Raw genomic sequence first — 108,088 nt, 5'->3', positions numbered from 1 at the left:
GTCGCGGGAAATCGAGCGCATCGCCCAAAGCGGTGGTACGCCGTTACTGGTGTGCGTCGATGGCAGGCTGTTGGGCGCGATTCATCTCAAGGACGTGGTCAAGCCGGGGATTCGCGAGCGCTTCGCCGAGTTGCGCAAGCTGGGGATTCGTACCGTCATGGTCACCGGCGACAACCCACTGACGGCAGCGGCGATTGCTGCCGAAGCCGGGGTCGATGATGTGTTGGCCGAAGCCACGCCGGAGAAAAAACTCGCACGTATCCGGCACGAGCAGAATGACGGCCGCCTGGTCGCCATGTGCGGCGACGGTGCCAACGATGCGCCGGCCCTGGCCCAGGCGGATGTCGGTATGGCGATGAACGATGGCACCCAGGCGGCGCGGGAGGCGGCGAACATGGTCGACCTCGACAGCGATCCGACCAAGCTGCTGGACGTGGTGCAGGTCGGCAAGGAACTGTTGGTGACCCGCGGGGCGCTGACCACCTTTTCCATCGCCAACGATGTGGCCAAGTACTTTGCGATCCTGCCGGCGCTGTTTGCCTCGATTTATCCACAGCTCGGCGTGCTCAACATCATGCACCTGAGCAGTCCGCAAAGCGCGATTGTCTCGGCCATCGTGTTCAACGCGCTGATCATCGTCGCCCTGATTCCATTGGCCCTGCGTGGTGTGCGCGTGCAAGCCGCGAGTGCGGCCCATCTGCTGCGCCGCAACCTGCTGATCTACGGTGTCGGCGGCATTGTCGTGCCGTTCGCCGGGATCAAATTGATCGACCTGTTGTTGACGGCACTGCACCTAGTGTAACCGCTGCCCGCCGCGCCGGGTGCGCGGCGATCAAACCGATTCGAGGATTCAGACATGTCCACAATGATTCGCCCGGCCTTGAGCCTGTTGCTGCTGATGACCCTGATCACCGGTGTCGCCTATCCGTTGCTGGTGACCGGGATCGCCCAGGTGGCGTTCCCGGATCAGGCCAATGGCAGCCTGGTGCGCGATGCTGACGGCAAGGTGCGCGGCTCGACCCTGATTGCCCAGGATTTCGTCGGTGATGCCTGGTTCCATCCACGGCCGTCAGCGGGGGCGTTTGCTACCGTTTCCAGCAGCGCCAGCAACCTGGCGCCGAGCAACCCGGCGTTGGCCACGCGAGTGATCGAGGCGGCCAATCAACAGCAGGTCGCGGGGCAGGGGCCGGTGCCGCTGGCCTTGCTGACGACTTCCGGCAGCGGCCTGGATCCGCACTTGCCACCTGAGGCGATTGCCTATCAACTGGCCCGGGTTGCAAGCGCTCGCCACCTCTCGCAGGCGACCCTGCAGCAGCTGCTTGAAGCCCATGTCGAGCGGCCCCTGATAGGCCCGCCGGTGGTGAATGTGCTGGAATTGAACAGGGCCCTGGAAAGGCTGTAATCGTTGATGAATCCGTTAACTCGAACGAAGAGAACACCCGATGAGTGATTCCGGCCGCGCCGATGCATTGCTGGCAGATTTACCCCGCGCAGGTCGCGGCCGGCTCAAGGTGTTCCTGGGCGCTGCACCCGGCGTGGGCAAGACCTACGCCATGCTGCAGGCCGCCCACAGCCAGTTGCGCCAAGGGGTGACGGTGCTTGCCGGCGTGGTCGAAAGCCATGGCCGCGCGGAAACCGAGGCGCTGCTCGCAGGCCTGCCGCAACAGCCACTGCTGCGTAGTGAATATCGCGGCGTGATGCTTGAGGAAATGGACCTCGATGGCCTGCTCCTGGCCAAGCCGAAACTGGTGCTGGTCGATGAACTGGCCCACAGCAACGCCCCTGGCAGTCGGCACGCCAAACGCTGGCAGGACATCCAGGAGCTGCTGGCGGCCGGGATCGATGTCTACACCACGGTCAACGTGCAGCACCTGGAGAGCCTCAACGATCAGGTGCGCGGCATCACCGGCGTGCAGGTGCGCGAAACCCTGCCTGACTGGGTGCTGCAGGAAGCCTATGAACTGCTGCTGATCGACTTGCCGCCGCGCGAACTGCTGGAGCGTCTGCGCGATGGCAAGGTGTATGTGCCCGAGCAGGCGCGGGCGGCGATCGATGCGTTTTTCACCCAGACCAATCTGACGGCGCTGCGTGAGCTGGCGATGCAAACCGCGGCGGCACAGGTCGACGACGATCTCAGCCGCGGCTATCGGCAGTTGGGGCAGGCAGCGCCGGCGGTGCGCGGGCGCTTGCTGGTGGGGATCGATGGTGATGCCCAGGCCGAGCGTCTGGTGCGACATGCGAGCCGGGTTGCGCAGCGCCGGCATTTACCCTGGAGCCTGGTGCATGTCGACGACGGCGCGGTGCGTGACGAGCAATCGCGGCTGCGCCTGCAAAGTGCCCAGCAACTGGCCGAACGCCTGGGCGGCGAGGTGGTGTTGCTGCGGGCCGGTGAGGTGGCAAAAACCTTGATCCAGCACGCTGCCGAACGTCGTGCCAGCCTGGTGCTGGTGGGGCAGTCCCGGCAACGTCTGCGGCGTCGGCTGTTTGGTGGGGGACTGGCCGCGCGCCTATTGCGTGACGCTCGCGGTCTGGAAATCAACGTGCTCGACAGTGATGAGCAACCGCATCAGCCGCGCCAGCGTCCGGCGCAGGCGCTGGTGTGGTTCGATTACGCGCTGGCCCCGGTGGCGACAGGGCTGGCCAGCGCCCTGGCCTGGGCTGTGTCGAGTCTATTGCCGCTGCCGAACATTTCGCTGGTGTTCCTTGCCGCCGTGCTGTTGGTGGCGGTGCGCAGCAGTCTCGGACCGGCGCTGCTGTGTGCGGCATTGTCGTTCCTGACCTACGACTTTCTGTTCATCCCGCCGAATTTTTCCTTCGCGATCCAGCGCGAAGAGGATGTGCTGACCCTGCTGTTTTTCCTGCTGATGGCGGCGCTCACCGGCAATCTTGCTGCGCGTCAGCGGCGGCAATTGCAGGCCCTGCGCGATACCCAGGAAGAAACCAGCGAACTGCTGGATCTGTCACGCAAGCTCACCGCCGCCACCGACCGCCAGGCGGTGGTCAGTGCCGCGGCGCAGCACCTGCTGGGTTGGAGCGACCTGCAACTGTGCCTGGTCAACCGTGACGGGCAGGGCGGTTGGAAGGTCGAGACCGGTGGCCCGCTGCAGTTCAATGAAGCCGAGCGCGCCGCGGCCGACTGGGCCTGGCAGCACGACCAGCCCGCAGGCATGGGCACCGGGACCTTGCCGTTCGGCCGTTGGTGGTGGTGGCCGCTGTCGGTGGATGACGGTCCACTGGCGCTGCTCGGTGTCTGCCCCAAGGCGGGCCAGCCGTTCAGCGCACAGCGCCGGCGCCTGCTGACTGCGCTTAGCCAGCCGCTGGCGCAGGCATTGGCTCGGGCGCAACTGGCCGAGGATCTGGAGGCGGCGCGCCTGCATGGCGAGACCGAGCAGTTGCGCAGCGCCTTGCTGGCCTCGGTGTCCCACGACCTGCGCACGCCGCTGACCTCCATGCGCGGCAGCATCGACAGCCTGCTGGCCCTGGGCGAGGCGATCCCGCTGGAAGACCGTCGTGAGTTGCTCGAGGGGACGCGCGATGAAGCCGAGCGACTGGATCGCTACATCCAGAACCTGCTCGACATGACGCGCCTGGGGCACGGTGCGCTGAAGCTCGCGCGCGACTGGGTGGCGCCGGCCGATATTGTCGGCAGCTCGCTCAATCGGCTGCGTGCGGTGCTGGCGCCGTTGCAGGTGATCACCGAGGTGCCGGCCGAGTTGCCGCTGTTGTACGTCCATGCCGCGTTGATCGAGCAGGCCCTGGTCAATGTGCTGGAAAACGCCGCACGCTTTTCCCCCGCCCACGGTCGCTTGCAAGTGAGTGCCGGGGTCAGCGGCAGCGAGGTGTTTTTCTCGGTCAGCGATGAAGGGCCGGGGATTCCCGAAGACGAACGGAACAAGATATTCGACATGTTCTACACTGCGGCTCGAGGCGATCGGGGCGGTCAGGGCACTGGCCTGGGGCTGGCGATCTGCCAAGGCATGGTGGGCGCCCATGGCGGGCGGATCAGCGTGTCCGACGGCATTCAGGCCCGTGGCACCTGCATTACCCTGCACCTGCCGCTGCAGGAGCAGCCTGGGTTTGAGCGTGAAGCCTGATGCCGGCTGCGCTACTCTCTGCCACTTTTTTCAGTGAATGGATTTCATGAGTCAGACCGCGACCATCCTGGTCATCGATGATGAGCCGCAGATCCGCAAGTTCCTGCGCATCAGCCTCGCCTCCCAGGGCTACAAAGTGTTGGAGGCCGGCAACGGCGCCGAGGGCCTGGCTTCGGCGGCGTTGAACAAGCCGGACATACTGGTGCTCGACCTGGGCCTGCCTGACATGGACGGCCAGCAGGTATTGCGCGAGTTTCGCGAGTGGTCGACGGTGCCGGTGCTGGTGCTCTCGGTGCGTGCCAGCGAAGGCCAGAAGGTCGAGGCGCTGGACGCCGGCGCCAATGACTACGTGACCAAACCCTTCGGCATCCAGGAGTTCCTCGCGCGGATTCGTGCGCTGTTGCGCCAGGCACCCACGGGCGAAGCCGCGCAGGCAGCCCTGCAGTTCGGTCCGCTGACGGTCGACCTGGCCTATCGGCGGGTGCAACTGGACGGCGTCGATGTGGCGTTGACCCGCAAGGAGTACGCAGTCCTGGCGCTTTTGGCGCGCCACGCCGGGCGGGTGATCACCCAGCAGCAGTTGCTCAAGGATATCTGGGGACCGACCCACACCGAGGACAGCCACTACCTGCGCATCGTCATCGGGCATTTGCGCCAGAAACTGGCGGATGATCCCACCCGGCCACGGTTCATCCTGACCGAGGCGGGTGTGGGGTATCGGTTGCTCAGCGAGGCATAAGCCACGGCTATCGCGGATCAGTCGCGCTCATTTTCATAACGATCCAGGGTATCGCGGGCGATCTCCCGTCCCAACGCGATCAACTCCGGCGCCTTGTAGAACTCGAAAAACCGGCAGACCCGCTTCGGTACGTTGATCAGGACGTCCGGCGGATAACCGGCAATCTTGTATTGCGCCAGGGACGTCTGCATCACTTCGAAGCTCTGGTTGATCAGGTCCAGCAATGAGGCGGGGCCGACGTTGTCGATGATGAACGAGCCGGTGGCCGACTTCGGTGCACCTTCGTTTTCCGGGCTATTGGCCGGTTGCTGGGCCTCCGGGTCGGCGGGCTCGATCCACGGATTGATCTCTGCCGCTTCGCTGCGCAAGGCTTCCTGTTCGAGCCGAAGCAGTTGTTCGGCCTGTTTGCGACGGAACGGCATGTGCGAGCCGAGGGAATTGAGCAGGCTGTCGAAACGGCTTTTGAAGGCCGCAGGGCGCTGGATCACCGGCAGTTGGTAGTGCTTCTGGTTGGTCGAGTTGAGGTTGACCGCAATGATCAGGTCGCAATGGCTCGACACCACCGGCACGATCGGCAAGGGGTTGAGCAGGCCGCCATCGACCAGCATGCGGTTGCCCTGCATCACCGGAGTGAACAGGCTGGGAATCGCCGCCGAGGCGCGCATGGCCTGGTGCAGGCAACCTTCCTGGAACCAGATTTCCTGCTGGTTGGTCAGGTCGGTGGCTACGGCGGTGTATGGGATGCGCAGCTCTTCAATGTTGATCTCGCCGACAATCTTGCGGATCTGCCCGAAAACTTTTTCCCCACGTATCGCCCCCAGACGAAAACTGACGTCCACCAGGCGCAGGACATCCAGGTAGTCCAGGCTTTCGATCCAGTCGCGGTAATCGTTCAGTTTGCCTGCCGCGTAGATGCCGCCCACCACGGCCCCCATGGAGCAGCCTGCGACACAGGCAATGTCGTAGCCGCGTCGTTCAATTTCCTCGATGACCCCGATATGGGCATAACCCCGGGCGCCACCGGAACCAAGTACCAGTGCAACGCGCTTTTTCATGTCGGTGTTCCTTGCCCAAGCAGGTTTTAACAATGCACCTTTTCGGGGGCGTGCTTCAATCACACTGACTCCTTCATGCCGTTTTTTCGACACTGCATGACGGCAGATGGGTATTCTCGCGGGCGCTGCAGTTTCCAACGTGTGGGCAAGGCACTTTTGCTCGCGTTGACCGTCATACCCAGCACGATTGTTTTTCTATTTCGAGGTGTCATTGATGAAAGCATGGATCTGTCTGCCATTGGTTGCGTTGCTGTTGGCCGGTTGCGCAGGAAAGACCGCCTACCGCGATAGCTGCGCCAGCCAACTGGATGCCGCCTGGAAAGAACTGGACCTGGCCAAGGCCGAAGGATTTGCCGGCACCGTCAGTTACTCCAAGGCCCTGTCGCTGCTGACCGGCGCCAAGACCCAGCAACAATTCGAAGCCTTCGAAGGTTGCAGCAACAAGGCCGAGAAGGCGCGCTTCTACATTCGCGAATCCCGCGCCGGTCGTTGAGTGCCGATTGATCCGGGACAATACCGGGTTCTGCCGTTGTGCTGATCATGGGGGCAATGGGGTAAGAGTTGAGTGTGGAGGACGGTATGTCAGCGTTGGTTGATCGGTTGGTGGCTCAGGTGCTGGGCGTGCAGGTGCGGTTGCTGGCGTGTCAGGCACGCCTGAGTGCCAGGACCGATGCCGAGGCCTTGCATGACTTGCGCACCACGGTGCGCCGCTTGCGCAGCCTGTTGCGGCCCCTGCGCGGATTGCCCGGAGTCGAGCAATTGGAGGCGGCCGCGGCGGACGTCGGCGAGTTGACCACGCCGTTGCGCGATTGCGAAGTGCTGGCGGCCTATCTGCTGGAACAGGGGCATGTGCAAGCGGCCGAGCGGCGCATTCGGCAAATGGCCACGGCCTTCCCCGAGGTGGCGGACAGCCCTCAACTGGCACAGCTGTTGATGGTGCTCGATGCCTTCCCGCGTTTTCTCCGTGCCGCCCAGCGCCAAGGGCTGCTCAAGGGCTTGCGCGGGCGTATCGAAAAGCGCCTGGGCAAGCAATGGAAAACCCTCGACAAAGCCCTGCACGATCCGGCCCACGACCGGCACCGCCTGCGCCTGTTGATCAAGCGTGTGCGCTACGCCATCGAAGCCTACCCCGAGCTCGACCGCTTGCCGGCTGCCGCCATGGCGCGGCTCAAGGCCGCGCAAAGTGCCCTGGGCGACTGGCATGATTGCTGGCAATGGCTGGCGCGGGTCGAGCACGAACCTGATCTGTTGCCCTGCGTCGCTGTGTGGCAGCAGACCATGCTTGAGGCGCAGGAGCGTGCCGATCGGGTGCTCGACAAGTTGAGTGTGGCCTGCTTCAAATCCTGAAGCGGCGGCCTATCTGTCCGTCACTTTGGCCTAAACAGGTGCTGTGTAGAGCCTCCGGGCTGGGTAAGATCGGACAATTCCTACTCCCTGTTCCGAGGTTTCCATGCGCTTTTCAGAATTGATCGATGCGGTAAGGCGTTCGCCTACCGATGTGGTTATCCCGGAGCAATGGAGCCAGGGCCGTGCCAGTTTTGGCGGCCTGGTCGCCGCCCTGCAGTACGAAGCCATGCGGGCCAAGGTCCCGGCGGATCGTCCGGTGCGTTCGTTGGCGATCACCTTCGTCGGCCCAGCCGCGCCCGGCGTGCCGATCCAGTTCGAAGTGGAGGTGCTGCGCGAAGGCAAGGCCGTGAGCCAGGTGCTGGGACGTGCGATGCAGGACGGTCAGGTGGTGACGCTGGTGCAGGGCAGCTTCGGCGCCTCGCGTGCTTCCGAGGTAGACGTGCAGGCGTTACCGGCGCCGGCGATGAAACCGTGGGACGATTGCCAGGAACTGCCCTACATACCCGGAGTGACACCGGAGTTCATGCGCCATCTGGCAATGCGCTGGAGCATCGGCGGCTTGCCGTTCACCGGCAATCCGTCGCGAGAAATGGGCGGTTGGGTGCGCTTGCGCAATGAGGTCGATGCGCAACCGCTGACCGAAGCCTTCATCCTCGCGCTGGTGGATGCCTGGCCACCCGCTCTTTTGCCGCACCTGAAGAAACCGGCGGCCGGCAGCACCCTGACCTGGACCATCGAGTTCGTCCAGCCGTTGCTGGAACTGAGCACACTGGACTGGTGCAAGTACTGCGTCACCACCGAACATGCCCGTGATGGCTATGGCCACGCCGCTGCCGCACTGTGGAGCGCTGACGGTAGGTTGATTGCCCTGAGCCGGCAGACGGTGACGATCTTCGCCTGATGCCGGTCAGCGGCGGTGGCGCTCACGCCAGGCGCGCCACCAACCGCCACTGAGGACGTAGCGCGGAAAGGTCAGGAACTGCTCGACCAGCAAGCGCGACAGAGCATCCTTGCGATCACTGAAGGGTTCTGCCGCCTCGGCTTCCAGGCTGTGCCCGTGGCGTTGCAAACCCAGGGCAGCCAGCAGGCCGACGATGCCAATCGCAACGTTGGCAAAGCTCAGGCTGAACACCCCGGTGACGATCAGCAGAAACGCGAGGATGAACAGCGGCACGGCAATCAGGTGCAGGACCAGGTTGGTCGGGTGCTGGTGATTGTTCGGGTAGGCCCGCCATTGCCAGGCGGGAAGGTTGGGGTGACGTTTGCCCATGAAGCTACTCCTCGATCCGTGTGAAACACATGGTTGAAGAATAGGCCGGCCCTTGGTGGCCGGCGAATCAAGGTTGGCTATCGAGTTGATAGTGGGCTTCTCGGTCAAAGCTTGAGCTGGCCGATCGCCTTGTTCAGTTGGCCGGCCAAGGTCGCCAGCTCGTGGCTGGTGGTCGCCGAATCCACGGTCTGCTGCACGGTGTTCTCGGTTACATCACGAATACTGACCACCGCACGGTTCATCTCTTCGGCGACCTGGCTCTGCTGTTCGGCGGCTACCGCAATCTGCGTGTTGCTTTCACGCATCTGTGCCACGGCACCGGTGATTTTCGCCAGCGCGCTGCCCGCTTCCTGCGCCTGCTGCACGCAGTCGTCGGCCTTGAACGAACTTTCCTGCATGAAATCCACGGCGTCGCGGGTCCCGGCTTGCAGCGCCGAGATCATCCGGGTGATTTCATCGGTTGAGCTTTGTACGCGCTTGGCCAGGTTGCGCACCTCATCGGCGACCACCGCAAAGCCGCGGCCCATTTCGCCGGCGCGAGCGGCTTCGATAGCGGCGTTGAGGGCCAGCAGGTTGGTCTGCTCGGCGATGCTGTGAATCACGCTGACCACGCCGTTGATTTTCTGGCTGTCCTCGGCCAGGCGCTGGATCATCTCGGCGGTCTGCTGCACGCCGGTGGACAACCCGGCGATGGAGTCCTGCACCCGGGTCACCACTTGCTGGCCGCTGCCGGCCAGGTTATCGGCGGTTTGCGACAGATCACGGGTGGCGCCCGCGTGCTGGGCGATGTGATGGACAGTCGCGGACATTTCGTTGATTGCCGTGGCGGCCTGGTCGGTCTCACTTTGCTGACCAAGCATGCCATGGCGCACGTCATTCATGCTGCTGGCCAGGCGCGCCGCGCCGATATCCAACTGCCGGGCGGTGTCGGCGACCGTGGTCACCACCCGTTGATAGCCGGCCTGCATGGCGTTGAAGGCACTGGCCATCTGACCCACTTCGTCGGCGCAGGACAACGGCACGCGGGCTGCCAGGTCGCCGGTTTTCTCGACATGCAGCATCACATCCTTGAGGGTATTGAGCTGGCTGAGCAGGAAGCGGATCAACAACTGCGAGGCGCCGAGCATGGCCAGCATCAGAATCAGCACCGCCAGCGCATAGTTGACGAAGCGCTCACTGAACACCTGGCTCAGGCTCGGTCCATAGGCCAGTACGGCCGTGCGTTGCCCATCGGCACGGGTGACCACCTCGGCGCCGATCAGCAGGTCTCGGCCGAACACCGGCATGGAATCAAGCTGCACCCAGCCGCTGGCCTGGCTCAGTTCGGGCAAGGGCTGTTGCTTCAGGCTGGGGATTTGCCCTGCTGTGTAGGTCAGCAGTGAGTCTGTCCTGGGCAGCGGTTGATCAACCGGCCAACTGCGGAGCAACTGCGCCTGTGCTGCAGCACCCTGGCGTGCCGCCTGGTTGCGAGCTTGTTGCTCCAGCTGCACGGCGTACAGCACCAGCAGCAGGGTGGTGACGAAGGCGACGGCATTGACCGCCCAGAATTTGTATTTCAGCGAGATATTGCTAAGCCAGGCACCCATGGAGGTCTTCTCTGATAGCGGAAACAACATTGGCAAGGTGCCATCATTGTGCCGCTATCTGAGGGGCTGCGTCTTGATATGGGTCAAGAGTCGCTGTCGGTGAGCGTCGGCAACGCAAAAAATGCTCGTGCGCATGCCGTGCTGTGGGCGGCCAGATCGTCGACGCTTTCGCCCCGATGCAGCGCCACTTCTCGCAGCACTTCGGTCAGGTAGGCCGGTTCGTTGCGGCCATTCTTCGGCTTGGGGCGCAGGCTGCGTGGCAGCAGGTAGGGCGCATCGCTTTCCAGCATCAGGCGACCGCGGGCGATGTCGCCTACCAGCGGGTGCAGGTGGGTGCCACGGCGTTCGTCGCAGATCCAGCCGGTGATGCCGATGTGCAGGTCGAGGTCGAGGTAGCTGAACAGGGCTTTCTTTTCACCGGTAAAACAATGCACCACGGCGGCGGGCAAGCGGTCGCGGAAGTCCCGCAGGATTTCCAGCAGGCGCTGGCTGGCATCACGCTCGTGGAGGAACACCGGCAATTGCAGTTCTACCGCCAGGGCCAGGTGTTCTTCGAGGACTTTTTCCTGTTGCGGGCGCGGCGAAAAATCCCGATTGAAATCCAGCCCGCATTCACCGACGGCGCGTACGGTCGGTTGCTTGAGCAGATCGCGCAGGTGCCGGGCGCTGTCGGCATTCCAGTCGCTGGCGCTATGGGGGTGGATGCCGGCGGTGGAGAACAGGCGCTGAGCGCTGTCATCCAGTTGCTGGCACAGCTCCAGGGCGTGTTCGCTGCCCTCGACACTGGTGCCGGTGAGCACCAATTGACAGACGCCGGCGGCGTAGGCGCGATCAAGGACGGCCTGGTGTTTGTCGGCGAAACTGGGGTTGGTCAGGTTGACGCCGATATCGATGAGTTGCATGGTGCTACCCTGGGTCTGCGGCCGGAAAGCATAGCAGAGCTGCAGATTTATAAGAAAAACCAAGAACTACAAAGAGTTGAAGCTGTCTTTTGATGCCGGTCGTGCGCCGCGGCGGATTTTCTCTCCCTCGTTAATGCCACTTCCGCTCGTTGCCAGCGCTGCAGGCGCTCTGTTTCTGTCAACCTTCTGCTCATTTTTTCGGGCGGTGGAACAGTATTCTTTGCGGAGAACGGATGACGCGACTCCAGGTTTTACTCGTGCTGTGCTTGTCGATGCTGTTGCCGCTCCCGGCGCAGGCGCGGCTGGCCGGGCCCGTGGAAGCGCTGCCGTCGGGCAATGTCCGCGACCTGGCGCAGATCCGCGCCAGCCGCGTGCTGCGGGTGCTGGTCAATCAGAGCCGCAACAGTTCCGCTGAAGTCCAGGGCCAGAGTATCGGCATGGAATACCATCGCCTGCGCGCCTTTGAGCAGTACCTCAACGGTCACGCCCGGGATGGCCAGGAAATCTCCCTGAAGATCATTCCCAAGGCCAAGGACCAGTTGCTTGGCGCCTTGCAGCGTGGTGAAGGCGACCTGGTTGCGCCGGGTGAACTGCTCGACGCGCAAAGTATTCACGCCGTCAGTAGCAGTGAGCCGATTGTCAGCAACGTGCCGTTGCTGCTGGTGGGGATCAAGGGTGAGCGGCGTTACACCAAGCTCGAGCAGCTCTCCGGCAAGACCCTGGCGCTGCCCACCGGCAGTGCTGCCGGCGAGGCGGTCAATCTGATCAACCAGAAACTGGCGCTGCGCAAGTTGCCACCGGTGACCATCGAGTGGGTCGATCCGAGCCTGGCGGTCGAAGATGTGCTGGAGATGGTGCAGGGCGGGATTTTCCACCTGACCATCGTCGAGCAACCGATAGCCGAACGCTGGGGCAAGATCCTGCCCAAGTTGCGCTTCGACCGGCAGGTATTGATCAGCGAACCGGGGGAGGAGTTCTGGTTCGTCCGTCGCGAGTCGTCGATGCTGCGCGCCAGCATTGACCGCTTTCTCACCTCCTATAAACCGCCCTCCGACCAGGACGTGGCCTTCTTGCGGATTTACCGTCGTCTGTACCAGGTGCGCAACCCGCTGGAGCGCGCCGACCGGCAACGGCTGGAGCAGGTGCGCAGCGTCCTGCAAAAGCATGCCCGCGAACAAGGCATGGACTGGCTCAACCTGGCGGCGCTGGCGTACAAGGAGTCGGCGCTGCAACCCACTGCCCGCAGCGGCAGCGGGCCGACCGGGCTGATGCAGATCACTCCGTCGGCGGCGCAACGGGTCGGGGTCAACAACATTCAATCGCTGGACAGCAACGTGCAGGCCGGTGCGAAGTACCTGGCCCTGATCCGTCGCAAGTTTTTCGCCAGCCCCAAGCTTAATGAGCGTGAGCGCATGGCTTTTGTCCTGGCGGCGTACAACATAGGCCCGGAACGGGTCCAGGGCATGCGTGCCGAAGCCCGCCGCCGCGGCTTGAATCCCAACCAGTGGTTCTTCCAGGTCGAGCGCATTGCCATGGAGCAGGTGGGAATGGGGCCGGTCAGCTACGTCAACAGCGTGAACAAGTACTACCTCGCCTACGACCGGGAAAGAGAGTCGTTGGAGGCTCAGGGTCAGAAAGTGGCTTCGCGAAAATGATCGAATAAGTTGATTGTTTTCTTGGGTTTTTTGCGCTTTTCTCATTCATTTAACTGTTTAAGATGGCGGCCAACCCACACACTCTCACTTGGATGGCAGAGCATGAACAGCATGATTAACAAGGTACTTTCCACCCGCGCCGGCTACGGCCTGTCGGTTGTACGAATTTTCGTCGGCATCATCTTCGCAGCCCACGGTGCGCAAAAACTCTTCGGTCTGTTCGGTGGCTACGGAATTGCCGGGACCGCGCAGTACATGGAAAGCATCGGCCTGGCGCCGGGCCAACTGATGGCGATCCTGGCCGGCGGCACCGAATTCTTTGCCGGCCTGGCACTGATCATCGGCCTGCTGGTGCGCCCGGCTGCGCTGGGGCTGACGGTGCTGTCGCTGGTGGCGATTTTCTCGGTGCACATCAGCAACGGCCTGTTCATGGCCAACAACGGTTACGAGTTTGCTTTGGCGTTGCTGGGTGGCAGCATCGCGGTGCTGGTGGAAGGTGCCGGCAAGTTGTCGGTAGACCGTGCCATCGCTGGCTAAGTGCTCTGGCTCAAGGCTAAGGCCCGCATTGTGCGGGCCTTTTTTGTTACTGGGGATTCTTGACACTCTCCAGTCGGCTTCTCTAGGATATTGTCATGCGCCGATTTAAACAGCTACTTGCGGGGCGCCAGGTGACTTATGCCGTTGCCGACAGAAGCTGCGATACGCTTCGAAATACCGCTAAAGCGCTGGTTCGGTGTTGCCTCTCACCTGCCATGCAGACCTTTGGGGCAGAGACACGACAAAATGAATGCACTACACCCGCCAGTACGTCCCGCGCCGATCACGGCCCATCTGACTCAACGCAACCCGAAAATCCTGCTTGGCGGTAAACACCAGCCGACGCTGTTGCGTTATCTGGACGGCTGGCCACGGCGCAACAACGGCCCGGCAGCGTTCCTGATCCAATTCGTTGAAGACGGCGATTCGTTGGCGCGCTTTGCCAGCGACAGCTTCGACCTGGCGGTGATTCAGTCGCCGTCTGCCGAAGAGGCCGGCGAGGTGATCAAGCAGTTGGTGCGTGTGGCCCGTCAGGGGTTGATTGCTCGCCGCTGAAGTTCAGGGGTAGTCGATCGCGGTGATATAGACGAACTGCTCGCCTTCCGGTGTCTGCACCCGTACTTCCGCATCCAGCGCCTTACCGATCAAGGCCCGCGCCAGTGGTGAGTCGATGCTGATCAGACCTTGCTTGAGATCCAGTTCGTCCGGGCCGACGATGCGATAGCGTGACTCCTTGCCCTGTTCATCCTCGATGGTCACCCAGGCGCCGAAGTAGACCTTGTTCGGGTCACTGGGTTTTTCGCTGACCACCTTGAGCGCTTCCAGGCGCTTGGTGAGAAAGCGCACCCGACTGTCGATCTCGCGCAGCATCTTCTTCCCGTAGGTGTACTCGGCGTTTTCCGAACGGTCACCCTGCGCCGCGGCTTCGCTGACGGCCTGGGTCACCTGGGGCCGACGCACGTGCCAGAGTTCATGAAACTCGGCACGCATCCGCGCTTCGCCTTCGGGCGTGATCAGGGCGGTGCCGGCGGGACGAGGAGGGCGATAACGGCTCATTGCGGCTTCTTGTGTGGGGAAAGCATCGAGTCTATCAACCCTCGCGCAGGACTGTCAGCGGGCTGGCGTTCAGCGCGCGTCGTGTGCCAAACACGCCGGCGCTGCCCACCAGCACCGCGCCGATCACCGGCAGCACGAGCAACCAGGGGTGGGGCTGCCAGGGCAGGTCGAAGGCGAAGCGGTACAGCACCAGGCTGACCAGCTCCGAACCCAGTGCCGCCAGCAGGCCGCTGACCGCACCGAGCAAGCCGAACTCGATCCGCCGCGCCTTGACCAGCAGTTGCCGCTCCGCCCCCAATGCCCGCAGCAGCGCGCCCTGGCGAATGCGCTCATCCAGCGTTGCCTGCAAACCGGAAAACAACACGGCCATGCCCGCCGCCAGAACGAACAGCAGCACGTACTCCACCGCCAGGGTCACTTGCGCCAGGATGCTGCGCAACTGCGCCAGCAGCGCCTCGACCTGCAGGATGGTCACCGCGGGAAAGGCCCGCGAGAGCTCGACGATTTGCTGATCGTGACCGGCTGCCAGGTAGAAGCTGGTCAGGTAGGTCGCTGGCAGATCCTTCAGAGTGCCGGGTTGGAAGATCATGAAGAAGTTCGGCTGGAAGTTGTCCCAGTTGATGCTGCGCAGGCTGGTGACCCTGGCTTCGCGGTTGACCCCGGCGACGGTGAACACCAGGTGATCGCCGAGCTTGAGCTTGAGGCTCGCCGCCACTTTGCCCTCGACTGAAACACCGGGTATGCCGTCTTCGGGTTGTGCCGACCACCAGTTGCCTTCGGTGATGGCGTTGCCCGACGGCAAGTCGGCGGCCCAGGTCAGGCTAAGGTCGCGTTGAATGGCGCGGTCACCTTCGCTGTCCTTGCTGACGATGCCGCGCACCGGTTCGCCATTGATGCTGATCAGGCGTCCCGGTACCACCGGATACAGCGGCGCCGATTGCGCCGATAGGTTGACCAGTCGCTCGGTAAACGCCTGCTTCTCAGCCGGCAGGATATTCAGCGCGAAGTAATTGGGAGCATTTTTCGGCAGCTGGTTTTGCCAGGTGTCCAGCAACTCGCCCCGCAGCAGGGCAATCAGCGCCATCGACAGCAGGATCAGACCGAACGCCAGGGATTGCCCGGCTGCCGCCAGCGGATGGCGCAGCAGTTGGCCCAGGCCCAGGCGCCACGGCAGTGAGGCGCGGGCCAGCAGGCGGCGCAGGCTCTTGAGCACCAGCAGCAATAAACCACCGAGGACCAGTGCGGCTACTACCCCACCGCCAAGCAGGGCGAAGGTCAGCACCAGGTCCAGGCTCAGGCGCCACATGATCAGGCCAAGCGCGCCCAGGGCAGCGCCATAGACCATCCAGGTGCTCGAAGGAATGGGCAGCATGTCACGGCGCAACACCCGCAGCGGCGGTACGCGGCCCAGAGCGGCTAAAGGCGGCAAGGCAAAACCGGCCAAAGCCACCAGCCCGGTGCCGATCCCGGCGATGGCGGGAAGCAGGCCGCCTGGCGGGACGTCGCTGGGCAATAGCTGGCCCAGCAGGGCAAACAGTCCCAGTTGGGCGACCCAGCCGATGACGGCACCGCTGATGCTGGCCAGCAGGCCCAGCACGGCCAGTTGCAGGGTAAACAGCAGCAAGGTTTCCCGGCGCGACAAGCCAAGGCAGCGCAACAGTGCACTGGCATCGAAACGCCGGGTCGCGAAGCGGCTTGCCGAGAGCGCGACCGCAACCCCGGCGAGCAGCACCGCCACCAGGCTTGCCATGTTCAGGTAGCGCTCGGCCTTGCCAAGGGCGCCGCCGATTTGTCGATTGCCGTCGCGGGCGTCCTGCAGGCGCTGGTTGGCGGCCAGTGCAGGGGTGACCTGTTGCCGATAGGTTTCCAGGGCCGTGGCGTCGCCGCGCCACAGCTCACGGTAGCTCACGCGACTGCCGGGCTGGACCACGCCGGTGGCGTCCAGGTCCGCTAGGTTGATCATCACGCGCGGCGTGAGGCTATAGAAGTTGCCGGCGCGATCCGGTTCGTAGGTCAGCACGCGGGTCAGGCGCAGGGATTTCATGCCGACATCGATGCTGTCGCCAATGTGCAGGTCCAGCGCGGTGAGCAGGCGTGCCTCGACCCAGGCTTCACCCGGCTGTGGACCGCCACCTGCTTGCTCCGGGGCAAACGGCTCGGGTGCGTTTTTCAGTTGGCCGCGCAGGGGGTAGGCGCTGTCGGCCGCCTTGATGCTCGACAGCTGGATGCCCTTGTCGGTGGCGATCACACTGGAGAACTCGACGACTTGTGCGTGTTGCAGTCCCAGGGTCTTGCCGCCTTCTATCTGCTCCGGACGGGCAGGCGAGCTGCCCTCGAGGAGCAAGTCGGCGCCGAGGAATTCGGTGGCGCGCAACAGCATCGCCCCGTTGAGGCGGGCACCGAAGTAGCCAATGGCGGTGCTGGCCGCCACGGCCACTACCAGGGCGAAGAACAGCACCCGCAGTTCGCCGGCGCGGGCATCGCGCAGCAATTGGCGGATGGCGAGGCTGAACAGGCGCAACAGCGGCAAACGTGCCATCAAGGCTCCAGGGGGGCGACCATCAGGCCGGCTTCAAGGCGGATCAGGCGGTGGCAGCGATGGGCCAGGCGCTCGTCGTGGGTCACCAGCACCAGGGTCGTGCCGCTTTCCTTGTTCAATTCGAACAGCAGGTCGCTGATGTGTTCGCCGGTGTGGGTGTCGAGGTTGCCGGTCGGTTCGTCGGCGAACAGCACATCAGGCTCGGCTGCAAACGCTCGGGCAATCGCCACCCGTTGTTGCTCGCCGCCGGACAGCTGGCGCGGTGAATGGCCCAGGCGTTTGCCCAGGCCGACCCGGCGCAGCAACTCGGTGGCGCGCTCGCGGGCGTCTTTGCGGCCGTCGAGCTCCAGCGGCAACATGACATTTTCCAGGGCGTTCAGGCTGTCGAGCAGTTGGAACGACTGAAAGACGAAACCGACGTGTTCGGCGCGGATGCGCGCGCGCTGGTCTTCGTCCAGCTGGCTCAGGGCCTGGCCAGCGAGGGTCACTTCGCCACTGCTGGGCAGGTCCAGTCCGGCGAGCAGGCCGAGCAGGGTGGATTTGCCGGAACCGGAGCTGCCAACAATGGCCAGGCTGTCGCCCTTGTTCAGTTCGAGGCTGAGTTGGTGCAGGATGGTCAGTTCACCTTCCGCGCTGGGAACCACTTTGCTAAGGTTCCGCGCAGTGAGAATGCTTGCGCCCATGGAGAGTCCGATGCGTGTGTGGTTTTTGAGTGCTGGCCTGGCCCTGATGTGCATGGCCCAGAACGCAGCGGCGGGTACTGTCCTGATCGTTGGCGATAGTATCAGCGCGGCTTTCGGCCTGGATACCCGGCAGGGCTGGGTCGCGTTGCTGGAACAGCGGCTGCGCGACGAGGGTTACGACGATACGGTGATCAATGCGTCCGTCAGCGGTGACACCAGTGCCGGTGGCCAGGCGCGGCTGCCCGCGCTGCTTGCAGCCCATAAACCGGAGTTGGTGATCCTTGAGTTGGGAGGCAATGACGGCCTGCGCGGACAGCCGCCAACACAATTGCAACAAAATCTTGCGTCGATGATCGACCAGTCGCGAGAGAGCGGTGCCAAGGTGCTGTTGCTGGGCATGCAACTGCCACCCAATTATGGCCCGCGTTACACCCAGGCATTCGCCCAGGTCTATGTCGCCCTGGCGAGCGAGAAAAAAGTCCCGCTGGTACCGTTTTTCCTCGAGGGCGTCGGCGGCAAGCCCGAGCTGATGCAGGCCGATGGCATCCACCCGGCTGCCGGGGCTCAGGGCCGGATGCTGGAAAATGTCTGGCCAACACTAAAACCACTGCTTTGACGCTTTTCTAGCGGCGGGCTTTCGGCTAATGTGGCGCCCCCCTGATCTGGAGCCCCCGATGCCGCGTCCTGCCTGGTCCCTGTTTGCCTACCAACTGATCGAGCCTGACGAGCAGCTGGATCTGTTCGCCTGCCAGGAAGTCCGGGTGCATCTGGTGACGCGTCAACTGGAGTTGGGTGGCTCGGCCGATCGCACCCTTTGCGGCACCCTGCTGCCGGCGCAACCGCGCTGGTCGAGCGTGGATCGCCGGGTGTTCCAGGACCAACGCCTGTGCTCGCTCTGCCGGGCGATTCTTGAATCGCAAAAGCGCGGCACCTCGCCGATCTGGCCGGAACTGCGCTTCGAACTCTGACCCAGGTTACGGGCGGGCCGTCGCCTGGCTCCCCGATTGCATGAGCCTCGGTGTACAATCGCGCTTTTAACCTTTCCGTCGACCATGCAAAGGATTTTCCGGATGTTGTCGCGTTTTCCCGCTGTCGCCCGCTGCCTGTCACTTGCCGCCCTGTGCGTGGCGGGTCCTGTTGCAGCGCTGGAGTTGCCACTGCCACCGCCGGGCGAAGATATCGTCGGCCAGGTGCAAGTGGTCAAGGCCAAGTACGAAGACACCTTCGCCGACCTGGGCACCACCTATGACCTGGGCTACCTGGAAATGGTCGCGGCCAACCCGGGTGTCGATCCCTGGTTGCCGGGCGCCGGCACCGAGATCATCCTGCCGACGCGCTTCATCCTGCCACCGGGTCCACGTGAAGGCATCGTGATCAACCTGGCCGAGTACCGGTTGTACTACTTCCCCAAGGGCCGCAACGTGGTCTACACCTTCCCGCTGGGTATCGGTCGCGAGGGTTGGGGCTCGCCGATCGCCCACACCAGTATCGTCGCCAAGACGCCGAACCCGACCTGGACCCCGCCAGCATCGATCAAGGCTGAGCACGCCGCCGATGGTGACCCATTGCCAAACGTCGTTCCGGCCGGTCCGGACAACCCGCTGGGCCCGTTCAAGTTCACCCTCGGTACCCCTGGCTACCTGATCCACGGTTCGAACAAGAAGTTCGGCATCGGCATGCGCACTAGCCATGGCTGCTTCCGCATGTTCAACAACAACGTGCTGGAGATGGCGAGCATGGTGCCGGTCGGGACTTCGGTGCGCATCCTCAACGATCCGTACAAGTTCGGCATGAGCGGTGGCAAGGTCTATCTGGAAGCTCATACGCCCATCGATGACAAGGGCAACCCGTCGGTGGTCGACAAGCACACCGCCGTCATCAACGCGATGCTCAAGCGCGAAGACATCACCAGCAACATGCGCATGAACTGGGATGTGGTGCGCGACGTGGTCGCGGCCGAGGATGGCCTGCCGGTGGAAATTGCCGTACCGAGCGGTGCTGCGCCGATGGTCTCGAGCACGCCGGTCGAGCTGCAGTAGGCGTTCAGGAAACCTGCCGTGGCTTCAGCGCTGCGGCGGGTTTTTTATTGCCTGGAGGAATCGCAGGCAATAAAAAAGCCGACCCAAAAAACGGATCGGCTTGATAACAATCCCGAAGGACTATTACTTGCGGCTAGCTTTTTCCAGCATGCGCAGAGCACGCTCGTTAGCTTCGTCAGCAGTCTGTTGTGCTTTTTGAGCAGCAGCCAGAGCTTCATCAGCTTTACGGTAAGCTTCGTCTGCACGAGCCTGGGAGCGAGCTGCTGCGTCTTCAGTAGCAGTCAGACGTGCTTCGGTTTCTTTCGATACGCTGCTGCAACCGGTAGCCAGAACTGCGGCCAGAGCCAGAGCAGAGAATTTCAGAACGTTGTTCATCGTGTTCCCCTTCAAGGACTTTCTATTAAATAGCTATCACCTCAGAGTGAGGAAACAGCCGGCGTACATACTACCCATTACTTTTAGTAAGTAAACTGACGTAGAGCAAGAAGCAAAAAAAATTGTAGGCGCTGATTCTTTTTCGAGCAACTTTTAATCGTCCTGTATAAAAAGTGTGCAGCCAGGATGCCCGTCCTCAGCGAGTCCGTTGCCGCGCCCTGAGGAGGCTGATAGCAGTTCGCAGTAACGCCCTAAAGTCGCTCTTTATTGATTCGTCTACACTTTTGTTGAGGAAATGTGCGGCGCCTCACGCGACTTTTGCAGTTACAGGTGACTTTAACTAGCGAGCTTCGTCTCAAGTCTCAATATCCGGCAATGTTCAGGTCGTCGACCGCTCAGGCGATGCGGTCGAACCACCTCGACGGACCTGTGTCGAACCTTGCAGCTGACATCGTGACGAGCGCGCCTTGAGCATTTATGCCTTTGGTGCCTACTATTTGTGACGTGCCAGGCTGCGTGAGATCGATCCAGCTTTTTCTCGGTGTCAGACAGGCACGGGGTGGCGTAGAGGTTCCTTCGCCGGACAAACATCGGTAAGGTAGGGGTCAGTCGAAGACCCGCGAGGAGTAGTGATGAGCGAGGCGTTGTCCATCCACCATGACCAGGCTGGTCATCAATTCGAGACCAATGTGGACGGTCATCGTGCCTACCTGACCTATATGGACCTGGGTAAGCAGACCCTGGATATCTATCGCACCTTCGTGCCCAACGCGCTGCGTGGCCGTGGTATCGCCGCCGCGTTGACCGAGCAGGCGCTCGATTACGCCGACAAAATGGGTTACACCGTCATCCCTTCATGTTCCTACGTCGAGCGGTACATGGAGCGTCACCAGCGGCACGCCGCCAAGCTCTGATCAGGGTTTGCCAATAAAAAACGCCGGGCTCAGCCCGGCGTTTTTGTGTGCGGCCATGCCGATCAGGTGCGCTCGCGTTTGGGCAGCACATCCTTGAGCTTGGCGTGCATGCTGCGCAAGGTGGTTTCGGTCGCGGACCAGTCGATGCAGGCATCGGTGATCGAGACGCCATACTGCAGCTCGGCGAGGTCCTTGGGAATCGCCTGGCAGCCCCAGTTCAGATGGCTCTCGACCATCAGGCCGATAATCGACTGGTTGCCTTCGAGGATCTGGTTGGCGACGTTCTCCATCACCAGCGGTTGCAGTGCTGGATCCTTGTTGGAGTTGGCGTGGCTGCAGTCGACCATGATGTTCGGCTTGATCTTGGCCTTGTTCAGCGCCTGTTCGCACAGGGCGACGCTCACCGAGTCGTAGTTCGGCTTGCCGTTGCCACCGCGCAAAACTACGTGCCCGTAGGCGTTGCCCTTGGTGGTCACGATCGAAACGCCACCTTCCTGATTGATCCCCAGGAAACGGTGCGGACTGGACACCGACTGCAGGGCGTTGATCGCCACGGTCAGGCCGCCGTCGGTGCCGTTCTTGAAACCGACCGCCGAGGACAGGCCGGAGGCCATTTCGCGGTGGGTCTGGGATTCAGTGGTGCGTGCGCCGATCGCCGACCAGCTGATCAAGTCCTGCAGGTACTGCGGCGAGATCGGGTCGAGGGCTTCGGTGGCGGTTGGCAGACCCATTTCGGCCAGGTCCAGCAGCAGTTGACGACCGATGTGCAGGCCGTCCTGGATCTTGAAGGAGTCGTCCAGGTACGGGTCGTTGATCAGGCCTTTCCAGCCGACGGTGGTACGTGGCTTCTCGAAATAGACCCGCATGACCAGATACAGGGTGTCGGACACTTCTGCGGCGAGGACCTTGAGGCGCTCGGCATATTCATGTGCGGCCTTGATGTCGTGGATCGAGCAGGGCCCGATGACAACGAACAGGCGGTGGTCGGTGCCATCCAGGATATTGCGAATGACTTCGCGGCCCTTGGTCACGGTGCGCAACGCAGCATCGCTCAGGGGAATATCACGCTTGAGCTGGTCAGGGGTGATCAGCGTCTCGTTGGAGGCGACGTTTAGGTCATTGATCGGTAAATCAGCCATCGTGTTACTCGTCAGGTCACGGGTGCCGGCCGCCAGCGATCCCCGCGCGGCGGAGCACAGCATGATTTAAGCGCAGCGGGGAGCCGAACCTTAGCGCGTTAGGCGGTGGCTCGACAATGGGCAGGCAGTGGTTTAATCCAGTGCTGGCGTTGCAAAAGCCTGGCGCACGGTCTCGTGGGAGTACTCGCTGGCATGCTGGTCGACCCATTGCAGGGCCAATGCCTGGCTGCCAGGTGGTTCACCCAGGTGTTGCTGCTGGCGGCAATAACGTTCGATCTGGCAGACCTGCTCACCCATGCGGGCCATGAACAGGGTCTGTTCGTCGATGAAGGCGATGCCCACCAGGTAGCTGTGCTTGCGACGCAGGCACCAGGCCACGTAGCCCAGGTAGCAGACATGTTCGCTCAGGGTCGGCATGCGCACTTCCAGTGCCGTTCCCTTGCGCCAGGCGCGGTGATAATTGCAAGCCACGCCGCCGAGACTGATAGTGTGCAGTTCTTGCCGAGAGATACATTCATGTTTGCGCAACGTCAGCTCGACAGGCACATCGTCAGGATGAGGAATGAAACGCCCCATGAACACGGACTCCAAATGTCGGTCATTCGACAGTGTTCCCCCCAGTATAGTGGTCGAATCGGATCTGACCGATTTTGACGTCGACCAGCAGTTGTTGGCGATGAATGGTGTATCGCTGCTGGTGTTCACCAGTGTCGGCTGCTCCAGTTGCCGCTGGGCACGCCAACAACTGCCTACCCTCGGGCTGGATGTCGATCGACTGTGCTGGATCGATGCTGGCGATAACGGCGGGGCGGTCGAGCGTTACCAGGTCTTTCATTTGCCGGCGCTGTTCGTGGTGCGCGACGGTGAGTTTTATGGTGCCGTACAGTCGCGCCTGAGCCGCAGCGAGCTGAATGCCGCGGTAGGGCAGGCGCTGAGTCGAATTCCCGAGGAGTTGCCATGACACAGACAGCAAGCAGGCCGAAAGTCGGCATTATCGGAACCGGGGCCATTGGCGGCTTTTATGGCGTGATGCTGGCGCGTGCCGGGTTCGATGTGCATTTCCTGCTGCGCAGTGAGTTTGCCACAGTGGCCGAGCGCGGCCTGCAACTCAAGAGCGCGGCCCATGGCGCCGTGACCCTCGATCCGGTGCAAGCGTACAGCGCCGCCGAAGACATGCCAGCGTGCGACTGGCTGCTGGTCGGCACCAAGACCACCGGCAATGCCGAGCTGGCACCGGCGATCATCAAGGCAGCAGCGTCCGGGGCGAAAGTCCTGTTGCTGCAGAACGGCCTGGATGTGGAAGACAGCTTGCGCGAACTGCTGCCCGATTCCCTGCACCTGCTCGGCGGCCTGTGTTTCATCTGCGTGCACCGCGCCGGTCCCGGGCTCATCGAGCACCAGGCACTAGGGGCGGTGCATGTGGGTTATCACAGCGGTCCGGCCGGGACCGATCAGGCGGCGCGCCAGCAGATCGTCGAGCAGGGCGCGGGACTGTTTCGTGCTGCGGGTCTCGATTCCCAGGCCATGCCCAATCTGCAGCAGGCGCGTTGGCAAAAACTGGTCTGGAATATCCCCTATAACGGCTTGTCGGTGTTGCTCGGTGCGAGCACCACGCCACTGATGGCCAGCGAGCACAGTCGGGAACTGATCCAGGCGTTGATGGCCGAAGTGGTGCAAGGCGCGTTGGCCTGTGGTCATAGCATGGCACCGGGGTATGCCGAGTACCTGTTCAAGGTTACCGAGCAGATGCCCGACTACTGGCCGAGCATGTACCACGACTACCTGCACAAACGGCCGCTGGAACTGGCGGCGATTTACCAGGCGCCTTTGGCCGCGGCCAGCGCTGCAGGCTGTCGGTTGCCGAAGATCGAGGCGCTGTACCAGGCCTTGCGTTTTATCGATGAGCGAAACGGCTGAAGGGTTCGGCCTGGGGGAAGCGGATGGCAAAGGGCATTGATGACAAGCTGGTGCTGGCAATTTCTTCGCGGGCGCTGTTCGACCTGAGTGAAAGCCACAAGGTCTATCTGGCCAACGGTGTCGAGGCATACCGGCAGTACCAGATCGAGCATGAGGACGAGATCCTCGAACCCGGTGATGCATTTCCGTTGGTGCAAAAGCTGCTGAATCTCAATGCCAGCCTGGGCAAGGCACGGGTCGAAGTGGTGCTGGTCTCGCGTAACAGTGCTGACACCGGCTTGCGCGTGTTCAACTCGATCCACCATTACGGCCTGGCGATTTCCCGTGCAGCCTTCGTCGGTGGGCGCAGCCCCTATCCGTATCTCAAGGCTTTCGACTGCGATCTGTTTCTTTCCACTCACGCCGAGGATGTGCGCAGTGCCCTGGACGCCGGCTTTGCCGCCGCGACCATCCTCTCCGGTGGCGCCAGTCGTGCCGCCAGCGAGGAGCTGCGGATCGCCTTCGATGGCGATGCGGTGCTGTTTTCCGACGAGTCGGAGCGGGTCTATCAGGCGGGAGGCCTTGCGGCCTTTCAGGCCAGTGAACGCGAGTCTGCTCGTGAGCCGCTGCGGGGTGGTCCCTTCAAGGGTTTCCTCGCCGCGCTCAATGCCTTGCAGCGCGAGTTTGCCGAAGACAACTGCCCGATCCGCACGGCGCTGGTGACGGCGCGCTCGGCACCTGCGCACGAACGGGTGATCCGGACATTGCGCGAGTGGGATATCCGACTCGACGAATCGCTGTTCCTCGGCGGCCTGACCAAGTCGGCGTTCCTCGAGGCGTTTGCCGCCGACGTGTTTTTCGATGACCAGGCCGGCCATTGCGAGCTGGCGCGCGAGGTAGTGGCCACCGGTCATGTGCCCCACGGCATCAGCAACGAGGTGAAAACCAAGGCCCCGACGCCGGGCGCCTGAGCGGCGCTTCGCACTCTTCGCAGCGCTGCTAAGCTGAATCCATCTCCGCCATCCTGGCATTCGAGGAGGTCATATGATTCGTTCGATGCTGTATGCCACTGACCTCGGCCATTACGCTCCTGTTGTCATGCAACACGCGCTGGCATTGGCGCGCACATTCAAGGCCGAGTTGTATGTGGTGCATGCCGTCGAACCGATGGGACTGTTTGCCGAGTCGGTATTGCAGAGTTACCTGGACGAGCAGGCGCTCAACGAATTTCACAGCCAGGGCTTGAACACCGTGATGGTCAACATCGAGCAGCGGGTGCTCGACAGCTTGCGTGAGGAGTTGGGGGAAGGGCAGCAGGATCTGGAAGTGATTCAGTCGGTCAGAGTGTTCCAGGGCGATCCGTCGCAAGTGATTCTCCAGCAGGCAGAAAAGCTTTCGGTGGATTTGCTGATCCTCGGTAGTCACAGCCATGGCGCGGGCGGGGAAACTCCTTTGGGCCGTACGGCGGCCCGCGTGCTGCAGCTGTCTAAGGTCCCGGTCTACCTGGTGCCGTTGTTGCAGCGGCGGCGTCACGACGACATTTGAGGCGTAAGTGCTGGCCTTTTGATGAAAAAGTTCTAGATTTATTCTGCAAACCATTAATATAGTTATATATCGTCGCTGATGCCCGTGGCGCCTAACTGCTTTGAGGGATTGATATGAAGCTTCAACAATTGCGCTACATCTGGGAAGTGGCGCACCACGACCTCAACGTTTCCGCCACCGCTCAAAGTCTCTACACCTCGCAACCGGGCATCAGTAAACAGATCCGCCTGCTGGAAGACGAATTGGGCGTCGAGGTTTTTGCCCGCAGCGGCAAGCACCTGACCCGCGTTACGCCAGCCGGTGAGCGTATCATCACCACCGCCGGCGAGATTCTGCGCAAGGTCGAAAGCATCAAGCAGATCGCCCAGGAATTCTCCAACGAGAAGAAAGGCACCCTGTCGATCGCCACCACCCACACCCAGGCGCGCTATGCCTTGCCACCGGTGATCAGTAACTTCATCAAGCAATACCCGGATGTTGCCCTGCACATGCACCAGGGCTCGCCGATGCAGATCGCCGAGATGGCGGCTGACGGCACCGTGGATTTTGCCATCGCCACCGAAGCGCTGGAGTTGTTCGGCGACCTGGTGATGATGCCGTGCTACCGCTGGAACCGCTGTGTGGTGGTGCCTCAAGGGCACCCGCTGACCAAGCTGCCGAAGCTGACCCTCGAGGCTCTGGCGGAATACCCGATCGTGACCTACGTCTTCGGCTTCACCGGCCGCTCGAAACTCGACGAAGCGTTCAGCCACCGCGGCCTGACCCCGAAAGTGGTATTTACCGCGGCCGACGCCGACGTGATCAAGACCTACGTGCGCCTGGGCCTGGGTGTTGGCATCGTGGCGAAAATGGCCGTCGACACCAAGCTCGACAACGACCTGGTGGTACTGGATGCCAGCGAGTTGTTCGAGTCCAGCGTGACCAAGATCGGTTTCCGTCGCGGCACCTTCCTGCGTGGGTTCATGTGCGACTTCATCGAGAAATTCGCGCCGCACCTGACCCGTGAAGTGATGGCCAAGGCGATCCAGTGCCACAACAAACAGGAACTGGAAGAGCTGTTCGAAGGCGTCGAACTGCCGGTTCACTAAGCCCTTCAGACGACCTCGGTGACAGTGAACTGTTGCCGGGTGCCGCCTACCAGGATCTCGACTTCATCGCCTTCGAACTTGCCCAGCAGGCTTTTGCCCAGCGGCGAGCGGGGGCTGATGACGGTGATCAACTGGCCCACCAGATAGACCTTCAATCCCGCCGCATCGGGCGCCAGGAACAGCCATTGCTGGCGCGCCTGTTCATCTTCCAGGCCCAACAACGTCCCCACCTGGATGCCCAATTGTTCGTCATACGGACGCAGGCTGAGGTTCTGGCACAGCGTCAGGGCCTGGCGAATTTCCTCGACACGCCTGGCCTGGCCGGCAGCAAGGTAGGAGGCTTCGAGGCCGAGGGTGTCGTATTTGTTTTCGGCGATGTTTTCTTCGTGGGTCGCGGTTTCGTAAGCGGTTTGTGCGGCGCGGCGGGCGATCTCGAGGTCGTCCGCGAGTTTTTCCAGGATCAGGGCGTGAACCGTTTGTTTATTCATCTTCAATCGCAGAATTGCTGAACGTTGGCGCGGCTTTTTTCGCTGGGAATGGTCTTGTCTTGCGCCAACCAGAACTGGCACGTGGGATTGGACTGGTTGCGCGGGTTGCTGCGGGCCTGCTCAAGGGACTGCTCCCGTGCCTGTTTGGCGAGGTTCTGCTGATATTGCTCGAACATCGGGTTTGGCGCCGCCGGTTCCATCGCAACGGGGCGGGGTTGGGCTGCCTGGCGCGTCGCCTCGGCCAGCGCCGTCAGTTGCTCGCTGAACAGCAGCCTGGACAACAACCAGGCCGTCAGGATGATCGCGACAAAACCCAGCCACAGACCCAGCGCGATGCTGCCGACCAGTTGCAATGGCTTGAGGGTGATCGACACACTGCGGCGGGCGGGTGGACGGTAGGGCATGGTGGCCTCCTGGCAGGACGGTTTGCGCAGCGCTGGATTGTCGCATGAAGATTAATCGACGTCGGCCCTTCTGCACGCAACGATTTATGCGGACAATTGGAATCTTTGCCTGCGGAGCCCGGAATGAAAGTCCACTGGGATATTTTTTGCACTGTCGTCGATAACTACGGCGACATCGGCGTTACCTGGCGCCTGGCCCGGCAACTGGTGGCCGAGCAGGCTTGCGCGGTGCGCTTGTGGGTCGATGATCTGCGGGCGTTCGAGCGCATGTGCCCGGAACTCGACATCACTCAGGATCAACAATGGCAACAGGGTGTCGAGGTGCGGCACTGGTCGATCGAGTGGCAGCCGACGCACGCTGCAGACGTGGTGATTGCCGCGTTCGCCTGTCAATTGCCGAGCGCCTACATGGACGCGATGGCTGCACGCCCGCAGAAGCCGTTGTGGATGAACCTCGATTACCTCAGCGCTGAAGACTGGGTCGTCGGCTGTCACGGCCTGCCCTCGGTCAAGTTCAAGCAGGTGCAGAAGTACTTTTTCTTCCCCGGTTTCCAGGTCGGCACCGGTGGCTTGCTGCGTGAACGCGAGCTGTTGGCTAACCGCGCGCGTTTTCAAGCCAGTGCCCAGGCGCAACGTGAGTTTCTGCAGGGGCTGGGGGTGGTGCGTGCCGAGGGCGCCCGGCTGATGTCGCTGTTCGCCTACGAAAATGCCGGACTGGCTGACTGGCTGGACGTCATGGCCAGCGACGCCCGGCCTACGCAAGTATTAGTGCCCGAGGGGCGAATTCTCGGCGACGTCGCACGTTGGCTCGGAGTTGACGGGTTGGCGGTGGGGGCGATCGAGCAAAGGGGTGCCCTGACGGTGCAAGTGCTGCCATTCGTTAGTCAGGACCAATATGACCGGCTGCTCTGGTCCTGCGATTTCAACGCGGTGCGCGGTGAGGACTCCTTCGTTCGGGCGCAATGGGCCGCTCGTCCGATGTTGTGGCACATCTATCAACAGGAAAATGACGCCCATCTGGACAAGCTCGAGGCCTTTCTCGCGCTCTATTGCCGATCCTTGTCGCCCGCTGCCCGTGTTGCGCTAGAGGGGTTGTGGCGCGCCTGGAACACCGACGCGGGGGTTGCTGCCGCGTGGATTCAGGCCCTGGAACATTGGCCTGAGCTGCAAAAACACGCCGATGATTGGTGTCTGGAACAGGCCTCGCAGCCTGATCTCGCCTCAGCGCTGGTACAGTTTTACCTAAATTGGCTATGATACGCGGCCTAGATTTTTGTAAATCCCATCCAAATTCGGATATTCGTAATGAAAACTGGTAAAGAACTCAAACCCGGTACCGTGCTGCGTATCGACAACGATCCTTGGCTGGTTCAGAAAGCTGAATTCACCAAGTCGGGCCGTAACAGCGCGATCATGAAGACCAAGCTGAAGAACCTGCTGACCGGCTACAAGACCGAAACCGTTTACGGTGCGGACGACAAGCTGGATGACGTGATCCTGGATCGCAAAGAAGCGACCCTGTCCTTCATCAGCGGCGACACCTACACGTTCATGGACACCTCTGACTACACCATGTACGAGCTGAACGCTGAAGACATCGAAGCCGTTCTGCCGTTCGTGGAAGAAGGCATGACCGACGTGTGCGAAGCCGTATTCTTCGAAGATCGTCTGGTTTCCGTAGAGCTGCCGACCACTATCGTGCGTCAGGTTGACTACACCGAAGGTTCCGCTCGCGGTGACACTTCCGGCAAGGTGATGAAGCCTGCCAAACTGAAGAACGGTACCGAGCTGTCGGTTGCTGACTTCATCGAAATCGGCGACATGATCGAGATCGATACCCGCGAAGGCGGTTCTTACAAAGGCCGTGCTAAATAAGCACCGTTCTTGTAGGCAAGAAAAAGCCCGACCAGCGAGTCGGGCTTTTTTGTGCGCGTTTGCCAGGGATCACACGCTGACGTGCAGGCGCACATCGACATTGCCGCGGGTGGCATTCGAATAAGGGCAGACCTGATGCGCAGCATCGACCAGGCTTTGCGCGTCGGTTTGCTCAAGGCCGGGCAGGCTGACATGCAGGTCGATATCCAGGCCGAAACCGCCGGGGATCTGGCCGATGCCGACGTGGGCGGTGATCGAGGCGTCGTCGGGGATTTTGCGCTTGGTCTGGCTGGCGACGAACTTCAGTGCGCCGATGAAGCACGCCGAGTACCCGGCGGCGAACAGTTGCTCGGGGTTGGTTGCAGCACCGCCGGCACCGCCGAGCTCTTTCGGGGTGGCGAGTTTGACGTCGAGAATGTTGTCGCTGGAGACCGCGCGACCATCACGGCCACCGGTAGCGGTTGCAACTGCGGTATAGAGAGTTTGCATGACAGGATCCTCGTTTCGAATGGGTTGCTTGCGCTAAATGTTTGCGCGCTAAGTAAGTGCGAAATAAATGTATCGCGCAAATAGTTGGCGCGCAAGATAGTTGTTGGGTTTTATTTTGCCGTTGGTCGGTCGGGGTCGGCGGGAATTGAGATGAGGGGGCGGCGCTCGCGCAGGACCCAAGGCGGTCGCTGCGCGTCAGGGGGCGGGTTACAAGCTGTCTTGCAGATGGCTGCGCAGGTTCTGCAGATCGTCCTGCAGTTTGCGCATCTGCTCCAGGGCCAGGCCGCTGGCACCGAGGATGCAGGGCGGAACATCACGCGCTCGTTGCTTGAGGGCACGACCCTGTTCGGTCAGTTCGACAATCACCACCCGTTCGTCTTCACGGCTGCGGGTGCGGCTCAGCAGGCCTTCGGCTTCCAGGCGCTTGAGCAGGGGCGTCAGGGAGCCGGGATCGGTCAGCAGGCGCGCGCTGATTTCGCCTACGGTCAGTCCATCCTGTTCCCACAACACCATCATCGCCAGATACTGCGGATAGGTCAGCCCCAAGGCTTGCAGCAAGGGTTTATAGACCTTGGTCATCATCAGGGACGTGGAGTGCAGGGCGAAACACAGCTGATTGTCCAGCAGCAGGTTGTCGCAAGGGTCCGGGGTGTCACTTTGGCGGGTCATGTCTAAACCTTGAACAATGATCGGGATAAATCTAGCGGGCGAGTCTTTAACGCGCCAGGGATTATTCGGCTACAGGCGGTTGAAGTCGCGCTGCAGGACCAGATCCCAGGGCGGGATCGGGCTGAAGCGGCTCTTGAGGTATTCCAGGAGCAAACGACTGCGGGAGCTGGCCTGTTGTTCCAGGCGCAGAGCGTAGATCCCGGAGCTTTCTGGTTTGGGCAGGCCATTGTCGCAGAACAACGGCAGCAATTCGCCGCGCAGCAGGTACTCACTGCACAACCAGGTGGGCAGATGAGCGATGCCCAGGCCGGCGAGGGCGCCGTAAAGGAAGGCTTCGGCGTTGTTGGCGCTCAGGCGGATGCGTTGCGGACGATACAGCTGCATTTGTCCGTCCTGTTCGAAACGCCAGGCAAAAGGTGGGGCGAGGCCATCCCAATCGAGCCCGTCGTGGTCGACCAGCTCGCTCGGGTGCTGCGGCGTACCGCGACGCTTCAGGTAGTCGGGGCTGGCACAAGCGATTCGCACCATGTTAGCCAAGGGCGTCGCCACCATGCGAGTGTCGGCCAATTGACCTGCGCGCAAGACCAGATCGACTTTGCCCAGGTGCGCGCCGTGCATATCCACGAAGCTGTCGATCAGGTGCAGTTGCACATCCAGCCCCGGGTAGAGCAGGAGAAAGTCGGCGATCACCGGCGCCAAATGCCTGCGCCCGAACGCAGCCGGGGCATCGACGCGAATCAAGCCTTCCGGCGCGCTGCTCAGGGAGGCGACCTCGGCCCGCGCCAGGCGCAACTCGCCAACAATCCGTCGAGCCCGCTCGGCGAACGCCAACCCGGCCGGCGTGGGGCGTACGGCGTGGGTCGTGCGCACGAACAATGGGCTGCCCAGTGCCTGCTCCAGGCTATCGATACGCCGGGCGACGGCAGAAGGTGTCAGGGGATGGCGGCGGGAGGCAGCCGAAAAACTTCCGGTTTCCACGACATCGAGGAAGAGACCCAACTGATCGGTAAGTGTTGTAGGGTTCATGGTGTTTGCTTGTGCGATATAGGCATAGCCATTGTGCGTTGCTGTGCGTTTCCCCGCTAGCCCGGACTGCGTAGGATGAAGCCCATTGACGTGAGGGATTGGACCTGTGATCGAGTTGACGATGTATGTGTTGCTGGGGGCTGCCTTGGGCACCGTGGGTGGTTTGTTCGGAATTGGCGGCGGCTTGATCGCGATTCCTGCCCTGGGGGTGCTGTTTGGCCTGGACCAACAGCTTGCCCAGGGCACGGCGCTGGTGATGGTGGTGCCGAACGTGATGCTGGCGTTGTGGCGTTATCACCAGCGCAATCGTATCGAGTTGCGCCACGCACTGCCGTTGGCCACCATGGGCTTCTGTTTCGCGTTGTTGGGCTCGATCTGGGCGGTGGGGATCGATGCTCAAGCGATGCGCATCGGTTTCGTGGTGTTCCTGGTGGCCTTGTCGGTCTACAACCTGGTGCGCATGTTCATGACTGCGGCGGCGCCGACTGCGAAGATGCGCTATTCGTGGCCGTGGCTTGGAGTGCTGGGCGCGGCGTCCGGCGTCATGGGTGGCTTGTTCGGGGTGGGCGGCGCGGTGGTCGCAACGCCGGTGCTGACCAGCGTGTTCGGCACCACCCAGGTGGTGGCGCAGGGCCTGTCGCTGGCACTGGCCTTGCCCAGCACCGGCGTGACCCTGGCGACCTACGCCCTGCACCAGCAAGTTGACTGGCACATCGCGTTGCCCATGGCGGTGGGCGGTCTGCTCAGCATCAGTTGGGGCGTGAAAATTGCCCACGCCTTGCCGGAACGCCTGCTGCGCGGCTTGTTCTGCGCGTTTCTGGTGCTGTGTGCGGTGATGCTCGCGTTTAAAGTTTGAAGCCTTCGACAATGTGCTCGGCCAGGCACTCGGTGATCGGCGACGGGTGGTGCAGGTTGCGCAGCAGCATGATGCTGGCCTCGGGTAACTGAGGCAGGCCTTCGGCTTCGCCGAGAATGCGCATGTCCTGGGGGATCAGGCTTTCCAGTTGTGCGGTCACCGCAAGGCCAGCGCTGACCACCGCCATCAGCGCCGACAGGCTCGAACTGTTGTAGGCGATCCGGTACTCGCGGCCGGCAGCATCCAGCGCATTGCAGGCCCAGAGTCGGCAGAAGCAATCGCTGTTGAACATCGCCAGCGGCAAGGGTGATTGTTCGATGGGGTTGTAGCATTGCGCCTGGGCCCAGACAAAACGCTCCTTGCGCAACAACTGGCCGATTTCGCTGCCGGGCTCGCGGGTGACAATGGACAGGTCGAGGTCCTGGCGCAGCAGCAGTTGCCTGGACGATTCGCAATGCACTTCGATCTGCACCAGCGGGTAGGACTGGGCAAAGCGCGAGAGAATCCCGGGCAGGAAGCGCATCACATAATCATCCGGCGTGCCGATGCGCACGGTGCCGACCATGTGCGGTTCGCGCAGGGTATTGAACACCTCGCTGTGCAATTTCAGGATGCGTCGCGCATAACCCAACAGCACCTCACCTTCTGCTGTCAGCTTCACCTGGCGTCCGTCGCGTTGAAACAGCTGGCGCTGCAGCACGTCCTCTTCCAGGCGTTTCATCTGCATGCTCACCGCCGATTGCGTGCGGTTGACCAGTTCGCCTGCGCGGGTGAATCCGCCTTGGTCGGCGATGGCAACGAAGGTGCGCAGGACGTCGGTCTCGATGCTGGGGAACTGGCTCACTCATCAATCTCCGAGATGTGTTGCATTCAAAACATTCGTTGGATTGATCTTAAGCTCGGAGCGAAACTTGAGCCATCGACAACGGAGGGCAAGACGATGAAAGGTCAAAAAACTTACGTGCAAATGGATGCCGGTTCCCATCATGGCTTCTCGGCGCACCTGATGCTGGAAAAACTCGGGCGCTGGTATCAATTGCACCGCGAGCGCACGTTGCTGGCCAGCTTGAGCGACGAGGCCCTCAAGGACATCGGCTTGAGCCGGGCGGATGTCGAGCAGGAGTCCGAACGACACTTCTGGGAAGACCCTATGGGACTGGGTAAATAACCTTGTTGAAATCTTCGGTCACGGCTTCGGTGCAGGCTTTCAGAGGCTCTGCGCTGGGGCTTGTGCCGTTGAGGAAACAGGCGGTCATGGTTATCCGCTAGGCCGGTTTCGCCCCTCGGTCAAGACTGCGCGCTCATTTTTCGAGGAGTCGCGTCATGGAACGACAACGTACATCAGCCCCGTTCAAGTCCCGTGCCGCCCGTCCAGGCCTGCGAAGTGCGGTGGCGCAATTGCGGCGCTGGCGGCAGCTGAGTCGGGACCGTGCCGAGTTGGCGCGTTTGACTCATGAGCAGTTGCGCGATATCGGCCTGAGCCGGGTGGACGTCCTCAGGGAGATCGCTCGGCCGTTTTGGGACGACCCGCTCAAGCGCTGATCCATACGCTTGGCTGCAGCCCCGCTGGCCACTAAGGTAAGGGAAGCCTTTCTCAAGAGTTGCGCAATGACCACCTCCCTTGCTTTCTCTCTCAATCAGGCCCGGCGCCTGGCGCTGAGTGCCCAGGGCTTCTCCGGGCGCCAGCCGGTCGCACCGGTGAAGGCGACACAGGTCAATCGACTGATCGAGCGCCTGGGCGTGCTGCAGATCGACTCGGTGAATGCCTTGGTCCGCTCGCACTATCTGCCGCTGTTCTCCCGCCTGGGCAACTACGCCCCTGAACTGCTTGACCAGGCAGCCTGGAGCCAAGGCCGTAAGCGCACGTTGTTCGAGTACTGGGGACATGAAGCCTCATTGCTGCCATTGTCGATGTATCCGCTGATGCGCTGGCGCATGCAGCGTGCTTCGCAGGGTGAAGGCATCTACCAGCAGCTCGCGCGTTTCGGGCGTGAGCAGCAGGACACTATTCGCCGGGTGTTGGCCTCGGTTGAAGAGCGGGGCGCGTTGGGTGCGGGCAGCCTGTCGACGCGCCAGGAGCGGGCCGGCCCCTGGTGGGACTGGAGCGCGGAAAAACATGCCTTGGAATGGTTGTTTGCTGCCGGCGAAGTCACTGTGGCGGGGCGTCGTGGTTTCGAGCGGCTGTACGACCTGCCGGAACGAGTGATTCCCGCGTCGATTCGCCAGCAGCCTTTGCTCGGCGAGGCCGAGGCGCAGCGCGCACTGGTGCTGCACGCCGCGGCTGCATTGGGTGTCGGTACTGAAAAGGATTTGCGCGATTATTTTCGCCTGGGTGTGCTGGAGTGCCGGCAGGCCCTGGCCGTGCTGGTAGAGGAGGGGACGCTGCAGCGCTGCGCAGTGCAGGGTTGGAAGCAGCCAGGTTTCTGTTTGATGGGCGTCACAGTGCCGCGCAAGGTCGGCGCCAGTGCCTTGCTGTCGCCTTTCGACTCTTTGATCTGGGAGCGCAGCCGCACCGAGCGCCTGTTCGATTTTCGCTATCGCCTGGAAATCTATACGCCGGCGGACAAGCGCCAGTACGGTTATTACGTGTTGCCGTTTTTGCACCATGAGCGCATTGCCGCACGGGTCGATTTGCGGGCGGAGCGAGCGTTGAGTCGCCTGGCCGTGCATGCGGTGCACGAAGAAGTGCCGGGGCTGGACGAGGAGGGTATGCAGGCGCTGGCCCTGAGTCTGCGACGACTGGCCGACTGGCAGGGGTTGGCGACCATTCAGCTCAATTGCCCCCGCGCCAGTGCGGCGCGGTTGCGAGTGGCGTTGGCGAGCTGAGGCAACCTAGCGGCGAACCTGCTTCAAGGTCTCGGCGATCAGGAATGCCAGTTCCAGCGACTGATCGGCATTCATCCGTGGATCACAGTGGGTGTGGTAGCGATCCGACAAGCCGTCTTCGGTAATCGGACGAGCGCCGCCGATGCATTCGGTGACGTTCTGCCCGGTCATCTCGATATGAATCCCGCCAGCGTAAGTCCCTTCGGCCTGGTGCACCTGGAAGAACTGCTTCACCTCGCCGAGGATCTGCGCAAAGTCGCGGGTCTTGTAGCCGCTGCTGGCCTTGATGGTATTGCCGTGCATCGGGTCGGAGCTCCAGAGCACTTTCTTGCCCTCGCGCTCGACGGCGCGAATCAGCTGCGGCAGGTGATCGCCGACCTTGTTGGCGCCCATGCGGGCAATCAGGTTCAGGCGACCTGGGTCGTTGTCCGGGTTGAGCACGTCGATCAGGCGGATCAACTCGTCGGTGTTCATCGTCGGGCCGACCTTGACCCCGATCGGGTTGTTCACTCCGCGCAGGAACTCGACGTGTGCGCCGTCCAGTTGACGGGTGCGATCGCCGATCCACAGCATGTGGGCCGAACAGTCGTAATAGTCATTGGTCAGGCTGTCTCGGCGGACAAACGCCTGCTCGTAATTCAGCAACAAGGCTTCGTGGGCAGTGAAGAAGCTGGTCTCGCGCAGTTGCGGCGAGGAGTCCATGCCGCAGGCGCGCATGAACGCCAGGGTTTCATCGATGCGATCGGCCAGGTGGCTGTATTTTTCCGCCAGTGCCGAATTGGCGATGAAGTCCAGGTTCCATTTATGGACCTGATGCAGGTCGGCAAAGCCGCCCTGGGCGAAGGCGCGTAGCAGGTTCAGGGTCGCAGTCGATTGATGATAGGACTGCAACAGACGCTCTGGGTCTGGTACCCGGCTTTTTTCGTCGAAGCCGATGCCGTTGACGATGTCGCCGCGGTAGGCCGGCAGGGTTACGCCGTCGATGGTCTCATCGTTCGCCGAGCGCGGTTTGGCGAACTGCCCGGCCATGCGTCCGACCTTGACCACCGGGCATCCGGCGGCGAAGGTCATGACGATCGCCATTTGCAGCAGCACCTTGAAGGTGTCACGAATCTTCGCCGCCGAGAACTCGGCAAAGCTCTCGGCGCAATCACCGCCTTGCAACAGAAACGCCCGGCCCTGGGTGACTTCGGCAAACTGGCGGCGCAATTCCCGGGCTTCACCGGCAAACACCAGGGGCGGATAGCTGGCCAGACTCTGTTCGACGGCCTGCAAATGGGCGGCGTCCGGGTAATGGGGTTGTTGCTGGATCGGCAGCGCACGCCAGCTTTCAGGGCTCCAGGGTTGGCTCATCACGGTCTCTAGGGTTCGGGCACGGGGACCTCATGTTATCAGCAAATTAGTGCGTGACCTGTTCCCGACGCTTGGCGGACAATCGCGCCTTTGCCGCAATCGCGGATCAGCCGGGAAAGGGCCAGGAGAGGAAATGACTGAGGAGCGCGTCGAGCATCTGCTCGCCGAAGTGCACGATGAGTTCGGCATGATTCGCGTGCTGGAAGTGGCGGATTATCGCTTCCTTGAATTTGGTGACGCCATCGAGCAGAGCTGCGTGTTCACCGCTGATCCGAGCTGGCTCGAGTACGACTACACGCGCGCCATGCTGATCGGCGCGCTGTGCCATGAACAGCCGGAAAGCGCTCTGTTCCTTGGTCTGGGGGCTGGGACGCTGACCCAGGCCTGCCTCAAGTTCCTGCCGCTGGAAGATGTCGAGGCCATCGAGTTGCGCCCCGATGTACCGCGCCTGGCTATCGAGTACCTGGGGCTGGACGATGACCCACGGCTGTTCATCCGCATCGGTGATGCGTTGGAACTGCTGGAAACGGCAGAGCCGGCCGATCTGATTTTCGTCGACTTGTACACCGACGTCGGGCCGGGGGCCGGTCATTTGGCCTGGAACTTCCTGGCAAACTGCCAGAAGCGCCTGAATCCCGATGGTTGGCTGGTGATCAATCAGTGGGCCACCGATGACGGAAAACCCTTGGGCGCGGCACTGCTACGTGGGCTCTATCACCGACATTACTGGGAGTTGCCGGTGAAAGAAGGCAACGTGATCCTGCTGGTGCCGGCGGACCTCGATCAAGGGTTGGACCTGGCCGGGCTCAGCGCCCGGGCCGACGCCCTCGCGCCGCGCCTGGGCTATTCGTTGCAGCCACTGATCAAGGCCATTCGCCCAGCGACCTAATACCCCTTGAATACCCCACTGCGTTTCTCGATCAGCGAGCGCAGGCCTTCTTTGGCGTCCTCGCTGTCGAGCAGTTTTTTGGCTAACAGCGGCAAAGCCAGGGCGGCTGCCTCCTCGCCTTCGAGATGGGCCTGGCGCGCCGACTGCAAGGTGGCCTGAACGCCCAGGGGGGCCTGGCGGGCGATGCGTTCGGCCAGCTCAAGGGCGCGTGGCAGCAAGTCCTCACTGGCCATCACTTCCTGCACCAGGCCCATGTGCAAGGCATCGTGGGCATCGAACTCGTCGCCGGTCAGCAGCCAGCGCATGGCATTGCCCCATCCGGACAGCCGATGCAGGCGCAGCGTCGCGCCGCCGAAGGGGAAAATCCCGCGCTGGACTTCCATCTGGGCAAAGCGGGTGTTGCTGGCGCACAGGTTGATGTCGGCGGCGAGCATCAGTTCGATACCGATGGTCAGGCAGTAGCCTTGAGCCGCGACAATCACCGGTTTGCTGACCCGCGGGCCGGCGAACACACCCCAGGGATCGCAACCCCCCGGCGGTACCTGCCAACCCTGGGCCAGGGCCGCGCTGGCACTGGCCAGGTCGAGGCCGGCGGTAAAGTGCTCGCCGTGGGCAAACACCACCGCGACGCGGGCCTCGCTGTCCGCTTCGAATTCGCCATAGGCCAGGCTCAGGGCATTGAGCAGTTCGATATCGAAGGCGTTGCGCTTGGCGACGCGGTCGAGTCCGATCAACCAGACATGACCGCGCCGTTCCCGGCTGACACGACTGCAATCCGGTTGATTCATGCTGGCAATCCTCGGGCGGGTAGGGGCGTTTCGGAGCAACGGCGCCAGTCTATAAGATGAACCGTTTAAGCTTGATGACCAGCAGGACCGGGCCTTTGAAAAATAGACCCTTGTTCGATTATCCGCAAAGCCAGGGAGACTCCTGCGTAAGCAGGCGTTTTCCAATAAATAAAGCTCCCTTTTTTGGCGGATTCCGGTATAGTACGCGCCGGCCTTTAGCCGGGCCACGTTTAGGTAGCGCAATTCCCCGAAGTCAGCTTCGGCTGCACGTCCGCCAGCGGACTCTTCCTTGACGATTCTTTTTCATTCATTCGTTTTCGCAAATCCCCGCCGACAAAGCTGCCAGGGCGACTCTTGAGTCTCAACACGGCATGCGCAGCTTTGGAGCATGGGTCTTTGCGGATGCACTTAGAGGCAGACCCATGACCCAGGAAATCGGCGGCTTCGCCGCTCTTGAACTTCACCCTAGTATTGTCGCTGCAGTAGTCGCTACCGGCTATGAAGAGCCTTCGGCCATTCAGCAGCAGTCGATCCCGATCATCCTCGCCGGTCACGATATGATTGGTCAGGCGCAAACCGGTACCGGTAAAACCGCTGCCTTTGCCCTGCCTATCCTGCACCGCATTGATCCGTCCAAGCGCGAGCCGCAAGCTCTGATCCTGGCCCCAACTCGTGAGTTGGCGCTACAAGTTGCAACCGCTTTCGAAACCTACGCCAAGCAAATGCCGGGCGTAACCGTTGTGGCTGTCTACGGCGGCGCGCCGATGGGCCCACAACTGAAAGCAATCCGTAATGGCGCACAGATTGTTGTCGCCACTCCGGGCCGTCTGTGCGACCACCTGCGTCGCGACGAAAAAGTACTGGCGACCGTGAACCACCTGGTTCTCGACGAAGCCGACGAAATGCTCAAACTGGGCTTCATGGACGACCTGGAAGTCATCTTCAAGGCCATGCCGGAAAGCCGTCAGACCGTTCTGTTCTCGGCCACCTTGCCGCAATCGATTCGTGCCATCGCCGAGCGCCACCTGCGCGATCCGAAGCACGTGAAGATCCAGAGCAAGACCCAGACCGTGACCGCGATCGAACAGGCTCACCTGTTGGTTCACGCTGACCAGAAGACCTCGGCTGTATTGAGCCTGCTGGAAGTGGAAGACTTCGACGCGCTGATCATGTTCGTGCGGACCAAGCAAGCCACCCTGGACCTGGCCAGTGCCCTGGAAGCCAAAGGCTACAAAGCCGCTGCGCTGAACGGTGACATCGCCCAGAACCAGCGTGAGCGCGTGATCGACTCCCTCAAGGATGGCCGTCTGGACATCGTTGTGGCGACCGACGTTGCTGCTCGTGGCCTGGACGTTCCGCGCATCACTCACGTGTTCAACGTCGACATGCCGTACGATCCGGAGTCCTACGTTCACCGTATCGGCCGTACCGGCCGTGCCGGTCGCGAAGGCCGTGCCCTGCTGCTGGTGACTCCGCGTGAGCGCCGCATGCTGCAAGTGATCGAGCGTGTAACCGGGCAGAAGGTTGCTGAAGTTCGCCTGCCGGACGCCCAGGCTGTTCTGGATGCGCGCATCAAGAAGCTGACCAACAGCCTGTCGCCGCTGGTCGCTGACGCCGAATCGACTCACGGTGATCTGCTCGATCGCCTGACCGCCGACATCGGTTGCAGCCCGCGTGCCCTGGCCGCAGCCCTGCTGCGCAAGGCCACCAACGGTCAAGCGCTGAACCTGGCCGCGATCGAGAAAGAGCGTCCATTGGTGCCGAACAGCGCGCCGCGTGGCGATCGTCCAGAGCGTTCCGGTGATCGTCCTGAGCGTGGTGACCGCGAGCGTCGCGCACCGATGCCGCTGGGTGAAGGCCGTGCTCGTTGCCGTACCGCGCTGGGTGCGCGTGACGGTATCGCTGCCAAGAACCTGCTGGGCGCCATCCTCAACGAAGGCGGCCTGGCCCGCGAAGCTATCGGTCGTATCCAGGTACGTGACAGCTTCTCCCTGGTTGAGCTGCCGGAAGACGGTCTGGAGAAACTCCTGACCAAGCTGAAGGACACTCGCGTTGCCGGTAAGCAGCTGAAACTGCGTCGCTATCGCGAAGATTGATCCGCTCTCGGGCTGATTGATCGAAGATAAAAAAATCCCCGACTGGTTCGGGGATTTTTTTTGCCGCAAGAAAAGCCCAGGCGATCAGCCGAAGCGATAGATGTCCATGCCCAGGGCGCCCAGGGTGAACCCTTGGTGGGCAATGCTGAAAGCGCCACCCGCGCCACGGGCAAAGTACAGCGGTAGCAGGTGCTCGTCGCTGGGGTGGCTGCGCACGGCATTGGGTGCTTGCCGGCGGTAGTCGTGCAGCGCGGTTTCATCGTTGGCCGTCAGCTTGTCGATCATCCAGTCACGGAAGGCCAGGGCCCAGGGCTCCACGCTCTCGGGACCGGCGTGCCAGTCGAGTTCGCGCAGGTTATGGGTAATGCTGCCGGATCCGATCAGCAGCACGCCCTGTTCCCGCAGGTTGGCCAAGGAGTGGCCGATGCGTGTCTGCAATTCGGGGCCGGCCTGGCTCGGCAGCGACACCTGCACCACGGAAATGTTGGCGCGTGGGTACATCAGTGACAAAGGCACCCAGACGCCGTGATCGAATGGCCGACGCTCATCCAGTGTCGCCGGAAGACCGTCTGCAGCCAGTAGTTTGGCCACTTCGGCCGCCAGTTGCGGTGCGCCCGGTGCGGGGTATTGCACCGCGAACAGGGCGGCGGGAAAGCCACCAAAGTCGTGCCAGGTTTCCGGCTGCTCGCCACTGCTGACCCGCAGGTCGCGGCTTTCCCAGTGGGCGGAGACGATCACGATGGCTTTGGGTGTTGGCAATTCACTGGCGAGGCGGGCGAGCGCCGGTCCACTGGCACCGGGCTCCAGGGCCAGCATGGGGGAACCGTGTGAGATAAACAGGCTGGGTAACATGGATAGGGTCCTGAGCGTTAAGATGGAACCATCTTCAGTCAGATCATTGATCTAAATCTAATATAAGTTTTAGGGCATATTGATCGAATTTTCAGGGTGATGCATGCAGCCGGAATTTTGGCAGAAGCGCTGGGCGGATAATCAGATCGGCTTTCACCAGGCGCAGATCAATCCTTATCTGCAGCGGTACTGGTCACAATTGAATTTCGCCGATGACGCACAGGTGCTGGTGCCTCTGTGTGGCAAGAGTCTGGATATGCTGTGGCTGGCAGGGCAGGGCCAGCGGGTCTTGGGCGTGGAGTTGTCGCGCAAGGCGGTAGAGGACTTTTTTGTCGAGCATGACCTGATGCCAAGTGTGGTTGAACATAGGGCTTTTACGGTGTTCGAGGCAGGCCATATCAGCCTGTGGTGTGGCGACTTTTTCGCCCTCGATGCAGCCGATGTGGCCGAGAGTGTTGGCCTCTTTGACCGTGCAGCCCTGATCGCCTTGCCGCCGACGATGCGCGAGCAGTATGCCGCGCACCTGCTGAGAATCCTTCCGGCAGCCACTCGTGGCCTGTTGATCACTTTGGAGTATCCACAGGCGCAGTTGGACGGGCCGCCTTTCGCGGTGCTCGACCAGGAGGTCCTGGGCTTGCTGGGCGGGCGCTGGCAGCTGGAAACCCTGGAGGTGGCCGATATTCTCGGCGAGAGCCCGAAGTTTCTCAAGGCGGGCGTCAGCGGTCTCGTAGAGCGGGTTTACCGTTTGGATCCCAAGGGCTGAATCTCGCGGGCAGAAAAAAGGGCGACCGAAGTCGCCCTTTTTGTCTCTCGCCTGGATCAGCCGCGGCGACGCAGTGCGTCGATACGCTCTTCCAGTGGCGGGTGGCTCATGAACATACGAGCGAAGCCTTGCTTGAGACCACCGTTGATGCCGAAGGCATTCAGGGTGTCCGGCATGTGCACCGGCAAGCCTTGTTCCGAACGCAGGCGCTGCAGGGCACCGATCATTGCGCTGGTACCGGCCAGGCGGGCACCGGCTTCGTCGGCACGGAATTCACGTTTACGCGAGAACCACATGACGATTGCGCTGGCGAGGAAGCCCAGCACCAGTTCAGCGAAGATGGTCGCGATGTAGTAGGCAATGCCCTGGCCTTCTTCGTTCTTGAAGATCACCTTGTCGACAAAGTTGCCGATGATCCGCGCAAAGAACATCACGAAGGTGTTCACCACACCCTGGACCAGTGCCAGGGTGACCATGTCGCCGTTGGCGACGTGGCCGATTTCATGGGCCAGTACGGCTTTCACTTCATCGGGCGAGAAACGCTCGAGCAAGCCCTGGCTGACCGCCACCAGTGCATCGTTCTTGTTCCAGCCGGTGGCAAAGGCATTGGCCTCGTAAGCCGGGAAAATACCGACCTCGGGCATCTTGATGCCGGCCTCGCGGGACAATTGCTCAACGGTCTGCAGCAACCATTGTTCATGGCGAGTGCGTGGCTGGCTGATGATTTGCGTGCTGGTGCTCATCTTCGCCATCCACTTGGAGATGAACAGCGAGAACAGCGAACCGGCAAAACCAAAGACCGCACAGAAAATCAGCAGCTGATTGAGGTTGAGATCAACCCCGTTGGCCGCCATGAACCCGTTGAAGCCGAAAAGGCTCAGGGTGATGCTGGCAATCAGCACGACCGCCAGGTTAGTGGCCAAAAACAGCAGGATGCGCATCATGGTTGTAGAAATCTCCTCATGCTAAAGATGTAGCGTACTGCGGGGTATATAAGGTGATGCACCGGGCTATTCAACCGGGTGACTATTTCAAACTGTGTCCTACAGCCAGATTCTAGATGGTCGCAGGACATTTCTCGCGTCTTCTGCAGCACTATCCGCCAGGACTTTTCCCACGCAGGGCTCGCAATCATGGGTTTTCGACCATGTGAGCGACGACGCAAGCGTAGTGGATAGTCGAGAGGCAGGGATATGTTGCTGAATCAATCGCCGGGGTGGTGATCAGGTACGCCCCCGGCGATGCCGCGATTACTGGCGATAGGATTTGAGGAAGTTGCCGATGCGGCCGATGGCCATGTCCAGGTCGTCCACGCGCGGCAAGGTCACGACACGGAAGTGGTCCGGCCATGGCCAGTTGAACGCGGTGCCCTGGACCACCAGCAGCTTTTCCGAGAGCAGCAGGTCGAGGACGAATTTCTCGTCGTTGTGGATCGGGCAGACTTTCGGGTCGATCCGTGGGAAGGCGTACAGCGCGCCCATGGGTTTGACGCAACTGACCCCCGGAATGTCGTTGAGCAGTTCCCAGGTGCGGTTGCGTTGTTCCAGCAGACGGCCCTGGGGCAGTACCAGGTCATTGATGCTCTGGTAGCCACCCAGGGCGGTCTGGATGGCATGCTGGCTCGGCACGTTGGCGCACAGGCGCATGTTGGCCAGCATGTCGATGCCTTCGATGTAGCTCTGGGCGTGATGCTTGGGGCCGGAAATGGCGATCCAGCCGGAGCGGAAGCCCGCTACGCGGTAGGACTTGGACAGGCCGTTGAAGGTCAGGCACAGCAGGTCCGGCGCCAGCGAGGCGGTGCAGATGTGCACGGCATCGTCGTAGAGGATCTTGTCGTAGATCTCGTCGGAAAACACCACCAGGTTGTGCTGACGCGCCAGTTCCAACATGCCCAGCAAGACTTCGCGCGAGTACACCGCGCCGGTCGGGTTGTTCGGGTTGATGATCACCAGGGCTTTGGTGTTCGGCGTGATCTTGGCCTTGATGTCGGCCAGGTCCGGGAACCAGTCGGCGCCTTCGTCGCACAGGTAGTGCACGGCGTTACCGCCGGCCAGGCTCACGGCGGCGGTCCACAGTGGGTAGTCAGGGGCCGGCACTAGAACTTCGTCGCCATTGTTCAGCAGGGCTTGCAGCGACATCACGATCAGTTCGGAAACGCCATTGCCCAGGTAGATGTCTTCGATGCCGACGCCTTCGACCTGCTTCTGCTGGTAGTACTGCATGACGGCCTTGCGCGCGCTGAACAGGCCTTTGGAGTCGCTGTAGCCCTGGGCGGTCGGCAAATTGCGGATGACGTCCTGAAGGATTTCATCCGGCGCTTCGAAACCAAAGGGTGCCGGGTTGCCGATGTTCAGCTTGAGGATGCGATGGCCTTCCTCCTCCAGGCGTTTGGCGTGCTTGAGCACCGGGCCGCGAATGTCATAACAGACGTTGGCGAGCTTGTTCGATTTGCTGACCTGCATGGCGATGTGTTCCCGAAAATGAACGATCCAGACGTTGTGCGCACTACCGTACTGGGAATCCTGCGCTCTCACGCGGACCCGGCGCCTCGCAACACGGCAGCAAAATCCGTTTGAATGCGTGTAGCACGGCTGCCAGACTGGCGTTTGACGAGGCGCAATCATACGTGCCGCCCGATCTGTGGAAAAGGTTCAGATCGGGCTTTTTCAGTTGCCGAGGTAGGACTATGGAAAAGTTGGAAAAAACCCTGGAAGAATGGCGCGCGATGCTCGATCCGGAGCAGTACAACGTGTGTCGCCTCAAAGGCACCGAGCGACCGTTCTCGGGCAAGTACAACGCGACCAAAACCGATGGCGTCTATCACTGCATCTGCTGCAACGCGCCGTTGTTCGATTCGCAGGCTAAATTCGACTCCGGTTGCGGTTGGCCGAGTTTTTATCAGCCGATTGGCGAGAGCGCCATGGTCGAAATCCGTGATACCAGCCACGGCATGATCCGCACCGAAGTGGTCTGCGCGAAATGTGATGCGCACCTGGGGCACGTGTTTCCCGACGGTCCGCCTCCGACCGGTTTGCGCTATTGCATCAACTCGGTGTGCCTGGACCTGGTGCCGCGGGACTGACGGAGGCGCCGGCCGTCCAGGTGGGTGGCCGGCCACGTACGCGAGGTGTTTCACGATAAATTAAATTGCACGCAATCAAATTGCTCGCTATGTTTGGCTCTACCTTATTATTCCGCGGAGCCTGTCCCCATGGCCGATAACCTGTTGAGCATTCCCTGCACCACCATCAAGGGCGAGCAGAAAACCCTGGCGGATTTCGCCGGCAAGGCGCTGCTCGTGGTCAATACGGCCAGCAAATGCGGGTTCACCCCGCAGTACAAGGGGCTTGAAGAGTTGTGGCAGACCTACAAGGACCAGGGGCTGGTAGTGCTGGGGTTTCCGTGCAATCAGTTCGGTAAGCAGGAACCGGGCAACGAAGGCGCCATCTCCGAGTTCTGCGAGCTGAATTTTGGCGTGAGTTTTCCGCTGTTCAAGAAGATCGAGGTCAACGGCAGCGATGCTCATCCGCTGTTCGTCCAGCTGAAAAAGCGCGCGCCGGGGGTGCTGGGATCCCAAGGCATCAAATGGAATTTCACCAAGTTCCTGATTGGCCAGGAGGGCACATTGGTCAAGCGATTCGCCCCGGCCACCAAGCCGCAGGACCTGACCCGCGAGATCGAAGCGCTGCTCAAATGAATGACCTGTCTTCCGACGCGCTGGCTCTGGATAGCCAACTCTGTTTCAAGCTGTATGCAGCGTCCCGGGCGGTGATTCGTGGCTACAAGCCGATGCTCGACCAGTTGGGCCTGACCTACCCGCAGTATCTGGTGATGTTGGTGTTGTGGGAATGGCAGCAGCAGATGCCGGATCAACCGACGGTCAAGGCCCTTGGCGAGCGCCTGGCGCTGGATTCCGGAACGCTGACGCCGTTGCTCAAGCGTCTGCAACAGATGCAGCTGGTCGAGCGTCAACGTTCACCCCGCGATGAGCGTGAAGTGCACTTGAGCCTGACATCGGCGGGTCTTTCGTTGCGCGAGCAGGTGGCGCCGCTCAAGGCGCGGTTGCTCTGTGACAGCGGCGTTGATCTGCAGCAATTGAGTCAGTTGCGTGTGGGGCTGGATCAGTTGCTGGGGCAGATCAAGGCACTTTCCTGAGCGGCACCCAGAGGTCGAGCATGGCGGCCAGTTCTTCGCGGCGAAAGGGCTTGGCGAGGTAGTCGTTCATGCCCGCGGCCCGGCAGCGCTCGCGCTCTTCGGGCATGGCATTGGCCGTCAGGGCAACAATCGGCAGATCCGGCCAGCGTCCGCTGCGGCGAATATGCCGACTGGCTTCATAACCATCCATCACCGGCATGTTGCAGTCCATCAGCACCAGGTCAAAACGGTTCAGCTCCAGTTGATCGAGCGCTTCGGCACCGTGTGCCACCACCATCACGTCGGCGCCCAATTTGCCCAGCATGCCCTTGGCTACGAGCTGATTGACCGGGTTGTCTTCGACCAGCAGGATTCGCCCTCGTTGTTGCGTTGGATTGATCTGTTGCAAGGACTGAGGGTCCTCGGCCTGATCGGCATTCAGTGCGCGGCGTAGCGTCTGGTACAGCGCATTGCGGGCCAGGGGGCGAGCCTGTTGTTGCAGGGGCGCCAGGGCGATGCTTTCTTCGCTTGGCATGAAGTTGCCATAGGCCGTCACCAGCAGGATCGGTGCGTCTATTCTCGGTCGCAGGCCGAACAGGCATTGTGCGCAATCGGTGATCAGTACGTCAGGGTCGAGACCGCTCAATGCAGCGTCGAGAGGGTATTGCTGGTAGTCCAGGCCCCAGCCGGGCAACAGGCTGTCGAGCAGTTCGGCGAGGCCGCTATTGGCCGAGGTAATCGCGACGATCTTGCCTTGCAGGGGGCCGGGCGCCAGTGCCGGAGCGTGGGTGGGCAAGGGCAGGTCGGCGCAAAACTGGCTGCCGAACCCGGGTTCCGAACTGATACTCAGGCGCCCTTGCATGGCGTTGCACAGGTTGAAGGTCAGGGCCAGGCCCAGTCCGGTTCCACCAAATTGCCGGGTGATGCCGGCGCCTGCCTGGGTAAACGGCTGGAAGATCCTCACCTGGGCTTCTTGTGCGATGCCGATCCCGGTATCGCACACCTCAATCCTGATGCCTTCAGCCAGTTGACTCAGGCGTACATCCACTCGCCCGAAGCGGGTGAATTTGAGGGCATTGGACAACAGGTTGCTGACGATCTGCCGTACCCGGGTCGGATCGCCGACCACCTGGGAGGGAAACTGCGGCTCGATCAGGCAGGTCAGCTCGACATTGGGGGCCGCATTCTGCGAGAGCAGGTTGGCGGTGTCCTCCACCAGTGAGCCGAGGTCGAAGGGGATGTGTTCGAGCTCGAGTTGGCCGGCATCGAATTTCGACAGATCGAGAATGTCGTTGAGCAGTTCCACCAACACTTTGCCGGAGTCGTGGGCAATCGACAGTTGCTGGCGCTGCTCTGCATTCAGCGGGCTGTCGAGGGAGAGGGCGATCATGCCCAGCAGGCCATTGAGCGGGGTGCGGATCTCGTGGCTCATGTTGGCGAGGAACACCGAACGCGCCTGCGCCATGTCCAATGCCGTCTGCCGCGCGATCTCCAGTTCCTCGTTGGACGTCGTCAGCCGACGGTTGATCGCTTTCAATTCGGCGGTCCGCGAGGAGACGATGGTCTCCAGTTGGCCCAGGTAGTCGGTCAGACGGTTCTCCGCCGCGCGGCGTTGCTGGATCTCCGTGGTCATGTTGGCGAACTGCTGGTTTGCGACTTTGACCAGCACGCCGATTTCGTCGTTCTGATGCTGCTTTGGGCACTCCAGTGGCGGTTGCTGGGCGATGCGCGGGTCGCGCCCGCTCAGTTCGCGAATGACCCGAACCAGGGGCTTGGTCAGCATCACGTAGAACAAGGCCAGGAGGATGCCGCTCAAGATCAGGCTGCGGGCAAAGCCGTTGAGCAAGGTGACTTCGGCACGACGCAGGAAACGGCTGCCGAATGCGTAGGTGTCCACCTCAAGTTGCAGCGTGCCGAGGGATTCGTCAGGCAAGTGTTCGAGAAACAGGCGTTCCTTGAACTGGCGGTTAGCGCCAAACAGGTAGTCGCTGACCACTCGGTAGGGACTTTGCGCCGGTGCGCGCTTCACGTTGGCCAGGACGGTGTGGTTGTTATCGGTCAATTGCGCGCCGATCACCGCCGGCGAGCGCAGCAGGCCGAGTGTCAGCTCCTGGGCCAGTTCCGCATCGATGTTGTAGGCGATCCGTGACGCGGGGCTGTGGCTGATTTCCATCAGCGACAAGATTTCCCGGTTGATGGAAGCGTCTTCGCTGGCATAATCGATGCCTATTTGCACCAGGCTGAGCACCATACCCAGAACGAAACCGACCAGCACGGTGAGTTTGGCCTGCTTGTAAGACAGCCGGTTGGTGAATTTGATATCCATCGGGTGCTGAACCACTTCCGTTTCCGTTCTGGGCCAAGCATAGCTGATCATCAATGGCCGTCGGCAGTGCTGATGGCTTGCCTGGCTGCCGGTCCCCCCAACATTATCGTGAATGTGCCTGAGGAGAAGTCGTGGACTCTCGATTGAATGCCTTTCTTGAACGCGCGGACGCCGTACTGGCGCGTATCGAACCGCTGTTGCCGGTGCAGCGTACAGCCATTGACTGGACCGAGTGCCTGGCCGCCCGTTGGCAGCGCGAAGGCCGCAGCGGTTTTCTGTTGCCGCTGCAGGTCAGTCTCGACATGCGTCTGTCCGACCTGATCGGCGTCGACAAGCAACTGGAGCAACTGGGGCGCAATACCCGCCAGTTCCTCGATGGGATGCCCGCCAACCATGCCTTGCTGTGGGGCTCCCGCGGCACCGGCAAGTCGTCGCTGGTGCGGGCCTTGTTGGCCGAGCATGCCCAGCACGGTCTGCGCCTGATCGAGATTGAGCGCGATCACCTGGCCGACCTGCCACGGGTGGTCGAGCAAATCGCCAAGCTGCCGCAACGCTTCGTGCTGTTCTGCGACGACCTGTCCTTCGAGTCCGGCGAAGGCGACTACCGGGTGTTGAAAAGTGTGCTCGACGGCTCGTTGGAGCAGGCACCGGACAACGTGCTGCTGTATGCCACGTCCAACCGTCGCCACCTGGTGCCGGAGAAGGAAAGCGATAACGAAAACTGGAAAATGGTCGATGGCGAACTGCACCCCAATGAGGCGGTGGAGGACAAGATCGCGCTCTCGGATCGGTTTGGCCTGTGGCTGTCGTTCTACCCTTTCACTCAAGAGCACTTTCTCGACGTGGTGGAACATTGGATCGGGCAGTTGGCGGCCAAGGCCGGCCTGGCCTGGCAGCGTGATGAAGCGCTGGAGATTCTTGCGGTGCGCTGGGCGACCGGGCGTGGCAACCGAAACGGGCGTTGCGCCTATCAGTTCGCCCGCTATTGGGTCGGGCTCAAATTGTTGGAGCACAAGGCATGATCGATTTGCAGAAAACCGGCGCAGGGCTGGAGGGCTATGGCCTGCTTTGCGCGCAATTGGAGTCGCTGTTGGCCGATGAGCGCGATTTCATTGCCAACGCCGCGCAGTTCTCGGCGTTTTTGTTCAACCAGATCGAGGATCTGAACTGGGCGGGTTTCTACCTCAATCGCAATCAAGAGTTGGTGCTTGGGCCGTTCCAGGGACAGATCGCCTGTGTGCGGATTCCGTTCGGGCGCGGCGTCTGTGGAGCGGCAGCAGCCACCCTCAGCACTCAACGCGTAGAAGACGTGCATGCATTTCCCGGGCATATCGCCTGCGACAGTGCCTCGAACAGCGAGCTGGTGGTGCCGCTGGTCAAGGACGGCAAGTTGATCGGCGTGCTGGACCTGGATAGCCCGTCGCTCGCGCGTTTTACCCTCGACGATCAGGCTGGTATCGAGCAACTGGCGGCGATCTTCCTGCGCCTGACGGACTGCTGATCAGGCGCTCAGGCCGGCCTTGGCCAGCAGGCTCTGCGCGTCGACGCTATCGATCTGCTGCGGCTCGAGAAATCGGTCGGCATATTGCTGGTAGATTTTTTCATTGATGAACAGGGCAAACAGTTCTGGATCAATGTGCGCATCGCGACACATGAAGGCCATGATGCCCAAGGCTTCGCTCAGGGTCTTGGCCTTCTTGTAAGGGCGATCCGCGGCCGTCAGCGCCTCGAAGATATCGGCGATGGCCATCATCCGCGCGGGCAGGCTCATCTGCTCGCGTTTCAGTTGGCGCGGGTAGCCGGTGCCATCCATCTTTTCGTGGTGTCCGCCGGCAATCTCCATGACGTTGTTCAGGTGTCCGGGAAAGGGCAGGTGGCTGAGCATGAGGATCGTCTGCACCATGTGATGGTTGATGATATAGCGCTCTTCGCGGGTCAGCGTGCCGCGGGTAATGCTCAGGTTGTAGAGTTCACCGCGATTGTATTTGTACGCAGGCACGTCGAGCTTGAATCCCCAGGGGTTGTCCGGGGCGATCAGTTCGGCGCTGTCGCGTTCGTACAGGTGCTCGGGTTTATCTGCCAACAGGAACTCGGTGGCCGGTAATTCGGGGGCGCTGGTGCGAGCCTGGCGGCGGTTTTCTTCCCAGGACACGCCCAGGCGGTCATCCAGAGTTCGGCTCCAGGTGCGCTGGGCAATAGTGTGCAAACGCTGCAGATCAGCATCGGCCATCGCCTCGCCCCCCAGGTTGCTGCGGGCGATAAAGGCAAAGTCGTCGTCCAGTGCGGCGAGGGTGGCATCCCGTACTTCATTCAGGTGCTGGGGGTTTTCGCCCTGGGCCAGTCCCTGCCAATAGGCTATCCAGGCATCGCGCTTGACGACTTCGAAACGTGTGCGGATCTCATGGATGCGGTCATTGAGGGTCTCCAGCTTGGTCGCCTTGTCGACCACGTATTCAGGGGTCGTGACCTTGCCGCAGTCATGCAGCCAAGCGGCAATATGCAGGGCTTCCCACTCGTCTTCCGTCGGGTTGTAGCCGCTGAACTCCGGAGTCTGGCTGGCGGCCGCCGCCTGGGCGAGCATCAACGTCAGTGCCGGTACCCGTTGGCAATGGCCACCGGTATAGGGACTCTTGGCGTCGATGGCGCCGGCCATCAATTTGATGAAGGACTCCAGCAGGTGTTTTTGCCGGGCCTGCAGGCGCTGGCTTTCAATACTGACGGCCGCTGCCCCGGAAACAGCGCGGATGAACGCGATCCGGTCAGGCCGCAATTTTTCCAGGTCGGCCTGAGTGCCACTGTCAGCCAGCAGCAACACCAGGGCGCCAACGGTTTCGTTGTGCTGGTTATGCAGGCGAATGCCGATCAGATGAACGCGGGGCGCTTGCATCGCCAGCAGCACGCTTTGCAAGTCAGCGGCCTGTTCGAAGCCCAGGGTGGCGACCACGGAATTCTGCTCGAGTAATGGCTGGAACCAGGCAGCACCACCCGCGTCGCTCGGCTCGTGGCTCTGGATATTGAAACCTTCAAGTGCCCGTGCTTCGTCGTCGATGACCAGGCCATGGGGCACCAGGCGATTGCCTTCGTTTTCCCGCAGATAGATCAAGCCTGCCTGGGCTTGGGCGATTTTTACCGTTTCGAAGAGCACGCGTTGCAGCAGCGGTTCGAAGCGAGTCTCTGCAGACAGGCTGTCGGTGATCTGGAAAAAGCTCGCCAGGGTGTCTTTCATCCGGGCCATGGACACGCTGAGCTGGTCCACTTCCAGGACCGGCGAGCGGCGCGCCACCGGGTAGTTGAAATCGAAACTGCGAATGACATCGGCCTCCTTGACCAGGGCACGCAAGGGTTTGACCAGAATTCGCGAAGTCAGCCAGCCCAGTGGCAAGCACAGCAGCAAGGTCGCCAGGGTGATCAGCGCTCCTTGCCAGCGCATCCGGTAGGCGTCGATCAGCAATTCGTCCTCGGGCACCATCACCGCCAGTTGCAATCCCCGCGGGCCACCTTCCTGGATACTGCTACGGGCGAAAATCCATTGCCGACGGTGGATGTCCAGGCGATTGCCGTCTGCACGGTTGGACAGCAATGCAGCCAGCGCCGGACTCAGGTCGCTGGCCTTGGACAGGCGCGAATCCTGGCCGTCGATGATCAGCTTGCTGTTGTCGGGATAAGCGATGGCATTGCCGTCGCTATCAAACAGCACGACTTCAGTGCCTGGTGTCACTTGATGCTTGGCCAGGGTGGCGGACAATTGGGCCAGGGTCAGGTCCGCGCCCAATACGGCGCTGAGGCCGCTCCTACGAGCGAGGGTCGTGCCGATGTTGTGGGTCGAAAAGAAAATATAGGGTTCGGTGGTGATCTGTTCATCGCGCGCCCCTGCGCTGTTGAACCAGGCGCGCGTGCGTGGATCGTAGGCTTCCCGGGCGTTTTCAACGCTGGCGATCAACTTCAGTGCCGAATCGTAGAACAGTGATTGGGAGCGAACCTGTCCGGTCCGGCTGTCGCGGTCGATGCTCCACACTTGATAGGCGGCGCCTTCTGGCGCGTGCAAAGTGTTTTTCAGGGCGTCGCTGCGCAGGGGCCGGACCATGAAAAAATCGCCGTCGGCATACCCGACATAGAGTGAGGCCAGCTCCGGATTGTCGACGAGTGCCTGGCTGAACGACTTGAGCAAGGCCAGTCGATGCTGGAGGTCCGGTCCTTGTACAGCCGGATTTTCCACCAGCAGGTTCAGCAGGTGACGGATCGGCTGGTAGGTAGTCTGCAGGTCGTTGCGCACGTCCTGCTCGATCCGCGCGAACAGCTTTTCACTGCTGGACAGGATGATCTGGGTGGTTTGCCGATAGTTGAAAATACCCAGGACAATCCCTGTAAACAGCAGCAGAAGAGTGAACATCATGCTGATGTGCACGTGCAGTGGGAACCGGCGCTTATCCGGGCGCAGCGAGCTGGGCATTGCGAGGGGCTCTCCGTGGTCGGTACACACTGCCAAGCGATCAAGCATAGTTAATCGCGCTGCGGTTTGCCGTGAATCCTCGCGAGAAGAGGGGCCAGCCTGGCAGGCCCGCGCAGGCTGGACGGGGCGTTCAGGTGGCTATCAGGTGCAGGGTTGTGGCGTGAGTTGGCGCTGCAGCGCCTGATCCAGCTCTAGCATGGCTTGATTGACCTCATCGATGCAGGTCTGCAAGTTGTCCTCGGTGTAGTCCTTGTGGCAGACCTGTTCCAGGGCTTCGCAGCTTTCAATCAGTCTCGTTGCCTGGACAATCCTGGCAGCGCCCTTGATCTTGTGCGCGATATCGATAAAGGCCTGGCGCTGGCTGCTTGTGGGTAGGTCGAGAAGTGCCTGGCGGTCGAGACGATTGCTGTTGAGCAATTCGCCCTGCAGCCGCTGCGTGAGCGTGGGGTCGCCGCCAGTGAGGGTGTGCAGGCTCTCGAGGCTGAAGGGCTGATGTTCGAGGCGGGGCCAGCGTGTTGCCAGGCATTGGTTCAAGGTTGTCAGGCTGACGGGTTTGAACAGGCAATCGTTCATCCCGGCTTGCAGGCAGCGTTGTTTCTCCTCGGGTTGAGCGTTGGCGGTGAAGCCCAGCACCGTGCAGGCTTCCAGCTGTTCGTCCGCTTCGACTTTGCGAATGGCCTGGCTGAGCTCATAGCCATTCATGACCGGCATGTTGCAGTCGACCATCACCAGGTCGAAATGCTCCGCGCGCCAGGCTCGAAAGCCTTCTTCGCCATCATTGGCCGTGATGCAGTGGTGCCCGAGGAACGCCAGTTGCTGACTCACCAGAAGGCGGTTCGCCGGATGATCATCGACCACCAGTATGTCCAGCGCTTCCTGAGCCGCCGGCGAGACTGCGGATGGGCTTTGCTTGACGGTTGCACCAGGCAGGGCGACCACCGGCAGGCTGACCCGCACCTGGGTGCCTACGCCTGGCTGGCTGCTCAGGGCCAGGCTGCCGCCCATCATTTCGCAGAGATTGCGGCAGATCACCAGGCCCAGCCCGGCACCACTCCTGGCTTGCTGACTGCTGTTGTCGGCCTGGGCGAAGGGCTCGAACAGCCGTCGCTGATCGTCTTCACTGATGCCGGCTCCCGAGTCATTGACCTGGATCTCCAGTGCCAATGGCTCGCTACCCTCGACTGCTGTGAGTCGAACGTTGATTTCAACCTCGCCACGCTCGGTAAACTTGATCGCATTGCTGATCAGGTTCGACACTATTTGCTTGAGGCGCAAAGGGTCGGTCATGACATCGGGCTGAGTGGCGCTATCGGGGAAATCCAGCACCAGATTGAGTTCTTTCTGTCGGGCAAGCCCCTCAAAGACCCGGACTACCGCTTCCAGAGTATCGCTGAGGTTTACCGGTTCCGGTGCAAGGCTCAAACGGCCGGACTCGATTCGGGCAATGTCGAGAATGTCGCCGATGAGTTCCAGCAAATCCTTGGCCGAGTTGTAGGCCACCTCTATGGCAGGTCGGTCCAGAGCGTCACGGCCATCGCGCTTGAGGGTCAGCTCGAGCATGCCGATGACCGCATTCATGGGGGTGCGGATCTCATGGCTCATGGTCGCCAGGAACGTGCTCTTCGCGCGGTTCGCGGCGTCGGCCTGCTCCTTGGCGGCCCTGAGCTCGTCGAACAGCTGGCGACGGTCGCTGATGTCGATCCAGCCGCCGATGATGCCCTGGACTTCACCCGTCGAGTCTCGGTAGGGCAGCACCCAGTGATAGATGGTGAGCTTCCTGCAGCCAATGTTCAGGGTGCGATCGACAATCAAGGGGGAGCCTTCGGCCACGACCCGATCATAGTCCGCCTGGTACTCGCGAGCCTCGAGGGTGTTGCTGGTGGCACCTTGCATGATGGTCTTGCCGATCACGTCCTCGCGTCGGGTGTCGAAGGTTTGCAGATAGCTGTCGTTGCAACTTTGCAGGCGTCCCTCGCGGTCGCGTACGTAGATCGGATGGGGCGTACCGTTGACCAGGGTGCCCATGAACTCCAGTTGATCATTGAGCGCACGCTCGGCCTTTTGTCGTTGCTTGATCTGGCGCCGCATGTGGGTGTTCCAGGCCAGGAGCAGCAGCAATGCAAGACCACTGCCCAGCGCCAGTTGATACAGCAGGCGCTGGTAATTGCGCCAGGCACCGTTGGAGGCACCACTGTAACCGCGCCAACGGCTGTTGATGATGCCCAGCTCTTCTGGGGCAATGCTCAGGAGGGCTTTGTCGAGGATCGAGCTCAGTTCGGTCGCGCCCCGCGCGGTCGCCAGTGATACCGCTGCCTGTTGGGTACCGACGGTTGCACTGATTTGCAGTTTGTCCTCGAAGACGTGCGAGGAAATGAAGTAATTGGCAATCACCAGCGAGTCCACCGCGGCATCGACCTGTCCGTTGGCCAACTGCTCCACGGCGTTGAAGGTGTCCGGTGTTTCTACCAGTCTTATGTTCGGGTGCTCGCGTTGCAGATAGTCCTGCAATGGATTGCCTTGGGTGATGGCAAGGCTCTTGCCGATCAGTTGTTCAAGGTTGACCAGGCTTGCTGCGCCTTTGCGGGTCATCAGGACGTAGGAGTTTTCCAGATAGGGACGGGTGAAGTTCAGGTGTTGTTCGTACTCGGCGTTGGGCACGAGCGCCGCAATCAGGTCGACCTGCTCTTCCTCGATCAGGTCGAGCATGGCGCGGTCGTTTTGGCTGCGATGTATTTCGAAGCGCAAGCCGGTCCTGAGCCGGATCAACTCGAGCAGGTCGGCTGCAATGCCCCGCAGGTTCTGTTGTGAGTCAAAGAATGTCAGTGGTGCGAAGGTATCGCTGACAGCCACTCGCACGATCGGATGCTGGGTCAGCCACTGTTCCTCGCGGCTGGTCAACTGCAGCTTGCGGTCGGTGAGCAGCATGTCACTGCCGACGCTCCAGCGTTTGGCAATGCTCTCGCGCTCGCGCGCAGGAATGGCCTCGAGGACCGCATTTATAAGGGGGAGCAGGACAGGGTTGTCGTTGCTGACGGCAAAGCTGAACCCGAAAGCTTCATGTTTGCCGAAGTTGGCCATCCGCACGTTCTTCAGGTAGCCCTTGTTGATCATGAAGTGCGTCGAGACGGTATCGCCAAGGAACACATCGGCCTCGTCGAAGGCGACTGCGTTGATCGCGTTCTGGAAAGAGGGATAGGGGGTGATGATGGCCTTGGGGTACAGGGCGCGGACTTCCTCCATGGGCAAGTAGTGATAGACCATGCTCAAGCGCATGCCGGCAAGGCCTTCGGTCAGCGAACGGGTCTCGGCTTCGCGCGTCACCAGCACCGGTTGGTCGATGGCGTAGGGAATGGACAGGGCGATGTTCGAGCGCTGGGCTTCGAAGCCATTTGCCGTACCGAGCAGGTCCACTTCACCTCGCTCCAGGGCAAGGATGGCCGTTTCGCGATCGGGGTAGCGACGAATGGTGATGGGCAGCCCCAGGGTCGCGCCGAGGATGCCCGCATAGTCGGCGGTGAATCCTTCGTAGTCGCGACCACTGGTGGTCAAGTCGAAGGGCGGGTAGTCGGGAGATGACGTACCCAAAATCAATTCGCGTTTGTTTTCCAACCACTGCCGTTGTGTGTCATCCAGTCGAACGTCCATGTGGTGGGTGGCTGAGCGACTGAGCAGGGGGTAGCTACCGACCCCGGGGTCTGCAACGGCCACTGACGCACAGATGAACATGCCGGCACCCAGAGATAGTAAAAAGTCCTTCAACAACCTTGGCATCCTGTTTCTCACACCAGAGCGTTGCGTTTTGCCATTTCTATTAGCTCGACCAGGGACTTTGCCTTGAGCTTTTGCATCAACCTTTTTTTATAGGTGCTGACAGTCTTGTTGCTGAGAAACATGCCCTTGGCAATTTCCTTGTTGCTACGTCCCTGGGCAAACAGTTGCAGAACCATCAGTTCGCGGTCATTGACGGATTTGAACAAGTCGAGTTCATCGGATTGTTCTTCATTGCCGCGAATCGGATTAAGTGCCTGGCTGGGGAAGTAGTGATAACCAGAGAACACCGCGTTTATTGCGCTCACCAGTTCACTGAGATCTTCCTGCTTGCACACGTAACCGCAGGCGCCGGACTGCATGCAACGGATGGCAAAGAGTTTCGGGCACTGGGCGGTGAGTACCAGAGTTTTCAACGGGGTATTCATACTGTTGAAGCGAGAAAGAATTTCCAGGCCATCCAGCTTGGGAATGCTGATATCGAGGATGATCAGGTCGGGCATACATTCGCGAATCATTTGCATGGCGTCGACGCCATTGTCGGATTCTCCGACGACTTTGTAACCTTCATGTTCCAGCAACATACGAACCGCAAGGCGAATGACGGGGTGATCGTCGACAATAAAAACGGAGTTCATAATCAGTTCCCAAACGTGCGCAAATAAAGCGAGCACATTAGCTCAGATAGGTGAACTGACGTATTAACCGAAGCGGTCGCAGATGCAATATAGGACTCGTCCTACAATAGAAAAGGCAGGGGATTACGCAGCAACTGGTCAAATGAGTAGGTGAAGATGAAGGGGGGTTCTTAATCAAGTGTGTTTGCAAGTGTATGTTGCGTTCGTGGCCTCTCGCCGATAATGGTGCCCCGAGTTGTTTTTGTAAGGTGTTTGGACTCCCAGGCTCAGGGTGAGATCTGCTGTTGTGAGTTGTCGTTTTTCAGGGGTGTCAATAATCTTAAGAGTTCAGGATGTTTCAATGGTTTTGCCAGGTAGCCTAACAGAGGCAGGCGTTGAGCGTGAGCCGATTCTTTCAATGCGCTGAGTTCGCCAGTGGTCAGGCTGCTCAGGAGGATGGCGTGACGAATGTAGCCTTGATAGTGGGCTATGCCAATCAACTCGAGACCCGGGAGGTCTGGAAGACATTGGTCACATAACAGGATTTCAAAGGGTTGAGTTGCCGCCTGCATTTTTTGTATTGCATTGTCGGCAGTGTCGGCCGTTGTAATCTGAGTGAAACCGTAAGTTTCCAATAGACACAAGGTTGCCTGGAGTTGGAAGGGATGGTCTTCAACCAGCAGGATTTTCAAAGTGTGAGCAAGCATTCGGCTCTCCGCGAAAAGCACTCAGTCTGATTTTTCGGTGTTTCAGTTATAGTGTTTTGAGTCGTTTGTTTTTTGTTTAATGGTGTCGAAGTTTTTGTCGGTCAATTATTCGAGGCCGCATTTAAACAACTGGTTTAAGTGCTCTGGCAACGCGCGAGGTCAACAGCCACTGACTGGAATTCGTAGTGGCTGTTGAACAGCTTTCAGGAGTGGCTTGAACGCCCCGTCATGGCCAGCGCCATTTCGCTGGCATAGCTGTCGGTCATGCCTGCGATGAAGTCGATCATGCGCAGGAATGAGGCATGCAATGAACCCTGTGGGTCGGGGGCATTGTTGCCCAGCAGATCGAGTATCCGACGGTTCTTGAATGATGCGGTACGCCCCCCGTGTTGCTCCAGCGCCGCCCCGCAGAAACCGTTCAAGAGTATTTCCAGGGTGGTGTAGGCGCCGATTTCGTGCAGCGTCTTGCGCTTGTCCTGGAAAATTTTCTTGCGCGCCATGTCCTTGGCGTTGAGTACGCAACGCTTGGCGGGACCGTGCATATGCTCCACCAGATCCCCCTGCAGGGTGCCCGCCAGCAGCGCGTCCTGCTGTTCGACAAACGCCCGGGCCGCGGCATTGGTCAGGTGTTCGATGGCCTTGCCACGCAGAATCGCCAGTTTTCGCCGGCGTGAATCATTGGCGCCAAGTTGCCGGTACGTTTCCGGCAAGTCATCACCAACCAGTCCGAGCAACAGCGACTCAACTTCCGCGTACTGCAAAAGCTCCATCTCCAGGCCGTCCTCCAGATCGATCAGGGCGTAACAGATGTCATCTGCCGCCTCCATCAGGTAGACCAGCGGGTGTCGAGCCCAACGCTGGTCCTCCAGTTGCGGCAAGCCAAGCTTGTGGGCGATTTGCTCCAGCAACGGCAGTTCGCTTTGGTAGCAACCGAACTTGTGCTTCTTGTAACCCAACGAGTCGGCGTGGCGCGCGGTCCAGGGATATTTCAGGTACGTGCCGAGGGTCGCGTAGGTCAGCCGGGTGCCACCGTCGAACTGGTGGTACTCAAGTTGCGTCAGTACTCGGAAGCCCTGGGCGTTGCCTTCGAAGTTGAGGAAGTCATTGCGTTCGACCTCACTCATTCCATCGAGCCAGCCTTTGCCCGCAGCTTGCTGGAACCAGTAGCGAATGGCGTCCTCGCCGGAGTGACCGAAAGGCGGATTGCCGATGTCGTGGGCCAGGCAGGCAGACTGCACCACCATGCCCAGGTCACTGGGTTCGCACCAGTCTGGCAGGGCATTGCGAATGGTTTCACCGACCCGCATGCCCAGGGAACGCCCCACACAACTGACCTCCAGGGAGTGGGTCAGGCGGGTATGGATATGGTCATTGCTGGACACTGGGTGGACCTGGGTCTTGCGTCCCAGGCGGCGAAAGGCTCCGGAGAAAATGACCCGGTCATGGTCCTTGTGGAACGGGCTGCGGCCAAGTTCCTGGGGGCTGTGCACAGGCTTGCCGAGGCGTTCACGATTAAGCAGGGTTTGCCAATCCAAGGCTGATTGCTCCGTCTGATGACTGATGCGCTAGCTTCCCGCGTCATTCCACAGGCTGCAAGCGCAACCGAGCCTCCGCCAGGGAGACCGGTTGGGCTATCGGTCAGTTTTTGCGTGTGCCGCCCTGAATGATCAGCTTGATCAGGGGCAGCAGGGTGGTGCCCAGTCTGACCAGTCGTGTGGTGCTGCGTATTCCGCCGCCCTTGGCACCCTTGCCGGTCAGGAATCCGAGCACGGTCACCGCGGCCACGCCCCAGAGAGGCGCATGTTTGAAACCGAAGCCATCCTGAAAGCTTTGGCCCATGCCGCGCACGCGTTGCAGCGGTTGCAGCAATTGTTGTGACTCGTGGCGCAGTTCCTGGCGATGCATTTCCATACGCAAGCGTATCAGGGCCTTGCGCATTTCCTGGCGGGAACTGTTCTTGGGAATTTCAGGAAGGTTCATGGCAGCAGGCGCTCCCTGTCGTTGGCCAGTTCCTCGAGGGTGGCGTGGAAGGGCGATGACTCGTCAAACACCGCCGCTTTCAAGCGCAGGCCGCAGAACAGCGCGGCCAACAGGTAGAACACACACAAGCCGACGATCGCGCTCAGGCGATAGGTGTCCCAGAGCAGAATCATCACCAGTGCCGAAAGACCGACGAGCAGCAGCAGGGCGAACACCAGGGCCAGTCCGGCGAACAGCAGCAGGCTCACCGTACGGGCTTTCTGCTCCTGCAATTCGATGCCGAACAATTCGACATGACTGTGCAGCAGCCCCAAAAAGGCAGCGCCCAGGCGACGCGGTGAAGCGCCAGCGGAGTTTTCGGTCGAAGCCGATTCACCGATAGCCATATCAGCGCCGTGTCGCCAGTAGACCGATGAGGAAGCCAACCCCGGCGGCAATGCCCACCGACTGCCAGGGATTGGCCTGCACATAGTCTTCGGTGGCGGTGACCGCGGCCTTGCCGCGCTCGGCCAGGGAGTCCTGGGTCAGTTGCAGGGTTTCCCGGGCGCGCAGCAGGCTTTGGTGGATCTGATCACGCAATTCATCGGCTTGATCGCCCGCCAGGGTTGCCGTGTGTTCCAGCAGCCGCTCGGTATCGCTGACCAGTGTCTGAAAATCGTCCATCAGGATTTCTTGGGCGGTCTTTGCCGTTTTGCTGGCCATGTTGATCTCCATAAGTGGCGTGTCAAAGGTTCGAGTATGGGCGTTGCACTAAGGTTCAGTGCAAATGACTGGTACAGCTTTTGCTATGTCATGGTGCGTTGGCCTGCCCGTCTGTTCTGAAAGCGGGCGCTCATCGACAAAACCATAACCTAAATCATAGAAACCCGCGGGATCATCCAGGCAACGATGGATCACGTTCAAGTCTATGCGCCAAAACGGTTCGATTCTGAACGCGGTGGATACCAGGGCCGGTATCAACTTGGTGCGCATACAGGCGCGATGAACTGCTTTGGTGCTTTTCCCATTTGAAGGTCTGCCCAGCCCATGGAAAATTTGCAAAGTGCAGTGGATACCCTGATCCATAGCTCCAATACGCTCTTCATACTGATCGGTGCGGTGATGGTCCTGGCCATGCACGCCGGGTTCGCGTTTCTGGAAGTGGGCACGGTGCGTCAGAAGAATCAGGTGAATGCGCTGTCGAAGATCATCAGCGACTTTGCAGTGTCGACACTGGCCTACTTCTTTATAGGCTATTGGATTTCCTACGGGGTCAATTTCCTGCAGCCGGCGAGCGTACTCAGCGCGGATCACGGCTATGGCCTGGTGAAATTTTTCTTTTTGCTGACCTTCGCCGCAGCCATTCCGGCGATCATTTCCGGAGGGATCGCCGAGCGGGCGCGGTTTGTTCCGCAACTGTGCGCGACGGCGTTGATCGTGGCGTTCATCTATCCGTTCTTCGAAGGTATGGTCTGGAATGGCAACTTCGGCCTGCAAGCCTGGTTACTCGAGCGGTTCGGCGCCAGCTTCCATGACTTTGCCGGCTCGGTCGTGGTGCATGCCATGGGTGGTTGGCTGGCGCTGGCGGCGGTGCTGTTGCTGGGACCGCGCAATGGTCGCTATCGCGAAGGGCGGTTGGTGGCGTTTGCGCCGTCGAGTATTCCGTTCCTGGCGCTGGGTTCGTGGATCCTGATCGTTGGCTGGTTCGGCTTCAACGTCATGAGCGCCCAGACGCTGCAAGGGGTCAGTGGGCTGGTGGCGGTCAACTCATTGATGGCAATGGTTGGGGGCACCATGGCGGCGCTGATTGTCGGGCGCAACGACCCGGGCTTTCTGCACAACGGTCCGCTGGCCGGGCTGGTGGCTATCTGTGCGGGTTCCGACCTGATGCACCCGGTCGGTGCACTGATTACCGGTGCCATTGCCGGCGCGCTGTTTGTCTGGTGTTTTATCGCCGCGCAGAACCGCTGGAAAATCGATGACGTCCTGGGTGTCTGGCCGTTGCATGGTTTGTGCGGCGCCTGGGGTGGGATTGCGTGCGGGATCTTCGGTCAGCGTGCACTGGGTGGCTTGGGGGGCGTCAGTCTGGTTAGCCAGCTCATCGGCACGGCACTGGGGATAGCGGTGGCCCTGCTGGGTGGTTTTCTGGTCTACGGGGTGATCAAGGCCCTGCATGGTCTGCGCCTGAGTCAGGAAGAGGAGTATTACGGTGCCGACCTGTCGATCCACAAGATCGGCGCGATCAGTCAGGACTGAGTGCCAGGGCCGGTCCGCGGCTCGACGGGGTTGGGTGGTCGGCCTAGAATGATTACCCGATCCTTGCCGGTTTGTCCGCCATGCCTCCTGAATGCCAGTTGTTCGGCACCCTTGGGTGCCACCTGTGTGAACTCGCCGAAGACGTACTGATGCCGCTGGTCGAGCACGGACTGATGGTGGAGTTGGTGGACATCGCCGAGGGCGAGGCCATGGTCGAGGCCTATGGCTTGCGGATTCCGGTGTTGCGCAGGGTCGATACGAGTGCCGAGCTGGACTGGCCGTTCGACGCTGAACAGGTCGTGGCGTTCCTGCGCTGATTCCTCCCGCGTAACCTTTCCCGCTGGTCGACTCTCCTGTATGCCATTGGCGCCCGCCGATTTATTCCTGTACTGTATGTCTGTACAGTTATTGGCTTGTCGGGCGGCGGTTGGCTTGCCCGAGCAGGTGCAGACGGAAAGAGAGGGGCGCAGCATGGTCAAGGTCGAACAGTTGAAATCCAGCGTCAATCGGATGTCCGCCGATGTAGTACGTGAGGCGGTACGCGAGCTGCAGCTTGATGGCCTGGTGACGGAAGGCAAGACGCCCTTCAACAAAGTGCATTTCAATACCTGCTTTGCCGAGATCGAAGCCTTGTTTCAGCGGGCCGGCTATCACCGGCAACTGGATGTCGTCGGCTATCAGGGGCTGCTTTACGCGCTCTATGATCCGGGCCGCTGGGAGGCCGTTGATGTCCTGCGTTGGTTGAAGGAGTTCACCGAAGCACAGGCACTCAGAGAGTCAATGACTGCCTGAAAACGGCGGGCAGGGAATCGGTATTAGGTGTACTCGGGCCCGTTGCCGGATAATACCTTTCTGCAATAACGCCACGAGCTTTGCCATGTCCACCTCTCTATTTTCCGCTGCACAGCACCAAGCCAGCACGTTGTACCTGCCTCCGGGCGCCTGGGTAACGGTGCTTGAATGCCTGTGCGAACACTTCAGCGCCATTGGCCGTGAGCAATGGCTGGATCGAATTGCCCGTGGACGGGTGCTGGATGCCCAAGGCCAGCCGATTGCCCTTGACCTTGCGTACAAGGAAGGTCTGCGGATCCACTATTTCCGCGAAGTCCCCGATGAAAAGCCTATCCCGGTGGAGGAGTCGATCCTGTACGCCGACGAACATCTGGTGGTGGCTGACAAGCCGCACTTCCTGCCCGTGACCCCGGCGGGCGAGTATGTCGAGCAGACGCTGCTGCGTCGCTTGATCCGGCGTCTGGACAATCCCCATCTGGTGCCCTTACACCGCATTGATCGACATACCGCCGGGCTTGTGCTGTTCTCTGCCAATCCACAGAGCCGCGCTGCCTACCAATCGCTGTTCCCCACCCGACAGATCGACAAGCACTACGAAGCGATCGCCCGCGCATTGCCTGAGTTGTCGTTTCCGCTGGTGCACAAGAGCCGGTTGGTGGATGGCGAGCCTTTCTTCCGCATGCAGGAGGGGCCAGGCCACAGCAATACCGAAACGGCGGTGCGAGTCCTGGAAAAAAACGGCGAGCTATGGCGCTATGGCCTGGACCCGGTCACCGGTAAAAAACACCAGTTGCGGGTTCACATGACGGCGCTCGGTGCAAGCATTTGCAATGATCCGTTCTATCCCCAGGTGATCAAGGATGCCGTCGATGACTACGCCAATCCGCTGAAGCTCCTGGCCAAGGGGCTGCGTTTCAACGATCCGCTCAGTGGGCTGGAACGGGTGTTCGAAAGTCGGATCACGCTGGCCTGGTGAGTGAGGTTTTCGCCGGTCCAGATACGACAATGCCCGCGGGGAGCGGGCACTGGCTGCAATGCCGAGGCTTACAGGTCTTTGACGGTGCGCACCTGATCCTTGTTGATGCGAGTTTGCTTGCCGTCCAGTTGTTCGAACTCGTAGAAGCCAGTGTCGGAATCGAATTTAGGGGTATCGACCGACTGGATTTCGCGACCGTCATTCAAGGTAATGACCGCTGGCGAAGAGCAACCGGCCAGTGTGGCCAGGCCCAGGGCGAGCATGAAAGTGGCGAGGGTCCGTTGAGTCATGAGAGGTCTCCGCAAATGAATTCTTTAGGGTCTGAACGTAAGACGTACGGCACGTCGGCAAGTTCCTTGACGGCGTCATTCTGACACGTGGCTGTGCAGGTGTAACAGTTCCGGGGTGTTGAGATTGGCCAGGCGTCGGTCATTTTCCGCGCACTGCAGGGGCAGGGCACCGAGCATCCGCATGATCCTGCCGGGGCTGCGCTCGCCGCGGTTCCAGGCGCTTTCGAACTGTTCGGCGAGGGCCACCGGAATGATGCACAACAGGGGCTCCCAGTGTTCGCCCTGGCGCAGCATCAGGGGCTTTTCCGGGTGCTGGCGGGCAGTGTCACGCATGTCCTGCAACAGTTGCGCGTCGATGCGCGGCACATCGCAGGGCAGCACCATCAGGTGGCCATGGCGTGCGACGGCCAGGCCAGCCCGTATCCCCGCCAGTGGACCAGGGAAATCGTTGATCTGGTCATGCACCAGTTGATCGGCGTAAGGGGCGTACTGATCGATATTGCGATTGCAGGAAATGATCAGGTCATCGGTCAGGTCGCGTGTGCGCTGATGCAGGTGCGCGATCAGCGGCTGGCCATGCCATTGCAGCAGGCCCTTGTCCTGGCCACCCATGCGCTGGCCACGCCCGCCCGCCAGGATCAGGATCGAGCAGGGAAACAACGGGTTGTTCGAGACCATGGCGCATCTCCATCGGTGCGGCAAAATAAACAGGCGCTGTGATATAACACCGGGCTGTTTCTCCTACAACTGGACGAGCCCATGAAAGCCAAGGCTGAAGTGCCTTTCGCCCCGCTGAACATCGCGGTGCTGACCGTCAGCGACACCCGCACACTGGAAACCGATACCTCAGGGCAAGTCTTTGTCGACCGCCTGGGGGCTGCCGGACACAACCTGGCTGCACGGGTACTGCTCAAAGATGACCTGTACAAAATACGTGCACAAGTGGCGACCTGGATCGCTGACGATGTGGTTCAGGTTGTGTTGATTACTGGCGGCACCGGGTTTACCGGCCGTGACAGTACCCCGGAAGCGGTCAGTTGCCTGCTGGACAAGCAGGTCGACGGCTTTGGCGAGCTGTTTCGGCAGATTTCGGTAGCGGATATCGGCACGTCCACTGTTCAGTCCCGTGCGCTGGCGGGGCTGGCCAATGGCACCCTGGTGTGTTGCCTGCCGGGCTCCACCAATGCCGTGCGCACCGGTTGGGATGGAATTCTCGCCGAGCAACTGGACTCGCGTCATCGTCCCTGCAACTTCGTCCCGCACCTGAAGCAGGCGGCACCCTGTGAATCCCGTGGGTAAGCCAGGCAAAAGCGGCAGTTTGCTGCCGGTTGAAGTGGCATTGGCGCGCTTGCTGGAAATGGCCGAGGCGACGCCGATCATCGAGCGCGAGCGCTTGCCGCTGGCGGCCGTCGAGGGGCGGGTACTTGCCGACGATCTGCTGTCGACCCTGGATTTGCCGCCATGGCCCAACAGTGCCATGGATGGTTATGCCTTGCGCGCCGCCGACTGGACCGGCGAACCCCTGTCGGTGACGCAGAAGATCTTTGCGGGCATGGCGCCTGCCCCCCTGCAGCCTGGCACCTGTGCGCGAATCTTTACCGGTGCTCCGGTACCGGCCGGTGCCGATTGCGTCGAAATGCAGGAAAACGCCGAAGTGCTTGAGGATCAGCACGTGCGTTTCACTGAGCCGCTGCACCCGGGGCAAAACATTCGCCCGCAAGGCCAGGAAACTACGGTCGGCGAGATGGTGCTGAGCGCCGGTACTCGCCTGGGTCCCATCGAACAGGGGCTCGCGGCGTCATTGGGCTGCGCCGAACTGGACGTGGTGCGCAAAGTGCGCGTCGCGGTGCTGTCGACCGGCGATGAGTTGGTCGAGCCCGGTCAGGCATTGGGGCCTGGACAGATCTACAATAGCAACCGGGTCTTGCTCTGCAGTTGGCTGCAGCGTCTGGGCTGCGATGTGGTGGATGCGGGAATCCTCCCCGACAACCTGCAAGCTACCCGCGAGCGCCTGGCTGCGCTTCAGGGTGTCGACCTGATTCTGTCCACCGGCGGGGTATCGGTGGGGGAGGCGGATTTCCTTGGCGTCGCCTTGCGTGAAGCCGGTGAACTGACGTTGTGGAAGTTGGCGATCAAGCCTGGCAAGCCGCTGACGGTTGGCCACTTTCAAGGCGTTCCCGTGATCGGTCTGCCGGGCAATCCGGCTTCTACCCTGGTGACCTTTGCCTTGCTGGCGCGGCCTTATCTGTTGCGTCGCCAAGGTGTGAAGGAACTGGCGCCGCTGCAGTTCCAGGTACCCGCCGGATTTACCTGGCCGAAAGCGGGTAACCGTCGCGAATACCTGCGTGGGCGTCTCGAGCAAGGCCGCGCGGTCATCTACCGCAACCAGAGCTCCGGTGTCTTGCGCAGTGCGGCGTGGGCGCAAGGCCTGGTCGAAGTGCTGGAAGAGCGCACCCTGGTCGAAGGCGACTGGGTCAACTTCATTCCGTTGAGTGAAGTGCTCGGCTGACTCACCTCGTCAGGCCCGCAACAGCATCTGTTACGGGCCTGACGTAGCTGTCCAGCGAGCCGTCAGTTGAGCAGCGTCACCAGTTGATCGAAGCGGCTGTTGGCGATCCAGCTGACCAGGCCGATCAGCACCGTGATGACGCCCGTTGAAAAAACCAACCTGTACTTCACGGACTTCAGGTCTTTTTCCACCGCACCCAGATGCTTGCGTAGATATTTGAGGTGGGTCTCGAGTTCTGCGATGCGTGGTTCCACATCGGTTTCTTTGAGCCTGATGCGGGGCGGGTTGTGCGGATCGTCGCTCAACGGCGATGCAGCACTATCCTGGTTAGCGCCTGCGCTGGGTACGGCTGTGATTTTTACGCTGGGAAGGGGTGAAGATTGGAGGGAGGTTCCATTCATTTGCCTGATTGTCCTTGTGTGTTTCCAATTGGTTCCTGATGCCCGTCGACACACGGTGTTCCAATATCAAATCACCGTCAATGCGGTCAATTCGTCACTGGCTGTAAGAAAAAACTCGATATTTCTACTAAGACTGGAAAAGCCCGCGCTAGGGTTCTGGCAAAGGTATTTCAGTTTTGTGGGCTCTTTCCTGCGTGGGCGTGGTCAACATCTGCCAGAGACGGTCAATCAGCGGGGAGCAGTCAAAAATGAGTGAGCGCAAGGCACTGTTGATTTTGCATGGCAAGCAGGCACTCAACGAGGAAGTCCGTACGGCGGTGGAGGAAAAGCGCCAGCAAGGCTGGGAGTTGGCCGTGCGCCTGACGTGGGAGGCCGGGGATGCGCAGCGCCTGGTGCAAGAGGCGCTGGCCGCCGGTTATAGCCAGCTGATTGCCGGGGGGGGCGATGGCACCCTGCGCGACATTGCCGAAGCGCTGGCCGCTAACGCGGGGCAGGCCAGCCTGGTGCTGTTGCCCCTGGGCACGGCCAATGACTTTGCCCGGGCGGCGGGTGTTTCATTGACTCCGAGTGAGGCGTTGGCGTTGCTCGACGTTCCCGCGCGTCCCATTGACCTGGGCGAAGTCGGCGGCCAGGTATTCCTGAACATGGCAACCGGTGGATTTGGTAGTCAGGTCACGGCCAACACCTCTGAGGACTTGAAGAAGATGCTCGGTGGCGCGGCGTATCTGTTCACTGGCCTGACGCGCTTCAGTGAGTTGCATGCCGCCTATGGCGAGTTGCAGGGGCCGGATTTCCACTGGCAAGGCGAGCTGTTGGCGCTGGGGATTGGCAACGGTCGGCAGGCCGGTGGTGGCCATGAGTTGTGCCCAGATGCGTCGATCGACGACGGCTTGCTGGATATCAGCATTCTCCCGGCACCCCAGGATGTGGTCGGCACGCTCAAGGACCTGGTGGCCGATGGCTGGGGGCTCGATAACCTGTTTGTCCGCGCGCGCTTGCCGTGGGTCGAGATCAAGGTGGCAGAGGGGCTGTCGATCAACCTCGATGGCGAGCCGCTTGAAGGCGACAGCCTGCGATTCGCCGTACGCCCCGGTGCCTTGCGTGTGCACTTGCCGGCGGATTCGCCGTTGCTGAAGGGCTGATTGTGTTCAGTCGTCGAGGCTGATGATCTGCTCGCGTACGGCAAACAGCACAAGACCTGCGACGTCGAAGATCTGCAGGCGTTTCATGATCTGCGAACGGTGGGTTTCCACGGTCTTGATGCTCAAACCCAGGCCAGCGGCAATTTCGCGGGTGGATTTGCCGCGCACGATCAGGCGCAGGATTTCCAGTTGCCGCGCCGTCAGGTCATGGCTGCTGATCGGTTGCGCGGCACTGTTCTGACCCTGGGCCAGCGCCTGGTTGATAACGGTGTGGGCGATGGCCGGGCTCAGGTAGCGTTCGTTGTTGCGCAAGGCGGCAAGCGCATGTTCCAGCTCGGTCGCGGTGGTGTCCTTGAGGAGGTAGCCGTGGGCGCCATACTCCAGTGCCCGCATGATCAGCGCCGGATCGGTGTGCATTGACAGGATCAACACCTTGCACAGCGGGCGCAATGCCTTGAGTCGCTGCAGGGCTTCGAGGCCGCCGACCTGCTTCATCGACAGGTCCAGCACAATGATGTCCGGATCCAGGGTCTCGACCATGGCGAGCACCTGAATACCGTCGTCGGCCTCACCAATCACCGCATAGCCGGGCATGTCCATGACCAGCGCGCGCACGCCAGCCCTGATCAGGGAATGGTCATCGACCAGCAGCAAGTTACACGTCAATGGGGGACCTTTTTCGTATTGGCTCGTTCGAGTGTGCGGGGTGTCCAGGGGAACAGCGCGGCGATTTGCGTACCCTTGCCCGGCGCGCTGGTGACGGTCAGTGTGCCGCCCAGCTGTTCGACCCGTTCCGCCATGCCCGCCATGCCGCGCTGGCCCTCCTGTGCCGGATGGTTGGCCGGGGCAAAACCCAGGCCATCATCACTGATCAGCAGCGCGAGTCCCTCCGGTGTGCGTTGCAGGCGCACCAGCAGGTTGTTGGCCTGGGCATGACGCAGGATGTTGGTGGTGGCTTCCTGAGTGACTCGAAACGCAGCGACCGCCATCTCCTCGGCAATCCCGCTCAATTGCTGCTGGCATTCCAGGCTCCAGTGCAGGCTGGTGTTGGCCAGTGTCTTGAGCAGATGAGCACGCAGGCTGGCTTCCAGGCCAAGGCTCGACAGTTGCCGCGGGTTGAGCGCAGCCGACACGTCGCGCACTTTTGCCAGGGTCTCTTCCAGCGTCTCGTTTAGCACACCACAGTGGCTTTGCAGTTCCGGCGGTAGACGACGCTTGAGCCATTCGCTCTGCAGCTTGGCCGCTGTCAGCAACTGGCCGATATCGTCGTGCAGTTCGCGGCTGAGGCGGTGACGTTCGTTTTCCTGGACCTGCAGCAAGCGATCCGCCAGCTCCTGGGGCTGGAACTTGATGGCTCGGCGCAGGCGCCGGTACTGGTGATACACGCTCGCTGCGGCGACCAGGCTCAACACCAGCAGTGGCAGTGGCAACGGCAGGGCAAGGCAATAGACCAGCAGACAACCCGTGGCCGTGCCCAAGCACAGCAACAGGGTCAACCGTTGCACGTTTTGTCGAGAAAAGCAGCCGCAGATGACTGATTCGATCCAGTCATGCGGGGTGCGGGGAGCCCTTGAAGGTTCGTTGCGGGCTGGCCGGTCAGGAGGATTGACTGGAGTGGTCGGCTTCAAATGGCAGTCTGCGGGTCAGCAACGAATGATGCACTTGGCGGACCGGAGGTGGCTCTGGATCCAAAGTGCCATTAATGTAGCGTCAATTAATTGGTGCGCATCTTACCACCGAAAGTTTGCCGGGTCGCGACGGGTTTCAAGCGCGTCTGGCCTGCAAGGAAGGGCAGGCATAACCAACGGCTGGGACGGACAATTGCAGGGGCGCACCCTTGAGTTGCAGGTTCAGGTTTTCCAGCAGGCCGGCTTGTTCGTCGCTATCGAGGTCGAGTACGCCCGTGTTCATATCGACCAGTTCCAGCTGCCAGGCCATCAAGGTGAAGCACCGGTGCAAGGCATCCAGTGCCTGCTCATGCAGGTCGACTTGACGGTGGGCGTGGCTGAGCACGCTGTGAATGCTGTCAGCAAACTGGCCAACAGCCCCCAATGCCAGAATATCTGCGCGATTGGCGAGGGTCCGCAAGGTATCCAGCAGGCAGTGCATGGCATCCGCATCGTTTTTGATCAATTGCAGGTGGGCCAGGCACTCCTGGGCTCGGGCCAAGAGCGTCTCGGCTTCGATGAGGAATTCAGGCAGGCGTGGATTCCAGTTTGTCCGTTCGTTCAACATGCTTTTCTCCACGACCTCAAGTCAGGTGATGCAATAGGGCGTCGGGTGAACGGGGTTACGTTACTGCCAGGCAATGAACCAAGTCTGTAGGACGGTTCCGGTTTTTCATCCGTCGTGATGCAAAGTGTCGACGCAAGGCTGGCCTGCCATTCTCTGGATGGGTCGAGGAAAGGGCCGGGATTCGGCTCCATGATCAAAAACAAAAGCCTGACTCCATTCATGCAATGAGAATGGCGTCACATTAATGGCAATTAGATATCGCGAATATCAGGGTGGTCCCGATTGCCCATAGGGGAATCCCTGATAGGGGCTCAGCGCAGGTGGATGGCCGGAAGGTGTACCGATAAACGCATCGGGAACAATGGCTGATCCAGTAGAGCATGATGTCAGTTCGACATCAATTTTTTTGCCAAACCGGTTATTCAGCGGTCAAGAAGTGCGGGCGCACGCCGATACCCTGCCTGAATGAATTCATCGCAAAATCCAGGAGTCATCAATGGCTGGCATTCTCGACACGGTAGACCAACGCACCCAACTGGTGGGTGAGAATCGCCTGGAAATTCTCATGTTCCGCCTGGCCGGTCGGCAGTTGTTCGCGATCAACGTGTTCAAGGTCCAGGAGGTCCTGCAACTCCCCAAGCTGACCCTGATGCCACACCGTCACCCCTTTGTCTGCGGCGTGGTCAATCTGCGTGGGCAGACCCTGCCGGTCATCGACCTGTCCCAGGCCATTGGCATGCGCCCGCTGGTGCCCGGGGTCAACAGCACCATCATCGTCACCGAGTACAACCGCTCGGTGCAGGCGTTTCTGGTGGGTGGCGTGGATCGCATCGTCAACATGAACTGGGAAGCCATCCTGCCGCCGCCTTCCAGCGCGGGTCGCCAGCACTATCTGACGGCCATCAGCAAGGTCGACGAGCAGTTGGTCGAGATCATCGACGTGGAGAAGGTGTTGGCGGAAATCGTCCCCTACAGCGCCAAGGTCTCACGCGAGAAACTCGAAGATCCGCTGCTGGCGCAGGCACGCGGGCGTGAAGTGCTGCTGGTGGATGACTCCAACGTGGCCCTGGCGCAATTGCGTGAGACCCTCGGCCAACTAGGGGTGAAAATGCACATTGCCAGTGATGGCCTCAAGGCGCTGAGGATGCTCAAAAGTTGGGCGGACAGCGGCGTGGACATGAGCGAAAAGCTACTGATGGTCTTCACCGACGCGGAGATGCCGGAAATGGACGGCTATCGCCTGACCACCGAAATCCGCAACGATCCGCGCTTGCGCAGCCTGTACGTGGTGCTGCATACCTCGTTGTCCGGCAGCTTCAACGAGTCGATGGTGAAGAAGGTCGGTTGCGACAACTTCCTCTCGAAATTCCAGCCGGACAAGCTGGTCGACGTGGTCCGCCAGCGCTTGCTGCTAGATCAAGTCCCGGCCTGATCATCGCGCAATGACGGCGGGTGGCCAGGCGCCTGCCATCAGCCTTTGATTCGGCGCCAAAGCTCGTATAGGGTGGCGCTTTGCCTATCAGGGAGCTGGCCATGTTGCGTCTGAGTGCGCTTTACCGTTTTCCATTGAAATCCGGCAAGGGCGAGTTTCTGCGCCAGGCGAGCCTCGACAAGCTGGGGCTTGCCGGTGACCGTCGCTGGATGTTGGTGGACGAGGCCAGCGGGCGCTTCCTGACGCAGCGTGCGGTGCCGAGCATGAGTCAGTTGTCGGCGCTGTGGAATCCAGCCGGCGGCCTGACGCTGGCCGCGCCCGGGCATGCGCCGATTGAAGTGGACTTGCCCGCCGCCGATGCGCAATTGCGCGGCGTCACCATCTGGCGCGACACCTTGCGCGTTCCGGACGCCGGCGAGGCTGCCGCGGCCTGGGCCAGCGAATTCATTGGCAAGCCGACACGGCTGGTGCAGGTGCCGGAAGAACGTGCGCGCCTGACCGAGGCGGGTTATGGCCGCGACGACGACAAAGTCGCTTTCGCCGACGGTTACCCACTGTTGTTGATTGGCCAGGCGTCGCTGGATGACCTGGTGCAGAAGGTCGGTCGTCCGCTGGAAATGCTCAGGTTCCGGCCGAACCTGGTGATCGAGGGCAGCGAGGCGTTTGCCGAGGATGGCTGGAAACGCATCCGGATCGGCGACGTCGAGTTCCGGGTGGTCAAGCCGTGCTCGCGCTGCATCCTCACCACCATCGATCCGCAGACCGGCGCCCGCAGTGAGGACCGCGAGCCCCTGGCAACGCTGCAGAAATACCGCGCCCAGGCGGATGGCGCGATGTTCGGGCAGAACCTGGTGAATGACGGCAACGGCCTGCTGGAAGTCGGCATGCCGGTGACCATTCTCGAATGAAACCCTGAGCCCTGAACGCAAAATGCCCGTGTCCTGCGACACGGGCATTTTTGTTTTAGCCGATTGCCTTACGCGAGGTATTCGCACAGGTAGGCGGTGTCGACCGCGACTTTCAGCTGGAACTTGCTGTTGGCCGGGACGTTGAACTGGCTGCCGGCGGCAAAAGTCTGCCAGTCGCTGCTTTCCGGCAGCTTGACGGTCAGCGCACCGGAGACCACGTGCATGACTTCGCGCTGGCTGGTGCCGAATTCGTATTCGCCCGGTGCCATGACGCCGATGGTAGCCGGGCCGTTGGCAGTACCGAAGGCAATCGACTTGACGGTGCCGTCGAAGTACTCGTTGACTTTAAACATGGGCGATTCCTCGAAAAGGGCTAAAAAGGCCGGCCAGTATGCACAAGGCCATTTCGCCCGTCACCTGTTGCTCTCAAGGATTGGCCGGCAGCGTCAGCGGCAGCAGGCGCGCAGTGTTGCGCGCATCCTCGAGCGCCCGGTGCTGTTGCCCGCTGAATTGCAGGCCGGCCAGTTGCAGGGCGGCATTAAGTCCCAGCGGCCGCTCCAGGCGACGGGCCTTGGCGAAGCGCTGCTTGAGGTTCATGTGCGGCACCCGGCTCAGGGCGCTGTCGAGTTGCAGGCGCTGCCATTCCTGAAGCAATTGTCGACGATCGTAGTCGCCCCAACTGGCCCAGCCTTCCAGGCGGCTGTGGTGCTGGCCGAGCCAGCGCTCGAACATTGCCCAGACCTCGGTCAGCGGCTGGGCCGAGTCGATGTTGGCCTGGGTGATATGGGTCAGTTCCCGACAGAATGGCGTCAGCAGGGGGCGTCGCTGGGGCCGCACGAAGCGCTGGAAATGGTCCAGCTCGCGGCCCTGGCGATTAACCAGGGTGGCGCCGATTTCGATGATTTCCATCTCTTCAATCGGCCAGCCACCATCATCGGTTGTTGCTTCAAGATCAATTACCAGCCAATGAGGCATCGCCGCTTTCCTGATATCCGCGTACTGATGTGGCTGAGCGTAGCCAAACCCGGCGGATCCGCCTAGCGGCTTATTCAACCTCCAGCAGGATCTGGCGGTTTTTCACCTGGTCGCCCGGGTTGACCTGCAGGCGTTTGATCACCCCGTCGATACCGGCCTTGAGCGGGTGTTCCATCTTCATCGCCTCCAGCACCAACAGCAGTTGGCCCTTGCTCACCTGGCTGCCTTCGCTGACCAGCACGTCGACGATCGCCCCATCCATCGGCGCTTTCAGCGTGCCGCTGGCGAGGCTGGCCTGGCCGGCAACGGGCGCGAGGGTCAGGTCCTGCAGCACGAGCGCGCCCGGGCGAGTCCACAGCCAGAGTTGCTCGCCGTGCAGCGCATAGGGATAGCGGCGGCGCAGGCCGTCGATTTCCAGATGGGCCAGCCGCGGGGTGATTTCCAGCAGCTTCAGCTTCAAGGTTTGCCCGGCTACTTGAACATTCAACTGGCCCTCGCCCAACAGCGTGACTGCGCTGCTCCAGCGGGCCTCGTGCAGGCCGATCTGCTGTTGCAACGGCGCGCCGCTGTTGTTGCGCCAGCCGCTCAGTCCCGGTGCATGGGCGCGAGCCGATCGGTCATAGAACAACGCCGCCGCAATCGCCAGTTCCTCGGCATTGGGCGCCTGGGGTTGCAGGCTCGGGTGGTGGTGGAAATGCTCCGGGATAAACCCGGTGCTGAATTCCCCAGCGATGAACTGTGGATGATCGAGCAGCGCCGCGAGCAGGCGCTGGTTGGTCTGTACCCCCAGCAGGACCGAGTCTTCGACTGCCCGCAGCAATTTGCGCCGGGCCTCCTCGCGGGTGGCGCCCCAGGCAATCACCTTGCCCAGCATCGGATCGTAGAACGGGCTGACCTGCTGGCCTTCGAGCAGGCCGTGGTCGATGCGCACCCCGTCTTCCAGAGCCGGCGCCCAGTGGCTGATCTGTCCGGTCTGCGGCAGGAATCCTTGTGCCGGATCTTCGGCGTACAGCCGCACTTCAATGGCATGGCCGTTGATGTCGACCTGCTGCTGCGACAACGGCAGCGGCAAGCCGGCGGCGACCTTCAGTTGCCAGGCCACCAGGTCCAGGCCGGTGATCAGTTCGGTCACCGGGTGTTCGACCTGCAGGCGGGTGTTCATCTCCAGGAAATAAAACTGGCCACGGCTGTCGAGCAGAAACTCGACGGTGCCGGCGCCGACGTAATTCACTGCGCGGGCGGCCTTGAGTGCCGCTTCGCCCATGGCCCGGCGCAACTCGGGGGTCATCACCGGGCACGGCGCTTCTTCGATGACTTTCTGATGCCGGCGCTGAATCGAGCAATCGCGCTCCGCCAGGTACACCAGTTGGCCGTGCTGGTCGCCGAACAGCTGGATTTCCACATGACGCGGATCGATCAACGCCTGTTCCAGGATCAACTCGTCGTTGCCGAATGCATTCAGGGCTTCGGAGCGTGCGGTGCGTAGCTGCTCCTGCAATTGCCCGGCATTCTCCACCAGGCGCATGCCACGTCCGCCGCCGCCGGCGCTGGCCTTGATCATCAGCGGATAACCGATGCGCTCGGCCTCGCGCGCCAAGGTTGCATCGTCCTGCTCGGCGCCCTGGTAACCGCCGATGCATGGCACTCCGGCGGCAAGCATGGCGATTTTCGACAGGCGCTTGCTGCCCATCAGTTCAATGGCTTCAGGGCTCGGGCCGATGAAGGTCAGGCCGGCCTCGATGCAGGCTTTGGCGAAGCTGGCATTTTCCGAGAGGAAACCGTAGCCGGGATGGATCGCATCGGCCCCGCTGCGCCGGGCGGCGTCGATGATTGCCCCGGCGTTGAGGTAGGACTGAGCGACCGCTGATGGGCCGATGTGCACCGCTTCATCGGCCAGGCGCACGTGCAAGGCGTCGGCGTCGGCGTCACTGAACACCGCCACTGTGCGATAACCCAGGGCTTTGGCTGTGCGCTGGATGCGGCAGGCAATTTCACCGCGGTTGGCGATGAGGATTTTGCGCAGGGTCGGCATGCTTGTGTTCCCCAGGGGTGAATAGTCAGGAGGCCCAGTTCGGTTTGCGTTTTTGCAGGAACGCCAAGGTGCCCTCGATGCCTTCGACACCGGTCACGGCGGTGCTGAACCACTCGGCGGCCTGGTCGAGCAAGGGGCCCAGCGGCTGCTCGGTGCTGGCCAGCAACAGCGCCTTGGTGGCGGCATTGGCCCCCGGCGCGCAGCGCAGGACATCGACCAGCACCGCATCGAGGCGCTCGGCCAGTGCCTGCGGGTCGTGCTCGACAAAATGCACAAGGCCCAGGCGGTGGGCTTCCTGTCCATCGAAGCGGGCGGCGGTGAGGGCCAGGCGTCGAGACTGGGTCAGGCCGAGGCGCTGCACCACGAAGGGCGCAATCTGCGCCGGCAGCAGACCGAGGCTGGTTTCCGGCAGGCCGAATTGCGCCTGGTGATCGGCCAGGGCGATGTCACTGACGCAGGCCAGGCCAAAACCACCGCCGAGCACGGCGCCTTGCAACACGCAGATCAGCACTTGCGGGGCGTGCTGGGCTTCCTCCAGCAACGCACCGAAGGCGCGATTCAGTTCGCGGTAGGCATCCGCGCCCTGGGTGCGGGCGTTGGCCATGTCCTTGAGGTCGCCACCGGCACAGAAATGGCCACCGGCACCGCCCAGCACCAGCGCGCGAACTTGCCGGTCCTCTCGGACCGCCGCCAGCACCGCGCGCAATTCACCGACCATTTGCAGGCTCATGGCATTGCGGCAATCGGCGCGGTTGAGGGTGATGTGCAATACAGCGTTGTGCAGCTCCAGCAGCAGGGTCTGGCAAGCGGGGAGGGTGGTCATTTTTTCTTCCCCGGCAGGATGCCCATCAACTTGCAGATGATCCCCAGCATGATTTCGTCGGCGCCACCGCCAATCGACACCAGGCGCACATCGCGGTAAGCGCGGGCCACCGGGTTGTCCCACATGAAACCCATGCCGCCCCAGTATTGCAGGCAGCTGTCGGTGACTTCGCGGCCCAGACGCCCGGCCTTGAGCTTGGCCATCGACGCCAGGCGGGTGACGTCCTGGCCGCGGATGTACTGCTCGGTGGCCTGATAGACCAGCGCCCGCAGGCATTCGATTTCGCTGGAGAGTTCGGCCAGGCGGAAGTGGATCACCTGGTTGTCGATCAACGCATTGCCGAAAGTCTTGCGCTCCTTGCAGTACTCGATGGTGCTGTCGACGCAGTACTCCAGGCCCTTGATCATGTTGGCCGCGCCAAACAGGCGTTCCTCCTGGAACTGCACCATCTGCATCATGAAGCCGGCGCCTTCATGGCCGATGCGATTGCGCTGCGGCACCCGCACGTTGTCGAAAAATACCTGGGCGGTTTCCGAGCTGCGCATGCCCAGTTTGTCCAGGTGCGAGCTGAGGCTGATCCCGGGGGTGTTCATCGGCACCATGATCAGCGACTTGTTGATGTGCGCCTTGTCGTCCGAGGTATTTGCCAGCAGGCAGATGAAGTCAGCGCTCGGCGAGTTGGTGATCCACATTTTGCTGCCGTTGATCACATAGTCGTCGCCGTCCTTGCGCGCGCTGGTTTTCAGCCCGGCCACATCGGAACCGGCGCCGACTTCCGAGACGCCGATGCAGCCGACCTGCTCACCGCTGATGGCCGGACGCAGGAACTCTTCACGCAACTCATCGGAGCCGAAGCGCGCCAGCGCCGGGGTACACATGTCGGTCTGTACGCCGATCGACATCGGAATCCCGCCGCAGCGAATGGTCCCGAATTCTTCGGCGGCGACAATCGAATAGCTGTAGTCCAGGCCCATGCCGCCGAATTTTTCCGGCTTGGAAATGCCTAGCAGGCCGAGGTCGCCGGCCTTGCGGAAAATCTCGTGGATGGGAAAGCGCCCGGCCTTTTCCCATTCGTCGACGTGGGGATTGATCTCGCTGTCGACAAACTGCCGGACGGTGCGGCGCAGTGCTTCGTGTTCCTGGGTAAAGAGCATTTTTATTGTTCTCCTTGGGCCGGCCTAGAACCGGGCGACACCGAAACTGTTGGGATGCAGCTGCCGAACCTCGGCTTCGTGGCAAATATCCAGCAGGTAACCGAGCAGCGTGCGGGTGTCCCGTGGATCGATCAGCCCGTCGTCCCACAGGCTGGCGCTGCCGTAGAGTGCGGTGGATTGGCTTTCGAGTTTCTGCGCGGTGACCTGTTCGAGCATATCCAGCACCTTGGGGTCGGGCACCAGGCCGTCCTTGAGTTGCCGAGCTTCGGTGACGATCCGCAGCACCTTGCCAGCCTGGGCGCCGCCCATCACGGCGGTGCGGCTGTTGGGCCAGGCAAAGATAAAGCGTGGATCGAGACCGCGGCCGCACATCGCGTAATTGCCGGCTCCGTAGGAGCCGCCGACCACGATCGTCAACTTCGCCACCCGCGCATTGGCCACTGCCTGGATCAGCTTGGAACCGTGCTTGATCACCCCTTGCTGTTCCGACTCGGTACCGACCATGAACCCGGTGGTGTTGTGAAAGAACAGCAGCGGGGTCTGGCTCTGGTCACAGAGCTGGATGAACTGTGCTGCCTTGCTCGCGCCTTGCGGGGTGATCGGGCCGTTGTTGCCGATGAAGCCGCAGGGCCGGCCATGGATTTTCAGGTGGCCGCAAAGGGTCTGTTGATCGAACTCGCCCTTGAACTCGAGGAACTGCGAGCCGTCGGCAATCCGCGCGACGATTTCGCGCACGTCGTAGGGTTTTTTCGGGTCGTGTGGAATCAGTCCCAGCAATTCTTCGATGGGGTACAGCGGCTCGTCCCAGATGCGCGGCGCGGCCACCGGCAGGCGCGCGTTCCACGGCAGCAGACTGACAATCTCACGCACCAGGCGAATGCCATCGGCGTCGTTTTCGGCCAGGTACTCGGCGGTGCCGGCGATTTGCGCATGCATCTGCGCGCCACCCAGTTCTTCGTCGGTGGCGACTTCCCCGGTGGCCGCCTTGAGCAGCGGCGGACCGGCGAGAAACAGCTTGGCCTTGCCGCGCACCACTACTACATAATCCGAGAGCCCTGGCTGGTAAGCACCACCGGCCGTGGCCGAGCCGTGCACCACGGTAATCTGCGGCAAGCCCATGGCCGACATCCGCGCCTGGTTGGCAAAGCTGCGCGCACCCTCGACAAAAATCTCTGCGGCGTAATTGAGGTTGGCACCGCCGCTTTCCGCCAGGGTGATCACCGGCAGTTTGTTCTCCATGGCGATCTGTTGCAGGCGCAGGGATTTTTTCAGGCCGCTGGGGGAAATGGTGCCGCCCTTGATCGCACTGTTGTTGGCCACCACCAGCGCACGCACGCCGGAGACGTAGCCGATCCCCGCGATCAAGCCGCCGCCAGCCTGGCTGCCGTCCTTGTCGTCGTGCAATTTATACCCGGCCAGGCTCGCCAATTCGAGAAACGGCGCGCCGGGGTCGAGCAACAGGTTCAGGCGTTCGCGCGGCAGTAATTGGCCGCGCTTGTCGAATTTCGGCTTGGCTTCGGCAGCCTTGTCCAGCAGCTTGCACTCCAGCTGGCGGATCTGCTCGATGCCCGCCAGCATCGCCTGCCGGTTTTCCGCGTAGGCCTGGCTTTGCGGGTCGAGTTGGGATTCGATTAACGGCATCGATCAGTCTCCATCCTTGAGCACATCGGGCAGATAGGCGCGATGAAAGCCATTGAACGACTCGCTGTGTTGCGCCTTGTGCAGCGGCCATGTCCGGCTGCCGAGGCTGGCCGCGCCGTCGATGCGCAGGGTACTGCCGCTGATGAACGACGCCGCCGGACTCAACAGGAAGACGATCGCCGCGCTGACTTCCGATTCGGTGCCAATGCGCTTGAGCGGTACGTGTTCGCGCAGGGTCGGGATCACCGCCTTGAACGCGCCTTCGTAGGTGTCCATGCCACTGGAGGCAATCCAGCCGGGGGCCACGGCGTTGACCCGGACACCGGCATAGCCCCACTCGAACGCGGCAGTCTTGGTGAAATTGTCCATGCCCGAGCGCGCCGCGCCCGAGTGGCCCATGCCCGGCATGCCGCCCCACATGTCGGCGAGCATGTTGACGATGGCGCCGCCGCTCTTGCTCATCGACTGGTTGAACACTTCCCGGGCCATCAGGAAACCGCCCACCAGATTGGTGCGCATCACCGTCTCAAAGCCTTTCTGATTGATCGACGCCAGGGGCGCCGGGTATTGGCCGCCGGCATTGTTGACCAGGCCCTGGATCGAGCCGTGATCCTCGACCAGCTTTTTCACCAGTTGCCTGACCGCGTCTTCCTCGCGGATGTCACAGGTGTGCCAACTGGCCTGGCCACCGTCCTCGATGATTTCCATGGCCACGGCTTGCAGCTTTTCCGGCTTGCGCCCCACCAGCACCACGTGGGCGCCGAGGGCCGCCAGTTCGTGGGCGGTGCAGCGGCCGATGCCACTGCCACCACCGGTGACGATAATGGTCTGGCCGGCAAACAGATCGGGTTTGAAGATCGAATCAAATGCCACGGCGACAGCCCTCTAGTTGACTTGGTCAGCGATGTGTTGCGGTACCGGTATCTGGATTTCCAGCAGTTGCTGGGCGAAGGCCTTGCCCTGCGGGTCGATCCGCAAGCTGGCCACGCCACCACCGCCGAGGGCGTTCTCCAGCAGGAAATTCAGGCTGTGGCTGCCCGGCAAATACCAGCGCTCGACCCGTCCGTGGATCGGATCGAGCACATGGCGCATCCAGTCGACAACCACCTCGGGCGTCAGCGCCTCGGCGATCCACGGCAGGTAATCGGGCGAGCGGGCCATGACCCCGATATTGCTGTGATTGCCCTTGTCGCCGGAGCGCGCCACCGCCAGTTTTACCAGGGCCACACTGGCGTCCGCCTGGCCCTGGGGTTTGGGCGTGATGAACGGCAAGGGCAGGTCGGCGCTGTCGAGAGGGTCGAGGCCGGGCAGGGTGCAGGGGTGACGCTGGCCTTGCAGGTCGATGCTCAGGTTGCAGGCGGATTTGTCGATGAGAAAGGAAAACAGACGGATCAATGGATAGACCGTCGGGCGGCCACCGACAATGCCGGTCAGGCCGGGTGCCATGCCGGTAGCCGCCTGAGCGATCTCCCGGGAAAACAGCACCAGCGCCTGCTTGCTCGGATGGCGCACGGCGAGCTTGATCACCACTTCGCGGCTGTCCTGGCGCTGGCCGTGGGGGCCGTAAGTGGCTTCGCTGCCCAGCAGTTCGATGTTCACCTCGGTGTAGGGCGCCCAGTCGCGCTGCTGGAACATCTCCGAGGTTTTTTGGATGATCGCTTCGCTCACTCGATGGGCCTTGGCGACCGCGTCGATCCCGGCGATCAGGCAACTGGCGGTGCAGCGAAAACCGTCCGGGTAAGTGGCACTGACCTTGTACTGCGCGGTTGGTGCCAGGCCCTTGGCACCGTGTACCTGGACCCGATCCTTGCCTTGCTGATGCAGTGTGACCTGGCTGAAATCACAGATCACATCCGGCAGCAGGTAGGCCCGCGGGTTGCCGATCTCATACAGCAGTTGTTCGCCGACGCTCAACGGGCTGATCAGCCCGCCGGTACCTGGCGCCTTGCTGACAACGAACTGGCCGTCGGCCTGCACTTCAACCACCGGGAACCCGATGTGCTCGTAGTCCGGCACGTCGCGCCAATCGGTGAAATTGCCCCCGGTGCACTGTGCGCCGCATTCGATGATGTGCCCGGCCAACGCAGCCTGGGCCAGTTTGTCGTAGTCCTGCCAGGCCCAGCCGAACTCATGCATCAGCGCCGCGCTGACCACCGCGCTGTCGACCACCCGCCCGGTGATGACGATGTCCGCGCCCAGGCGCAGGGCTTCGACAATGCCCGGGGCGCCGAGGTAGGCGTTGGTCGACACACAGAAGGCCGGCATGGGCGCATCGCTGAACATCTCGCGAACGCCGCTGGCCACCAATTGCGGGAACTGTGGCTGCAAGTCGTCGCCCAGCAGCACGGCGATTTTCAGGGCTACCCCGGCCTTGTCGCAGGCGTTTTGCAGGGCGGCGGCGCAGGCCAGTGGATTGACCCCGCCGGCGTTGCTGATTACCCGAATCCGTTGTTCGGCGATGGCTGGCAGCAGCGGCGCCAGAACCTCGACGAAGTCACTGGCGTAGCCGGCCTGGGGGTCTTTCATGCGTGCCCCGGCCAACAGCGACATGGTGATTTCGGCCAGGTAGTCGAACACCAGGTAGTCCACGGCGGCGCCCTCCACCAACTGCGCGGCGGCGGTTGAGGTGTCGCCCCAGAAAGCACTGGCGCAACCGATACGCACGGTTTTATTCATGGCAAGCCTCCGACGGAAGTGTTTCGAGGCTACCAAGCAAGCGCTTGGTTTGTAAAGTCCGATCAGATCTTCGTCCCGAGCGCTTGCTTGGTTGCCGCGACGGGCTTAAATTGCCCGCGCAGCCCACAGCGATCGCGGTGCGCGCGCACAGGTGATCGAGCGACTGTAGGAGAGAATGGGTGGACGAGCAAAAAGCCCTGCTGGTAATGCGTGAACTGGTCGACAGCGGCCAACTGACCGACCCCGACAGTGCGCGTGGCAAACTGCTGCAGATGGCTGCCCACCTGTTTCGCAACAAGGGTTACGAACGCACTACAGTGCGCGACCTGGCGAGTGCGGTGGGCATTCAGTCCGGGAGCATTTTTCATCACTTCAAGAGCAAGGACGAGATCCTGCGGGCAGTGATGGAAGAGACCATCCGCTACAACACCGCCTTGATGCGCGCCGAGCTGGCCCAGGCCGATAGCGTGCGTGAGCGGGTGCTGGCGCTGATCCGCTGCGAACTGCAATCGATCATGGGCGGCAGTGGCGAGGCAATGGCGGTGCTGGTTTACGAATGGCGCTCGTTGTCCGACGACGGTCAGGCCCAGGTGCTGGCGCTGCGCGATATCTACGAGCAGATCTGGCTGCAGGTGCTGGGGGAGGCCAAACAGGCCGGGTTGATTCGCGGCGATGTGTTCATTGCCCGACGCTTCATGACCGGTGCCTTGTCCTGGACCACCACCTGGTTTCGTCCCGATGGCAGCATGAGCCTCGACCAACTGGCCGATGAGGCCTTGCACCTGGTGCTTGCCGAGCAATGACAATTCGGTCAAAACGTATTAAATAGCCATCATTGCGTTGTCTAAGCCAGCGAAACCGCCTAGCTTAGTGGAGTAGGTGCAATTTCAGGGGTGATGTAAACCGATGTTCTCGCCAGTTCGGATGGCTTCGCGGATGGTGTGGGTGGCGCTCTCGGCGCTGCTGGTAGCGCCGACTTCAGCCGCCCAGTTGGTACGAGTCGGCGCGGCGCATTTTCCGCCTTACACCATCCGCCCCGAAACCGGCATCGACACCGGTTTGCTGCCGCAACTGATCGTCGCCCTGAATCAATTGCAAAGCGATTATCAGTTTGTCCTGGTCCCGACCTCTATCCCGCGGCGCTTTGGTGATCTCCAACAGGGCCGGATCGACATGGCGATCTTCGAAAACCCGAAGTGGGGCTGGGAACAGATTGCCTACACGGCAGTCGACATGGGCCTGGAAGACGCCGAAGTGTTTGTCGCGCAACGTCTGCCGGAGCGCGAACAAAGCTATTTCGACGACCTCAAGGACAAGCGTCTGGCACTGTTCAGCGGTTATCACTACGCCTTTGCCGACTTCAACGCCGACACCCGCTACCTGGCCAAGAAACACAACGCCACCTTGACCTACTCCCACGACAGCAACCTGCTGATGGTCCTGCGCGGGCGCGCCGATATCGCCCTGGTCACTCGCTCGTTCTTGAGCGACTACCTGCTGCGCAACGACGGCGTCGGCCCGCAGTTGCTGGTCTCGGAACGGGTCGACCAGATTTATCACCATTACGCCCTGCTGCGTCCGCAGGCGCCTGTCAGCGCGGCAGCATTTGCCCGAATGCTTCAGGGGCTGCGCGACAACGGCCAGATGCTGAAGATTTTCGACCCCTACAAAATTGCCGTGGTCGCCGTGCCCCCGAGCTGAAAGCGCACTAGTAACGGGCGAAGCTGGCGCCTCGGGTGTCGGAAACCTCTCGGCAATGCACCAGCGCATCGCGAATCATGAAGTTCACGAGGGTCGGCGAGACACCCAGTTCCCTGGCGATATCCTTCTGAGGTACGCCGTGCAGACGGTACATCTCGAAGGCATAGCGGGTGCGGCTCGGCAGTTCGCCGAGGGCATCGGCGATCGTTTCCAGGGTGCAGAAATTGATGTGCGCAATTTCCGGCGAGGCACCGTGGATGACCACATTCAAACCTTCCTCTTCAGGCCCTGAGTACTTCTGCTCCAGTGCCTGCTTGCGATAATGGTCGATCGCCAGGTTGCGTACGATCTGGAACAGATAGCTCAGTTGCGCCTTGAACGAGGACGTGATGTGCGGGGCCGCCTGCAAGCGAAAGAATGCGTCCTGCACAACGTCTTCAGCGCGGGAGCGGCAACCGGTGATGCGCGCGGCGATTTTCACCAGGACCAGCCGGTTATCAACAAACGCCTGCAGTAACGGTGAGTCGTACCTGCCGTGGGAAACGTTTTCCATCATGGAAGTCACCTTGTCGCAAAAAGTTAGTAGGACGACAAGCGTTTCGGATCCGTCCTACGGTCCGGCGACAAGCTATGACTAATGATAATAATTGTCAATTGTGAATGGTTATTGATACATCCTGTGGACGTCTTCCACACACCAAATTTGGCAAACCATGAAGGAGGCCGATGGAGCTGCCCCTGGCTACGGTCAATCGTTTGTACACATGCGCTGGCAATCGGACATTTGACGCTTGCTTCGTCGCCGGAGCAGTCTTGCGGACTTTGCTTCAGCGACCGATTTTGCAAGGAGAACACCGATGCCGTTCGTGACGATTGATGGACAACCCCTGCACTACATTGACCAGGGGGCGGGGCCGGCAGTGTTGCTGGCGGGCAGTTACTTGTGGGACCAGGCCATGTGGGCGCCGCAGATTGCGGCCCTGTCAGGCGAGTATCGAGTGATTGCCCCCGATCTGTGGGGACACGGCGAATCCGGCCCCTTGCCCCAGGGTACGCGTTCGCTGGAAGACCTGGCTTGCCAGGCGCTGACGCTGCTCGACCATCTGGATATCGAGCGAGTTTCCCTGGTCGGGCTGTCGGTGGGCGGGATGTGGGGCATGCGTCTGGCGCTGGCGAACCCCGAGCGAATCAATGGCCTGGTGCTGATGGATACCTACGCGGGGGCCGAGCCGGAAGCTACCCGGCAGTACTACTTTTCATTGCTCAGGCAGATCGAGGAGGAGGGGGAAATCACTGAGCAACTGCTCGACATCATCGTGCCGATCTTTTTCCGTCCGGGCATCGACCCGCAGTCCGCGCTGTATCAAGGATTTCGCGCCGCCCTGGCGGCATTGCCGGCGGCGCGTTTGCGCGAGAGCACCGTGCCCCTGGGGCGGATTATCTTCGGTCGTGACGATGTGCTGTCGCGACTGAGTCAACTGGACGCCCGCACCACCCTGGTGATCTGCGGTGACCAGGACATTCCCCGGCCGCCTGCAGAAGCGCGGGAAATGGCCGAGTTGATTGGCTGCCCCTGCGAACTGGTGCCTGCTGCCGGGCATATTTCCAATCTGGAGAACCCGCAGTTTGTCACCCACGCGCTGCGCTGCTTTCTGGCGCAGCGCTGGTAGTTGGATTTCTACTGATGCGAGGGTTTACTTCGGCCCGAGTATCTTCGCCAGTTTGTCCGGTGACGGGGCGCCTTGCTGCTGTTGCAGTTCGCCCTTGTCATCCATGTAGAAAATCGCCGGGGTGGCGGACAGTTCCAGTTCGTCCATCAGGCGCATGTTGGCGTCGAGCTTGGCCTGGACGTCGGCAGGGATGGTCTTCAAGGCTTTCAGCGTACTTTTCTTGCCAGCCTTTTCGTGGTCGTCCAGGGCTTTTGCCGGGTCCTTGCTGGCCAGCAAGGCGGCGGATTTGCCCGGGCTGTCTTCGCGGATGATCCCGACCATGATGTGCCGCAACTGCACCTTGCCCGCCTTGACCCAGGGCCGCGCCTGCTCCCAGAACATGGTGCAGTAGGGGCAGTTGGGGTCGCTGAACAGGTACACCACGCGCGGCGCATCCTGGTTGCCGTCGGCGATCCAGTGGCTGGCCTCCATTTTCGCCCAGACCTCCTTGGCCATCGGCGCATACACCAGTTTCTGCAGGGGCTCGGCGCTCAAGTCCTTGCCATCGGCGTCGTACAGGTTGCCGAGCAGCACGTGTTTGCCATCTGGCGTCAGGTACAGGGCCATGCCGCGATTCTGGTACTGAGCGGCGTATCCGCGCAGGCCATCCGGAGCGTCGAAACTGCCGATGATTTTCGCGCCCTTGGCTTCGATCTTGCGGATCGCTTCAGGCAGTTCTTCAGCCTGCAACAGAGGGCTTTGCAGCAGGGCGGCGCCCAGGGTCAACGTCAGCAGGTGGCGGAAGCGGGGCATGGCAATTTCCTTGAAGGTGGGGCTTGCAGGGCAGCATCAGGGCTGCCGAAGTTTTCCAGTGCGCGGGCCAGGCTGGCGTCCGAGAGTTCGCCCAGGTGACTGGCCAGCAGTCGACCCTCGGCGTTGTAGAACAGGGTGGTGGGCAGCGCCATGGAGCCAACGGCCTGGCCGAGGCGGCCGCCGCTGTCGAACAGGATATTGGTCAGGCTCAGGCCCTGGGTGGCGAGGAAGGTGCTGACGCTCTGCATGCTTTCGCCCTGGTTGACGAATAGGAAGGTCAGGTCGGGACGCTGTTGCTGGGCATTTTCCAGCACCGGCATTTCTCGTCGGCACGGCGGACACCAGGTGGCCCAGAGGTTGATCACCAGCGGCCCGCCCTGATAGTCCGCCAGTTGCACGGTTTCCCCGGCGGCATTGCGCAAGGTGATGTCAGGCAGCCGAGTACCCTGCTCGTAGAGATTCAGCGACAGACTCGCCAATAGCCAGAATCCCAGCCCCGTGCCCACCCCATAACCCAGGGGTTTGCGCAGGCCTGGCCGACGCCAGCCCCACAGGACAGTCGCCAGCAGCAGGACAATGACCCCGGGCCAGACCAGGAAGCCACCATCGCGCAGGTCGATGATCTGCCACGGATCACCGTGGTAATGGGCCCAATAGGCGATGACAAAGCCGGTGCGGGCGGCGAGCAAGCCCAGCAGGAACAAGCCAAACAGCACCGACTCGGGATTTTCACCGCCACGTTTGGCCACTCGCCAACCGACAAAAGTTGCCAATGCCAGGGCACTGATCAACAGCAAGTGATTGAGCGCGATGGCGAAGGTGCCGAGGGTGAAGGTCAGCATCAGCGGGCGTCCCGGGTGATGTTCCAGCGTTGCAGGAAGCCAGCGGCATCGACTTCACCGGTAATCCGCTGGCTACGGCGTTCTTCGCCATCGGCACCGATCCACAACAGGCTGGGTGGCCCCGGCACTTTGTAGCGACCGAGCAGCTCGCGGCTCGCGGGATTGTCGGCGGTCACGTCAAGGCGCACCAGGCGCACATCCTTCAAGGCAGCCAGCACCTCGGGTTTGCCGAACACCTGTTTTTCCATGATCTTGCAGGACACGCACCAGTCGGCGTAATAGTCCAGCAACACCCATTGACCCTGGACGCGGGCGGCATCCAGTTCGGCTTGCAACACCGCGGGACTGTTGACGGTGACAAAGGCGTCGTGGGCGGTAGGGCCGGCCACCGTGGCCGAGGATTGCCCGCGATAGACCTGCAGCGGCTTGAACACGTCATCACTGCCGCCCGCGGCGCCCACCAGCAATACAGAGCCCCACACCCCTGACAGCAGGGCCAGGCTGCCGAACAGGTAGGCGACGCGGCCAAAACCGCCGGTCTGGCGCCAGGCGCTGTAGGCGATGATCAGCAGCAACGCACCCCACAAGCCGACCCACAGCGATTCATCCAGCACCGGACGCACCATGACCAGCGCGGTGCCGAGGAACAGGAAGCCGAACACGCCTTTGAGCAGGTTCATCCAGGTGCCGGGCTTGGGCAGGAATCGATTGCCTACCGTCACCAGCAACAGCAACGGCAGGCCGATGCCCAGGCCCATGGCGAACAGGATCAGGCCACCGTGCACGGCGTTGCCGCTCTGGGCGATATACAACAGCGCACCGGCCAGCGGAGCGGTCATGCACGGGCCCACCAGCAGGCCGGACAGCGCACCGAGGATGCCAGCGCCGAGCAGGCTGCCGCCGCCCTGTTTGCGACTGGCGTTTTCCAGGCGATCGCGAATGGCGACCGGCAATTGCAGCTCGAAGAAACCGAACATCGGCAGGGACAGCAGGACGAAGATCAGCGCAAAACTGCCCAGCAACCAGACGTTCTGCAGCAACGCCTGCAGGTTGGCGCCGAGCATCGCTGCCAATACACCGAGCGCCGCATAGACCAGCGCCATGCTCACCACATAGCTGCCGGCCAGGGCAAAACCGCGTTTGGCACTGGCGCCACTGCCGACGATCAAACCCGCCAGAATCGGCAGCATCGGCAGCGAACAGGGGGCGAAGGCCAGCAACAGGCCGAGGCCGAAGAACACCAGCAGGCTCCAGCCCAGCGCGTGCTGTTGCAGGCCGCTGGCCAGGGCCTGGTCTGCAGCTTCAGCCGTGGCGCCGGGCGGGCTGCCGCCGAGGTCGACCACTTGCGTCTGTGGCGGGTAGCACAGGCCGGCATCGGCACAGCCCTGGTAACCGACCTTGATCTGACCGGTAGCGCCGGCCGGGATCTTCAACTCCAGGCCCTGGCGATAGACCTGCTGGTCACCGAAGAACTCGTCACTGTGGGCTTCGCCTTCGGGCAGTGCGGGTTTGTGGGCGTCGGCCAGGCCGTTGAACGTCAGGCGCTTCTGGTACAGGTAATAGCCGTCGGCGATCTGCCAGAACAGCTGGGTTTCCCCGGATTCAAGGCGCTCTGAGGTCAGGACGAACGCTTTGCCGACCGGCAGGAAATCAGGTTTGCTCTCGAACGGATTGGACCCGGCCTGGGCCAGGCTGGTGAAAAACACCAGGAATAGTAGAAACAGACGACGCATGGGCAAACCTTATTACCGGTACAAGTAGGGGGCACGATGCAGGTTGGCGATTAACCGATGATTAACCGCGCTGTCCTTGTGGCGCAGGCGACTGGGGCATAATGTCCGCTTAATCGGCAGTTGTCTTAATCACCCTTTTTCAACAGGTCTCACCATGCACGTACTTGTCTGTGAAGATGATGAGCTGATCGCCAGCGGCATTGTAGCCGGACTCAGTGCCCAGGGCTTGACCGTGGAGCACGTGGCCACGGCATCGGCTGCGCGGGCCATGCTCAAGGTCGCTGAGTTCGACGTGATGGTGCTGGACCTCGGGCTGCCCGATGAAGATGGCCTCAAGTTGCTGCAGCAATTGCGTCATCAGGGCCTGGAGATCCCGGTGCTGATTCTCACTGCGCGCGATTCGGTAACCGATCGGGTCGACGGCCTGCAAGCCGGCGCCGACGACTACCTGCTCAAACCTTTCGACTTGCGCGAACTGGCTGCGCGCCTGCACACCCTGTTGCGCCGGGTGGCCGGGCGCAGCGTCAACCTGATCGAGCATGGTGCACTGACCTATGACCCGAGCAGTCGCGAAACCGTGCTGGCCGGGCAGCCGGTGGATCTGTCCCGGCGCGAGCAATCACTACTGCAAGCCTTGCTGCACAACCGTGGGCGAGTGCTGTCCAGCGAGCAATTGAAGGACAGCGTGTACGGCTTCAACGATGAGTTGGAGAGTAACGCCCTCAACGTGCACATCCACCACCTGCGGCGCAAACTCGGCAACGGCATCGTCGAGACGGTGCGCGGCCTCGGTTATCGCCTGGGCCCGGCCGACGGCCCCGAGCCGCCAAAATGATGAGTTTGCGTTTGCGCCTGAGCCTGACGCTCGGCGCGGCCTTTGCGATGATCTGGGCCCTGGCGGCCGCCTGGATGCTCAGCGACCTGCGCAACCAGATGATGTTTTCCCTCGACCAGCGCCTGGTGGCCTCGGCACGGATGGTTGCCGGGCTGCTGGAGCAACTGCCGAGCCTGCCGAGCAAGGGCGACGGCACCCATTTCAGCGCCGAGCAGTTGACCGTTCCGGGCGGCATGGCCTGCCAGGTCAGTTCCTTGCGCGGCGAAATTCTCGCTCGCAGCCATACCACCCCCGAACAGACCCTGGAAGCGGAAAAAATCGGCTTTCACGACCAGATGATCGACGGAGTTCGCTGGCGCAGTTTCACCCTGGTGCGCGATGACCTGCGCATCACCACCGCCGACCGCCAGGTGGAACGCGAAGCGCTGAACATGTCGGTCCTGCTTACGGCCTCGGTGCCGGTGGGCGTGGCCTTGCTGGGCTGCCTGTGCCTGTTGTGGCTGGGGATCGGCCAGGGCCTGGCCCCGCTCAACCGCATGCGCGATGCGCTGATGCGGCGCAGTGCCGATTCGCTCGAACCGCTGCAGGTGCAGCCACTGCCCAGCGAATTGCAGCCTTTGCTGGAAACCCAGAACCAGCTGTTCCAGCGGATCGGCAGGACCATCGAGCGTGAGCGTCGGTTGACCGGCGACGCCGCCCACGAGTTGCGCAGCCCGCTGACCGCGATCAAGACCCACCTGCAAGTCGCGCGCATGACCGACGGTGCTGCTCGCGATCAGTCCCTGGCCCGCGCCGAAGAGGGCGCCGACCGCCTGCACCGGACCCTGGAACAACTGCTGCTGTTGGCCCGGGTCGAAGGCAGCCTGTCGTTCGACGACGGCGTGCAGTGCAACGCCGAGCAGGTGGCGCGCCTGGCGATCCAGGACGCGTCCAGCGGTGATCGTTCGCGGATCAAGCTGCACCTGCCGGCAAGTTGTTCACAGGCTCCGCTGCAAATGCCGGCGGTGTTGGCGATTGCCGCCTTGCGCAACCTGCTGGACAACGCCCTGCGTCACACCCCCGGCGACGCCGCGGTGGAACTCAGCCTGGAAACCATCGGCAATCGCGTGCGTTTCCAGGTTCGCGACCACGGTCCGGGGATTGCCGATGATGACCTGCAACACCTGACCCAACGTTTCTGGCGCAACAGCACCAGCAGCGGCTGCGGGCTGGGCCTGGCGATTGTCCAGGCGATTGTCCAGCGCTGTGGCTGTGTGCTGCACTTTGACAGTCGACCGGACGGGCTGCGGGTCGAGCTGACCATGCCGTTGCAGGCCTGAAGTCCCGCGAATCTGCAGGGCCTTGACCCAAGGCAGGGTGCTGCGCCTCAGCCCCGCCGCTTGATGGCCTGCAAGGTGTAGCTCAATGGCAGGCGCCACGGTGCCTGCTTGAGTCGGTACTCACCCCGGGCGTCGCACTCCATCTGCCCCGGCAGGGCGTCCCAGGGAATGCTCTGGTGTTCCACCAGGCCGGTTATTTCCAGGCCGTGGTTGAGCAGTGCGCTGATGATCTCACCCATGCCGTGGTTCCATTCGTGGGACAGGGTGGCCGTCAGTACCTGGTCGGTTTCGACGTAAGTGCCGGGGTCATCCCAGGCCAGCGGCGTCTCGCGTTCGAAGTAGGGTTGCTCGACGGACAGCAGGTCCTGGCGGCTCTCGTTAACGGTCCACAGCATCGGATGGCCTTCGCGAATGAACAACCGTCCGCCGGGCTTGAGCAGATGGCTCACGGTACGCGCCCAGCGGTCGATGCTCGGTAGCCAGCACAAGGCGCCGATGCCGGTGTAGACCAGATCGAAGCCGCCGGCCGGCAGCACCTGGGGCACGGTGTCGATTTCCGCTTCGATGTAGTCAATGGTCGTGTCGCAGCGCCTGGCCAGCTCAGCGGCCTGGTGCAGGCTGGCGCTGGAGAAATCCAGGCCGCTCATTTGCGCGCCCAGGCGCGCCAGCGACAGGGTGTCGGTGCCGATATGGCATTGCAGGTGGATCCCGCGCAAACCGGCGATGTCGCCGAGCAATGGCAGGTCGAACCGCACGACGTCGGAGAGAAAGCGCTGGTCGTCGATAAACGCCTGCACCGCGTAATCCGCGGAAGCCGCATGCAGCGGCGCGCGGTCGTCCCAGTTGGCCTTGTTGTGCTTGATGTAGTCACTCATGGTGAAGACCCTGAGAGGTAGGCGGGCAGACTAGCATCGGGTTCCTCGGCGATTCCTGAGGGATTTTGTAAGCGGCCTCAGGACTTCTGCAGCAACGCGTTCAACAGCTGGTCGATGTTGCCCGAGAGCTCGGCCAGTGGGTCGTCGCCATCGGTGCTCAGCACCAGCAACTGACTGCCTGCCGCCGTAATTGCAGCCTTCAGCGCCTCCGACGGCTGGCGATGGTGCAGGACCAACGCCACATCGTTGTCCTTGAGGCTGGCGCTCAACTGCTGCTGGGCCCCGGGCGTCCATTCGTTGTCGGCGCGGGCATCGACACCTATGGACTCGAGATTCAGCCCGCTGATCAGATAGTCGAAGTGGTCGCTGAGGCTGAACACGCTGAGGTTGTCGGCATCGGCCAGCTTCGTCTCGCTGTCGGCGCTGAGTTTCAGCAGGCGTTGCTTGAGGGTCGCCAGGTTGCTGTCGATCTTCGGCTTGGCCGCGGGCACCAGGCGCACCAGGTCGGCGGCGATCACGTCGGCCATGCGCCCCAGGTTGTTGCTGCTCATCCAGGGTTGGCTGTTCAGGCCGTCACTCTTGCCCGGTTGCAGGGCGACCCCAGGCAGCGCGCCATCCACCGGGCGCGCTGCGTCGATTTCGACGATGCGAATGTTGCTGCGGCGGGCATTGGGGTACAGCGGATCGTCGGCCCATAGCGAGCGCAGGCCGATCACCGCGTCGGCGTCCAATGCGAGCTTGTGCAAGGCGGGAGCACCGCGCCCGGTGAAGTAGGACGCTTGTCGCGAGCCCGGCAAATTGGCCGGTGCAGCCCGTTCCAGGCTGATATCGGTGCCCGCGACCAGGTTCTGGGCGAGGCCGTAGGTGATCGGCAACGAAGCCAGTACCCGCACCTTGTGGTTGGAGGTGGCGCTTTGCATCGCAGTGTTGCCGTTACCGTTGCTGGCCACCACGCGCGTCGGTTCGGAGCGGTCGGTGGCGCAGGTGCTGCTGGCCAGGCCGCAGAGGGCGAGGGCCAGAGTCAGTTGGCGCATGGAGAAAGTCATTTATCCAATATTCCCTTTGAGGCTGGGGACCACGCCGCGTGCGATGGCCGCGAGGGCGAAGGCCATGCCGGCCACCAGAATGATTGCCGCCCCGGACGGGATCGGCAGGTCGAAGACGATGGGCGCGAGAATCCCGCACAGAGTGCTGATGGTTGCGATTAACACCGAGCACCAGAAGAAGCCCTTCAGCGACTGGCTTAACAGGCGCGCGGCAGCGGCCGGGATCACCAGTAGCGCGCCGACCAGGATCGCGCCGATGACTTTTACCGCGGCCACGGTGATCAGCGTCACCAGGATCACGAACAGGTAATCCAGGGTTTTCACCGCCACACCGCGGACTGCCGCCAGTTGCGGGTTGAAACTGGCGAGCATGATCCGGTTGTACAGCGGCAGGCTCAGGCCCATCACCAGCGAGCCGACGATGGCCAATACCAGCAAGTCATTGCCATTGACCGTCAGTACCGAGCCGAACAGCACGTTCTCGAGAATGTGCACGTTGATCTTGCCGGCAAGGATCAACAGCAGGCTGGCGCCCATCGCCAGCGATACCGAGAGAAAGACTCCGATCAGAGTGTCCGGGGCCAGGCCGGTGCGGTTGCGCAGGTAGTTGAGCAGGATGCCGAACAACAGGCAGTAGCCGAACAGGCTGCCGTAAGGGCCGGTGTAGGGTTCGCCGAGCAAAATGCCGATGGCGACGCCGGTGAGTGCCGCGTGACCGACGGCCTCGGAGAAAAATGCGAAGCGCTTGACCACCACCAGCGTGCCCAATCCGCCAAGGACCGGGCCGATCAGCAGGCCGGCGAGCAGGGCATTGACCACAAAACCGTAGGCCAGTGCTTCGGGCAGATAGCCGGAAGAGGCCCAGCCCTGGATCATCAAACGAAAGGCTTCGTAACTCATCACGCCGCGCTCCCGCTGGTCCGTGGGTGGGTGGAAAACAGGCTCAGTAGGCGTTCCGGGGTCAGCGCCTGTTGCGGCGTGGCGTCGAACAGCACGCGGCGGTTGAGCCCGGTGACGCGATCAGCCAGGCGACCGATGGCTTCCAGGTCGTGCTCGATCCACAGCACGGTGATACCGGCCTGGCGCCAGTCGTTGAGCAGGCGCTCGAACACCTGGATTCCGGCTTCGTCGAGGGCTGACATCGGTTCGTCGAGCACCAGCAATTGCGGCGCCGGAATCAGGCCCTGGGCCAACAGCACCCGCTGGCGCTCGCCGCCGGACAGCGCGCCCATGCGCCGCTTGCGCTTGTCCTGCATGCCCACGCGTTCCAGCGCGGCGTCGATGGCAGCGCTGTAATGGCGGCTGATGCCGAGAAACGCCGGGCGTCGCTGGCACATGGCGGCCATGAAATCGTCGACGGTCATCGGCAGTCCTCGATCGAACTCCAGCGCCTGCGGCACGTAACCGATAGTGCCTGGCTCGCCGGGCCATTGCAGGCTCAGGCGCCCCTGATGGGGCATCTGGCCGAGCAGGGTCTTGATCAGCGAGCTCTTGCCGCCGCCATTCGGGCCGACCAGTGCGTGCACGCTGCCGGGCTGAACCTGGAAGCTGACGCCGTCGAGAATCGTCGTACGGCCGAGGGTCAGGCTGACGTCGGAGAATTCCACGGCGGGACCGGCCAGCGACACGCTGAGGGTTTGCTGGATGGTCATGCGCCGGCCTCCTGAATCGCCCGGACCACGGTGTTGAGGTTGCCGGTCATTTCCTTTTCATACTTCTCGGCGCTGTATTCGCCGTAGGAAATGTGCGACAGCGGGTAGAGTTTTACCCCCGATTCACGCTGGATGGTGTCGACATAGGCGGAGGGGAAATCCATCTCCGAGAAGATCACCTTGACGTCCAGCTCGCGCAGTTGGTCGATGGTTTTCTTCAACTGGCTCGGGCTCGGCTCGATGCCGTGGGCCGGTTCGACCACGGCGGTCACTTCCAGGCCGAATTCACGCAACAGGTAGTCATAGGCAGCGTGAACCGTGGCCACCCGCAGATCGGCATTGGGTGCGGAGGTCAGCTTGGCCAGGGCGTCGGCGCGCATCTGCCGCAGGCGTTTGCCATAGGCGCGGGCGTTCTGGGTGTAGGTCTTGGCATTGTCCGGGTCGAGCTTGCCCAGCTCCCGGGCGATGTTGTTGACCTGGGCGATGGAGGCGCTGATCGACAGGAAAGTGTGCGGGTTGACCACTTTGCCAGCGCCCCGTGCGGCGATCCCGGTGGCGGCCAGCAACGGCACGTTTTCGTTGGCTTCGATCACCTTGACGTTAGGGGTTTCACTGGCGGCGATCATGCGGTCGGCGAAATCATCGTGGCCGACACCATTGAGCACAATAACGTCGAGGCCGGCAATGCGCTTGATGTCTTCGGCGCGCGGCTCGTAGGCGTGCGGATTGAAGCCGGCCGGAATCAGCGGCACCACTTGCGCCTTGTCGCCGACGATATTGGCCACGTAGCTGTAGTACGGGTGCAGAGTAATACCGATGCGCAGGCGCTTGGCCTGATCGGCACTGGCCAGGGGCACGACGATCAAGGCCATCAGGCCGATCAACAGGCGCTGCAAAAAACGATGACGTGAAGATGAACTGGACATGGGCAAGCGGTCTTCTCTGGGATGAGTGCGCAAATCAGTGTTTGTGCTGACGGGTGACACCGGCGTCGAATTGGGCGACGACCTGCTTCCAGCCTGCGCTGCTCAGCGCGCTGTCGGCCAGGTCGGTGGGGACGGGCAGGTCCTTGCTGCGGTTGAGCCAGATGTCCGGCTCCGCTTTGCCCTCGGCGTTCAGGCGCATCAGGAACGAGCCGGCCACTTCCGGGGCCTGGCTCTGGCCGAAGTAGGCGTCACTCTTGAGCAACTGCCAGGCATGGCCGCCACGGCTGACCGAGCTGGCGTCCTGGGCGAAGGGCGCGAAGCCTTCGTCGGCGAGGATTTGCGGGGTCGGTAAGGCCTGTTGTTCTTCGCGCAACAGCTGGATTTCGTCGAGGGTCACCCGCAGGTCGGCGTAAATACCCTGTTCAGCGGCGCTGAGGTCGCGGCGGGCATCCAGTTGATGGGCTTCGACGCTGCTGACCACCTGGGATTCGCCGCGCCAGAGTACGACCGAGCCGGCAACCGCGAGGATCGCCAGGCACAGCAGCAGGACATAGAGGGTTTCGTGGCCGGCACCGGCCGGGCGCACGAGCTGGGTGGTGGGGGTCGTCATGGGGCCTCGATATCCGCTTGGTCGATTTCGACCACGTGGCCGGGGCCGGCGTCGAACAGCACGTAGAACTCGCTGCCGGGTTTCTTGAAGGTCAGGGTCGAGTCCGCGCCGAGCTTGCCCGGGACCAGGATGGTTTCGTCATAGCCGATCACATCCAGGGTCACCCCCGGCGCGCCGCTGCCATCGGAGAAACCACCGGTGCAGCGAATCTGTTCGGCGTCGATCGCCTTGCACTCGCACATCGGGTTGTGGGCCAGCGCCTGTGCGCTGAAACCCGCGCCCAAGGCCAGGAACAGCGCGCTGCCGAGCAGGCGCAGGGGGGATTTGCGGCGGGCAACGGTCATGGTTTGCCTCCTTGTTTGTTCAGCCAGGCGAGGGTGGCGGGGGAAGCTTTGGCGAGCGGTACGGCGGCCTGGTGCATGCTGCCGTCCCAGCCTTCCATGGTGATCCAGATTTCGGCGTCGGCCTTGGTCTTCGGCGGGATTGGCAGGGTCGCGCCCATGCGATACGGCGAACCAAAGAAAATCACCCCGGCGGCGCGCAGGCTGCGGGGTTTGCCGATACGCAGGTAGGTGGCCTTGACCTCGTTGATACAGACCTGGCACAGCGCTGCGTTGAAGCTCTTCATGTAGCCCGCCGGCCCGGAGTTGAGCGGTGCTTCGTTGCGCAGCTCAGCCAGTTGCAGGCTCCAGGGGCCGACCTGGATTTCGCCGATTTCACGCTCGCCCAGGCCGCTGTCGCCGCGAAACAGCGCGACGTCGGCGAAGTACTTGGGCATGAACCCCAGGGGAATCAACAGCAGCAGGATGTTGATATGAAAACGATACTTGTGCCAAAGCTGGCTCAGGCGTGACGGTTGGGGTGCTGCGGCGCTGACCTTGCTCACAGGTTGCCCTCCGGCGAGTTGCTGTTCATGGCTGCAACCGGTTGTTCAACCTTGGCCGCACGGGGTGGCTTGTTGCTGCGTTTCAGGGCATTGGCGGTGGCCAGGGCGGTGCGCTTGGTCCAGATCAGCAGGCCGCTGAGGACCATCATGCTCAGCACCAGGCCGAAGAAGAACCAGATCATTTTGATCCACAGCCCGCCAAAGTCGCCGGTGTGCAGGGGGCGCATGGATTCAGTGACGAACTCCAGCCCGGTGCGGTCCGACAGCAGGCGCGAGGCATCGATCTCACCGTTGTAGGGGTTGATGGTGGCCGTCTGGAACATCAGCGGGTACCAGCCACGGCCACCCACATTCAAGTGGCTGTAGGCATTGCTCGGCAGGCTGACGAAGCTGGCCTCGAGGCCGGGGATTTTCTGCTGGGCGATGAGGATGGCGTTGTCCAGGTCGATGATTTTCGGCGGCGAACCGTCCGCCGAGACCGGCACGCTTTCACGGGCGACCACCGGGATCACCGGCTCGCTGGAGATCGAAATGTGGTTGTCGAACAGCAGCGCTTCGATCAGGAACCAGATGCCGGTAATGGAAATGACTGCAATGAACCAGATCGACCAGATCCCGCTCAGGCGATGGAAATCACCCCAGAAAATCCGCGCTCCATGGTTGAAGCGCAACGTCGGCTTGAAAAAGCCTTTCCAGAATTTCTTGTACACCACCAGGCCGGTGATCAGTGACACCAGCAGGGGAATGCCGAGGAACGACACCAGGTACCAGCCCCAGCTGAAACCGTTGGTAAAGGGCACCAGCCACCAGCCGTGCAAGGCGCGGGTGAAGGCTTCGAAGTTGAAGTCCGGGCTGATGCCCTGGATCACGCCGGTGTAGGGATTTACATAGACCGACACCGAACGGCCGTCCGGATAGCTCACGCTCGCGGTCAGGGCGAAGTGGGATTCATCCGAGCGGCTGATGGATTCGACGATGGTTTGCGGCTCAGCCTGGTTGATGGCGGTCAGCACCTGCTGGTAACTGAGCAATTCGGCATCATCGGACGGCTTGCTGGCGCGCACGTCCGGGTTGGCCAGCCAGACAATTTCCTGGCTGACCACCGCCAGGGTGCCGGTGACGCAGACGATCAGCACAAAGAACCAGATGGGCAATGCCAGCCAGCTGTGCACCAGAAACCACAGTTTGGAGCGGGATTTCTTCGACATGAATGAGGGTCTTGATTCGATGAGAGGAGCGGTGCGGGGGCACCGTGATTCCGAAAAAGCCGGCCGTAGCTTTTGCCTACGCGGCGGGCTGCATCTAGTTAAGACGAATGAGAATCAAAAATCCCGAACATCAAGTTGAAACTAAATGTTTCAAAGTGGCTGTTCAGGCGCTGGGAAGGGGCGTGGCGAGGTGCTGGGAAGCCCGGCCGGCCGGCAGTTGCGGGTCAAGGCCGGGCTTTGAGAAGCGCAATTGTATTATTGAGACTGGAACATTTCCTCGGCTCGCTTTTCGATCTGCTCCTGGGTCAAGTCTTCCTTGTGGGTGGCGAGAAACCACAGATGACCGTAGGGATCTTTCAGCGTGCCCGAGCGGTCGCCGTAGAACTGGTCCTTGACCTCGGAAACGATGACGCCGCCGGCATTGATCGCCTGTTGGTAGCTTTTATCCACATCCTCGACATAAAGGTGCAAGCCAACCGAGGGCGATGTATTCGGATTGCCCAAGGGGCCCTCATCGCACGGGGTTCCGAGCATGATGGGGAAGCCGCCGATGCGCAATTCGGCGTGGCCGACCGTTCCGTCCGGCATCGTCAGGCGCATGACTTCGGTCGCACCGAAGGCTTTCTTGTAGAAGTCGATGGCCTCGGCGGCCTTGGCAATGCCCAGATAGGGGGTGATGCAGTGAAAATCATCGGGAATGGGTTTGACGCTCATGACCGTTCTCCTTGTTGAGGGGGGATGAGGCAGTCCTTTGCCGAGTACAGTTCGAGTCACTATAGGCCAGTCACTCCCGCGCAACGATTGGCCCGACGGGGTGCGGAAATTGCCACTAGGGTGCCATCGCAGATCCCGGGTCAGGCCTCGGGCTTGAGCAACTGCGCCCCGGAGCCCTGCTCGCCCAGCACATCGGCGTAGTTGCGCAGCGGGCAGGCTTCCATCGACAGGCAGCCACAGCCGATGCAGCCGTTGAGCTTGCTGCGCAGCAGGGTCAGTTGGCGGATACGCTCATCCAGGTCGTTGCCCCACTGCTCCGACAGCAGCTTCCAGTCCGCAGCCGTCGGCGCGCGATGGTTGGGCAGGGACTTGAGCGCCTCGCCGATTTCCGCCAGGGGAATGCCCAGGCGCTGGGCGACCTTGATCAAGGCCACCCGGCGCAACACTTCCCGCGGGTAACGGCGCTGGTTGCCCTGGTTGCGATTGCTCTGGATCAGCCCCTTGGCCTCGTAGAAGTGCAGGGCGGTCACTGCTACGCCGCTGCGCTCGGCCAGTTGCCCGACACTCAACTCCTTGTGCAGGTTTTCCTGATTGATCATCACCGTTACCGCTTGACCTTGACTTAACTGGAGGTTTTATCCTGCCAGCCTTCAATTCGCAAGTTGCGACTGACGCGCCAGGGGGCATCCTCATGCAATCGCTAGAGAAAAATCGCAGTTTCACTCAATTGATCGAATTCGACGTCGAGCCCGATCAGCAGCACGGCCTGGTGCTGGCATTGTCGGCGCAGACCGAGCACCTGGCGCAGCACTGCCAGGGTTTTCTCAGTGCCAGCGTGCAGGCCAGCGATGATGGCCGGCGCGTACTCAATTATCTGCAGTGGCAATCGCGCGAAGCCGGCGAGGCGGCATTCCAGGGCATCGAGAGCGGCGAACAGGATTTCTGGCAACTGATTCGCGCTCACCAGGCCAAGGGCGTGACCTTTGGCAGTTTCCAGGTGCTGCGCAGCATCGAGCGCAGCCAGGACAATGCCTTGCACTGCAACCTGGTGAGCTGAAGGCGAGGACGATGACGAAAAGGTCGATAACGACTATCGAGCGCGATGATTTTTCTCCCGGGAGGGCCGCGAGTAGCCTGTGTCCATTGCCCAGCACCGCTCACAGGACCTCGCCGATGAACGCTTTTCTCGCCCTCTCGTTACTCTTGGTTGCCTCGGTGCTTGCCGGTTGCGCCAGTCACCCCGCACCCGAGCTGCGTCCCTACACCGCTGAGGAACAACGCGAGCTGGCGCTGGAAGCACTGAACCGTCGCGGACTGTCCTTTGACGAGTACCAGTTGAAAAAAGCCGAACTGCTCGGCCAGCCGCGCAACCGTTTCGGCTTTGATCGCCAAGGCGAGATGAATGCCGAGCGTGGCCTGGTGTTGCAGGGGCGTGCCAGCTGAGCGACTGTACCGCTCGAAGTTTTCTCCAACTGTGCGTGGGCGCCGCACAGCGGCTGGGATAGGGTCGATACCTGACTCATCTGCCGGAATTGCGCCATGACCCTCTCCCTCGATTTACTGCTGGGCTTCGCCCTGTTTGCCCTGGTGACATCGATCACCCCCGGGCCGAACAACACCATGTTGCTGGCCTCCGGCGTCAACTTCGGGTTCAGCCGAACCATCCCGCACATGCTGGGCATCACCTGCGGCTTTTTCATCCTGGTGCTGGCCGTCGGTTTTGGCCTGGGCGCGGTGTTTCAGGCCTATCCTGTGTTGTACAACGTGTTGCGCTTCGTCGGCGCGGCCTACCTGTTGTACCTGGCGTGGAAGATCGCCCATTCCGGGCCGGTCTCCGACTCAGGGGAGGGGCAGGGCAAACCTATCAGTTACCTCGGTGCGGCGGCCTTTCAGTGGGTCAATCCCAAGGCCTGGATCATGGCCATCGGCGCAATCAGCACCTACACCCCGCTGCAGGGCTACTTCACCAATGTGATGGTGATTGCGGCAGTATTTGCCCTGATCAACCTGCCCAGCGTCGGCGTCTGGGTGGTCTGTGGCAGTTTGCTGCGCAATGTCCTGCGCGATCGCCGCTGGCTGCGCTTGTTCAACTGGGGCATGGCGCTGCTGTTGGTGGCATCGCTGTATCCGATGCTGCACGAGAGCTTTGGCTGACGAGCGCTTCATCCCGGTGTGCGATGCCTGTTAAGCTCAACTTCAGGAGCGTTCCTACGCACTTTTAAATGAAGTTGTCTTTCTTTAACTGCATCCGATCAGGTATTGCTGGTTTCTTGCGTTAGTTTGCGCGCCACCTCGAGCGTGGCGCGGCGTGGATTCCCTTCGATGCCACTGATCCCGGAACCTGCTCTGCGAGCCTTATATATGAACAAGCGTCCTCTCTACTTCGACTACGCCGCCACGACTCCTGTGGACGAGCGGGTGATCCAGGTCATGGTTGAGTGCCTGGGGTTCAACGGTAACTTCGGCAACCCGGCGTCCAGTTCCCATGCGTTTGGCCAACAGGCTCGGCGTTCAGTCGAGTTGGCCCGCCAGCAAGTGGCCGAGCTGGTCGGAGCGCAGGCCCGGCAGATCGTCTGGACCTCCGGCGCCACCGAATCCAACAACCTGGCTCTCAAGGGCGTTGCACAGGCCCGTGCCCAGGTCGGTGGTCACATCGTCACCAGCCAGATCGAACACAAGGCCATCCTCGACACTGCCCGACAATTGCAGGACGCCGGTGTCGAGGTTACGCACCTGCTGCCGGACGCCGATGGCCTGATCACCGCGCAGGCAGTCAGCGAGGCGTTGCGTGAAGACACCTTCCTGGTCTCGGTGATGCTGGTCAACAACGAACTCGGCACGCTCAACGATATTCCGGCCATCGGTCAGACAGTCCGCGAGCACGGTGCGCTGTTCCACGTCGACGCGGCGCAGGGTGCTGGCAAAGTGGCGATCAACCTGGCCGAGTGGCCGGTGGACCTGATGTCGTTTTCCGCCCACAAGCTCTACGGTCCCAAGGGCATCGGCGCGCTGTATGTCGGACCCCGTGCGGAGCAGCGCCTGCAGGCGCAAATCCATGGCGGCGGGCACGAAGGCGGATTGCGCTCGGGCACCCTGGCCACCCATCAGATCGCGGCGATGGGCGCGGCTTTTGCTCTGGCGGCGGAACATTTTGCCGAGGAAGCGGCGACCATCGTCCGCTTGCGCAGCCGCTTGCTTGAACAACTCGGCACCATTGCAGGGTTCAGCCTCAATGGCAGCACCACCCAGCGCATTCCCCATACGTTGAGCCTGACCTTCAAGGAGGGCGAGTTCAATGCCCAGGCGCTGAGCGCGTCCATTGCATTCTCGGCGACCTCGGCCTGCAACTCGGCAAGCAACGCGCCTTCCCATGTGCTCTTGGCCCTGGGCCATGACGCGCGCACAGCCGGGCGCACCATCCGCCTGAGCCTGGGACGTTTCACCACCGAGCAGGATATCGATCAGGTCGCCCAACTGATCAAGGCCGCACTCGCCAGCCCACCGGCGTTCTGGGCCACCCCCCAACCCTGACGCGCCGGCCACGAGTCAGCGCCCGATAACACTATTGATGTGCTTAGCAGGAGACATGATGAGTACCCAGCCTTTGACCCAGGGAACAGTTCCCCAGCGCCTGGCGCAAACCCGCGAACTGATGAACCGGGAAGGCATTCATGCTTTGCTGGTGCCGTCGGCCGATCCGCATCTGTCGGAATACCTGCCGGGCTACTGGCAGGGACGTCAATGGTTGTCGGGCTTTCATGGTTCGGTCGGGACGCTGATTGTCACCCGTGACTTCGCCGGCGTCTGGGCTGACAGTCGGTACTGGGAGCAGGCGACCAAGGAGCTCAAGGGCAGCGGGATCGAACTGGTCAAGCTGCAACCCGGTCAGCCAGGCCCTCTGAACTGGCTGGCCGAGCAAACCCCCGAAGGCGGCGTGGTCGCGGTGGACGGTGCGGTGATGGCCGTGGCGTCGGCGCGCACCCTGGGCGGCAAGCTGCAGGAGCGCGGTGCTCGCTTGCGCACCGACATCGATCTGCTGAGCGAAGTCTGGAGCGATCGCCCGAGCCTGCCGGATCAGCCGATTTATCAGCATCTACCGCCACAGGCCACGGTCAGCCGTGGTGAAAAACTCGCCAAACTGCGCGAAACCCTGAAAGCGCGCGGTGCCGATTGGCACTTCATTGCCACACTCGACGACATCGCCTGGTTGTTCAACCTGCGCGGCGCTGACGTATCGTTCAACCCGGTGTTCGTGTCCTTTGCCCTGATCAGCCAGCAACAGGCAACCCTGTTTGTCGCCTTGAGCAAAGTCGATGGGGCGTTGCGCGCGGTCCTCGAACAGGACGGTGTAACCCTGCGCGATTACACCGAGGTGGCGCAGGCATTGGCCGCGGTGCCGAGCGGTGCAAGCCTGCACATCGATCCGGCGCGGGTCACTGCCGGGTTGCTGGCTCACGTCGGCAGCGGCGTGAACCTGGTCGAGGGGTTGAACCCGAGCACCTTGGCCAAGTCGCAGAAAAGCCTGGCCGATGCCGAGCATATCCGCCAGGCCATGGAGCAGGATGGCGCGGCGCTGTGCGAATTCTTCAGCTGGCTCGACGGTGCGTTGGGCCGTGAGCGCATCACCGAACTGACGATCGACAAGCACCTGACGGCAGCGCGGACCCGACGTCCGGGCTACGTTTCGCTGAGCTTCAACACCATTGCCGCCTACAACGCCAATGGCGCGATGCCGCATTACCACGCGACAGAAGAGGAACATGCGCTGATCGAGGGCGACGGCCTGCTGCTGATCGACTCCGGTGGCCAGTACCTGGGCGGCACGACCGACATCACCCGGATGGTCCCGATCGGCACGCCGACCGCGGAGCAGAAGCGCGATTGCACACGGGTGCTCAAAGGCGTGATTGCCTTGTCCCGGGCGCGCTTCCCGCGGGGCATCCTGTCGCCCTTGCTCGACTCGATCGCCCGCGCACCGCTCTGGGCCGAGAGCGTCGACTACGGGCATGGCACCGGTCATGGGGTCGGTTACTTCCTCAATGTGCACGAAGGCCCGCAGGTGATTGCCTATCAGGCCGCCCCGGCGCCGCAAACCGCCATGCAACCGGGGATGATTACCTCCATCGAGCCGGGCACCTATCGTCCTGGGCGTTGGGGCGTGCGGATCGAGAACCTGGTGCTGAACCGCGAAGCGGGGAGCAGCGAGTTTGGTGAGTTCCTCGAATTCGAAACCCTGACTCTGTGCCCGATCGACACCCGCTGCCTGGACACCACGCTGCTCACGTCGGACGAGCGCGACTGGTTCAACGGGTACCATGCCGAAGTTCGCCGGCGCCTGAGCCCGTTGCTGGAGGGCGCTGCCCTGCAGTGGTTGAACACTCGGACCGCCGCGATCTGACACCACGACACGCCATTGCCTGCGCGGGCAATGGCGCGTCGCCGCGCGCTAGCGCAATGCTTCTCGGACGAAGTCCAGTCGATCCTGGCCGAAATACAACTGGTCGTCGACGAACATGCTCGGCGCGCCAAACACTCCTCGTTGAATCGCTTCCTCGGTGCACGCCTTGAGGGCATTCTTGACTGCTTCATCAGCGGTCAGGGCCAGCACCGCCTGCGCATCGAAGCCGTGCTCGGCCAGCACTGCCGTCACCACAGCCGGATCATTGAGGTTCCTGCCGTCGACCCAGAGTGCGCGGAACAGGCAGTCGATAAAGTCCAGGAAGCGCTCGGGATGCTGCATCTGTATGCCGGTGACCGCGCGCATCAGCAGCAGGGTGTTGATCGGAAAGTGCGGGTTGAGCCGAAAGGCCACGCCGTAGCGGGTGGCGTAGCGACTCAGGTCGAGGAACATATAGCGCCCTTTGGCGGCGATGGTCGCGGGCGAGGCGTTACCGGTGGCCTTGAACACGCCTCCCAGTAACATCGGCCGATAAATCAGCTGGCTGTCGGTTTGTTCGCAGATCCCCGGTAGCTGGGTGTAGGCCAGGTAAGTCGCCGGACTGCCAAGGTCAAAGAAAAACTCTACGCTTTTGCTCATAGTCAACGCCCTCTGTTCTTTAATTAGGGGGAGAGAGGCTCACCAGCGTTCATTCCAGGGCCGCAGATCCAGTTCGAAGGTCCAGGCGTCCCGTGGCTGAGTGTGCAGGTACCAGTAGTTCTCGGCGATATGTTCGGGGTCGAGAATCCCGTCCTGGTCCTTGAGGGCGTATTTTTCCGGAAAACTCTGACGAATGAAGTCAGTATCGATGGCGCCGTCGACCACCACGTGGGCGACATGGATGTTCATTGGCCCCAACTCCCGCGCCATGCTTTGGGCCAGTGCGCGGATACCGTGCTTGGCGCCGGCAAACGCAGCGAAACCCGAGGCGCCGCGCAGCCCGGCAGTGGCCCCGGTAAAGAGGATGCTGCCGCGTTGGCGGGTGACCATGCGCCTGGCCACTTCGCGGGCATTGAGGAAGCCCGAGAAGCAGGCCATTTCCCAGATCTTGAAGTATTTGCGCGCGGTTTCTTCGAGGATGCTGCAGGGGACGTTGGCACCGATGTTGAACACCATGGCCTCGATCGGGCCGATCGCGGTTTCGATCTGTTCGATCAGGGCGACCACCTCTTCTTCGTTGCGCGCATCACAGGCAAAACCGTGGGCTTCTCCACCGCTGGCGTTGATCGTATCCACCAGCGGTTGAAGCTTGTCGGCGCGGCGCCGCGTGACACAGGCCACCAGGCCTTCGCGGGCAAAGCGCCGGGCAATCGCACCACCGGTGGCGTCGCCAGCACCGACAACCAGTACCACTTTCTTGTTGTTGATCGTTGTAGTCATCGTCATCGCTCTTTGGTAAACGGTCGTTAACTAAACGAACGTTATGCTACGCTCCTGGCTACGTCAAGGCGATGGAGTTCGGGAGCAGCCAATGCGTTACACAGCCACTCATAAACTGGAAACCAGGGAGAAACTGCTGGACAGCAGTTCGAGCTCAGCCAAGACCGCAGGCTTCGCGACGGTTGGAGTCGACGGTTTGATGAAGGCCATCGGTCTCAGTGGAGGGGCGTTCTACAGTCACTTTTCGTCGAAGGATGAACTGTTCGCGGCGATCGTCGAGCGTGAGTTGAGCGGGAGTCTTGCGCGCTTGACTGGCGAGGGCGAATTGAGCCGAGACAGGCTGGAGCGTTGCCTCAAGCATTATCTGAGCATGGCCCATGTCGAACAGCCTGGGACTGGCTGTGCATTACCGTCCTTGGGGGCGGAGATCGCTCGCGCCGATGCCCAGGTTCGCCAGCAGGCCGAGCAGTGGATCTGCCGATTGCAGGAGAATTGGGCGCGAATTCTGCAAAGCGACAGCCTGGCCTGGGCCATTCTGTCGCAATGCGTGGGAGCACTGGTGGTTGCGCGAATGTTGGCTAGCCCGCAGGTCCAGCAACAGGTGCTGCAATCGAGCTACAACGAGATCGGGCGGCAGATCGCCGGGCCCGAAGCTTGAGGGTTACTTACAGATGACAATCATGCTGCGACTGGTGTAGCCGGCAGGGTTCAGGCCGAAGGGGTAGTCACCGGGGTCCTCGACGCCGTCGCCAGACTTGGCGACTACCTTATACCCCTTGGGGCCGCAGGCCTTGACGGCGGTTGCGGTGCATTGGTCCCAGGAGGACGACAAGCCTGAGCAATTGATATGCAGGCCTTTCTTGCCGCGTTTGACTTCGGTCTTGGACGTTGCGGCGCATCCTGCGATGGCAAGTACAGCTATAAATACCAAAAATCGTTTCATTCCTTTCCCTATTGCGGTCTCGGGTCTGGCTGCCGAGCCTGAAAGCCTACGCTTTTGCTGTACGGGGTGTAAGTCCTTGACCGAACTGTCCATGTTTAACGTCGAGTGGCGGCTAAACATGGCTTAAACGCAGACTAAATGCCAGACCTTTGTAGGAATCTTTCTCAATCAGTCGCCACAATTGGCTTGGCTTCCCGGCCCATGGTCAGCGTTGCACCTACTGACGCAAGAATGATGCAGCTGATTGCCATCCATTGTGCGAAGGACAGGTATTCCTGCAGGAACAACAAGCCGGAGAGGGCAGCGATGGCGGGCTCGACACTCATCAAGGTGCCGAAAGTGCGAGCCGGCATGCGGGTGAGGGCAACCATCTCGAGGGTATAGGGCAGGGCAGTGGACAGAATGGCCACGCCCAGCGCGACGGGGATCACCGAGGGAGTCAACAGCGATGCGCCGGCATGTGCGATGCCGAAGGGGCTGACAAAGAGTGCGGCGATCATGACGCCGAGTGCTGCGGTTTGCACGCCATTGTCTGCACCCGCCTTCTGCCCAAAGAGAATGTACAGTGCCCAGCACACACCGGCGCCCAATGCATAGGCGGCGCCAGTCAAGTCCATGCTCGCGCTGGTTGCTCCTGTGGGTATCAGCAGCAACAGGCCAATGATCGCCAGGGCAATCCAGAGAAAGTCGATGGCCTTGCGCGACGCGTAGATCGCTACCGCCAAGGGGCCGGTGAACTCCAGTGCCACCGCGATGCCCAGTGGAATAGTTTGCAGCGACATATAGAAGAGCAGATTCATGCCGCCCAGCGCGATGCCGTAGATCGCGACTGTTCTCAACGACCTGGCAGTGAGTCTGGCCTTCCAGGGACGTAGCAACACAATCATGATCACACTGGCGAAGATCAGTCGCAGCGTGGTGGTCCCCTGTGCGCCAACCACCGGGAACATGCTCTTGGCCAGGGAGGCACCAGACTGGATCGACGCCATGGCTATCAATAGCAGACCAACCGGAAACAAGGTCGAGCTGAGGCTGCGGGGTTGTTCATTCATTGCGAGGAATCGTCCTGATAATGGTCGTATGAGCAAATGTGTAGACCATCATGCTCAAGTCGTGAGGGTTGAGCAATATACTGCGCATCTTTTATTGGTGTTGCCGTTTTTGGTCGATCTTTTGTCGGGTAATCAGCTTTCTTATAGAAAAACCAAATTAGCAGTTGACGGCAGATTTCATGTGTCTATAATTCGCCCCACTTCCGGCGCAGTCGAAACGGAAAACTCCTTGGTAAACAACGAGTTACGCAGTTTTCGGCAGTCAGTGTTTCAGGTCATCGAAGCACGAAGGAAGTTGAAAAAGAGGTGTTGACAGCAGCGTGTAACGCTGTAGAATTCGCCTCCCGCTGACGAGAGATCGAAAGCGCAAGTGGTTGAAGTTGTTAAGGATTCCTTGAAAACTTCTGAAAATAATCACTTGACAGCAAATG

General features: G+C 61.5%; 117 protein-coding genes (1 of these 117 cut by a window edge). 54 read left to right on the top strand and 63 right to left on the bottom strand.

The genetic code is table 11. The features are described from left to right. The 4 genes in view from kdpB to ACZYR5_RS00570 are tightly spaced (at most 54 nt apart) and all read left to right on the top strand, a layout consistent with a single transcriptional unit that may run on beyond the window. Nucleotides 1-802 carry the 3' end of a potassium-transporting ATPase subunit KdpB gene (gene kdpB, locus ACZYR5_RS00585; protein ID WP_489088361.1) on the top strand. It extends 1,256 nt beyond the left edge of the window, so the window shows 802 of its 2,058 coding nt (coding positions 1,257-2,058); its start codon lies off the left edge, out of view; its stop codon occupies nt 800-802. 54 nt (nt 803-856) lie between these two features. Continuing rightward, nucleotides 857-1,402, top strand: a complete 546-nt coding sequence (gene kdpC / locus ACZYR5_RS00580) for a potassium-transporting ATPase subunit KdpC (RefSeq protein ID WP_489088362.1) — start codon at nt 857-859, stop codon at nt 1,400-1,402. Nucleotides 1,403-1,442: 40 nt separating this feature from the next. Beyond that, nucleotides 1,443-4,094 carry a DUF4118 domain-containing protein gene (locus ACZYR5_RS00575; RefSeq protein WP_489088363.1) on the top strand — a complete coding sequence of 884 codons (2,652 nt, stop codon included), beginning with the start codon at nt 1,443-1,445 and terminating at the stop codon, nt 4,092-4,094. A gap of 46 nt (nt 4,095-4,140) precedes the next feature. After that, a complete protein-coding gene (locus ACZYR5_RS00570) occupies nt 4,141-4,833 on the top strand; it encodes a response regulator (protein WP_489088364.1) in 693 nt (230 codons plus the stop codon). 17 nt (nt 4,834-4,850) lie between these two features. Here the strand turns inward: ACZYR5_RS00570 and ACZYR5_RS00565 are convergent, their stop codons facing one another. Continuing rightward, nucleotides 4,851-5,888 carry a patatin-like phospholipase family protein gene (locus tag ACZYR5_RS00565; RefSeq protein ID WP_489088365.1) on the bottom strand — a complete coding sequence of 346 codons (1,038 nt, stop codon included), beginning with the start codon at nt 5,886-5,888 and terminating at the stop codon, nt 4,851-4,853. Between the two features lie 214 nt (nt 5,889-6,102). Here ACZYR5_RS00565 and ACZYR5_RS00560 point away from each other — a divergent pair, with 214 nt between their 5' ends. From ACZYR5_RS00560 to ACZYR5_RS00550, 3 genes are all read left to right on the top strand, one after another. Continuing rightward, a complete protein-coding gene (locus ACZYR5_RS00560; RefSeq protein ID WP_027620130.1) occupies nt 6,103-6,381 on the top strand; it encodes a hypothetical protein in 279 nt (92 codons plus the stop codon). An 86-nt stretch (nt 6,382-6,467) separates the two neighbouring features. Beyond that, nucleotides 6,468-7,235, top strand: coding sequence for a CHAD domain-containing protein (locus ACZYR5_RS00555; protein WP_489088366.1), 768 nt, complete (start codon nt 6,468-6,470; stop codon nt 7,233-7,235). 103 nt (nt 7,236-7,338) lie between these two features. Next, complete coding sequence (locus ACZYR5_RS00550) at nt 7,339-8,136, top strand: acyl-CoA thioesterase (RefSeq protein WP_489088367.1); 798 nt, start codon at nt 7,339-7,341, stop codon at nt 8,134-8,136. Nucleotides 8,137-8,142: 6 nt separating this feature from the next. Here ACZYR5_RS00550 and ACZYR5_RS00545 read toward each other — a convergent pair whose 3' ends face one another. The 3 genes from ACZYR5_RS00545 to ACZYR5_RS00535 all read right to left on the bottom strand — a co-directional run bounded on the left by ACZYR5_RS00545 (nt 8,143) and on the right by ACZYR5_RS00535 (nt 10,993). Then, nucleotides 8,143-8,505 (bottom strand): terminase, encoded by a 363-nt coding sequence (locus ACZYR5_RS00545; RefSeq protein ID WP_489088368.1) that lies wholly within the window; start codon nt 8,503-8,505, stop codon nt 8,143-8,145. A 104-nt stretch (nt 8,506-8,609) separates the two neighbouring features. After that, the gene (locus ACZYR5_RS00540; protein ID WP_489088369.1) at nt 8,610-10,091 is read right to left on the bottom strand and encodes a methyl-accepting chemotaxis protein; all 1,482 of its coding nucleotides are present in this window, start codon (nt 10,089-10,091) and stop codon (nt 8,610-8,612) included. Between the two features lie 83 nt (nt 10,092-10,174). Then, a complete protein-coding gene (locus ACZYR5_RS00535) occupies nt 10,175-10,993 on the bottom strand; it encodes a TatD family hydrolase (RefSeq protein ID WP_489088370.1) in 819 nt (272 codons plus the stop codon). A 233-nt stretch (nt 10,994-11,226) separates the two neighbouring features. Here ACZYR5_RS00535 and ACZYR5_RS00530 point away from each other — a divergent pair, with 233 nt between their 5' ends. The 3 genes from ACZYR5_RS00530 (at nt 11,227) to ACZYR5_RS00520 (ending at nt 13,740) form a co-directional block, all read left to right on the top strand. Beyond that, the gene (locus ACZYR5_RS00530; RefSeq protein WP_489088371.1) at nt 11,227-12,648 is read left to right on the top strand and encodes an MltF family protein; all 1,422 of its coding nucleotides are present in this window, start codon (nt 11,227-11,229) and stop codon (nt 12,646-12,648) included. 102 nt (nt 12,649-12,750) lie between these two features. Continuing rightward, complete coding sequence (locus ACZYR5_RS00525) at nt 12,751-13,185, top strand: DoxX family protein (RefSeq protein ID WP_489088372.1); 435 nt, start codon at nt 12,751-12,753, stop codon at nt 13,183-13,185. Between the two features lie 246 nt (nt 13,186-13,431). Then, nucleotides 13,432-13,740 carry a class I SAM-dependent methyltransferase gene (locus ACZYR5_RS00520; protein ID WP_489088373.1) on the top strand — a complete coding sequence of 103 codons (309 nt, stop codon included), beginning with the start codon at nt 13,432-13,434 and terminating at the stop codon, nt 13,738-13,740. Nucleotides 13,741-13,743: 3 nt separating this feature from the next. On the opposite strand, the gene greB is transcribed toward ACZYR5_RS00520, so the two are convergent. From greB to ACZYR5_RS00505, 3 genes are read right to left on the bottom strand one after another with little or no spacing between them, the layout of a single operon-like run. Then, nucleotides 13,744-14,241 carry a transcription elongation factor GreB gene (greB, locus tag ACZYR5_RS00515; protein WP_027620139.1) on the bottom strand — a complete coding sequence of 166 codons (498 nt, stop codon included), beginning with the start codon at nt 14,239-14,241 and terminating at the stop codon, nt 13,744-13,746. Between the two features lie 34 nt (nt 14,242-14,275). Continuing rightward, complete coding sequence (locus tag ACZYR5_RS00510) at nt 14,276-16,780, bottom strand: ABC transporter permease (RefSeq protein WP_489088374.1); 2,505 nt, start codon at nt 16,778-16,780, stop codon at nt 14,276-14,278. Continuing rightward, nucleotides 16,780-17,463, bottom strand: coding sequence for an ABC transporter ATP-binding protein (locus tag ACZYR5_RS00505; protein WP_489088375.1), 684 nt, complete (start codon nt 17,461-17,463; stop codon nt 16,780-16,782). Before ACZYR5_RS00505 ends, ACZYR5_RS00510 begins: the two co-directional genes overlap by 1 nt. Nucleotides 17,464-17,473: 10 nt before the next feature. Between ACZYR5_RS00505 and ACZYR5_RS00500 the strand changes: the two genes are divergently transcribed. The 3 genes from ACZYR5_RS00500 (at nt 17,474) to ACZYR5_RS00490 (ending at nt 19,502) form a co-directional block, all read left to right on the top strand. Further along, nucleotides 17,474-18,079, top strand: a complete 606-nt coding sequence (locus tag ACZYR5_RS00500) for an arylesterase (protein ID WP_489088376.1) — start codon at nt 17,474-17,476, stop codon at nt 18,077-18,079. Nucleotides 18,080-18,137: 58 nt separating this feature from the next. Beyond that, nucleotides 18,138-18,431 carry a hypothetical protein gene (locus ACZYR5_RS00495; protein ID WP_027620143.1) on the top strand — a complete coding sequence of 98 codons (294 nt, stop codon included), beginning with the start codon at nt 18,138-18,140 and terminating at the stop codon, nt 18,429-18,431. 102 nt (nt 18,432-18,533) lie between these two features. Next, nucleotides 18,534-19,502, top strand: a complete 969-nt coding sequence (locus tag ACZYR5_RS00490; RefSeq protein ID WP_489088377.1) for a L,D-transpeptidase family protein — start codon at nt 18,534-18,536, stop codon at nt 19,500-19,502. A gap of 123 nt (nt 19,503-19,625) precedes the next feature. On the opposite strand, the gene oprI is transcribed toward ACZYR5_RS00490, so the two are convergent. Beyond that, nucleotides 19,626-19,877, bottom strand: a complete 252-nt coding sequence (gene oprI, locus ACZYR5_RS00485) for an outer membrane lipoprotei OprI (protein WP_003172710.1) — start codon at nt 19,875-19,877, stop codon at nt 19,626-19,628. Nucleotides 19,878-20,509: 632 nt separating this feature from the next. On the opposite strand from oprI, the gene ACZYR5_RS00480 reads away from it, so the two are divergent. After that, entirely contained in the window at nt 20,510-20,791 is a 282-nt protein-coding gene (locus ACZYR5_RS00480) for a GNAT family N-acetyltransferase (RefSeq protein WP_489088378.1), read from the top strand. Between the two features lie 62 nt (nt 20,792-20,853). Here the strand turns inward: ACZYR5_RS00480 and ACZYR5_RS00475 are convergent, their stop codons facing one another. Both ACZYR5_RS00475 and ACZYR5_RS00470 read right to left on the bottom strand, forming a co-directional pair. After that, the gene (locus ACZYR5_RS00475; protein ID WP_489088379.1) at nt 20,854-21,930 is read right to left on the bottom strand and encodes a 3-deoxy-7-phosphoheptulonate synthase; all 1,077 of its coding nucleotides are present in this window, start codon (nt 21,928-21,930) and stop codon (nt 20,854-20,856) included. A 132-nt stretch (nt 21,931-22,062) separates the two neighbouring features. Beyond that, a complete protein-coding gene (locus ACZYR5_RS00470; protein ID WP_489088380.1) occupies nt 22,063-22,506 on the bottom strand; it encodes a PilZ domain-containing protein in 444 nt (147 codons plus the stop codon). Here ACZYR5_RS00470 and ACZYR5_RS00465 point away from each other — a divergent pair. The 5 genes from ACZYR5_RS00465 to cysB all read left to right on the top strand — a co-directional run bounded on the left by ACZYR5_RS00465 (nt 22,505) and on the right by cysB (nt 26,459). Then, a complete protein-coding gene (locus tag ACZYR5_RS00465; protein WP_489088381.1) occupies nt 22,505-22,891 on the top strand; it encodes a thioredoxin family protein in 387 nt (128 codons plus the stop codon). The two genes, ACZYR5_RS00470 and ACZYR5_RS00465, sit on opposite strands and share 2 nt — an antisense overlap. Beyond that, a complete protein-coding gene (locus ACZYR5_RS00460; RefSeq protein ID WP_489088382.1) occupies nt 22,888-23,847 on the top strand; it encodes a putative 2-dehydropantoate 2-reductase in 960 nt (319 codons plus the stop codon). Before ACZYR5_RS00465 ends, ACZYR5_RS00460 begins: the two co-directional genes overlap by 4 nt. A gap of 23 nt (nt 23,848-23,870) precedes the next feature. Beyond that, nucleotides 23,871-24,797 (top strand): 5'-nucleotidase, encoded by a 927-nt coding sequence (locus tag ACZYR5_RS00455; protein WP_489088383.1) that lies wholly within the window; start codon nt 23,871-23,873, stop codon nt 24,795-24,797. A 73-nt stretch (nt 24,798-24,870) separates the two neighbouring features. Beyond that, nucleotides 24,871-25,371 (top strand): universal stress protein, encoded by a 501-nt coding sequence (locus tag ACZYR5_RS00450; protein ID WP_489088384.1) that lies wholly within the window; start codon nt 24,871-24,873, stop codon nt 25,369-25,371. A 113-nt stretch (nt 25,372-25,484) separates the two neighbouring features. After that, entirely contained in the window at nt 25,485-26,459 is a 975-nt protein-coding gene (gene cysB, locus ACZYR5_RS00445) for an HTH-type transcriptional regulator CysB (protein WP_007955684.1), read from the top strand. 5 nt (nt 26,460-26,464) lie between these two features. Here the strand turns inward: cysB and ACZYR5_RS00440 are convergent, their stop codons facing one another. After that, on the bottom strand, nt 26,465-26,947 hold the full coding sequence (locus tag ACZYR5_RS00440) for a GreA/GreB family elongation factor (RefSeq protein ID WP_489088385.1): 483 nt from the start codon (nt 26,945-26,947) through the stop codon (nt 26,465-26,467). Nucleotides 26,948-26,949: 2 nt separating this feature from the next. Beyond that, nucleotides 26,950-27,351 (bottom strand): hypothetical protein, encoded by a 402-nt coding sequence (locus tag ACZYR5_RS00435; RefSeq protein WP_489088386.1) that lies wholly within the window; start codon nt 27,349-27,351, stop codon nt 26,950-26,952. A 123-nt stretch (nt 27,352-27,474) separates the two neighbouring features. Between ACZYR5_RS00435 and earP the strand changes: the two genes are divergently transcribed. Next, nucleotides 27,475-28,608 (top strand): elongation factor P maturation arginine rhamnosyltransferase EarP, encoded by a 1,134-nt coding sequence (earP, locus tag ACZYR5_RS00430; RefSeq protein ID WP_489088387.1) that lies wholly within the window; start codon nt 27,475-27,477, stop codon nt 28,606-28,608. 48 nt (nt 28,609-28,656) lie between these two features. After that, nucleotides 28,657-29,226, top strand: coding sequence for an elongation factor P (locus ACZYR5_RS00425; protein WP_489088388.1), 570 nt, complete (start codon nt 28,657-28,659; stop codon nt 29,224-29,226). 69 nt (nt 29,227-29,295) lie between these two features. Here ACZYR5_RS00425 and ACZYR5_RS00420 read toward each other — a convergent pair whose 3' ends face one another. From ACZYR5_RS00420 to ACZYR5_RS00410, 3 genes are all read right to left on the bottom strand, one after another. Further along, nucleotides 29,296-29,715: an organic hydroperoxide resistance protein gene (locus ACZYR5_RS00420; RefSeq protein ID WP_489088389.1), complete on the bottom strand. Its 420-nt coding sequence runs from the start codon at nt 29,713-29,715 to the stop codon at nt 29,296-29,298. Between the two features lie 207 nt (nt 29,716-29,922). Beyond that, nucleotides 29,923-30,384 (bottom strand): MarR family winged helix-turn-helix transcriptional regulator, encoded by a 462-nt coding sequence (locus ACZYR5_RS00415; RefSeq protein WP_489088390.1) that lies wholly within the window; start codon nt 30,382-30,384, stop codon nt 29,923-29,925. A 69-nt stretch (nt 30,385-30,453) separates the two neighbouring features. Next, on the bottom strand, nt 30,454-31,410 hold the full coding sequence (locus tag ACZYR5_RS00410) for a LysR family transcriptional regulator (protein ID WP_489088391.1): 957 nt from the start codon (nt 31,408-31,410) through the stop codon (nt 30,454-30,456). A gap of 106 nt (nt 31,411-31,516) precedes the next feature. Here ACZYR5_RS00410 and ACZYR5_RS00405 point away from each other — a divergent pair, with 106 nt between their 5' ends. Beyond that, complete coding sequence (locus ACZYR5_RS00405; RefSeq protein WP_489088392.1) at nt 31,517-32,266, top strand: sulfite exporter TauE/SafE family protein; 750 nt, start codon at nt 31,517-31,519, stop codon at nt 32,264-32,266. Here the strand turns inward: ACZYR5_RS00405 and ACZYR5_RS00400 are convergent. Further along, the gene (locus ACZYR5_RS00400) at nt 32,256-33,110 is read right to left on the bottom strand and encodes a LysR substrate-binding domain-containing protein (protein WP_489088393.1); all 855 of its coding nucleotides are present in this window, start codon (nt 33,108-33,110) and stop codon (nt 32,256-32,258) included. The genes ACZYR5_RS00405 and ACZYR5_RS00400 overlap by 11 nt on opposite strands. A gap of 96 nt (nt 33,111-33,206) precedes the next feature. On the opposite strand from ACZYR5_RS00400, the gene ACZYR5_RS00395 reads away from it, so the two are divergent. From ACZYR5_RS00395 to ACZYR5_RS00385, 3 genes are all read left to right on the top strand, one after another. Continuing rightward, complete coding sequence (locus ACZYR5_RS00395) at nt 33,207-33,434, top strand: DUF1127 domain-containing protein (protein ID WP_489088394.1); 228 nt, start codon at nt 33,207-33,209, stop codon at nt 33,432-33,434. A gap of 155 nt (nt 33,435-33,589) precedes the next feature. Next, a complete protein-coding gene (locus tag ACZYR5_RS00390) occupies nt 33,590-33,808 on the top strand; it encodes a DUF1127 domain-containing protein (protein WP_489088395.1) in 219 nt (72 codons plus the stop codon). Between the two features lie 66 nt (nt 33,809-33,874). Further along, nucleotides 33,875-35,092 carry a winged helix-turn-helix domain-containing protein gene (locus tag ACZYR5_RS00385; protein ID WP_489088396.1) on the top strand — a complete coding sequence of 406 codons (1,218 nt, stop codon included), beginning with the start codon at nt 33,875-33,877 and terminating at the stop codon, nt 35,090-35,092. A gap of 6 nt (nt 35,093-35,098) precedes the next feature. Here ACZYR5_RS00385 and ACZYR5_RS00380 read toward each other — a convergent pair whose 3' ends face one another. Further along, the gene (locus ACZYR5_RS00380; protein ID WP_489088397.1) at nt 35,099-36,445 is read right to left on the bottom strand and encodes a class II 3-deoxy-7-phosphoheptulonate synthase; all 1,347 of its coding nucleotides are present in this window, start codon (nt 36,443-36,445) and stop codon (nt 35,099-35,101) included. A gap of 133 nt (nt 36,446-36,578) precedes the next feature. Here ACZYR5_RS00380 and ACZYR5_RS00375 point away from each other — a divergent pair, with 133 nt between their 5' ends. Further along, entirely contained in the window at nt 36,579-37,334 is a 756-nt protein-coding gene (locus ACZYR5_RS00375) for a spermidine synthase (protein ID WP_489088398.1), read from the top strand. Here the strand turns inward: ACZYR5_RS00375 and ACZYR5_RS00370 are convergent. Continuing rightward, nucleotides 37,331-38,122 (bottom strand): crotonase/enoyl-CoA hydratase family protein, encoded by a 792-nt coding sequence (locus tag ACZYR5_RS00370; RefSeq protein WP_489088399.1) that lies wholly within the window; start codon nt 38,120-38,122, stop codon nt 37,331-37,333. The two genes, ACZYR5_RS00375 and ACZYR5_RS00370, sit on opposite strands and share 4 nt — an antisense overlap. 422 nt (nt 38,123-38,544) lie before the next feature. On the opposite strand from ACZYR5_RS00370, the gene ACZYR5_RS00365 reads away from it, so the two are divergent. Beyond that, complete coding sequence (locus tag ACZYR5_RS00365; RefSeq protein ID WP_489088400.1) at nt 38,545-40,218, top strand: DEAD/DEAH box helicase; 1,674 nt, start codon at nt 38,545-38,547, stop codon at nt 40,216-40,218. An 84-nt stretch (nt 40,219-40,302) separates the two neighbouring features. On the opposite strand, the gene ACZYR5_RS00360 is transcribed toward ACZYR5_RS00365, so the two are convergent. Next, a complete protein-coding gene (locus ACZYR5_RS00360; RefSeq protein ID WP_489088401.1) occupies nt 40,303-41,070 on the bottom strand; it encodes a DODA-type extradiol aromatic ring-opening family dioxygenase in 768 nt (255 codons plus the stop codon). A 103-nt stretch (nt 41,071-41,173) separates the two neighbouring features. On the opposite strand from ACZYR5_RS00360, the gene ACZYR5_RS00355 reads away from it, so the two are divergent. Continuing rightward, entirely contained in the window at nt 41,174-41,833 is a 660-nt protein-coding gene (locus ACZYR5_RS00355) for a thiopurine S-methyltransferase (protein WP_489088402.1), read from the top strand. A gap of 56 nt (nt 41,834-41,889) precedes the next feature. Here ACZYR5_RS00355 and htpX read toward each other — a convergent pair whose 3' ends face one another. Continuing rightward, nucleotides 41,890-42,777, bottom strand: a complete 888-nt coding sequence (gene htpX, locus ACZYR5_RS00350; protein WP_027620170.1) for a protease HtpX — start codon at nt 42,775-42,777, stop codon at nt 41,890-41,892. A gap of 306 nt (nt 42,778-43,083) precedes the next feature. After that, complete coding sequence (locus tag ACZYR5_RS00345) at nt 43,084-44,295, bottom strand: pyridoxal phosphate-dependent aminotransferase (protein WP_489088403.1); 1,212 nt, start codon at nt 44,293-44,295, stop codon at nt 43,084-43,086. 224 nt (nt 44,296-44,519) lie between these two features. Here ACZYR5_RS00345 and msrB point away from each other — a divergent pair, with 224 nt between their 5' ends. The 3 genes from msrB to ACZYR5_RS00330 all read left to right on the top strand — a co-directional run bounded on the left by msrB (nt 44,520) and on the right by ACZYR5_RS00330 (nt 45,988). Next, on the top strand, nt 44,520-44,915 hold the full coding sequence (gene msrB / locus ACZYR5_RS00340; protein WP_489088404.1) for a peptide-methionine (R)-S-oxide reductase MsrB: 396 nt from the start codon (nt 44,520-44,522) through the stop codon (nt 44,913-44,915). Between the two features lie 129 nt (nt 44,916-45,044). Further along, nucleotides 45,045-45,530, top strand: a complete 486-nt coding sequence (locus tag ACZYR5_RS00335; RefSeq protein WP_489088405.1) for a glutathione peroxidase — start codon at nt 45,045-45,047, stop codon at nt 45,528-45,530. Next, nucleotides 45,527-45,988 (top strand): MarR family winged helix-turn-helix transcriptional regulator, encoded by a 462-nt coding sequence (locus ACZYR5_RS00330; protein WP_489088406.1) that lies wholly within the window; start codon nt 45,527-45,529, stop codon nt 45,986-45,988. Before ACZYR5_RS00335 ends, ACZYR5_RS00330 begins: the two co-directional genes overlap by 4 nt. Here ACZYR5_RS00330 and ACZYR5_RS00325 read toward each other — a convergent pair. Further along, the gene (locus ACZYR5_RS00325) at nt 45,972-48,293 is read right to left on the bottom strand and encodes a hybrid sensor histidine kinase/response regulator (protein ID WP_489088407.1); all 2,322 of its coding nucleotides are present in this window, start codon (nt 48,291-48,293) and stop codon (nt 45,972-45,974) included. The genes ACZYR5_RS00330 and ACZYR5_RS00325 overlap by 17 nt on opposite strands. Before the next feature lie 131 nt (nt 48,294-48,424). Here ACZYR5_RS00325 and ACZYR5_RS00320 point away from each other — a divergent pair, with 131 nt between their 5' ends. Further along, nucleotides 48,425-49,315 (top strand): ATP-binding protein, encoded by an 891-nt coding sequence (locus tag ACZYR5_RS00320; protein WP_489088408.1) that lies wholly within the window; start codon nt 48,425-48,427, stop codon nt 49,313-49,315. Further along, complete coding sequence (locus ACZYR5_RS00315) at nt 49,312-49,794, top strand: GAF domain-containing protein (protein ID WP_489088409.1); 483 nt, start codon at nt 49,312-49,314, stop codon at nt 49,792-49,794. The genes ACZYR5_RS00320 and ACZYR5_RS00315 overlap by 4 nt, the downstream gene beginning before the upstream one ends. Here the strand turns inward: ACZYR5_RS00315 and ACZYR5_RS00310 are convergent, their stop codons facing one another. From ACZYR5_RS00310 to ACZYR5_RS00275, 8 genes are all read right to left on the bottom strand, one after another. Further along, entirely contained in the window at nt 49,795-52,743 is a 2,949-nt protein-coding gene (locus ACZYR5_RS00310) for an HD domain-containing phosphohydrolase (protein WP_489088410.1), read from the bottom strand. Between the two features lie 141 nt (nt 52,744-52,884). Continuing rightward, entirely contained in the window at nt 52,885-56,514 is a 3,630-nt protein-coding gene (locus ACZYR5_RS00305; RefSeq protein ID WP_489088411.1) for a transporter substrate-binding domain-containing protein, read from the bottom strand. An 8-nt stretch (nt 56,515-56,522) separates the two neighbouring features. Then, nucleotides 56,523-57,149, bottom strand: a complete 627-nt coding sequence (locus ACZYR5_RS00300) for a response regulator (RefSeq protein ID WP_489088486.1) — start codon at nt 57,147-57,149, stop codon at nt 56,523-56,525. A 266-nt stretch (nt 57,150-57,415) separates the two neighbouring features. Next, nucleotides 57,416-57,835: a response regulator gene (locus tag ACZYR5_RS00295; RefSeq protein WP_489088412.1), complete on the bottom strand. Its 420-nt coding sequence runs from the start codon at nt 57,833-57,835 to the stop codon at nt 57,416-57,418. A gap of 203 nt (nt 57,836-58,038) precedes the next feature. Beyond that, nucleotides 58,039-59,370, bottom strand: coding sequence for a deoxyguanosinetriphosphate triphosphohydrolase (locus ACZYR5_RS00290; RefSeq protein WP_489088413.1), 1,332 nt, complete (start codon nt 59,368-59,370; stop codon nt 58,039-58,041). 103 nt (nt 59,371-59,473) lie between these two features. Continuing rightward, on the bottom strand, nt 59,474-59,815 hold the full coding sequence (locus ACZYR5_RS00285) for a hypothetical protein (RefSeq protein WP_489088414.1): 342 nt from the start codon (nt 59,813-59,815) through the stop codon (nt 59,474-59,476). After that, the gene (locus tag ACZYR5_RS00280) at nt 59,812-60,201 is read right to left on the bottom strand and encodes a phage holin family protein (RefSeq protein ID WP_489088415.1); all 390 of its coding nucleotides are present in this window, start codon (nt 60,199-60,201) and stop codon (nt 59,812-59,814) included. The genes ACZYR5_RS00285 and ACZYR5_RS00280 overlap by 4 nt, the downstream gene beginning before the upstream one ends. A gap of 1 nt (nt 60,202) precedes the next feature. Further along, nucleotides 60,203-60,517, bottom strand: coding sequence for an ElaB/YgaM/YqjD family protein (locus ACZYR5_RS00275; protein WP_489088416.1), 315 nt, complete (start codon nt 60,515-60,517; stop codon nt 60,203-60,205). Between the two features lie 324 nt (nt 60,518-60,841). On the opposite strand from ACZYR5_RS00275, the gene ACZYR5_RS00270 reads away from it, so the two are divergent. From ACZYR5_RS00270 to ACZYR5_RS00255, 4 genes are all read left to right on the top strand, one after another. Beyond that, entirely contained in the window at nt 60,842-62,050 is a 1,209-nt protein-coding gene (locus tag ACZYR5_RS00270) for an ammonium transporter (RefSeq protein ID WP_489088417.1), read from the top strand. Between the two features lie 80 nt (nt 62,051-62,130). Further along, complete coding sequence (locus ACZYR5_RS00265; RefSeq protein WP_489088418.1) at nt 62,131-62,367, top strand: glutaredoxin family protein; 237 nt, start codon at nt 62,131-62,133, stop codon at nt 62,365-62,367. Between the two features lie 154 nt (nt 62,368-62,521). Next, nucleotides 62,522-62,842 (top strand): transcriptional regulator, encoded by a 321-nt coding sequence (locus ACZYR5_RS00260; protein ID WP_489088419.1) that lies wholly within the window; start codon nt 62,522-62,524, stop codon nt 62,840-62,842. Between the two features lie 85 nt (nt 62,843-62,927). Beyond that, complete coding sequence (locus ACZYR5_RS00255; protein ID WP_489088420.1) at nt 62,928-63,818, top strand: pseudouridine synthase; 891 nt, start codon at nt 62,928-62,930, stop codon at nt 63,816-63,818. A gap of 68 nt (nt 63,819-63,886) precedes the next feature. Here the strand turns inward: ACZYR5_RS00255 and ACZYR5_RS00250 are convergent, their stop codons facing one another. Together ACZYR5_RS00250 and mobA are read right to left on the bottom strand one after the other, a co-directional pair. Next, complete coding sequence (locus tag ACZYR5_RS00250; RefSeq protein WP_027620199.1) at nt 63,887-64,108, bottom strand: YgdI/YgdR family lipoprotein; 222 nt, start codon at nt 64,106-64,108, stop codon at nt 63,887-63,889. 75 nt (nt 64,109-64,183) lie between these two features. Then, nucleotides 64,184-64,786 carry a molybdenum cofactor guanylyltransferase MobA gene (gene mobA, locus ACZYR5_RS00245; RefSeq protein ID WP_489088421.1) on the bottom strand — a complete coding sequence of 201 codons (603 nt, stop codon included), beginning with the start codon at nt 64,784-64,786 and terminating at the stop codon, nt 64,184-64,186. An 81-nt stretch (nt 64,787-64,867) separates the two neighbouring features. Between mobA and moaB the strand changes: the two genes are divergently transcribed. Both moaB and ACZYR5_RS00235 read left to right on the top strand, forming a co-directional pair. Then, on the top strand, nt 64,868-65,407 hold the full coding sequence (gene moaB, locus ACZYR5_RS00240; protein ID WP_027620201.1) for a molybdenum cofactor biosynthesis protein B: 540 nt from the start codon (nt 64,868-64,870) through the stop codon (nt 65,405-65,407). After that, entirely contained in the window at nt 65,391-66,617 is a 1,227-nt protein-coding gene (locus tag ACZYR5_RS00235) for a molybdopterin molybdotransferase MoeA (protein ID WP_489088422.1), read from the top strand. Before moaB ends, ACZYR5_RS00235 begins: the two co-directional genes overlap by 17 nt. Before the next feature lie 62 nt (nt 66,618-66,679). On the opposite strand, the gene ACZYR5_RS00230 is transcribed toward ACZYR5_RS00235, so the two are convergent. Further along, a complete protein-coding gene (locus tag ACZYR5_RS00230; RefSeq protein ID WP_489088423.1) occupies nt 66,680-67,018 on the bottom strand; it encodes a hypothetical protein in 339 nt (112 codons plus the stop codon). A gap of 248 nt (nt 67,019-67,266) precedes the next feature. On the opposite strand from ACZYR5_RS00230, the gene yegS reads away from it, so the two are divergent. Next, nucleotides 67,267-68,160 (top strand): lipid kinase YegS, encoded by an 894-nt coding sequence (gene yegS, locus ACZYR5_RS00225; protein ID WP_489088424.1) that lies wholly within the window; start codon nt 67,267-67,269, stop codon nt 68,158-68,160. Between the two features lie 6 nt (nt 68,161-68,166). Here the strand turns inward: yegS and ACZYR5_RS00220 are convergent, their stop codons facing one another. The 3 genes from ACZYR5_RS00220 to ACZYR5_RS00210 all read right to left on the bottom strand — a co-directional run bounded on the left by ACZYR5_RS00220 (nt 68,167) and on the right by ACZYR5_RS00210 (nt 70,395). Then, nucleotides 68,167-68,826, bottom strand: coding sequence for a response regulator (locus tag ACZYR5_RS00220; protein ID WP_489088425.1), 660 nt, complete (start codon nt 68,824-68,826; stop codon nt 68,167-68,169). Then, on the bottom strand, nt 68,823-69,704 hold the full coding sequence (locus ACZYR5_RS00215; RefSeq protein WP_489088487.1) for a sensor histidine kinase: 882 nt from the start codon (nt 69,702-69,704) through the stop codon (nt 68,823-68,825). Before ACZYR5_RS00215 ends, ACZYR5_RS00220 begins: the two co-directional genes overlap by 4 nt. Nucleotides 69,705-69,924: 220 nt before the next feature. Next, nucleotides 69,925-70,395, bottom strand: a complete 471-nt coding sequence (locus ACZYR5_RS00210) for a hypothetical protein (protein ID WP_489088426.1) — start codon at nt 70,393-70,395, stop codon at nt 69,925-69,927. A gap of 496 nt (nt 70,396-70,891) precedes the next feature. Here ACZYR5_RS00210 and ACZYR5_RS00205 point away from each other — a divergent pair, with 496 nt between their 5' ends. Together ACZYR5_RS00205 and ACZYR5_RS00200 are read left to right on the top strand one after the other, a co-directional pair. Then, a complete protein-coding gene (locus tag ACZYR5_RS00205) occupies nt 70,892-71,827 on the top strand; it encodes a chemotaxis protein CheV (RefSeq protein ID WP_489088427.1) in 936 nt (311 codons plus the stop codon). Between the two features lie 101 nt (nt 71,828-71,928). Beyond that, on the top strand, nt 71,929-72,735 hold the full coding sequence (locus tag ACZYR5_RS00200; RefSeq protein WP_489088428.1) for an MOSC domain-containing protein: 807 nt from the start codon (nt 71,929-71,931) through the stop codon (nt 72,733-72,735). 68 nt (nt 72,736-72,803) lie between these two features. Here ACZYR5_RS00200 and ppnP read toward each other — a convergent pair whose 3' ends face one another. The 8 genes from ppnP to ACZYR5_RS00160 all read right to left on the bottom strand — a co-directional run bounded on the left by ppnP (nt 72,804) and on the right by ACZYR5_RS00160 (nt 82,036). After that, nucleotides 72,804-73,088 (bottom strand): pyrimidine/purine nucleoside phosphorylase, encoded by a 285-nt coding sequence (ppnP, locus tag ACZYR5_RS00195; protein ID WP_489088429.1) that lies wholly within the window; start codon nt 73,086-73,088, stop codon nt 72,804-72,806. 73 nt (nt 73,089-73,161) lie between these two features. Further along, complete coding sequence (locus ACZYR5_RS00190; protein WP_489088430.1) at nt 73,162-73,710, bottom strand: 3'-5' exonuclease; 549 nt, start codon at nt 73,708-73,710, stop codon at nt 73,162-73,164. Nucleotides 73,711-73,780: 70 nt separating this feature from the next. After that, nucleotides 73,781-75,742 (bottom strand): acetyl/propionyl/methylcrotonyl-CoA carboxylase subunit alpha, encoded by a 1,962-nt coding sequence (locus tag ACZYR5_RS00185; RefSeq protein WP_489088431.1) that lies wholly within the window; start codon nt 75,740-75,742, stop codon nt 73,781-73,783. A 25-nt stretch (nt 75,743-75,767) separates the two neighbouring features. Then, nucleotides 75,768-76,565, bottom strand: coding sequence for an enoyl-CoA hydratase/isomerase family protein (locus tag ACZYR5_RS00180; RefSeq protein ID WP_489088432.1), 798 nt, complete (start codon nt 76,563-76,565; stop codon nt 75,768-75,770). Continuing rightward, nucleotides 76,562-77,719 (bottom strand): citronellyl-CoA dehydrogenase, encoded by a 1,158-nt coding sequence (atuD, locus tag ACZYR5_RS00175; protein ID WP_489088433.1) that lies wholly within the window; start codon nt 77,717-77,719, stop codon nt 76,562-76,564. The genes ACZYR5_RS00180 and atuD overlap by 4 nt, the downstream gene beginning before the upstream one ends. Nucleotides 77,720-77,743: 24 nt before the next feature. Further along, nucleotides 77,744-79,360, bottom strand: coding sequence for a geranyl-CoA carboxylase subunit beta (gene atuC, locus ACZYR5_RS00170; protein ID WP_489088434.1), 1,617 nt, complete (start codon nt 79,358-79,360; stop codon nt 77,744-77,746). Between the two features lie 3 nt (nt 79,361-79,363). After that, on the bottom strand, nt 79,364-80,233 hold the full coding sequence (locus ACZYR5_RS00165) for an SDR family oxidoreductase (protein WP_489088435.1): 870 nt from the start codon (nt 80,231-80,233) through the stop codon (nt 79,364-79,366). A 12-nt stretch (nt 80,234-80,245) separates the two neighbouring features. After that, nucleotides 80,246-82,036 (bottom strand): acyclic terpene utilization AtuA family protein, encoded by a 1,791-nt coding sequence (locus tag ACZYR5_RS00160; RefSeq protein WP_489088436.1) that lies wholly within the window; start codon nt 82,034-82,036, stop codon nt 80,246-80,248. Nucleotides 82,037-82,215: 179 nt separating this feature from the next. Here ACZYR5_RS00160 and ACZYR5_RS00155 point away from each other — a divergent pair, with 179 nt between their 5' ends. Next, complete coding sequence (locus ACZYR5_RS00155; RefSeq protein ID WP_489088437.1) at nt 82,216-82,839, top strand: TetR/AcrR family transcriptional regulator; 624 nt, start codon at nt 82,216-82,218, stop codon at nt 82,837-82,839. A gap of 103 nt (nt 82,840-82,942) precedes the next feature. Beyond that, nucleotides 82,943-83,737: a substrate-binding periplasmic protein gene (locus ACZYR5_RS00150; protein ID WP_489088438.1), complete on the top strand. Its 795-nt coding sequence runs from the start codon at nt 82,943-82,945 to the stop codon at nt 83,735-83,737. 7 nt (nt 83,738-83,744) lie between these two features. On the opposite strand, the gene ACZYR5_RS00145 is transcribed toward ACZYR5_RS00150, so the two are convergent. Continuing rightward, nucleotides 83,745-84,293: an RNA polymerase factor sigma-70 gene (locus tag ACZYR5_RS00145; RefSeq protein ID WP_489088439.1), complete on the bottom strand. Its 549-nt coding sequence runs from the start codon at nt 84,291-84,293 to the stop codon at nt 83,745-83,747. A gap of 301 nt (nt 84,294-84,594) precedes the next feature. Between ACZYR5_RS00145 and ACZYR5_RS00140 the strand changes: the two genes are divergently transcribed. Next, on the top strand, nt 84,595-85,407 hold the full coding sequence (locus ACZYR5_RS00140) for an alpha/beta fold hydrolase (protein ID WP_489088440.1): 813 nt from the start codon (nt 84,595-84,597) through the stop codon (nt 85,405-85,407). A gap of 24 nt (nt 85,408-85,431) precedes the next feature. On the opposite strand, the gene dsbG is transcribed toward ACZYR5_RS00140, so the two are convergent. The 3 genes from dsbG to dsbD are packed head-to-tail and all read right to left on the bottom strand — an operon-like array spanning nt 85,432 to nt 88,774. Beyond that, the gene (gene dsbG, locus ACZYR5_RS00135) at nt 85,432-86,199 is read right to left on the bottom strand and encodes a thiol:disulfide interchange protein DsbG (protein ID WP_489088441.1); all 768 of its coding nucleotides are present in this window, start codon (nt 86,197-86,199) and stop codon (nt 85,432-85,434) included. Further along, nucleotides 86,175-87,041: a TlpA family protein disulfide reductase gene (locus ACZYR5_RS00130; RefSeq protein WP_489088442.1), complete on the bottom strand. Its 867-nt coding sequence runs from the start codon at nt 87,039-87,041 to the stop codon at nt 86,175-86,177. The genes dsbG and ACZYR5_RS00130 overlap by 25 nt, the downstream gene beginning before the upstream one ends. Continuing rightward, nucleotides 87,041-88,774, bottom strand: a complete 1,734-nt coding sequence (gene dsbD, locus ACZYR5_RS00125; protein WP_489088443.1) for a protein-disulfide reductase DsbD — start codon at nt 88,772-88,774, stop codon at nt 87,041-87,043. Before dsbD ends, ACZYR5_RS00130 begins: the two co-directional genes overlap by 1 nt. Before the next feature lie 154 nt (nt 88,775-88,928). On the opposite strand from dsbD, the gene ACZYR5_RS00120 reads away from it, so the two are divergent. Both ACZYR5_RS00120 and ACZYR5_RS00115 read left to right on the top strand, forming a co-directional pair. Continuing rightward, entirely contained in the window at nt 88,929-89,609 is a 681-nt protein-coding gene (locus ACZYR5_RS00120) for a response regulator (RefSeq protein WP_489088444.1), read from the top strand. After that, entirely contained in the window at nt 89,606-90,928 is a 1,323-nt protein-coding gene (locus tag ACZYR5_RS00115; RefSeq protein ID WP_489088445.1) for an ATP-binding protein, read from the top strand. Before ACZYR5_RS00120 ends, ACZYR5_RS00115 begins: the two co-directional genes overlap by 4 nt. Before the next feature lie 47 nt (nt 90,929-90,975). On the opposite strand, the gene ACZYR5_RS00110 is transcribed toward ACZYR5_RS00115, so the two are convergent. The 11 genes from ACZYR5_RS00110 to soxR all read right to left on the bottom strand — a co-directional run bounded on the left by ACZYR5_RS00110 (nt 90,976) and on the right by soxR (nt 99,444). Further along, complete coding sequence (locus ACZYR5_RS00110; protein WP_489088446.1) at nt 90,976-91,803, bottom strand: class I SAM-dependent methyltransferase; 828 nt, start codon at nt 91,801-91,803, stop codon at nt 90,976-90,978. Between the two features lie 77 nt (nt 91,804-91,880). After that, complete coding sequence (locus tag ACZYR5_RS00105; protein WP_489088447.1) at nt 91,881-92,849, bottom strand: metal ABC transporter substrate-binding protein; 969 nt, start codon at nt 92,847-92,849, stop codon at nt 91,881-91,883. Then, nucleotides 92,850-93,749: a metal ABC transporter permease gene (locus tag ACZYR5_RS00100; protein ID WP_027620228.1), complete on the bottom strand. Its 900-nt coding sequence runs from the start codon at nt 93,747-93,749 to the stop codon at nt 92,850-92,852. Continuing rightward, complete coding sequence (locus ACZYR5_RS00095) at nt 93,749-94,501, bottom strand: metal ABC transporter ATP-binding protein (RefSeq protein ID WP_489088448.1); 753 nt, start codon at nt 94,499-94,501, stop codon at nt 93,749-93,751. The genes ACZYR5_RS00100 and ACZYR5_RS00095 overlap by 1 nt, the downstream gene beginning before the upstream one ends. Then, the gene (locus tag ACZYR5_RS00090; protein WP_489088449.1) at nt 94,498-95,427 is read right to left on the bottom strand and encodes a metal ABC transporter substrate-binding protein; all 930 of its coding nucleotides are present in this window, start codon (nt 95,425-95,427) and stop codon (nt 94,498-94,500) included. The genes ACZYR5_RS00095 and ACZYR5_RS00090 overlap by 4 nt, the downstream gene beginning before the upstream one ends. 34 nt (nt 95,428-95,461) lie before the next feature. Beyond that, nucleotides 95,462-96,037, bottom strand: coding sequence for a DUF6162 family protein (locus ACZYR5_RS00085; RefSeq protein WP_489088450.1), 576 nt, complete (start codon nt 96,035-96,037; stop codon nt 95,462-95,464). Continuing rightward, nucleotides 96,034-96,381, bottom strand: a complete 348-nt coding sequence (locus ACZYR5_RS00080) for a hypothetical protein (protein ID WP_489088451.1) — start codon at nt 96,379-96,381, stop codon at nt 96,034-96,036. Before ACZYR5_RS00080 ends, ACZYR5_RS00085 begins: the two co-directional genes overlap by 4 nt. Beyond that, nucleotides 96,378-96,923 (bottom strand): thiamine pyrophosphate-binding protein, encoded by a 546-nt coding sequence (locus ACZYR5_RS00075; RefSeq protein WP_489088452.1) that lies wholly within the window; start codon nt 96,921-96,923, stop codon nt 96,378-96,380. Before ACZYR5_RS00075 ends, ACZYR5_RS00080 begins: the two co-directional genes overlap by 4 nt. Further along, complete coding sequence (locus tag ACZYR5_RS00070) at nt 96,920-98,131, bottom strand: PepSY-associated TM helix domain-containing protein (protein ID WP_489088453.1); 1,212 nt, start codon at nt 98,129-98,131, stop codon at nt 96,920-96,922. Before ACZYR5_RS00070 ends, ACZYR5_RS00075 begins: the two co-directional genes overlap by 4 nt. A gap of 255 nt (nt 98,132-98,386) precedes the next feature. Further along, on the bottom strand, nt 98,387-98,845 hold the full coding sequence (locus tag ACZYR5_RS00065) for a VOC family protein (RefSeq protein ID WP_489088454.1): 459 nt from the start codon (nt 98,843-98,845) through the stop codon (nt 98,387-98,389). Between the two features lie 140 nt (nt 98,846-98,985). Continuing rightward, the gene (soxR, locus tag ACZYR5_RS00060; protein ID WP_489088455.1) at nt 98,986-99,444 is read right to left on the bottom strand and encodes a redox-sensitive transcriptional activator SoxR; all 459 of its coding nucleotides are present in this window, start codon (nt 99,442-99,444) and stop codon (nt 98,986-98,988) included. 92 nt (nt 99,445-99,536) lie between these two features. On the opposite strand from soxR, the gene ACZYR5_RS00055 reads away from it, so the two are divergent. The 5 genes from ACZYR5_RS00055 to ACZYR5_RS00035 all read left to right on the top strand — a co-directional run bounded on the left by ACZYR5_RS00055 (nt 99,537) and on the right by ACZYR5_RS00035 (nt 104,243). After that, nucleotides 99,537-99,902 carry an antibiotic biosynthesis monooxygenase gene (locus ACZYR5_RS00055; RefSeq protein WP_489088456.1) on the top strand — a complete coding sequence of 122 codons (366 nt, stop codon included), beginning with the start codon at nt 99,537-99,539 and terminating at the stop codon, nt 99,900-99,902. Nucleotides 99,903-100,018: 116 nt separating this feature from the next. Then, nucleotides 100,019-100,288 (top strand): hypothetical protein, encoded by a 270-nt coding sequence (locus ACZYR5_RS00050; protein WP_489088457.1) that lies wholly within the window; start codon nt 100,019-100,021, stop codon nt 100,286-100,288. Nucleotides 100,289-100,384: 96 nt separating this feature from the next. Continuing rightward, nucleotides 100,385-100,999: a LysE family translocator gene (locus ACZYR5_RS00045; protein ID WP_489088458.1), complete on the top strand. Its 615-nt coding sequence runs from the start codon at nt 100,385-100,387 to the stop codon at nt 100,997-100,999. Nucleotides 101,000-101,206: 207 nt separating this feature from the next. Continuing rightward, a complete protein-coding gene (locus ACZYR5_RS00040) occupies nt 101,207-102,376 on the top strand; it encodes an aminotransferase class V-fold PLP-dependent enzyme (RefSeq protein WP_489088459.1) in 1,170 nt (389 codons plus the stop codon). Between the two features lie 58 nt (nt 102,377-102,434). Beyond that, nucleotides 102,435-104,243 (top strand): aminopeptidase P family protein, encoded by a 1,809-nt coding sequence (locus ACZYR5_RS00035; RefSeq protein ID WP_489088460.1) that lies wholly within the window; start codon nt 102,435-102,437, stop codon nt 104,241-104,243. Nucleotides 104,244-104,291: 48 nt separating this feature from the next. Here ACZYR5_RS00035 and ACZYR5_RS00030 read toward each other — a convergent pair whose 3' ends face one another. Both ACZYR5_RS00030 and ACZYR5_RS00025 read right to left on the bottom strand, forming a co-directional pair. Then, entirely contained in the window at nt 104,292-104,882 is a 591-nt protein-coding gene (locus tag ACZYR5_RS00030; RefSeq protein WP_489088461.1) for a 2-hydroxychromene-2-carboxylate isomerase, read from the bottom strand. 39 nt (nt 104,883-104,921) lie between these two features. Further along, entirely contained in the window at nt 104,922-105,662 is a 741-nt protein-coding gene (locus tag ACZYR5_RS00025; RefSeq protein WP_489088462.1) for an SDR family oxidoreductase, read from the bottom strand. A 91-nt stretch (nt 105,663-105,753) separates the two neighbouring features. On the opposite strand from ACZYR5_RS00025, the gene ACZYR5_RS00020 reads away from it, so the two are divergent. Continuing rightward, complete coding sequence (locus ACZYR5_RS00020; protein ID WP_489088463.1) at nt 105,754-106,320, top strand: TetR/AcrR family transcriptional regulator; 567 nt, start codon at nt 105,754-105,756, stop codon at nt 106,318-106,320. 3 nt (nt 106,321-106,323) lie between these two features. Here ACZYR5_RS00020 and ACZYR5_RS00015 read toward each other — a convergent pair whose 3' ends face one another. Both ACZYR5_RS00015 and rhtA read right to left on the bottom strand, forming a co-directional pair. Beyond that, nucleotides 106,324-106,605, bottom strand: coding sequence for a hypothetical protein (locus ACZYR5_RS00015; protein WP_489088464.1), 282 nt, complete (start codon nt 106,603-106,605; stop codon nt 106,324-106,326). 164 nt (nt 106,606-106,769) lie between these two features. Continuing rightward, nucleotides 106,770-107,657 (bottom strand): threonine/homoserine exporter RhtA, encoded by an 888-nt coding sequence (rhtA, locus tag ACZYR5_RS00010; protein WP_489088465.1) that lies wholly within the window; start codon nt 107,655-107,657, stop codon nt 106,770-106,772. On the opposite strand from rhtA, the gene ACZYR5_RS00005 reads away from it, so the two are divergent. Next, on the top strand, nt 107,593-107,970 hold the full coding sequence (locus tag ACZYR5_RS00005; RefSeq protein ID WP_489088488.1) for a hypothetical protein: 378 nt from the start codon (nt 107,593-107,595) through the stop codon (nt 107,968-107,970). The genes rhtA and ACZYR5_RS00005 overlap by 65 nt on opposite strands. Nucleotides 107,971-108,088: the final 118 nt, after the last annotated feature.

It is taken from the genome of Pseudomonas sp. F007, assembly GCF_057814275.1.
This window is presented reverse-complemented; position numbering and strand designations above follow the sequence as displayed.

Bases quoted from the DNA above. Each gene is read 5' to 3' on its own strand.
- ACZYR5_RS00505 (WP_489088375.1), bottom strand. From the start codon at position 17,463: ATGGGCGCAAGCATTCTCACTGCGCGGAACCTTAGCAAAGTGGTTCCC.
- ACZYR5_RS00080 (WP_489088451.1), bottom strand. From the start codon at position 96,381: ATGACCGTTGCCCGCCGCAAATCCCCCCTGCGCCTGCTCGGCAGCGCG.
- ACZYR5_RS00315 (WP_489088409.1), top strand. From the start codon at position 49,312: ATGATCGATTTGCAGAAAACCGGCGCAGGGCTGGAGGGCTATGGCCTG.
- ACZYR5_RS00335 (WP_489088405.1), top strand. From the start codon at position 45,045: ATGGCCGATAACCTGTTGAGCATTCCCTGCACCACCATCAAGGGCGAG.
- ACZYR5_RS00480 (WP_489088378.1), top strand. From the start codon at position 20,510: ATGAGCGAGGCGTTGTCCATCCACCATGACCAGGCTGGTCATCAATTC.
- ACZYR5_RS00395 (WP_489088394.1), top strand. From the start codon at position 33,207: ATGAAAGGTCAAAAAACTTACGTGCAAATGGATGCCGGTTCCCATCAT.
- ACZYR5_RS00570 (WP_489088364.1), top strand. From the start codon at position 4,141: ATGAGTCAGACCGCGACCATCCTGGTCATCGATGATGAGCCGCAGATC.
- ACZYR5_RS00415 (WP_489088390.1), bottom strand. From the start codon at position 30,384: ATGACCCGCCAAAGTGACACCCCGGACCCTTGCGACAACCTGCTGCTG.
- kdpC (WP_489088362.1), top strand. From the start codon at position 857: ATGTCCACAATGATTCGCCCGGCCTTGAGCCTGTTGCTGCTGATGACC.
- ACZYR5_RS00370 (WP_489088399.1), bottom strand. From the start codon at position 38,122: ATGAATCAACCGGATTGCAGTCGTGTCAGCCGGGAACGGCGCGGTCAT.
- ACZYR5_RS00005 (WP_489088488.1), top strand. From the start codon at position 107,593: ATGGCTATCAATAGCAGACCAACCGGAAACAAGGTCGAGCTGAGGCTG.
- ACZYR5_RS00470 (WP_489088380.1), bottom strand. From the start codon at position 22,506: ATGGGGCGTTTCATTCCTCATCCTGACGATGTGCCTGTCGAGCTGACG.
- ACZYR5_RS00455 (WP_489088383.1), top strand. From the start codon at position 23,871: ATGGCAAAGGGCATTGATGACAAGCTGGTGCTGGCAATTTCTTCGCGG.
- ACZYR5_RS00035 (WP_489088460.1), top strand. From the start codon at position 102,435: ATGAGTACCCAGCCTTTGACCCAGGGAACAGTTCCCCAGCGCCTGGCG.
- dsbG (WP_489088441.1), bottom strand. From the start codon at position 86,199: ATGCCCCGCTTCCGCCACCTGCTGACGTTGACCCTGGGCGCCGCCCTG.
- ACZYR5_RS00495 (WP_027620143.1), top strand. From the start codon at position 18,138: ATGCCGCGTCCTGCCTGGTCCCTGTTTGCCTACCAACTGATCGAGCCT.
- ACZYR5_RS00185 (WP_489088431.1), bottom strand. From the start codon at position 75,742: ATGCCGACCCTGCGCAAAATCCTCATCGCCAACCGCGGTGAAATTGCC.
- ACZYR5_RS00360 (WP_489088401.1), bottom strand. From the start codon at position 41,070: ATGTTACCCAGCCTGTTTATCTCACACGGTTCCCCCATGCTGGCCCTG.
- ACZYR5_RS00095 (WP_489088448.1), bottom strand. From the start codon at position 94,501: ATGACCATCCAGCAAACCCTCAGCGTGTCGCTGGCCGGTCCCGCCGTG.
- ACZYR5_RS00490 (WP_489088377.1), top strand. From the start codon at position 18,534: ATGTTGTCGCGTTTTCCCGCTGTCGCCCGCTGCCTGTCACTTGCCGCC.
- ACZYR5_RS00250 (WP_027620199.1), bottom strand. From the start codon at position 64,108: ATGACTCAACGGACCCTCGCCACTTTCATGCTCGCCCTGGGCCTGGCC.
- ACZYR5_RS00230 (WP_489088423.1), bottom strand. From the start codon at position 67,018: ATGAATGGAACCTCCCTCCAATCTTCACCCCTTCCCAGCGTAAAAATC.
- ACZYR5_RS00510 (WP_489088374.1), bottom strand. From the start codon at position 16,780: ATGGCACGTTTGCCGCTGTTGCGCCTGTTCAGCCTCGCCATCCGCCAA.
- ACZYR5_RS00065 (WP_489088454.1), bottom strand. From the start codon at position 98,845: ATGAGCGTCAAACCCATTCCCGATGATTTTCACTGCATCACCCCCTAT.
- ACZYR5_RS00540 (WP_489088369.1), bottom strand. From the start codon at position 10,091: ATGGGTGCCTGGCTTAGCAATATCTCGCTGAAATACAAATTCTGGGCG.
- ACZYR5_RS00025 (WP_489088462.1), bottom strand. From the start codon at position 105,662: ATGACTACAACGATCAACAACAAGAAAGTGGTACTGGTTGTCGGTGCT.
- ACZYR5_RS00435 (WP_489088386.1), bottom strand. From the start codon at position 27,351: ATGCCCTACCGTCCACCCGCCCGCCGCAGTGTGTCGATCACCCTCAAG.
- rhtA (WP_489088465.1), bottom strand. From the start codon at position 107,657: ATGAATGAACAACCCCGCAGCCTCAGCTCGACCTTGTTTCCGGTTGGT.
- ACZYR5_RS00140 (WP_489088440.1), top strand. From the start codon at position 84,595: ATGCCGTTCGTGACGATTGATGGACAACCCCTGCACTACATTGACCAG.
- ACZYR5_RS00040 (WP_489088459.1), top strand. From the start codon at position 101,207: ATGAACAAGCGTCCTCTCTACTTCGACTACGCCGCCACGACTCCTGTG.
- soxR (WP_489088455.1), bottom strand. From the start codon at position 99,444: ATGATCAATCAGGAAAACCTGCACAAGGAGTTGAGTGTCGGGCAACTG.
- ACZYR5_RS00205 (WP_489088427.1), top strand. From the start codon at position 70,892: ATGGCTGGCATTCTCGACACGGTAGACCAACGCACCCAACTGGTGGGT.
- ACZYR5_RS00550 (WP_489088367.1), top strand. From the start codon at position 7,339: ATGCGCTTTTCAGAATTGATCGATGCGGTAAGGCGTTCGCCTACCGAT.
- dsbD (WP_489088443.1), bottom strand. From the start codon at position 88,774: ATGCGTCGTCTGTTTCTACTATTCCTGGTGTTTTTCACCAGCCTGGCC.
- ACZYR5_RS00385 (WP_489088396.1), top strand. From the start codon at position 33,875: ATGACCACCTCCCTTGCTTTCTCTCTCAATCAGGCCCGGCGCCTGGCG.
- ACZYR5_RS00465 (WP_489088381.1), top strand. From the start codon at position 22,505: ATGAACACGGACTCCAAATGTCGGTCATTCGACAGTGTTCCCCCCAGT.
- ACZYR5_RS00045 (WP_489088458.1), top strand. From the start codon at position 100,385: ATGACCCTCTCCCTCGATTTACTGCTGGGCTTCGCCCTGTTTGCCCTG.
- ACZYR5_RS00410 (WP_489088391.1), bottom strand. From the start codon at position 31,410: ATGAACCCTACAACACTTACCGATCAGTTGGGTCTCTTCCTCGATGTC.
- mobA (WP_489088421.1), bottom strand. From the start codon at position 64,786: ATGGTCTCGAACAACCCGTTGTTTCCCTGCTCGATCCTGATCCTGGCG.
- moaB (WP_027620201.1), top strand. From the start codon at position 64,868: ATGAAAGCCAAGGCTGAAGTGCCTTTCGCCCCGCTGAACATCGCGGTG.
- ACZYR5_RS00145 (WP_489088439.1), bottom strand. From the start codon at position 84,293: ATGATGGAAAACGTTTCCCACGGCAGGTACGACTCACCGTTACTGCAG.
- cysB (WP_007955684.1), top strand. From the start codon at position 25,485: ATGAAGCTTCAACAATTGCGCTACATCTGGGAAGTGGCGCACCACGAC.
- ACZYR5_RS00425 (WP_489088388.1), top strand. From the start codon at position 28,657: ATGAAAACTGGTAAAGAACTCAAACCCGGTACCGTGCTGCGTATCGAC.
- ACZYR5_RS00270 (WP_489088417.1), top strand. From the start codon at position 60,842: ATGGAAAATTTGCAAAGTGCAGTGGATACCCTGATCCATAGCTCCAAT.
- ACZYR5_RS00545 (WP_489088368.1), bottom strand. From the start codon at position 8,505: ATGGGCAAACGTCACCCCAACCTTCCCGCCTGGCAATGGCGGGCCTAC.
- ACZYR5_RS00050 (WP_489088457.1), top strand. From the start codon at position 100,019: ATGAACGCTTTTCTCGCCCTCTCGTTACTCTTGGTTGCCTCGGTGCTT.
- ACZYR5_RS00105 (WP_489088447.1), bottom strand. From the start codon at position 92,849: ATGACTTTCTCCATGCGCCAACTGACTCTGGCCCTCGCCCTCTGCGGC.
- ACZYR5_RS00390 (WP_489088395.1), top strand. From the start codon at position 33,590: ATGGAACGACAACGTACATCAGCCCCGTTCAAGTCCCGTGCCGCCCGT.
- ACZYR5_RS00200 (WP_489088428.1), top strand. From the start codon at position 71,929: ATGTTGCGTCTGAGTGCGCTTTACCGTTTTCCATTGAAATCCGGCAAG.
- ACZYR5_RS00190 (WP_489088430.1), bottom strand. From the start codon at position 73,710: ATGCCTCATTGGCTGGTAATTGATCTTGAAGCAACAACCGATGATGGT.
- ACZYR5_RS00090 (WP_489088449.1), bottom strand. From the start codon at position 95,427: ATGTCCAGTTCATCTTCACGTCATCGTTTTTTGCAGCGCCTGTTGATC.
- ACZYR5_RS00265 (WP_489088418.1), top strand. From the start codon at position 62,131: ATGCCTCCTGAATGCCAGTTGTTCGGCACCCTTGGGTGCCACCTGTGT.
- atuD (WP_489088433.1), bottom strand. From the start codon at position 77,719: ATGCTCTTTACCCAGGAACACGAAGCACTGCGCCGCACCGTCCGGCAG.
- oprI (WP_003172710.1), bottom strand. From the start codon at position 19,877: ATGAACAACGTTCTGAAATTCTCTGCTCTGGCTCTGGCCGCAGTTCTG.
- ACZYR5_RS00375 (WP_489088398.1), top strand. From the start codon at position 36,579: ATGACTGAGGAGCGCGTCGAGCATCTGCTCGCCGAAGTGCACGATGAG.
- earP (WP_489088387.1), top strand. From the start codon at position 27,475: ATGAAAGTCCACTGGGATATTTTTTGCACTGTCGTCGATAACTACGGC.
- ACZYR5_RS00575 (WP_489088363.1), top strand. From the start codon at position 1,443: ATGAGTGATTCCGGCCGCGCCGATGCATTGCTGGCAGATTTACCCCGC.
- ACZYR5_RS00530 (WP_489088371.1), top strand. From the start codon at position 11,227: ATGACGCGACTCCAGGTTTTACTCGTGCTGTGCTTGTCGATGCTGTTG.
- ACZYR5_RS00365 (WP_489088400.1), top strand. From the start codon at position 38,545: ATGACCCAGGAAATCGGCGGCTTCGCCGCTCTTGAACTTCACCCTAGT.
- ACZYR5_RS00275 (WP_489088416.1), bottom strand. From the start codon at position 60,517: ATGGCCAGCAAAACGGCAAAGACCGCCCAAGAAATCCTGATGGACGAT.
- ACZYR5_RS00210 (WP_489088426.1), bottom strand. From the start codon at position 70,395: ATGTTGAACGAACGGACAAACTGGAATCCACGCCTGCCTGAATTCCTC.
- ACZYR5_RS00295 (WP_489088412.1), bottom strand. From the start codon at position 57,835: ATGCTTGCTCACACTTTGAAAATCCTGCTGGTTGAAGACCATCCCTTC.
- ACZYR5_RS00345 (WP_489088403.1), bottom strand. From the start codon at position 44,295: ATGCAGGTCAGCAAATCGAACAAGCTCGCCAACGTCTGTTATGACATT.
- ACZYR5_RS00420 (WP_489088389.1), bottom strand. From the start codon at position 29,715: ATGCAAACTCTCTATACCGCAGTTGCAACCGCTACCGGTGGCCGTGAT.
- htpX (WP_027620170.1), bottom strand. From the start codon at position 42,777: ATGATGCGCATCCTGCTGTTTTTGGCCACTAACCTGGCGGTCGTGCTG.
- ACZYR5_RS00285 (WP_489088414.1), bottom strand. From the start codon at position 59,815: ATGAACCTTCCTGAAATTCCCAAGAACAGTTCCCGCCAGGAAATGCGC.
- ACZYR5_RS00030 (WP_489088461.1), bottom strand. From the start codon at position 104,882: ATGAGCAAAAGCGTAGAGTTTTTCTTTGACCTTGGCAGTCCGGCGACT.
- ACZYR5_RS00130 (WP_489088442.1), bottom strand. From the start codon at position 87,041: ATGCTGACCTTCACCCTCGGCACCTTCGCCATCGCGCTCAATCACTTG.
- ACZYR5_RS00330 (WP_489088406.1), top strand. From the start codon at position 45,527: ATGAATGACCTGTCTTCCGACGCGCTGGCTCTGGATAGCCAACTCTGT.
- ACZYR5_RS00255 (WP_489088420.1), top strand. From the start codon at position 62,928: ATGTCCACCTCTCTATTTTCCGCTGCACAGCACCAAGCCAGCACGTTG.
- ACZYR5_RS00560 (WP_027620130.1), top strand. From the start codon at position 6,103: ATGAAAGCATGGATCTGTCTGCCATTGGTTGCGTTGCTGTTGGCCGGT.
- ACZYR5_RS00535 (WP_489088370.1), bottom strand. From the start codon at position 10,993: ATGCAACTCATCGATATCGGCGTCAACCTGACCAACCCCAGTTTCGCC.
- ACZYR5_RS00565 (WP_489088365.1), bottom strand. From the start codon at position 5,888: ATGAAAAAGCGCGTTGCACTGGTACTTGGTTCCGGTGGCGCCCGGGGT.
- ACZYR5_RS00160 (WP_489088436.1), bottom strand. From the start codon at position 82,036: ATGAATAAAACCGTGCGTATCGGTTGCGCCAGTGCTTTCTGGGGCGAC.
- ACZYR5_RS00555 (WP_489088366.1), top strand. From the start codon at position 6,468: ATGTCAGCGTTGGTTGATCGGTTGGTGGCTCAGGTGCTGGGCGTGCAG.
- yegS (WP_489088424.1), top strand. From the start codon at position 67,267: ATGAGTGAGCGCAAGGCACTGTTGATTTTGCATGGCAAGCAGGCACTC.
- ACZYR5_RS00440 (WP_489088385.1), bottom strand. From the start codon at position 26,947: ATGAATAAACAAACGGTTCACGCCCTGATCCTGGAAAAACTCGCGGAC.
- ACZYR5_RS00260 (WP_489088419.1), top strand. From the start codon at position 62,522: ATGGTCAAGGTCGAACAGTTGAAATCCAGCGTCAATCGGATGTCCGCC.
- greB (WP_027620139.1), bottom strand. From the start codon at position 14,241: ATGAGCCGTTATCGCCCTCCTCGTCCCGCCGGCACCGCCCTGATCACG.
- ACZYR5_RS00380 (WP_489088397.1), bottom strand. From the start codon at position 36,445: ATGAGCCAACCCTGGAGCCCTGAAAGCTGGCGTGCGCTGCCGATCCAG.
- ACZYR5_RS00280 (WP_489088415.1), bottom strand. From the start codon at position 60,201: ATGGCTATCGGTGAATCGGCTTCGACCGAAAACTCCGCTGGCGCTTCA.
- ACZYR5_RS00115 (WP_489088445.1), top strand. From the start codon at position 89,606: ATGATGAGTTTGCGTTTGCGCCTGAGCCTGACGCTCGGCGCGGCCTTT.
- msrB (WP_489088404.1), top strand. From the start codon at position 44,520: ATGGAAAAGTTGGAAAAAACCCTGGAAGAATGGCGCGCGATGCTCGAT.
- ACZYR5_RS00055 (WP_489088456.1), top strand. From the start codon at position 99,537: ATGCAATCGCTAGAGAAAAATCGCAGTTTCACTCAATTGATCGAATTC.
- ACZYR5_RS00180 (WP_489088432.1), bottom strand. From the start codon at position 76,565: ATGACCACCCTCCCCGCTTGCCAGACCCTGCTGCTGGAGCTGCACAAC.
- ACZYR5_RS00500 (WP_489088376.1), top strand. From the start codon at position 17,474: ATGCGTGTGTGGTTTTTGAGTGCTGGCCTGGCCCTGATGTGCATGGCC.
- ppnP (WP_489088429.1), bottom strand. From the start codon at position 73,088: ATGTTTAAAGTCAACGAGTACTTCGACGGCACCGTCAAGTCGATTGCC.
- ACZYR5_RS00015 (WP_489088464.1), bottom strand. From the start codon at position 106,605: ATGAAACGATTTTTGGTATTTATAGCTGTACTTGCCATCGCAGGATGC.
- ACZYR5_RS00355 (WP_489088402.1), top strand. From the start codon at position 41,174: ATGCAGCCGGAATTTTGGCAGAAGCGCTGGGCGGATAATCAGATCGGC.
- ACZYR5_RS00450 (WP_489088384.1), top strand. From the start codon at position 24,871: ATGATTCGTTCGATGCTGTATGCCACTGACCTCGGCCATTACGCTCCT.
- ACZYR5_RS00475 (WP_489088379.1), bottom strand. From the start codon at position 21,930: ATGGCTGATTTACCGATCAATGACCTAAACGTCGCCTCCAACGAGACG.
- ACZYR5_RS00310 (WP_489088410.1), bottom strand. From the start codon at position 52,743: ATGCCCAGCTCGCTGCGCCCGGATAAGCGCCGGTTCCCACTGCACGTG.
- ACZYR5_RS00150 (WP_489088438.1), top strand. From the start codon at position 82,943: ATGTTCTCGCCAGTTCGGATGGCTTCGCGGATGGTGTGGGTGGCGCTC.
- ACZYR5_RS00325 (WP_489088407.1), bottom strand. From the start codon at position 48,293: ATGGATATCAAATTCACCAACCGGCTGTCTTACAAGCAGGCCAAACTC.
- ACZYR5_RS00100 (WP_027620228.1), bottom strand. From the start codon at position 93,749: ATGAGTTACGAAGCCTTTCGTTTGATGATCCAGGGCTGGGCCTCTTCC.
- ACZYR5_RS00070 (WP_489088453.1), bottom strand. From the start codon at position 98,131: ATGTCGAAGAAATCCCGCTCCAAACTGTGGTTTCTGGTGCACAGCTGG.
- atuC (WP_489088434.1), bottom strand. From the start codon at position 79,360: ATGCCGTTAATCGAATCCCAACTCGACCCGCAAAGCCAGGCCTACGCG.
- ACZYR5_RS00525 (WP_489088372.1), top strand. From the start codon at position 12,751: ATGAACAGCATGATTAACAAGGTACTTTCCACCCGCGCCGGCTACGGC.
- ACZYR5_RS00120 (WP_489088444.1), top strand. From the start codon at position 88,929: ATGCACGTACTTGTCTGTGAAGATGATGAGCTGATCGCCAGCGGCATT.
- ACZYR5_RS00020 (WP_489088463.1), top strand. From the start codon at position 105,754: ATGCGTTACACAGCCACTCATAAACTGGAAACCAGGGAGAAACTGCTG.
- ACZYR5_RS00085 (WP_489088450.1), bottom strand. From the start codon at position 96,037: ATGACGACCCCCACCACCCAGCTCGTGCGCCCGGCCGGTGCCGGCCAC.
- ACZYR5_RS00300 (WP_489088486.1), bottom strand. From the start codon at position 57,149: ATGAACTCCGTTTTTATTGTCGACGATCACCCCGTCATTCGCCTTGCG.
- ACZYR5_RS00520 (WP_489088373.1), top strand. From the start codon at position 13,432: ATGAATGCACTACACCCGCCAGTACGTCCCGCGCCGATCACGGCCCAT.
- ACZYR5_RS00305 (WP_489088411.1), bottom strand. From the start codon at position 56,514: ATGCCAAGGTTGTTGAAGGACTTTTTACTATCTCTGGGTGCCGGCATG.
- ACZYR5_RS00110 (WP_489088446.1), bottom strand. From the start codon at position 91,803: ATGAGTGACTACATCAAGCACAACAAGGCCAACTGGGACGACCGCGCG.
- ACZYR5_RS00460 (WP_489088382.1), top strand. From the start codon at position 22,888: ATGACACAGACAGCAAGCAGGCCGAAAGTCGGCATTATCGGAACCGGG.